Here is a 112887-nt window from a genome sequence, read left to right on the forward strand (position 1 = left end):
AAAGCGACGCTGACGAATCCAATGTGACCTGATCGAGCGCGCCGCCAATTTACGCACCGAGCGCGCCGACAACCCCAGGCTCCCCCGGCGCAACATCTCCCTCCAGTTCCCGCTCCGCACGCAAGCTGCCCAGGTCACGCCCGATCGTCACCACCGCCAGCACCCGCCCACCCAGCCGATAGCGCACGCTGCAATCCCGTCTCTCCAGCGACCCATCGATCTCGATCGCATCCCACCGCTCCGCATGCCCCACGTACTGCAGCGTCACGTCGTAGTACTGGCTCCAGAAGAACGGGCTGATATCGAAGCGCCGTCGCTGGCCGAGCATGTTCAGGGCGGCGATCTGGCCCTGGCGTTGCGCGAGCGTCCAGTGTTCGACGCGGATGCGTTCGCCCGAATGCGGATCGGGCCAGCGCGCAATGTCGCCGGCCGCGAAGATGCCCGGCGCGCTGGTCTGCAGGTACGCGTCGACGCTCACGCCGCGGTCGATGACGAGCCCGGCCTGCTCGGCCAGCGCGATCGACGGCCGCACGCCAACGCCCGCGACGATCAGGTCGGCCTCGACGACGCTGCCATCGGCGAGCGAGGCGCGCCGGCCGTCCACGCGCGTCACCTTCGTGCCCAGATGAAAGTTCACGCCATTCGACGCATGCAGGTCGCGCACGAAGGCGCCGAGTTCCGGGCCGAGCACGCGCTGCATCGGCACCGCGTCGGGCGCCACGACATGCACCTCCAGGCCACGGGCGCGCAGCGATGCCGCAACCTCCAGCCCGATGAAGCTCGCGCCGATCACCAGCGCCGAGCGGGCCGATGCCGCCTGCGCCACGATCGCGCGGCTGTCCGCGAAGCTGCGCAGGCTCAGCACCTGCCCCGGCGCCGCACCGGGTGCTTCGAGCTGCACCGGGTCGGCCCCGGTGGCGAGCAGCAACGCGCCGAAGCGCAGTGATTCGCCGCCGGCCATGCGCAGCATGCGCGCGGACACGTCGATCGCCTCCACGCGCGTGCTCAGCCGCAGGTCGATGCGCTGCTCGCGGTACCAGTCGTCGGGCTTCAGCGGTATCCAGTCGGGCTCTGCCGTGCCGGCGAGGAAGTCCTTCGACAGGTTCGGCCGGTCGCAGGGCGGGTCGACGTCGGCGCTGAGCATCGTCAGGCGGCCTTCGTAGCCTTCGCGCCGCAAGCGGTCGGCAGCGGCCAGTCCGGCCGCGCCGCCACCGACGATGACCACGTCGTCCAGCGGCGCGTCGTCGGTCTTCCTGATGAGCGAACGCGGCGCGGCGACGATGCGTTCGCGCGCGAACACGCGGCCATCGGCCTGCTCGACGCGCCAGCTCGGCAGGTCGTCGAGTGCCGGCGCGCACAAGGCCGCGCCGCTGCGGATGTCGAACTGCGCATGGTGCATCGGGCAGTGCAGCACATGGCCGCAGAGGAGGCCATCGGCGAGCGCCGCGTGGTAGTGCGTGCACTGCGCACCGATCGCGTAGAAGGCATCGCCCTGGCGCAGCAGCAGCGCGTCTTCGCCGTCGACCTGACCGGGCAGCATGGCGCCGTCGGCGATGCGGTCGAGCGGGACGCCGGCCTTGAGATCGGGTGGGGTGGAGTCGGTCATGGTGGTGGGGTTTGTAGTTGTTCCAGACGTCGGGGCAGACCGCACAGTACTCGCGTGTCGCGGGGTCTGCAAACCCCGTGCCTCCCGGCCTTTTTTACGGCTTCTTTACACCCCGCGCCGCACTCCATTCCCCGTTTTTACGCGCGCTTCCGGAGACTGCCTGCATGTCTGGAAACCGGAGTGTCTGAATGGACTTGATATGGATTGCCGCCCTGGCCGTGCTGTGGCTGGGCGTGGTGCAGATGGTGGCGGGCCTGCACAAGCTGCAGGCTGGCAAAGGGGAACGGCCGTGATCAGCCTCGACGTGCTCTACGGCTTCGGCGCGTTCATCGCGATCGCGCTGTTCGCCTACCTGGTCTACGCGCTGCTGTACGCGGAGGACTTCTGAAATGAGCGCCTCTGCCTGGACCTTGCTGGTCCTTTTCCTCGCCGTGCTAGGGCTGCTGGCCTGGCCGGTCGGCCGCTTCCTCGCGGCCTTGTGCGAGGGCCGCCTGCCGCGCTGGATGGCGCGTATCGAAGCGCCGCTCTACCGGCTCGCCGGCGTGTCCCCTGATGCGTCGATGCACTGGCGCAGCTACGCCTTGGCGCTGCTCGCGTTCAATGCGCTGGGCGCGCTCGTCGTCTACGGCTTGCAGCGCCTGCAAGGCCTGTTACCGCTCAACCCGGCCGGCATGGCCGCAGTCTCGCCCGACTCGTCCTTCAACACCGCGGTCGCCTTCGTCACCAACACCAACTGGCAAGGCTATGCCGGCGAGTCGACGATGAGTTATCTCACGCAGATGCTCGGGCTCACGGTGCAGAACTTCCTCTCGGCCGCGACAGGCATCGCAGTCGCGTTCGCATTGGCCCGCGGCTTTGCCGCGCGCCGCACGGATGGCAAGGGGCTCGTCGGCAACTTCTGGGTCGACACCACGCGCATCACGGTGTGGCTGCTGCTGCCGCTGTCCTTCGTCATCGCCGTGTTCTTCGCGGGGCAGGGCGTGATCCAGAACTTCGACAGCTACAAGACCGTTGACACGCTGGAAACGCAAAGCTGGCAGCAGCCGAAGAACGGCCCCGATGGCCAGCCCCTGAAAGACGCCGCCGGCAACCCGGTGATGGAAGACGCGAGCGGCAAGACGCAGACCTTGGCGATGGGCCCGGTCGCGTCGCAGGAGGCGATCAAGATGCTCGGCACCAATGGCGGCGGCTTCTTCAATGCCAACTCGGCGCATCCCTACGAGAACCCGAGCGCGCTCGCGAACTTCGTGCAGATGCTGGCGATCTTCCTGATCCCGGCCGCCTTGTGCTTCGCCTTCGGCCGTGTCGTGGGCGACCTGCGCCAGGGTTGGGCGGTGCTGGCCGCGATGACGGTGATGTTCGTCATCGCCGTGGTGGCGTTGGTGCCGGCGGAACAGGCGGGCAACCCATTGCTCGCTTCGATGGGCGTCGACCAATTGCACAGCGCATTGCAGGCCGGCGGCAACATGGAAGGCAAGGAAGTGCGCTTCGGCATCGATGCGTCCGCGTTGTTCGCCGCCGTGACCACGGCCGCATCGTGTGGCGCGGTGAACGCGATGCACGACTCGCTCACGCCCATCGGCGGCCTGGTGCCGCTGGTGCTGATGCAACTGGGCGAGGTGGTGTTCGGCGGTGTCGGCAGCGGGCTCTACGGCATGCTGGTCTTCGCGATCCTCGCGGTGTTCATCGCGGGCCTGATGATTGGCCGCACGCCGGAATACCTCGGCAAGAAGATCGAGACGCACGAGATGAAGCTCACCTCGATCGCGATCCTGGTCACGCCGATCCTGGTGCTGGCCGGCACCGCGCTCGCGGTGAGCCTGGCGGACGGCAGGGCGGGCATTGCCAACCCCGGCGCGCATGGCTTCTCTGAGATCCTCTATGCGCTGACCTCGGCCGGCAACAACAACGGCAGCGCCTTCGCCGGGCTCTCGGCCAACAGCCCGTTTTACAACGCGCTGCTCGGCCTGGTGATGTGGCTCGGACGCTTCGGCGTGATCGTGCCGGTGCTGGCGATCGCGGGCGCGCTGGCCGCGAAGAAGCGCCTACCCGAGACCGAGGGCACCATGCCCACGCACGGCCCGCTGTTCGTCTCCCTGCTGATCGGCACCGTGCTGCTGGTCGGCTTGCTCAACTACGTGCCCGCACTGGCGCTGGGCCCCGTCGTCGAGCATCTGATGCTCTGGAAGTGATCCCATGAAATCCGAAAACCTTGTCGTCCCGATGCCGAAGCTGTCGACGCGCTCGTCGCTCTCGCTGTTCGATGCCACGCTGGTCGTGCCCGCGCTGCGGGGCGCCTTCGCCAAGCTGAGTCCGCGTGTGCAGTGGCGCAATCCCGTGATGTTCGTGGTCTACATCGGCAGCATCCTCACCACCTTGCTGTGGCTGCACGCCCTCAGCTTCGAGGGCGGCACCGGCATGCCGCCCGGCTTCGTGCTGGCCATCTCGGTCTGGCTCTGGTTCACCGTGCTGTTTGCCAACTTTGCCGAGGCGCTGGCGGAAGGGCGCAGCAAGGCGCAGGCGGCATCCTTGCGCGGCCTGCGCAAGGACACGTGGGCCAAGAAGCTGAATGCGCCGCATCACAAGGCAGGCTTCCTTCCGGAGCAGGCGCCGAACCTGCGCAAGGGCGACGTGGTGCTTGTCGAGACGGGCGACGTGATCCCGCTCGATGGCGAAGTCATCGAAGGCGTGGCCTCGGTGGACGAGAGCGCGATCACCGGCGAATCGGCGCCCGTGGTGCGCGAGTCGGGCGGTGACTTCTCTGCCGTGACTGGCGGCACGCGCGTGCTGTCTGACTGGCTTGTTGTTCGCATCACCGTGAACCCCGGCGAGTCCTTCCTGGACCGAATGATCGGCATGGTCGAGGCGGCCAAGCGCCACAAGACACCGAACGAAATCGCGCTGACCATCCTGCTGGTCGCGCTGACGCTGGTGTTCCTCATGGTGACAGTGACGCTGCTGCCGTACTCGCAGTTCAGCGTGGGCGCGGTGGGAGCGGGCAGCGTGGTGTCGCTGACCGCGCTGGTGGCGCTGCTGGTGTGCCTGATCCCGACCACCATCGGCGGCCTGCTGTCAGCGGTCGGCGTGGCGGGCATGAGCCGCATGATGCAGGCCAACGTGATCGCGACCTCTGGCCGTGCGGTGGAAGCGGCGGGCGACGTCGACGTGCTGCTGCTCGACAAGACCGGGACCATCACGCATGGCAACCGGCAGGCGAGTGCCTTCCTGCCCGGCCCCGGCATTGCGCAGCAGCGCCTGATCCATGCGGCGGTCATTGCCTCGCTGGCTGACGAGACGCCCGAGGGCCGCAGCATCGTGGAACTGGCGCGCCGCATGGGCGTGAGCGACGTGGCCGTTGCGGGCCTGCTCGGTGGCGACGGGAAGGCGCGCGATGCGAAGACTTCTGCCGGAGCCGGTGCAGTCGGTTCGGTCGGTGCGGTGCACGCGGTGGCGAACGCGGGCGGCCGAATCGTTGCGTTCACCGCACAGACACGCATGAGCGGCGCGGACCTGCCCGCCGCGGGACACACCCTCGACACCGGCGCCGTCATGCTGCGCAAGGGCGCGGTCGAGGCGGTGCGCAAGCACGTCGAGGCGCTAGGCGGATCGATGGCGAGCGAGTTGCTGCGCACGGCCGACGACGTGGCGCGCCGTGGCAGCACGCCGCTGGCGGTGTCGGAGGGCAACCGGGTGCTCGGCATCGTCGAGCTGAAGGACATCGTCAAGGCCGACATCAAGGAGCGCTTCGCCGAGCTGCGCCGCATGGGCATCAAGACGGTGATGATCACCGGCGACAACAAGCTCACAGCCGCGGCCATCGCGGCAGAGGCCGGCGTCGATGACTTCCTCGCCGAGGCCACGCCGGAGGACAAGCTCGCGCTGATCCGCCAATACCAGGCCGAAGGCCGCTTGGTCGCGATGACCGGCGACGGCACCAACGATGCACCCGCGCTCGCACAGGCCGACGTGGCGGTGGCGATGGGCAGCGGCACGCAGGCCGCGAAGGAGGCCGGCAACATGGTCGACCTCGACTCCAACCCGACCAAGCTGCTCGAAGTGGTCGAGACCGGCAAGGCGCTGCTGATGACGCGCGGCTCGCTCACCACCTTCTCGATCGCCAACGACGTGGCCAAGTACTTCGCGATCATCCCGGCGATCTTCGTGTCGACCTATCCGCAACTGGGCGCGCTCAACGTGATGAAGCTCGCGAGTCCATCGTCCGCGATCCTGTCGGCGGTGATCTTCAATGCGTTGGTGATCGTGTTCCTGATCCCGCTGGCGCTGAAGGGCGTGCGCTACCGGCCGGTGGGTGCGGCCGCGCTGCTGCGGCGCAATCTCGCCATTTACGGGCTGGGCGGGCTGGTCGTTCCGTTCATCGGCATCAAGGCCATCGACTGGCTGCTTGCTCTCGTCGGGTGGGTATGAGCACGCCCTCAAGGCCGCGCGCACGTCGCGTTCTTCGACCCGATCATCAAACCAAGGAATTCCAATGACAAACCAGATCATTCGCCCCGCGCTCGTGATATTCACGGCCCTCACGCTGCTCACCGGCGTGCTCTATCCGCTGGCCGTCACCGGCGTCGCGCACGCCGCGTTCCCCGCGCAGGCGGCGGGCAGCCTGGTCATGCGTGACGGCAAGGCCATCGGCTCCACGCTGATCGGCCAGAACTTCAGCGACCCGAAGCACTTCTGGGGCCGCCCCTCCGCCACCGCGCCGATGCCCTACAACGCCGCTGCGTCCGGTGGCGCCAATCAAGGCCCGTTGAACCCGGCACTGGCCGACGCAGTCAAGGCCCGCATCGAGGCCTTGCGCGCAGCCGATCCCGGCAACACCGCGACGGTGCCGGTCGACCTGGTTACCGCATCGGCCAGTGGACTCGATCCGCACATCAGTCCCGCCGCCGCGCGCTACCAGGCGGCCCGTGTCGCGCACGCACGCAACATGCAGCCGGCGCAGGTCGAGCAACTGATCGCGAGCCATACCGAAGGCGCCTTGTGGGGCTTGCTCGGCGAGCCGCGCGTCAATGTGCTGGAACTCAATCTGGCCTTGGACGGGGCGCAGTGAATGCGGCCGACCGCAGAAGTCGCAAAGGTTTCGCAAAAGTCGCAAAGGGAATTCAGAAGACATTTTTGATATTCCTTTCGCGTCCTTCGCGTAACCTTCGCGTCCTCTGCGTACGGCTGTCCGATCCCGCATCTGGTCGTACGCTCAACACCAACGCATGAACGACGCCCTCCGCCCCGACCCTGACGCATTGCTCGCGCAACTGCGCAGTGACGAGGCGCGCGCCCAACGCGGCAAGTTGCGCATCTACTTCGGCGCGAGCGCTGGCGTCGGCAAGACATGGGCCATGCTGAGCGCAGCGCAACGCGAACGTTCAGCCGGGCGCGACGTGCTGGTCGGCGTCATCGAGACGCATGGCCGCAGCGAAACGGCCGCCTTGCTCGCAGGCCTCGAACAACTGCCGCTGCGCCAGATGCCTTACCGCGACCGCGCACTCCCGGAGTTCGATCTGGACGCAGCGTTGCAACGCAAGCCCGCGGTCCTCCTGGTCGACGAACTGGCCCACACCAACGCCCCCGGCTCGCGCCATGCCAAGCGCTGGCAGGACGTGCAGGAGCTGCTGGCCGCGGGCATCGAAGTCTGGTCAGCCATCAACGTGCAACATCTTGAAAGCCTCAACGGCACGGTCGGCGCCATCACCGGCGTGCGGGTGCACGAGACGGTGCCCGACACAGTGCTCGACGAGGCCGACGAAGTTGTGCTGGTAGACGTCACGCCCGACGAACTTACCGCGCGCCTGGCAGCCGGCAAGGTCTACCTGCCGCAGCAGGCCGAGCGCGCCGCGCAGAACTTCTTCCGCAGGGGCAACCTCATGGCGCTGCGCGAGATTGCCTTGCGCCGCACCGCCGAGCACGTGGAAGACGACATGCGCGGCTGGCGCGTCGAACAGTCCGGCACCAGCGCCTTGCAGGCCTGGAACACCTCGGGCGCAATCCTCGCGTGCGTCGGCCCGCACGAGGATGCGGCCCAGACCGTGCGCACCGCCGCGCGGCTCGCGGGCCAGCTCAACGTGCGCTGGCATGCGGCCTATGTCGAGACGCCGCCCTTGCAGCGGCTGGCCGCATCGCGGCGCGACCGCGTCCTGTCCGTGCTGAAGCTGGCGGAGCAACTCGGTGCGGAGACTGCAGTGCTGACCGGCGATGACGTCGCGCAGCAACTCGCCCTGCAGGCCCGCAAACTCAACTGCGCGATGCTGGTCGTGGGCCGGCGCGCGGAGCCCGAAGGCTGGCGCCGCTGGTGGCCATGGCGCATATCGCTTGCGCGTCGGTTGGCGCGCCACGCGCCCGCGCTGGACATCGTCGCGGTCGGTCATGTCGAGGCCACGCGCCGCCTCGCACGCGCACCGCTGGACGCGCGGGGCCATGCCGCGACCGACGTGGCCGAGCACCAGCCACCCTCGCGCTGGCGCAGCTTTGTCGCGGCGGCCGTGAGCAGCCTCGCGGTCACCTTGCTCGCGACGCCGCTGACCGGCGTGCTGGCGCCGGCCAACATCGTGATGCTGTTCCTGCTCGGCGTCGTGATCGTCGCCGCGCGCTACGGGGCCCGCGCCGCGGCCTTCGCGGCGTTGCTCAACGTGGGCGCCTTCGATTTCTTCTTCGTGCCGCCGCGCATGTCGTTCTCGATCAGCGATGTCCAGTACCTCGTGACCTTCGCCGTCATGCTGGTCGTCGGCCTGCTGGTCGGGCAACTGACCGCGTCGCTGACCTTTTCCATGAACGTGTCGAACAGCCGCGAGCGCCGCGCGCAGTCGCTGTTCGAACTGGCGCGTGACTTGTCGGCGGCGCTGGAAAGCAGCCAGGTCGTCGAGCTCGGCACGGCCGCCGTGCAACGCTACTTCGGCGGCCGGGCCCGCGTTCTCATCACCAACGAGGCCGACCAACTCCTGCCGCCCGAACCCGTGCCCGAGGGCTTCGACTTCAGCGTGGCCGACTGGGCCTTCCGCCAGGCCCAGCCAGCGGGCCTGGGCACCGCCACGCTGGCCGCGCAGCCATGGCACTACATCCCCTTGCAGGCGCCGATGCGCGTGCGCGGCGTGCTGGCGCTCGCACCCGCGCAAACGCGATGGCTGCTGATCCCCGAGCAGGCGCAGCAACTGGAGACGCTGGCGCGCCAGATCGCCATCGCGCTCGAACGCGTGCACTACGTCAACGTGGCGCAGACGGCGGTCGTCGAGATGGAATCGGAGCGCCTGCGCAACGCCTTGCTCGGCGCCATCTCCCACGACGTGCGCACGCCGCTCACTGCGCTGATCGCACTGGCCGAATCGCTGCGCACGCTGCCGCCGCAGCAGCATGCCGAGGCGGCGCAGGCCATCGTGGCGCAGGCGCGCGCCCTCAATGCGCTGGTGGACAACCTGCTCGACATGGCGCGGCTCGAAAGCGGCATGGGCGACGGCACGGTCAACCTGCGGCGCGACTGGCAATCGATCGAGGAGGTGGTCGGCGCCGCGATCCGCGCCGCACGTCCCGCGCTGGGTGAGCGACCCGTGCAGACCGAACTCGCGCCCGATCTTCCGCTGGTGGAGTTCGATGCCGTGCTGATCGAGCGCGTGCTGGTCAACCTGCTGGAGAACGCAGCCAAGTACGGCGCGCCGCCGATCGTGCTGGGCGCGACCGTCACGCCGTCGACGCTGGTCCTCACGGTGCGGGACCACGGCTCCGGCTTGCCCACTGCACTGAAAGGCCGCGAGCAGACCCTCTTCGACAAGTTCACGCGCGGCCAGTCCGAGTCCGCGACCCCCGGCGTCGGCCTGGGCCTGGCCATCTGCAAGGCAGTGGTGCACGCGCATGGTGGCGCCATCACCGCGTCCGACGCTGAAGGCGGCGGCGCAGAATTCACCGTGACCTTGCCGAGGCGAGAGCCGCCGACGATGGAGGTGCCATGAAAGCGGACAGCCGGACGCAAAGGACGCAAAGGACGCAAAGGTCCCGCGAAGGACGCGAAAGAAGACAGAAATTTTCTTTGAATTCCTTCGCGTCCTTCGCGTATCTTCGCGCCCTTCGCGTACGGTCAAGTCCGATCCCGCATCCGAATTCCTGAACCCATGCCCCCACCCACCGCCATCGTGATCGAGGACGAGCCCCAGATCCGCCGCTTCGTACGCGGCGCATTGGAGGCCGAGGGCTGGCAGGTGCATGAGGCGGGCAACCTGCGTGACGGACTCGCGGCGGCGGGCACGCGCCAGCCCGACCTGCTGGTGCTCGACCTGGGCTTGCCCGATGGCGATGGTGTCACCCTGATCCGCGATGTGCGCGGTTGGTCGGCGGTGCCGATCATCGTGCTGTCGGCACGTACCGACGAAGCCGACAAGGTCGAGGCGCTCGATGCCGGCGCGGACGACTACCTCACCAAGCCCTTCGGCACCGGCGAACTGTTGGCCCGTGTGCGCGCCAACCTGCGCCGGCCGCGTGCCGCGGGCGGCGGCGGCGAGGAGCCCGAGGCCACCTTCCGCTTCGGCGAGATCGAACTGGACCGCGCCGCCCGCATCGTGCGCCGTGCCGGCCACGAAGTGCACCTGACGCCCACCGAATACCGCCTGCTGGCCACGCTCGCGGCCAACCCCGGCCGCGTGCTCACGCAGCGCCAGTTGCTGCGCGAGGTCTGGGGCCCGTCGCATTCCGAACAGAGCCACTACCTGCGCATCTACATGGGCCACCTGCGCCAGAAGCTCGAAGCCGATCCGGCACAGCCGCGGCACCTGCTGACAGAGACCGCGGTGGGCTACCGGCTGGTGATGTAGCCCTCGAATCAAAGGGCCGGACAGCCGAACGCAGAAGGAATACAGGATCTACGCAGAAGTCGCAGAAGTCGCAGAAGAAGACATCTCAATTCTGGTTTTTTTGCGACTTCTGCGAAACCTTTGCGACCTCTGCGTTCGGCCTTTCCGCCCCCTTCGCGAGACACTCAACGCCCATGACATCCCGACAACTCCTCATCCTCAGCGTCAGTGCCGGCAACGGCCACGTCCGCGCCGCGCAGGCGCTCGCCGCCACGGCCGAAGCCCTCGTACCGCCTTGCGGCGCGACCCACATCGACGCCATGGCCCACTTTCCGAGCGGATTCCGCAAGATTTATACCGATTGGTATATCAAGCTGGTCAACCGCGCGCCCGAGGTCTGGTCCTACCTGCACCAGAAGACCGACACCACGCCGCACAGCGCCACCTCGCAGCGCCTGCGCCGCGGCATCGAGCGGGTGAGCGCCGGCGCGCTGCTGCGCGAGGTGCATCGCGTCGATCCCAAGGCCATCGTCTGCACGCACTTCCTGCCGGCCGAGTTGCTCATGCGCGAGCAGAACAAGGGCCGGATCGACTGCCCGGTCTGGCTGCAGGTCACCGACTACGACCTGCACAACATGTGGATCGTCCCCGGCATGGCCGGCTACCTTGCCGCCACCGATGAGGTCGCGGTCCGCATGCGGGCGCGCGGCCTGGCGTCCGACCGCATCCACGTCACCGGCATCCCGGTGATGCCGGCCTTCTCGCAGCCCGATGCGCCCGAACTGGCGCGCGACGCCTGCGTCGCCCGGCTGGGCCTCGATCCGGCGCGCAAGGTCATCCTCATGGTCTCGGGCGGCGCCGGCGTGGGCGATCTCCCGAGCATGGTCGAGCGCGTGCTGGCGCTCGAAGGCCCGGGCTGCGACTTCCAGGTGATTGCCGTCGCGGGCCGCAATGAAGCGGCGCACGCGGCGCTGAAGCGCCTGGGCGAGCGCTCGGCCGGCCGGCTCGTCGCCATCGGCTTCACCAACGAGATGGAGCGGCTCATGGCCGCGGCCGACCTGGTGGTCACCAAGCCGGGTGGCCTGACCATCTCCGAATGCCTCGCGCTCGGCAAGCCGATGCTGCTGGTGTCGCCCATTCCGGGGCAGGAGGAGCACAACGCCGGCTTCCTGATGGAGGAGGGGGCCGCCTGGCTCGCCTACGACACCATCGGGCTGGAATACAAGATCGCCCGCCTGATGGCCGCGCCGGAACAGCTCGCCCGCATGGCGCGGATCAGCCGTGGGCTCGGCAAGCCGGACGCCGCGCGGCGCGTGCTGGAACGCGTGCTCCAGGGCGACGCTGCATAAGTACGCCTGATGGCGCGCGCGACTGTGCGCGAGGCCGGCCGGACGGCTTCGGCCTGAAGTTGTAGTCACGCCGCCCATCGTCGGCCGGGCGCCGTTTGTCGGAAGAAGTGCGCGCGCACTAACTCAAACGGCTTCGAAAAGTGCAATCTATCGACTTACTTCCTTGCCTTTGCGGGCAGGAAGCAGGCCAGGGAGCCACAGGTGAAGAACGCCAGCAACCTGTACCCGATCGATGATCTGCCCGATCCACGTCGTTGCCTTCAGCCGCGCGACTTTCCGCACAAGTCTCCGTGTCGTGCGCCGCCTTCGCGGCGTGACCGCCGTCGAATTGATGGTGGTCCTCGCGGTGGTGGCCATCCTGGCCACCGTCGCCGCGCCTTCCTTCATCGACCTGACGCAGCGCAATCGCGTTGCCACCGAGGTCAATGGCTTTGTCGGCGACCTGCAGTTCGCGCGCGCCGAAGCCATCCGCCGCGGCGAAACCGTGACCGTGTGCGCCACCTCCGCCACCAATACCGCGGTGTGCGGCGGCAACAACACGCCCTGGCAGAACGGCTGGCTCATCTTCAACAACGGCAATGCGTCGAACATCACCATTGACACCGGCGAGACGGTCATGCGCAGGCAAGCCAAGTGGAGCGGCACCGACACCTTCACCGCGAGCGGCGGCCTGGGCGCCATCACCTACAGCCGCGACGGATTTGCATTGAACCTGCCCGGCGGCACGGTGCAGTTGACGCTCAACACCAGCCCCGTCAATGCCAAGGCCACGCGCTGCGTGACCCTGAACCTCGCCGGGCGGCAGCAGGTTCTCACCGCGGGGGGAACCTGCTCATGAAGCGCAATTCACTGTCGTCTTCGCGTCGGTCGCGGACAGCTCAGGCCGGCTTCACCCTGCTGGAGGTGATGGTCGCCGTGCTGCTGCTGACGATCGGCATCTTCGGCTTTGCCAAGATGCAGGCGCTGGCCGTCTCCAGCACGCAGACCGCCAGCAGCCGCTCGATCGTGGCCATGCAGGCCAACAGCCTGGCCGCGGCCATGCACGGCAACCGGGAGTTCTGGCGCGACGGCGGGCTGGTCGTGAGGACTTTCAGCACCAATGGCGCCGTGGTCACTGACGCCACCGGCGTAGTGAGCACGATCCCGTCGGGCGAATGTACCTCGGCCACGAAGCCGTCAGGGCCCAAATGCTCCCTGCAGCAGATGGCGGCGCTCGAAGTCGGCATTTGGGCGCGGAACCTCGACGCCCTGCTCCCCGGCACGACTTCGCTCGTCAACTGCTCGAGCAGCTCCGATGTGCCCGTGAGTTGCGTTCTCACGATCCAGTGGAACGACAGGTACATCAACTCCACGAAGACGGCGGCCGGAACCGGATTCGGCACCAGCGGTGCGCGTTCGTACACGCTCTACATCGAACCTTGAGGGCCGTTTCATGCGAAGACCCAGCATCCTGCGCGCCGTCCGACAAGCCGGCTTCACGCTGATCGAACTGATGGTGGCCATCGCCATTGCGCTGTTCCTGCTCGCGGCGGTGCTCAACGTCTACCTGAACATGAAGAACACCTTCAACGCGCAGAACGACCTCGCGCAGTTGCAGGACAGCCAGCGCCTCGCGCTCACCATGCTCACCACCACCATCCAGTCGGCCGGCTATTTCGTCGATCCGCTGGGCGACACGCGCCCACAGGCGCTGCCGCAGGTGACCACCGTGACCCGGGCCGACGGGTCCAGCTACGCCTTCGATGCCGGGCAGGGAATCGTCGGCACAACCGGCGCCGGCACAGGTGCGGCGGCCGATTCCGTCACGGTCCGCTACCAGCGCGCGAACGGCGACGGCCTCATGAACTGCCAGGGCGTCACCAACACCGCCGGTGCCCTCGGCAGCGTGGCCGTGACGGTCAACACCTTCAGGGTGAATGCGAACAACGAACTCACCTGCACGCTCGACGACGGCACCGGCGCCGGCGCGCCGGTGGCGCTGGCCACCAATGTCAGCAACTTCAGCGTGCTGTACGGCGTCGACAGCGATGGCGACGACAAGCACGCCGTCGACACCTACATGCCGGCCGCCGGCATCACGGCGGCGAATCTCTGGGGCAACGTCTACACCGCGCGGGTCTCGCTCGGGTTCCCGCAGAAGAAGGTCGACGGCACGACGCAGACCGTCACCGTCGTCCAGGTCATCAACCTGATGAACACCAAATGAAGCCGCACCTTCCATCCACCGGTCCCCGTGCGCAACGCGGTGTCGCGCTGCTCACCAGCCTGCTCATCCTGGTCATCGTGTCGCTGGTCGCGGTGAGCATGTACCGCAGCTTCGGCACGCAGGAGTCGATTGCCGGCAACACGCTGGAGAAGCAACGTTCCTTGTCTGCCGCCGAAAGCGCCGTGCGCTACGGCGAATGGTGGCTCGGCCAGGGCAACGCAGGGGCCGGCGGCGCCTGCAGCGGCACCGTCGACGGCACCGTGCAGGCCAACATGCGGATCTGCAGCGGCACCAACAGCAAGCTGGTGAATCCGGGCACGCTGCCGTGGACCAGCAGCATCACCTACAAGCCGCCGCAGATGCCGGTGAACACGGCGGGCAACGTCAACAGCCAGTCGTCGAGCGGCACCGTCGGCGACGTCAACTATGCCAAGAGCCCGGCCCTGCACATCGCGCTGCTGGGTTACAGCGCAGACGGCAAGTCGGTGCTGTACCAGATCACCGGCGTCGGCTACGGCGGGCGCGATACGACCGTCAGCGTGGTGCAAAGCGTCTATGCCGCCTACACGTCTTCCACCAAGGACCTCAGTGGTCCCTGAAAGCCACACCATGTCCTCCAGGCTTTTTCGTTGGCTCGTCGCGCTGCCCGCGCTCGGGCTGGTCGTGCTGGGCGCGCACGCCCAGACGGTCATCAGCGACACCTTGACGGGTGCGTCTTCGCAGTACCCGTGGCAGAGCCTGGCCGGCGCCTGCCTGACCGCGGGTGACGGCACCGGCACGATTCCCAAGTGCGTCGGGCTGCCTTACTACACCTCACGCGGCAGCGACCTGGTGGGTGGCGTCAACGGCAGTCTCGGCAGCACGGGCGATCCGGTCGGAAGCGGCGCGTTGCGCCTTACCGATGGTGGCAGCGATGGCACGAACCAGACCGGCGCCGTCTATTCGCAGTTCGACTTTCCGTCGAACCAGGGCGTCGAGGTGACCTTCAAGACGGTGACCTATGGCGGCAATAGCTATCAAAACTCGGCGAACCAGAAGTCGGGCGCGGACGGGATCGCCTTCTTCCTCGTCAACGGGGACCTGGTCAAGAGCGTGGATGCCAACACCAAGACCGGCGCGTACGGCGGCAGCCTGGGCTACAGCTGCGCGAACGCGAAGGACGTCAACGACGGCCTGCAGGGTGCCTACGTCGGCCTGGGCATCGACGAATTCGGCAACTTCTCCAATCCCGGCGACAACACCGCCAGCGGCTCGGGCTCGGCCCCGGGGCGTGTCAGTTTGCGTGGCGCCGGCAACATCAACTGGACCGCGCTCAACAGCCAGTACCCGAACTACTACCCGTCGACCGTGCCCTCGAACTTTCGGCAACTCGCCGTCGGCAATACGTGCCGCACAGGAACGTTGTGGAACTACACCAACGCCGCGCTACCGGTCGACACCGGAGTCAAAGTCCTGGACTACCCGCTCATCGCGACCAGCGCGCTCACGGTGCAGTCGCCCATCTTCAACCAGGAGGGCGTGTCGAATCCGAAACGCGGCGCCGCGAAGGCCATCACCTACGGCTTGAAGATCACACAGGACGGCCTGCTCAGCCTGAACTACAGCTACGACGGCGGCGCCGCGCAGACCGTGATCAACAAGCAGCTGATCACCGCGTCGAATGGCGCCCTGCCTTCCAAGTTCCGCTTCGGCTTCAGCTCCGGCACGGGCGGCGGCAGCAACGTGCACGAGATCGTCTGCTTCAAGGCGGCGCCAGTGAACGTGGCGGCGAGCTCCGCCGGTATCAACATCCAGCAGTCGGCGCAGGTGCAGGTGGGCTCGCAGATCTACCTGGCCTTCTACCACCCGGTGAACTGGTGGGGCCAGCTCTCCGCGAAGAACCTGGTCATCAACACCACCAACAACACGGTGTCGATCAACCCGACGGCCAACTGGGATGCGAGCTGCGTGCTCACGGGCGGCGCCTGCGCCAGCACCGGCGTCGCCACCACCGCGCAGGCCTCCGCGGCGCGCACCATCCTCACGTCCAATAACTCGATTGGCATTCCGTTCCAGTGGACCAACCTGGGCAGCGGCACGGGCGGCCAGCAGGCGGTGCTGACCGCGGGGGACACCCCCCCCAACACCGCGAACCGGCTCAACTACCTGCGCGGGGACCGCACCAACGAACTCACCTCCAGCGGCACCGGCACGTACCGCCTGCGCGACAGCGTGCTGGGCGACATCGTCAACTCGAGCCCGACATGGGTCGGCCCGCCGCAGTCCCCGTTCACTTCCCCCTGGAAGGACCTGCTGGCGCCGTCGACCACCATGCCCGAAGGCTCGACCACCTACAGCGCCTTCGCGACCGCCAACGCGACCCGCACCAACGTGGTGTACGCGGGCAGCAACGATGGGCTGCTCCACGGCTTCCGCGCGGGGGCCTATACCGCCGGCGGGGACTTCGACACCACCGCCCTCAACGACGGCAGGGAACTGCTGGCGTACATGCCGGCCATGGCCCTCAACACCATCCACTCCAACACCACGGCGGCACTCGATTTCTCGTCGCCGCAATATGGCCACAATGCCTTCGTCGACGCCACGCCGGGCACGGGCGACCTGTATTACGGCGGCCAGTGGCACACCTGGCTCGTGGGCGGGCTGGGTGCGGGCGGCAATGCGGGCGGCGTGATCGGCGACAACACCACCGTCGCCAAAGGTGCGATCTACGCGCTCGACGTCACCACCCCCACCGCCGCCAACTTCGCGGAGTCCAATGCGGCCAACCTGGTGCTGGGTGAATGGAGTTCGAGCACACTGCCCTGCGCCGCCACGGACGTCGCCGCCGTCGCCGCCAGCGGCAGCACGCCCGCCGTGGCCGCGGTCAGCTGCCAGGACAACCTGGGCAGCACCTACGGCACCCCGATCATCCGGCGCATGCATGACGGCAACTGGGCTGTCATCTTCGGCAACGGCCTCAACAGCAAGAACGGCGGCGCGGGCATCTTCATCATGACGGTCGACCAGACCACCGGCGCCAGGACCTTCCGCTACCTCTCGGCGGGCCCGGGCTCCGGCCCGACCATGTCGGGTAGCACGGTCACCGCGCGCAACGGCATTGCCTACGTCAGCTCCGCCGACCTCGATGGCGACCACGTGATCGACTACCTGTATGCCGGCGATGTGTTCGGCAATGTCTGGCGCTTCGACGTGACCAGCGCGACGGCGGGCAACTGGGCCGTCCGTTCGACGGCGATCTTCTACACGGGCGGCAAGCCCATCACCTCCCGCCTGACCGTGTCGTCGGTCGTTGCCGCGTCGACGGCGCCGCGCCTGATGGTGACCTTCGGCACCGGCCAGATCTACCCGCAGACCCTGACGTCCGCCGCCACGCCCACGACCGGGACGCAGTACATGTTCGGTATCTGGGACTGGGACATGGCCGCGTGGAACAACAAGGGCTCGGCGCAATACACCAGCCTGGCGACCGCGCAGACGGTGACCACCTCGTCACTCCAGTCGCAGACCGTGACCACCGACACCACCTATTCCAACGGGCTGATTTCCGGCGCGCGCACCGTCACCCGGAACACGATCTGCTGGCAAGGCTCGACCGCCTGCACCACCGGCAACACCAAGTTCGGATGGTCGGTGCAATTGCCCGGCGCCAATGAGCAGATCATCTACAACCCCATCGTTTCCGACGGCCTGTTCCTGGTGAACACCACGCTGCCGGCGGTGAACCAGGCCCTGAGCTGCGACCAGCAACCGGCCTCGGGCTTCACGATGGCCATCGATCCGGCCACCGGCGCGCCGCCGGCGTCGTCGTTCTTTGGAGATGCCACCAACAACTTCGTGTCGGCCACGGGCCAGATCGTGGCGGGCATCGGCCTGAGCGGCGTCGGCTCGCCGTCGATCGTGAGCGCCGGCACCAAGAAGTACCTGGCCACGCAGACCGTCAGCGGGCAGGGTTCGGTGACGCAGGTCAATCCCGGCTCGGCCAGCGGCGGTGGCCGGCTGACCTGGATCAAGATGCGCTGATGTGCTGTCGTAGACAACGCAGCACGCCAGCCAATCCATGCAACGCGAGGACGCCGCTATGATCAAGGCCACTTTTTCTTGTCAAGCCGGCCGGGTGTCGCGACGCAAGCATGTGCGAGGCTTCACGCTGATCGAACTGATGATCGTGGTGGCCGTGATCGGGATCCTGAGCGCCATCGCCTACCCGTCCTACCAGTCGTACATCCGCAAGTCGCGCAGAGCCGACGCCAAGAATGCGTTGTTGGATCTGGCTGCAAGGGAGGAACGCGTGTTCAGCAATACCAATTCATATTCACTCGACCCGCCGACGCTCGGCTATGGCGCCGGGTCGACGTGGCCGTTCGACATCAATTCGAGCGGCTCGGCCTTCTACCAGCTCACGGTGGTCAGCGATGCCACGGGATACCTCGCCAAGGCGAAGCCCAAGACCGGTGGCCCACAAACCGCCGACACCGCCTGCCTCGAATTCCGGATCCAGGCGGACGGCACCAAGTCCAACTACGACCTGGCCGGCAACCTCCTGAGTCTGGCGAACTGCTGGTAGGCATGAGCGTTCGTCGGACTGCGGGGTACCTCGCGTGGGTACTCCTGATGGCGTTTTTCTTCGCTAACGTTGAAATCCAGATCGAAGGCAGCGCCGGCTGGGCCGCCAGCCTGCCGACCTGGCGCATCGAGAAGCACTGGCTGCTCGACATCTTCTGGGGCGGCCGCGCCATGACCGGCTACCACGCCTGGGTGTTCTCGTTCATGGCCCTGGTGTTCTTCTCGCCGCTCGCCTTCAACGGCAAGTGGCGCTGGCGCGATGCCGCGCTGGCGCTGGCCGGCGTGGTGACCTTCTGGATGGTAGAGGACTTCGTCTGGTTCGTGGCCAACCCGGCCTATGGCTGGGCCAGGTTCGATCCGGCGCACGTCGCGTGGCATCCGCACTGGCTGCTGGGTGCCCCCGTGGACTACTGGATCGGGCTTGGCGGTGCGGCGCTGATCCTCTGGCTCCTGCATCGAAGCCCTGCGCGGACGGGCTGGAAATGAGGCGCCATTCGCGACGGCACTCTGCCGTGCTCGACGTGCGCCCGGGGCACTGGGCCGAGCGGTTGCACAGCCACGTGCCGGGCGTCCTGCCGGAGAACCTGCACCGCGTCACACCGACGCTCTACCGCAGCGGCCAGCCGCGCCGGGACGATGCGCCCGCGCTGGAGGCGCTGGGCATCCGCACCGTGCTGAGCTTCCGCTCGTTCAACAGTGACGAGCGGGCGCTGGGCGACCATCCCGGCATCGAACGCCAGCGCGTGCGCATCGACACCTGGTCGATCAACGACGACGAGGTGTTGCGGGCGCTCATCGCCATTTGCGCGGCCGAGAAGAAGGGTCCGGTGCTGGTCCATTGCTGGCACGGCGCCGACCGCACCGGCGTGGTGATCGCGCTCTATCGCATGGTGGTCCAAGGCTGGAGCAAGGACGCGGCGCGCCACGAGATGTTCCGCGGTGGCTATGGGTACCACACGCTCTGGCGCAACATCCCGCGCTACCTGGAGCGCGTGAATGTGGAGGCGATGCGCAAGGCGCTTGCCGCGGCAGAGGGAATGGGCGCCGCGCCGCCCAAGTCGACGGTCGACGCCGAAGCGCCTGCGCTGCGCTGAGTCCCTGATCAAGCCCCGCGCGAGGATGCGCGGTCCGCGGGGACTTGGACGGTCTCCCTACTGATGCCGTGCCGCAGCGTGCCGCTTGCGCGTCGCTGCGGCCTTCTTCGCCGATGCCGAGCGTTCTTCCGCCGAGCGCGACGCCGAAGCCGCGCCGCCCAGTCGGCCGCCCTTGCGCGAGGGCGCGTGGTTCTCCGGCTTGCCGCGACCTGAGCCGCTCTTCTTGCCGCCACCGGTTTCCTTGTTCACCGTGGCCCAGGCGCGCCGCTCGGCTTCGCCTTCGCTCACACCGCGCTGCTCGTAGCCTTTTTCGATGTGCTCGGCCTGGCGTTTCTGCTTGTCCGAGTAGGAAGATTTATCACCTCTTGGCATGGTTGGCTCCTGCTTTCTGAAGGATGGAAGCAGCAGCCTGCGACGGTGGTGCGGGCGGCGTGTAGGAATGCCTTGGCATCACGCGTCGGCCAGCGCTTCGGGATAATCGGCGCCACCATGACCGATGCCACTTCCTCGACCGCTCCCGGCGCCGTGCGCCTCAACAAGCGCATGGCCGAACTGGGCCTGTGCTCGCGCCGCGAGGCCGATGCATGGATCGAGCAAGGCTGGGTCAAGGTCAACGGCCAGGTCGCGCCGATGGGCGTGAAGGTGACGCCGGACGACCGCGTCGAGGTCGACAGGAAGGCGCACGGCCACCAGGCCACGCAGGTCACCATCCTGCTGCACAAGCCCATGGGCTACGTGAGCGGCCAGGCCGAGGACGGCCACGAGCCGGCGGTGGTGTTGATCAACCCGCGCACCCATTGGCGCGAGGACCCCAGCACCAACCGCTTCTCGCCGCCGCAACTGCGCGGCCTCGCGCCGGCCGGCCGGCTCGACATCGACTCGGTCGGCCTGCTCGTGCTGACGCAGGACGGCCGCGTGGCGCGTCAGTTGATCGGCGAGGACTCGGGCATGGAGAAGGAATACCTGGTGCGCGTGACCTGGTCGCCGCCCGGCAGCGGCCCCGGCGACAAGGGCGACATCGCGACCGACGTGCAGAAGGTGTTTCCACCCGCGCTGCTCGCGCGACTGCGGCATGGGCTGAGCCTGGACGGCCAGCCGCTCAAGCCCGCGCGTGTGGACTGGCAGAACCCCGAGCAACTGCGCTTCGTGCTCACCGAGGGCAAGAAGCGCCAGATCCGGCGCATGTGCGAGCAGGTCGGCCTGAAGGTGGTCGGCCTCAAGCGCATCCGCATTGGGCGCGTGGTGCTGGGCAACCTGCCGGCCGGCCAGTGGCGCTACCTCGGGCTGCACGAAAAGTTCTAGCCCACCCCCGGGGGCCGTGAACGGGCTTCGCTGCACGCCCTCATGCACGCCTAACAATTCAGGCGTAGCCTCCTCGCCTGGATAGCTCCAGACCGAGGACAACCGTGCGCGCATTGCTGGTGGAAGACGACGAAATGATCGGGCGCAGCCTGCGCCAGGCCCTGGAAGGTGCGGGCTGGTCGGTCGACTGGGTGCGCGACGGCCCGCTCGCGCAAAGCGCGCTCGATGACGGCGACTACACCTGCGTGCTGCTCGACCTCGGCTTGCCGGGCCGGGACGGCGCCGAAGTGCTGCGCCGCGCCCGCGAAAGCGGCGATGCCACGCCGGTGCTGGTGCTCACGGCGCGCGGCGACATCGAGGACCGTATCCACGTGCTCGACCTCGGCGCGGACGACTACCTCCAGAAACCCTTCGCCTTTCGCGAGTTGCTGGCCCGCATGCGCGCCGTCGTGCGGCGGCGTGACGGGGCGGCGCATTCGCTGATCGGCTTCGGCGCGTTGCAACTCGACCTGACCACGCGCGAGGTGCTGCAGAACGGCGTGCGCGAGACGCTCACCGCGCGCGAGTTCGCGCTGCTGCATGCGCTGCTCGAACGCCCCGGCGCCATCCTGTCGCGCGAGCAATTGGAGAACCGGATCTACGGCTGGGGCGAGGAAGTCACCAGCAACGCGGTCGACGTGCTGATCCACGGCATGCGCCGCAAGATCGGGCCGGATGCGATCCGCAACGTGCGCGGTCTGGGCTGGCGCGTCGCGGTGCCCGCATGAGCTGGACCGGCGGGAGCCGCTGGCGCCCGCGCTCCCTGCGCACGCGACTGTTGCTGTGGCTTATCACGCTGCACCTGATCGCCGCGGCCGCCACCGCGTGGTTCTCCTGGGGCGCCTACGGGCGGATGGTGCACACCTTCATGGACGACCAGATGCGGCTGGTGGCCGAGTCCCGTGCCGGCAATCGCAAGCCCGGACCCTTGCAGATGCTGGATGCCACCGACGTGCAGGCGCACGGCGCGGTCGTTGTTCAGGAGTGGTCGGCCGACGGCGCTGCGCCGCTTGCGAGCGCCTATCCGGCCGCGGTCGTCCCGCTGCAGGAGACGCCGGGCTTTGCCGACGTGCGAACGGGCCCGGCCGAGGGGCAAGGCTGGCGCGTCTTCACGGTCCCTCTCGATGAAGAGCAGCCCGGGCATCCTCGCGTGCAGGTCATCCAGAGCGAGGCTTTCCGGCAAAAGCGCATCGCACGCCGCGCGCTCTATGAGGGCCTGCCGCTGGCGCTGATGCTGCCGGCCACGCTGCTGATGCTGTGGCTCATCGTAAGCGCCACCTCGCGCGCGCTGCGCGGCGTGGCGCGCGAGGTGGCGGCGCAGGACGAACGCTCCATGGCCGAGCTGCCGCTGGCGCGCGTGCCCGACGAGATCGGGCCGCTGGTCGCGGCCTTCAACACCCTGCTCGCGCGGCTGCGCAACGCCTTCGTTTCTCAACGCCGCTTCGTGCAGGACGCAGCGCATGAACTGCGCACGCCGATGACCGCCATCGGCCTGCAGCTCGAGAACCTGCGCAGCCATGTGCCAGAGGGCGAGGCGAGCGAACGCTTCTGGCAACTCGAGGCCGGCGTCACCCGCGCGCAGCACCTGATCGAGCAACTGTTGCAACTGTCGCGTCAGGAAGGGGCGGTCGATGATTCGCGTTCGCCGGTCGACGTGGCGGCGCTTCTGCGCGAGAGCCTGGGCCAACGCATGATGCTGGCCGACCAGCGCAGCGTCGACGTCGGCTTCGAGGGCCGCATCGCGCCGGTGCTCGATGCATCGCCGGCCGACCTGCACAGCGTGTTCGACAACCTCGTGGACAACGCCTTGCGCCACACGCCCGAAGGCGGCGCAGTGGACGTGCGCCTGCATGCGATCGAAGGCCGTGCCGTGGTCGATGTCGTCGACGATGGCCCGGGCATCGCGCCCGAATGGCGCGACCAGGTGTTCGACCGTTTCTTTCGCGTGCCGGGCACGCCGCCCGGCGGCAGCGGGCTGGGGCTGGCGATCGCGCAGGCCGCGGCGTCACGCCAGGGCCTGCGCATCGAACTGCGCGACCGGCAGGAGGACGGCGAGGGCACGCAGGGCCTCATCGCGCGCGTGCACCTGCTCACCCCTGCCTAAGACTTTGCTCATGGGACGCTCACTCTGCTTGCCTAGAGTGAAGGCTTTCCAGGAGACACCTCACCATGCAAGCAACCCTTCGACATCTCGTGACCGCCGCGGTGACCGCATGCGCCGCATTGAGCGTGGCGTCCGCCTTCGCGCAGCAGGCGCAGGACGAACGAGAATCCAGCGGCACAGAAGCCATCGGGCAATCCACCAGCCCGAGGATGATGAATTCGACAGTGCGCGCCGAGGACGTTCAGCGCGAGGCCATCGCCGCGGCCCATGCCGGCGGCAACAGCGAGGCCGTCGGCCAGTCGACGGCAGCGCCCGCGTTGAGTTCGAGCATGTCGGCCGACGAGGCTTACAAGGGCGCGGTGGCGGCTTCGCACGCGACCTCCAGCGAGTCCGTCGGCGAGACCACGGCGCACCGGCTGCCAGGCGCCGGCGGCTGAAATCAGGCCTACCCCCGAATGTGCCTGCGGCGCTTGGGCGGTCGCCTGAGGCAGCTCCTCGAGGGGACGCACCCGGCGGCCCGGCAAAGCCGGTTCCCCGGGGGGTGCCCACGAACAAGCGTCTGACAAGCTGATGCTGCTTCAGTCCTCCTTCAGCAAGACGTTGTAGATCACCGCACCGATGATCGCGCCGACGATCGGCGCCACCCAGAACAGCCACAGCTCCGACATCGCATAGGCAGGGCCGAACAGTGCGACGCCGGTGCTGCGTGCCGGGTTCACCGAGGTGTTGGTCACGGGGATCGACACCAGGTGGATCAGGGTCAGGCACAGGCCGATGGCCATGCCGCCGAAGCCGGCGGCTGCACGCTTGGCCGTCGCGCCGAGGATGACGATCAGGAACACGGCCGTCAGCACGATCTCGGTGACCAGCGCGGCCGTCATGTTGAACTTGCCTGGCGAGTGCTCGCCGAAGCCGTTGGTCGCGAAGCCGCCGATCTCCGCGCCGGCCTTGCCGGTGGCGATCACATAGAGCACGCCGCCTGCCGCGATGGCGCCCAGCACCTGCGCGATGACATAGCCCGCGAGTTCCGATGCGCGAAAGCGCCCGCCGAGCACGAGGCCCACCGACACGGCCGGGTTGAAGTGTCCGCCCGAGATCGGGCCGAAGGCATAGGCGCCGGTGAGCACCGTCAGCCCGAAGGCCAGCGACACGCCGAGAAAGCCAATGCCCAGTTGAGGAAACGCGGCCGCCAGGACTGCGCTGCCGCAGCCGCCGAAGACAAGCCAGAAAGTACCGGCGAACTCGGCTGACCACTTCTTGAAAGTGCTGTGTTCCATATCCCTGAAGTCCTTGTAGTGAATGCAAAAAAACGCCCGAACGGGGTCGGGCGGGGCGGATTGTGGAAGCGATATCGGCGCTTTGGCGACGTCTTGCGACCTGTGGTCATCGTCGGCGCGGAACCTGTTCACGAATCCCCCGGCTTTCCGGCGCCGGCGCGGCTATCCTGCGGTTTCATCTCAATTCACGGGGTTGCCGCATGTCTCCAGTTGCTGTCCAGGCCGTCGCCATCCGCTTGCCAGTTGACCTGGCCTTGCCATCCCGGGTCGATCCCCCGCGGGCATCGGTACAGGCACGGCGTGGCCTCGGGCGTTGGGCCGTGGCGGCAGCCGCGGCCTCCCTTTGCATGAGCACGTGGGCGCAACAGGGCACGGTCAATGCGCTGTGCAGCACCGATGCGGGCTGGTGCGAGGCCGCTGCGGCCGAGTTCACGCGCGCCACCGGCATCAAGGTCAACCAGGCGCACAAGGGCACCGGCGAGATCGGCGCGCAATTGCGCGCCGAGGCGGCCAATCCCAAGACCGACATCTGGTGGGGCGGCACCGGCGATCCCTTCCTGCAGGCGGCCGAGCAGGGCCTGCTCGATGCCTACCGGCCGACCTACCTGAACGACCTGTTCGACTGGTCCGTGCGGCAATATGCGATGAGCGGCAACCAGGTTGGCGGCTTCTACACCAGCACCATCGGATTCGGCTTCAACACCGACGTACTCCGCAAGAAGAAGCTGCCCGAGCCCAGGTGCTGGGCCGACCTGGTCAAGCCCGAGTACAAGGGCGAGATCGAGATCTCGCATCCTGCCACCAGCGGCACGGCGTACACCATCATCGCGGGCCTGGTGCAATTGATGGGCGAGGATGCCGCCTTCGACTACATGAAGAAGCTGCACAGGAACGTCACCAGCTATACCCGCAGCGGCCAGGCGCAGGCGCCCAGCGTGGCCAAGGGCGAAGTCGGCATCGGCGTGAGTTTCCTGTTCGGCTTCGAGCGCTGGCGCTACGACAAATTTCCGGTGAAGACCGCATCGCCCTGCGAGGGCGCGGGCTACGAGATCGGCGGCATCGCGCTCGTCAAGGGCGCACGCAACAAGGCCAACGCTGTTCGGTACTACGACTGGTTGATGAGCCCGGCGGGCCAGTCCATCGGCGCGAAGGCCGGCAGCTTCCAGACCCCCGCCAACAAGACCTTCAAGCCCGACCCGCGCATCCCCTCATCGGACGGCGTCAAGCTCATCAAGTACGACTTCGAGAAGTACGGCAAAGCCGCCGAGCGCAAGCGGCTGATCGACAAGTGGACAAGCGAGGTCGAGTCGCAGCCACGCTAAGTCGGCCGGGGGCCCGGCCCGAACACCGCGGAACCGGGTTTGCCGGGCTGCGGGTGTTGCCGCCGCCAGCGCCTGGATGAGCGACCCGAAGCGTCGTGAGCCCGGCGTCGAGCCTCAGGTGCTGCAGGCCTTGTTGTGTGAGGCGTGCATGCCCTTCGCCTTGGCGTCGGCCTCGCTCAGGTACTCGCCCTTCTTGGTCTTGCCGTAGTACTTGTCGCCCATGCAGTGGTAGACCTTGGTCTCGTCGTTGGCCCACACCTTGCCGGCGCCGCCGCCGGGCGCTTGCACCATCGATGCGGTCTTGTCGGTGGAAGCCGGTGCCTTTGCCGCGGTGGCTGCGGGCTTGGCCATGGCGGGCGCGGCGGCAGCGGCTGCTGGCGCTGCTGCGGCTGTTGCTGGCGCTGCCGCGGCGGCCGGCGCAGGCGCCGCAGCGCCGGCAGTCTTGCCGTACCAGGTCTTGATCCCCTTGTGGCCGCGGCACGCGCCCGACTTGGTCTCGGGGCTGGCGTAGCTGTCGTCCTTGCATTGCACGGTGGTGCCGGCCGGTGCGTCGGCGGGCACCTGCGCCTGAGCGGCGACGGCGCCGAACAGAAGGCACGACGCGGCTAGCAGCGACCGGGTGGGATGAGAAAAGTTCATGGCGTTCCCTGTGTGGAGGTTGTGGATCGATCTGCAGCTTGGCCCCTCAACCCCACGTCAACCTGACCAGGACCTACCGCTCGCGCTGCACCGCGAAGTCCGCCGTCGCGGCGCTGCGCACATACACCTGTACCTTCGTCCCCTCGCGCACCGCCGGCATCCACGGCAGCGGCAGGTTGTCGGGCACCAACTCCACCTCGTAGGCGCCCGCGGCCACGGCCGGAAAGCTGTAGTAACCCTGCGCGTCGGTGCGCGCCACGTAGCGGCCGTTCAGCATCACGGTGACGTTGGGCACGCCGCCTTCGCTCGCCTCGCGCTTGCCGTTGTGGTCCTGGTCGAAGAACACATGGCCTTCGACGCGGCCAGAGCCCGCACCCGGAGCGCCGCCGATCGGCGCACTGCTGCTGCCCGCGCGGCTCTCGTAGCGCAGCGCCAGCAGCATCGACCGCCCTGAAGGCTGCACCAGCGTGGGCTGCAGCGTCGCCACCGTCAGCGCGGAAAGCACGGCCGGGTTCAACTGCTCCTGCCCGCGCGACGCCGCGTATTGGGCGACGAACGACCAGCCCGGCGCCAGCGGCCACACCAGCCGCACGTTGGCGTTCAGGAAGCGGTTGGCGGTGTCGCCCACGCCCTGGCTGCCACGCACCGTGAGGTCGAGGCGCGCACCGCTTGTGCCCGGCAGCGGCGCGGTGCCCAGCACGCCCCACTGCACGCTGCGCGCGGTGTCGCCGCCCTGGTACGAATGCTCGAAGGCCAGCGTGGTCGACAAGGTCTGGCTCTCGCCCACCTTCCAGCTGTGGTCCACGCCCGTGCGCACGACGCGCAGGTCCTTCCCGAGCGCGACGTCCGTCCGCCACTGCGTGTAGCCCCACGCCGACTGGTGCTCCCACGTCAACTGCGCGGACTGCGCCGCATACGCCCCGCTGCGAACGGCCACGTTGCCCGAGACCGCGTCGCGCGAATCGAGACGGTAGCGGCCGAAGACGTTCACATACAACGAGCGGTTCTGCGGGCCGGTGACGCTGTCGCTCCATTCGGTGTTGAGGCCGAGCTGCCACTGGCGCGTCTGCATGTCGCCGCGCCAGGTCATGCCCTTGATGTTGGCCGGCAGCCCGTCCGCGCCCCACCGCAACTGCGGCTCGAAGTAATAGGCGGAGGCCGACTGCTGCAGCCACGCGCTGCGCCAGTTGGCGTCGACCCAGGCGCCGCTGGCCGAGTCGCGGCCGGCGAGCGAATAGCCGCTAGAAGGCTGGCTCGTGCTGCCCACCACATTGCCCTGCACCCGCATGCCGCCGACGCGCTCGCCGATGCCGCCCTGCCCGGCGCCGAGCGTATCGGCCCACGGCGCGACGCCTTGCCATGACGCCGCGGCCCACAGCGCACGGGTGTCTTGCCGGAAGCCCGCCACGCCGTTCGGATTGACATCGCGGCTTTCGATGAACTGCGCGGCGGCGTCGACGCGCCCCGGCGCATCCGGTTGGTCGGCGCCGGCGAGCTGGGTCTGCGCGCCGAAGCCTGCGGCGGTGCCCTTGCCCGTCGCGAAGCCCTGCGAGTCGAGGCCGGAGAAGTAGCCGAGGCGGCCGGCCGAGGCATTGAAGCTGGTGCGTCCGGGGCGCTCGAGCGTCGCCGCCATGCCCTCGATCGACAGGGCCGGGAGCGTCACGCGGCCGATGCCGCGCCCCATCGGCGCGACGGCCATGTTGATGTTGCCGGCGCTGCTGTTGCCGAACCAGCCGCCGTCGAAGGGCATCGCGCGCTGGTCGATGCGCCAGGTGTTGCCGGTCTCGTAGCGATAAGGCGCCAGGGTGTAGTTCGCGCCGAAATTGCCGGCGATCGCCGTGTCGGAATAGGTGTTGCGATAGCGGTTGAGGTTCAGGTTGGCCGACAGTGCGCCGTAGTCGGGCGTGTCGACGTAGCCGGAGAACAGCAGCGCTTCATTGCGCGCCTCGGCCTGGCCCGATTGCCGTGTGGACTGCAATTCGGCACTCCAGCCGCGCGGCCAGCCGGAGGTCGCTGCGGGGTCCGCTTCGGCCAGGTCGGCTTGCGGCCCGGCGTCGAGCACGCGGTCCTCATAGACGCTGGCCGCGGGCGCCGTCTGCGCCAGGGCGCTGGCCCCGCAGAGTCCCAGCGCCGCCGCGCAGGCGAGCCGGCGCGTCATCGCGCGAAGCGCTTGTCGATCGCCGTCGTGCCGCTGCGTCCCCACTCGACCTTGCCCTGGATGGTCAGTGGGAAGGCCACGGCCACGGCGGCATCAGCGTCGCCTGGCTTGCTCGGGACGAGGGCCACGTCGCGCGTGTCGCCGGGCAGGATGGCCAGGGCCTCAGGCTGGAATTCGAGCCGGGCGTCGCTGGCGTCCGTCCCGGCCAGGTAGCCTGCGAGGCGACCGTGCGCGTTGCCGGTGTTGCGCACGCGGAGATAGGGCAGGGCCTGACCGTCGACCTGCCTCACGCCGCTGCCGGTCACGTCGATGACGGGCGACACCTTGCCCACGGCCACATAGACGATCACCGCGATGCGGCCCGAGAACGTCAGCGGCATGCCCGCCGCCGAAGCGTCGTCCTTGCCTTCCACCATCAGTGCGAAGCGGCACTCCACCGGCGGCGTGTCCGGCGGCGGCACGACTTCGAAGCGGAAGCGATAGGGCCGTCCCTGGCCGATGCTGAGCTCGCGCCGCTCGATTGCCACCCACGGCCGGCAGCTGCCCGGCGCCAGCGCATCGGAGAACTCGACGCTGCCGTCGGGCTTCATGCGCCAGTCGGCGGTGCGGACCGTGTAGCTGCCCGAACCCGCCGCGGTGTGCGTCAACTCGATGGTGTCGCGAACGCGGTCGCCCGCCTCGGCCTCCAGTTCGAAGCGTGGCGGCGAAATGGCGAGCGCGAACTGCGCATGCGCAGGCAAGGCCACGGCTGCGCACCAGAGCGCGGCAGCGAGCCGGCAGCCCGCGCGCCAGCGAAGCAGGTGCGGCTTCATGGAGTGACCTCGATCTCGAAATGGAACTGGAGCGCCTGTGCGCGCGCGAGCCGCCGGCCGTCGGCCGTGAGCTGGAACAGCAGCGTCTCCTGCAGGAAGGGCTCGCTCACCACGCCTTCGAACACCACGGTGCGGGTGCCGGCCCGCATCTGGCCCGGCAGCAGGCGACCCTGCGTGCGCCAGCTCACGCTCAACTGGTCGCCTTCGGTGGGCGCCAGCGCAAGGTAGATGCGGGCTTGCCGATGCACCCACGCGCCGAGGTTGAGCCGGGCCGCGACGGCCACCTGGCCTTCGACCGTGTTGTCGGCGGCGCGCCCGGGTGCCAGGCGGCGCCAGCGCATGGGTGTCACGGCCGGGCTGCTGACGGTGCCGGTGTCGTCGATGCGGTAGGTGGTCGCCGCCATCGCCGGGGGTGCGGGCAGCGCGCTCGCCGCCAGGGCCAGCGCCTTCGTGAGCGCGCGGGTCCCGCGCAGCGCGAGGTGCTTCATGGCGCGGTCAGCGTGTAGACGGCGCGGCCCGAATAGGTGCCGCCGGGCACCAGCCGTGTGTTGAGGTAGCGAAACGCGAGGCAGCTCTCGAACCACGTATTGCGCGCGACCGAGAGCAAGGTGCTGGTCGCGCCCGTGCCCGGGAATCGGCCGCTGGGAATGGTCGGCGTGACATCTTCCAGGCCAGCCGAGGTCCACTCGATTTCGCTGAAGGGCAGCGTGGCGCCGCTCGCGCTGACCAGGTTGGGAGGCGCGGTCACGGTGAGCGTGGCCGCGGCACCCGCACCGGCACCCGGCACGCGGAAAAAGCCGCCCACGTACACCTCTCCGTTGACCGTCGGCGTGCAGTAGCCCGCGAAGTCGTCGTAGGGACTGTTGCTGACCGGGCTGTCGGTCGCCATGGCATAGGGGGTGCCGGAGCCTGAGCCCGCCGCAGGCACCGTCACGCTGACCTGGTTGACGGTGCTGTTGTTGGGGGGAAGGCCGCCGCCCGCGAGCACGGCGCCCAGCGAACTGCCGACGCCCACCTGCAGGTACAGCGTGCGGCTGCCGGCCGTGATGGCGATGGTGTACGCCTGCGCATCCAGCGCGGCGGCCAGCAAGGCGAGCAGCATCGCCGACGCGCGCAGGCGTGGCGATGCGCCCGGAGCGGGGACGCGTGTGTCCATGGCGCGCAGGCCGTGTCCGTGCGGCGAGGGCTGGGCCCGACGCTCAGGGCACTGCTGTGGCGGTGTAGGTCACTCGTCCGTTGTTGGCTGCCGTGTCGCCGTAGACGCCGGCCGGCAGTGCCGCGGTATTGGCATAGGCGAAGACCCAGCTGCCCTCGCGACGCACCAGCCCCGCGGGGCTGCCGCCGCCGGCCCCGGTCAGCGCCACCGCTGCCGAAGTGCCGCCGGAGGCGCCGGTCGTGAAGGCCGGGTGCGGAATGGCGATGTTGGAATAGCCTGCCGTCGGGGTCGCCAGCGACGCCGTCGTGACGGCGATGTCGGACCACGGCACGGAGGCGGCGCCGCCAGCGGTCATCGGGCCGGTCGTGGTGCTGGTCAGGTCGACCCGGCTGCCGGTGTTGGAGTAGACCCGCACGGTCACGCCGGTGCCGCCGAGGAGGTCGCCGCCGGTGGTCGGCGCCACGGCGGTTCCGTTGCCGACGTTGCCCGCGGGCACGTCGAATTCGATCTTGTTGATGGTGCCGAGGGCCGCCAGCGGCGCCGCTGCACCGGTGCCGACCTGGAGAAACAGCACCTTCGGGATGGTGATCCTGAAGTCGAGTCGTGCACTGGCGGGCGCGGGCGCCGCGGCGGTGAGGCTGTTGGTGACGGTGGATTCGGCCTGGGCGGCCAGTGGCACGAGCAACGCGGCGAGCGCGGACGCGAGTAACAGCTTTTTCATATTCGATCCCTGAGTGACTGACAAAGAAGGGTGACAGGCCTTGCCGACGCAAATGTAAGCCGCACCCTGCGAAACTGGGCGCATTCGTCATTCAAACTGTTCTCAACCTTCAATAAATCACGAAAAGGCGTATGGAAAATGCATCAGGCTTTTGTGCCTGTCAGTGAAATGGATTACAAGGCGCGCCGCGCCGCGCTTGAAAATACGGCTGCAATGACCAACTGAACCCGGGCGGCTCCGACCGGCTTTGATCGGCCGCCCTTTTGACCATCGAAAACTCTTATTTCCATGACCAGCGCCAGCACCAAACTCCCGTTCCAGGCCGAAGTCGCCCAGCTGCTTCACCTCGTCACCCATTCGCTCTACTCGAACAAGGAAATCTTCCTGCGCGAGCTGATCTCGAACGCATCGGACGCGTGCGACAAGCTGCGCTTCGAGGCGATCAACGACAGCGGCCTGTACGAGGACGCGCCCAATCTCGAGGTGCGCGTGTCCTTCGACAAGGCCGCCCGCACGCTCACCATTGCCGACAACGGCATCGGCCTCAGCAAACAGGAAGCCATCGACAACCTCGGCACCATCGCCAAGAGCGGCACCAAGGACTTCATGAGCAAGCTCAGCGGCGACCAGAAGGCCGACGCGCAGCTCATCGGCCAGTTCGGCGTGGGCTTCTACTCGGGCTTCATCGTGGCCGACAAGATCACCGTCGAATCGCGCCGCGCCGGCATGGTGGCGGGCGAAGGCGTGCGCTGGGTGAGCGGTGGCGCCGGCGACTTCGAAGTGGAATCCATCGACCGCCCGCAGCGCGGCACCAGCGTCACGCTGCACCTGCGCGAAGACGCGGAGGACTACCTCAACGCCTGGAAGCTCAAGCAGGTCATCGGCAAGTATTCCGACCACATCTCGCTGCCCATCCTCATGGAAAAAGAGGAATGGAAAGAGGGCGAGAACGACCAGCCCGGCGACATGGTGAAGACCGGCGAATGGGAGCCGGTCAACAAGGCCAGCGCCCTCTGGACCCGCGCCAAGAAGGACATCACGCCCGAGCAGTACAGCGAGTTCTACAAGACCATCAGCCACGACTACGAGGCGCCGCTGGCCTGGAGCCACAACCGCGTCGAAGGCAGCACCGAGTACACGCAACTGCTGTTCATCCCGTCAAAGGCGCCGATGGACCTGTGGAACCGCGACAAGAGCGCAGGCCTCAAGCTCTACGTCAAGCGCGTCTTCATCATGGACGATGCAGAGGCGCTGCTGCCGAGCTACCTGCGCTTCGTCAAGGGCGTGATCGACTCAGCCGACCTGCCGCTCAACGTGAGCCGCGAACTGCTGCAGGAAAGCCGCGACGTGAAGGCCATCCGCGAAGGCAGCACCAAGCGTGTGCTGTCGATGCTGGAAGACCTGGCGAACAAGGCTGCCGCAGCCACAGCCGAGCCTGCTGCACCCGCCGCCGACAAGCCTGCTTCCGATGAAGTCACCGATGTGGTCGACAAGAAGGAAGAAAGCGAATCGAACAGCGAGGACGCCGGCAAGTACGCGAAGTTCTACGCCGAGTTCGGCGCCGTGCTGAAGGAAGGCCTGGGCGAGGACCACGGCAACCGTGACCGCATCGCCAAGCTGCTGCGCTTCGCCTCCAGCACCACCGACACCGTGAGCGTGGGCCTGGCCGACTACAAGGCCCGCATGAAGGAAGGCCAGGACGCGATCTACTACATCACGGCCGACACGCTCGCCGCCGCGAAGAACAGCCCGCAGCTCGAACTGTTCAAGAAGAAGGGCATCGAGGTCCTGCTGATGACCGACCGCGTCGACGAATGGGCGCTGAGCTACCTGCACGAGTTCGACGGCACGCCGCTGCAAAGCGTGGCCAAGGGCGCGGTCGACCTCGGCAGCCTGCAGGATGAAGACGAGAAGAAGGCCGCCGAAGCCGCCGCGGAGACCTTCAAGCCTGTGCTCGAACGCCTGAAGGAAGCGCTGAAGGACAAGGCCGAGGACGTGCGCGTGACCACGCGCCTGGTCGATTCACCGGCCTGCCTGGTGGTCAAGGACGGCGGCATGAGCACGCAGCTCGCCCGCATGCTGAAGCAGGCCGGCCAGCCCGCGCCCGACCTGAAGCCCGTGCTGGAGGTCAATGCCGAGCACGCGTTGGTGAAGAAGCTGGAGACATCGGCACATTTCGACGACCTGGCCAACATCCTGTTCGACCAGGCCTTGCTGGCCGAGGGTGGACTGCCGCAAGATCCCGCTGCCTATGTGCGCCGCGTCAACGCTCTCCTGATTTAGGCTCGGGCGCGATGGTCGGGCACCGAGTCCGGCCGTTCATTCAGGGAAGTGCCATGACCATCGCCAGTTCACATCAAAGTCCCGCCTCCCGCACCATGCGCCACATCGGCGCGTGCGGCGCCCTGCTTGCGGCCAGCCTCGCGGTGGGCGGGTGCGCAGTCGGCGCCGGCATCGCGGTGCCGATCGTCCCGGGCATCTCGCTGAGTCTCGGCGTCGGCCCCGGCGGACCGGCCCTCGGCATCAACACCGGCTGGGGCCCGCTGGGCGCAGGCGTCGGCATCAATCACCTGGGCCAGGTCTACGCCAGCGCAGGTGCAGGACTGGGTGTTGGCGTCGGCGTTGGCGGGGTGGGCGTGGGGGTTGGCAAGAGCGTGATCCTGCATGACCCGCAGGCGTCGGCGCAAAGCGCGATCGTGGTCGGCGCCGCGCCGCTGGGGTCGCCCGGGAACCCGATCGCGCCCTGAGAAGGTGTGAATATTTCTACTGCGGACCCTCGCTACGAAGTCTTCACACCTTCTGAGGCGAATCCCCAGGCGGTCGAGGCTCTTGGCGCATGCCATTCGGGCGTCTTCAGCGGTGGTACGAGAGGGCCTGTTCGTCCGCCTTTTGGTGATCGAGCGTATGCGCGCCGAAACCGCGAAACAGCCCGCCGGCCATGTCGACGGCCGAATAGGCCATCACCAGCAGCGCCGTGCCAAGCCAGCGCAGGCCGCGCACGCGGGGGAGGTCCTGGTGGTTGATGGCGCGCAGGCTGAAGACCATCCGTGACGCTTGCACGCACAGCGTGCCGATGGGGCCGCTGCGAGCCAGCCACTGCAGCGGCGCGGGCACGCAGGTCTCGACCAGCAACGGTGTCAGGCCGCGGCTGTCCTGCCCTCGCAACCAGCGCAGCTTGAACCAGTCGCGGCGCGTGCCTGGAAGACGGTGCTGGGTGTGGGCGCGGGCCTCGTAGCAGACCGGCACGCCGGCCGCCTGCAGCCGCAGGCCCAGCACTTCGCATTGGGCGCGGTAGACGCCGTCCAGCACCTGGTAGCTGTACCGCTCGAACACGTCCCGTCGGAACACCACGTTGTTCGCATAGAAGTTGCGCGTGCCGCCCTGGCGCAGTGGGCTCGGGAAATACATGAAGTCCAGCGTTGTCAGCGCGATGCCCGTCAGGCTGGTGTCGTAGCTTGTGCGACCGGCAACGACCGAGGGCCCCTCGGGGCCGTCGAGCGGCTCGAGCAGGCGTTCGAGCCAGTCGGCCGCCGGCAGGCAGTCGGCATCGGCAAAGGCGACGTAGTCGCAAAGCGCCGCATCGGTCATGTCGAACCCGACGTTCTTGGCATCGTAGTAGCCGGTGTAGGGGTCGATCGCGACGAAGTCGATCGGCCGCTGAGCAAGGCGCTCGATGCTCTTGCAGATGTGGGGAGGAAGTCCGTCGTGCGTGATGACGACCTGTGCGAGCGACGTCAGCGGCAGCGTCTGCTGGCCCAACAGCAAGATCAGCCGCTGCAGGCTGGAGGAGACGAGCTCCATGCCGGGGCCGTCGTGAAGATTGTTGGTTTCGAGCACCAGCGCCGTACGCGCCGCGGTTGCACTTGACATGGTGGGTCCCTGAAGTTGCGAGGTATGTTCCTCGTTGAGGCGGAATTTACTCCTTTTCATTCAGGGAAAAGTGCGACCGCGAGTGGCCTGGATGCCCGCTCTCGCGGCGTTTGCCGCGATGAAGCGCATTGCGCCGGTGTAGGACTTGACTGTTGCGCGGGAAGCACGGGAAAGCGTGTCCGCCGGCCGGCTTGCCCACGTCCTTGGTGCGACGCGTCGGCGCTCAGCCGGTGATGTCGGCCGCCTTGAGGAAGCCATCCCCCGGCGTCAGCGGCGCGTGCCGATAGCTGGCCGGCGTGCGGCTCAGCTTCACCGGCGCACCGATGCCGCGGTAGCTGCCTTCCAGTTCCACCACCATCTCGCGGTGCGCGGTGTGCGGATGGTTCAAGGCCGCGTCGACCGGCAGCACCGGAGCCGCGGGAACGCCAGCGGCCATGAGCTGGTCGACGAGCGTGCGCCCGTCGAAGGAGGCCAGCGCCGCCTCGAGCTTTTCCTTGAGCGCGACGCGGTTCGTGGAGCGCGAGCCGGCGTCGCGGAACAACGGGTCTTGCGCGAATTCGGCTTGGCCGATGACGCGGCAGAAGCTGGCGAACTGCCGGTCGTTGCCCACCGCCAGGAAGATCGGGTCGGTGCCGGTGTTGAGCGCGTCGTAGGGGTAGATGTTGGGGTGCGCGTTGCCGGTGCGCTTCGGCTTGCGGCCATCCATGAACCAGTTGGCCGCGTGCGGGTGCAACAGCGAGAGGCCGCTGTCGTACAGGGCCGCCTCGACAAACTGGCCCTTGCCACTGCGCTGGCGCTCCTGCAAGGCGAGCAGCACGCCGATCACGGCGTTGAGGCCGGTCACCATGTCGACCACCGGCAGGCCCACGCGCAGCGGGTCGCCCGAGGCTTCGCCGTTGATGCTCATGATGCCGGTCATGGCCTGCACCGCGGCGTCGTAGCCCGGCAGCGCGCCGAGCGGGCCGTCGGCACCGAAGCCCGACACGCGGCACCAGACCAGCTTGGGAAAGCGCTTCGACAAGTCGTCGTAGCCAATGCCCCAGCGCTCCATCGTGCCGGTCTTGAAGTTCTCGATCAGCACGTCGGCCTCGGCCACCAGTGCCAGCAAGGCTTCGCGGCCTTGCTCGCTGCCGAGGTCGAGCGACATGGTGCGCTTGTTGCGGTTGAGCCCGTGGTAGTACGAGGCCACGCCGTCGCGGAAGGGCGGGCCCCAGGTGCGCGTGTCGTCGCCCTGTGGCGGCTCGACCTTGAGCACGTCGGCGCCGTGGTCGCCGAGGATCTGGCCGCAGTACGGGCCGCCGAGGATGCGCGAGATGTCGAGCACGCGGATGCCCGCGAGGGCGCCGGTGTTGGCTGGGGTGGTCATCGAAGACTTCCTTTGGGGAACTTGAGAGGGGTCGAGGGTCAGGCGCTCGCGGCGCGCTCGACCAGCTTGAAGGTGCCGGTCGCCAGCGCCAGCAGCTCGCCCTGCACGTTGCGCGCCTCGCCGCGCACGAAGCACAGCGAGCGGCCGCGCCGCTCACAGGTGGCGGTGCCGATCACGTCGCCGTTGCAGGGGGCGACGAAGTGCAGGGCCATGTCGACCGTGACGACGCCGAAGCGCACCGGCGCATGCGCGCGCGCGGCGCTGGCCAGCGTGCAGTCGAGCAGCACCGCGAGCGCACCGCCATGCACGTCGCCGCGGCTGTTGGTGTGCAGTTCGTTGCGCGGCATGCGCACGGTGGCGTGCATGTCGCCGATCTTCTCGCCGCGCAAGCCGAATGCCTGCGCCATCGGCATCGGCAGGCCGAACAGCATGCCCGGGGCTTCGTTCTCGAAGGGTTTCATGCCGAGTGCGCGAGGCCCTTGGCGTGCAGCTCGGCGATCTGCGATGCATCCATCGACAGCCAGTGCGCGAGGACTTCATCGGTGTGCTGGCCCAGCTGCGGCGGCGCGCGGTAGCTCACCGGGCTGTCGCTCATGTTGAGCGTGCTGCGCAGGATGGGAATGGTGCGGCCGCTGCCGTGGTCGACCTGCACCGTCATCTTGCGGTGGCGCACCTGCGGGTCTTCGAAGACCTGGTCCATCGTGTTGATGCGGGTGCAGGGAACCTGGGCGGTCTCCAGCAACGCGAGCCAGTGCGCGGTGGTTTCGCGCGCGATCCTTGGTTCCAGTTCGGCGTGCAGCGCCTCGCGCTCGACGACGCGCTGGCCGTTGGTGGCGAACCGCGGGTCGGTCACCAGTTCCGGGCATCCGAGCACGCCGCACATGGCGACGAACTGCCGGTCATTGCCTGCCGCCATCACCGCCCAGCCGTCGGCCGTACGGAACACGCCCGAGGGCGCTGCGATCGGGTTGTTGTTGCCCTGGCGCGAAGGCACTTCGCCGTTGAGCAGGAAGCCCTGCGCCAGGTGCACGTTGAAGCCGATGCTGGCATCGAGCATGGCCGCGTCGATGAACTGCCCGCGTCCGGTGACGCCGCGCTGGATCAGCGCACCCAGCACGGCCAGGCTGGCCTGGTAGCCGGTGACGAGGTCGGTGGTCGGGATCGCGGTGCGCATCGGCGCGCCGTCGGCCGGGCCGCAGGTGCTCATCATGCCGGTCATGGCCTGCATGATGAAGTCGTAGGCCGGACGCGGTGCATAGGGGCCGTCCTGCCCGAAGCCCGTGACCGAGCAATAGATCAGGCGCGGGTTCAGCTCGCGCAGCGTCTCGTAGTCGAGCCCGTAGCGGCGCAGCGTGCCGGCCTTGAAGTTCTCGACCAGCACGTCGCATTCGGTCGCCAGCGCGCGGACGAGATCGGCGCCCTCGGGTTTCGAGAAGTCGATGGCGATGGAGCGCTTGTTGCGGTTGCAGGCCAGGAAGAAGTTGGAGTCGCGGCCCTTGCCGGGCTGCGGCGCTTCCATGGCCACGCCGAGTTCGCGCGCGTCGTCGCCGCGGCCGGGCGCTTCGATCTTCACGACGTCGGCACCCAGGTCGCCGAGCAGCTGGGCGCACCAGGGGCCAGCCAGTACGCGGCTCAGGTCTAGCACGCGAACGCCGTCGAGGGCGCGGGGGGATGTTGTTGCAGTGGTCATCGGATGTTCATTCCAGCAGGCCGGCCTTGCGCAGGCGCGCAACACGATCTTTCTCGCGGGCATAGGCCGAGAGGGCGTACTTGCGATAGTCCTCGGGCCCCATGTAGTTGACCGACTGGTTCAACTTGTCGAGCACGGCCAGGCCGGCGGGCGATTCGAGCGCCTTCTTGAATGCATCGTGGATCACCTTGACCTTGGCCGGGTCCATGCCGGCCGGGCCCGCGATGCCGTAGGGCGATTCGATGAAGGCGTCGACGCCTTGCTCCTTGAGCGTCGGCAGGTCGGGGTAGCGCTTCACGCGCTTGGGCGTGAGCATCGCGAGATAGCGCATCTTGCCCGCCTCGATGTGCGGAGTGGCCACGCCAGACAGCGGCGCCGCGTCGATGTGGCCGCCGAGGATGGCGGTGGCCACGTCCGCGTCGCCCTTGTACGGGACCATGTTGAACTGCAGGTTGGCAGCGGCGCCGATCTCATCCATCACGATGCGCGGCGTGCCGACCGCGCCGGTGGCGCCCACGTTGACCTTGCCCGGACGCTTCGCGACATCCGCGGCAAAGTCCTTCCACGTCTTCCACGGCGCATCGGCCTTGACCGTGAGGCCGAAGGTGTAGTCCGACAGCATCAGGATGTACGAGAAGCTGGTGGCTGGGTCGAAAGTGACCTTGTTGACGTAGGGCTCGCGGTAGACGGAAGCGGGCAGCACCGCGAGCAAGTAGCCGTCGGGGTTGGCGCGCGGCATCGCGGCCGCGGCGTTGATGCCGTTGGCGCCAGGCTTGTTGTCGAGCACGATGGCCTGGCCCAGCAGCTTGCCGGCCTCATCGGCCAGCACGCGCAAGTGCTGGTCGGTCGGGCCGCCGGCGGCGTAGGGGACGATCAGGGTGATCGGCTTGTCGGGATAGCCGGCCGCCATCGCGCTGCCGGCGGTGCAGGCCAGTGCGGCGGTTGCGGCGGTCAGAAGGTGTCTGCGGGTGAGTGGGAAGGTCATGTCTTGTCTCCTTGATGTTGTTGGATTCGAGGCCTGTTCACACTGGCGTTAGTCGAGCTGGGCGCCCGATTGCTTGACGACGCTGGCCCATTTCGTCGTCTGCGTACTGATGAACTTGCCGAGTTGCTCGGGCGCGGTCGACGGGGCCGGCTCCAGCCCTTGCGCCGCGAACAGTTCCTTCACCTTGGGCGTGGCCATCACTTCGGCGAAAGCCTTGTTGAGCTTGGCGATGCGATCCGGCGGCGTGCCGGCCGGCGCGACGATGCCGAAGAACACGCTGACGTCGTAGCCCGGCACACCTTGCTCCGCCACGGTCGGCACGTTGGGGAGTGCCTGCGAGCGCGTGGCGGTCGTGATGCCGAGGGCGTGCAGCTTGCCGGACTTGACGTAGGGCAGGGCGGTGAGCACGTCGGTGAAGCTCATGCTGACCTGGCCGCCGAGCAGGTCGGTCAAGGCCGGGCCGGTGCCCTTGTACGGGATGTGCTGCAGGTCGACGCCGGCCATGGTGTTGAACATCACGCCAGCCAGGTGCGACGAGGCTCCGTTGCCCGAGGAGGCATAGCTCAGCTTGCCGGGGTTGGCCTTGGCATAGGCGATGAGTTCCTTCACGTTCTTGACGGGCACCGCCGGATTCACGACCAGGATGTTCGGCAGGTGGCCGACCTGGATGATGGGCGCGAAGCTTTTCACCGGGTCGTAGCCGATCTTGCGATAGAGGCTGGAGTTGATGGCGAGCGGGCCCGAGGTGCCGAACAGCAGGGTCTGGCCGTCGGGCGCGGCGCGCGAGACGTATTCCGCGCCGATGTTGCCGCCGGCGCCGGCGCGGTTCTCCACGATCATGGGCTGGCCGAGGCGGTCCTTCATCTCCGCGGCGAGGGTGCGCGCCATGGCGTCGGTCGGGCCACCGGGCGGGAAGGGGATGACCAGCATGATGGGCTTGTCGGGAAAGCCTTCCGCGTGGGCCGCGGGCAGCAGCGGGAGGGCTGCAACGCAGGCAAGCAACAGGGTCTTGAACAGTTTCATGTTTGTCTCTGGTGATCTTCTTGGGGCTGTGTCAGGCGGGGATCGCGGCGGTGGCTGGCGCAGCTTGCGTCCAGTCGGCCGGGATGCCTGTGGGTGCGAGCGGGTCGCGCGGCAGCACGCGGTGCAGCAGCACGAGTTGCGACCATTCGATGCGCTGGGACGAGCCGCCGCGTGCGCCTTCCCAGGCCATCGCGATGGCGCTGCACGTGTGGTACAGCGCGGAGGCGGCCTGGCGGGCGATGACGTCGCCGTCCTTGGCTGCTTCGGATGCTTGCATAGCAAGGGCGCAGGCGCGGTCCAGTGCGCCGCGCAGTGCGGTCGCGAAGGCCGGCGCGATGGGCGCATCGTCGAGCAGCGCGCCGAAGTGCGCCTGCAGCGCCGGCAGCGAGTTCTCGCGCGTCACCGCGCGGATCACGTCGAGCGCGACGATGTTGCTGGTGCCTTCCCAGATCGAGCCCAGGTGCGCGTCGCGCACGAGGCGCGGGTCGGACCATTCCTCGATGTAGCCGCAGCCGCCGCGCACTTCCATCGCGTCGCCCGTGACCTTGCGCGCATCGCGGCAGGCGCGGAACTTGATGAGCGGCGTAAGGATGCGCAGCAGCGGGTAGGCAGCGGTTTCACCGCCGTCGGAGCGCATCAGCGCCTGCGCGGTCTGGAACACCATCGTGCGCGCCTGCTCTGCCGGCAGGCGCATCTTCTGCAATTGCTTCTGCATCAGCGGCATGTCGGCCAGGCGCTTGCCGAAGGCTTGCCGCTGGCTCGCGATGTATTCGGCCTCGGCACAGGCGCGACGCATCAGGCCGGCCGCGCGCACGCCGTTCGACAAGCGCGAGTTGTTGACCATGTCGGCCATCTGCACGAAGCCGCGGCCCTGTTCGCCGACCAGATAGGCGACGGCGCCTTCGAGGCGGATCTCGCCGCTGGCCATCGAGCGCGTGCCCAGCTTGTCCTTGAGTCGGATGATGCGGTAGTGGTTGTGCGAGCCGTCCTCGAGCTGGCGCGGCAGCAGGAACAGCGACACGCCCTTCATGCCGGCGGCGGAGCCTTCGACGCGGGCTAGCACCATCGCGAAATCGGCGTCGGGGTTGGAACAGAACCACTTGTCGCCGGTCAGGCGCCATTGGCCCGCATCGTCCTGCGCAGCGCTCGTGACCGTGGCCGCGATGTCGGAGCCCGCGGCCTGCTCGGTCATGAACATCGCGCCTTGTGCGAGCTCATCGAAATCCACCGACTGGAAGCGCGGCAGGAAGCGCTCGACCAGCTCGGGGCTGCCGAACTTCTTCAGCGTGCGCGCCAGCGAATCGGTCATCGACACGGGGCAGCACAGGCCGAACTCCGCCTGGACGAACAGGTAGGTCAGCACGTACTTGATGAGCGGCGGCATCTTGCCCTTCCAGCCCAGCGTCTCCTCGCGGTGCGACATGGCGGCCAGGCCGAATTCGCTGAGCGCGAGGCGTTCCATCTCGACGTAGGCCGGGTGCTTGTTGACGCGCTGGTCGTCGATGCCGGTGCGGGTGCGCAGCGAGAGCGTGGGCGGGTTGACGTCAGCGGTGTGCGCCAGCTCGTCGAGCGGGCCGCCGGCCAGCGCACCGAGGCGCTCGAAGTGCGGCTGCATGTGGCGCAGCAGGTCGCTCGGCAGATAGAGCGCGAGCAGCTTGTGCAGTTCGGTGTCGGTGGTGAAGAGGTTCTGGCCGTGGCGGTCCGGAACGGGATGGGCGGTAAGGTCTGCCATGTCTTGTCTCCTTCGGTTCGGGCCGATTGTTGGCATTGCGACGATATCTGTCTAATATCAAATTTGTCTTGTTCGATTTGATTGACCTATCGATGGAATTGCGGCACCTGCGTTACTTCACCGTTCTCGCGGAAGAGTTGCACTTCGGCCGTGCGGCGCGCCGCCTGTCGATCTCGCAGCCGCCATTGAGCGTGGCCATCCGCCAGCTCGAGTCCTCGGTGGGCGCGCGCCTGTTCGAGCGCAACAGCAAGGAAGTGCGGCTCACGCCGGCCGGCGAGGCGCTACGTGCCTCCGCGCAGACGCTGCTGCGACAGGCCGACGAAGCGGCGTTGGAGGCTCGCGACGTGTCGCAAGGCTCGGCCGGGCGCCTGCGTATCGGCTTTGTCGGGGCCATGCTGTACCGCGGGCTGCCGCAGGCGCTCGCGGCCTTCCAGTCGGCGCACCCGGCGGTGCGCGTCTCGCTGTCGGAACTCAACTCGGGCCAGCAGATCGCCGAACTGATGCACGACCACATGGATGTCGGCTTCGTGCACACCAGCCGGATTCCTGCGGAACTGCGGCATGTGCTGCTGATGTCGGAGCCCTTTGCAGCGTGCGTGCCGGCAGGGCATCGGCTGGCGCGCAGGCGCACGCTCGACCTGGCGAGCCTGCGCAACGAACCTTTCGTGCTGTTTTCGCGCGAGGCCTCGCCGGACTACCACGAGCGCATCCTCTCGATCTGCGCCGGCGCTGGCTTCCGGCCCGAGGTGCGCCATGAAGTGAGGCATTGGCTGTCGGTGGTGTCGCTGGTGTCGCAGGGCATGGGCGTGGCCCTGGTGCCGACCGCAATCCAGCATGCTGCCCTGCGCGGCGCCGTGTTTCGGCCGCTGGAGGACGACGTGCCGGGCTCGGATGCCTACTGCGTGTGGCGCAGTGGTCCGGACAACGCGGTGGTGCAGAACTTCCTGCGGGTCGTCCAGCAGAAATAGCACCCACCCCCGAATGCGCCTGCGGCGCCACGGGCCGGCCGCTGTGGTCGCCGGTTTCACGCGTTGCGGGCACGCATACACTGCAAGAAAACGCCCCAAACGAAATGCGGTGCTTGGCGCCTGTCGGCGCACTGCACACGGGGACTTGCGAGCGGGATCACGCCGACGGCGTACTCTGCTCCGCGAATGTCCCCCGGCCTGCGGCCTCCTCCTTTATTTCGCTGCGCAGAGCACACCATCGACGTGATCCTTCAAGGCGGTTGTCGATCTGCCGGCTCGACGCAGCGTGACCTGGGTCGAGGGCATCGGGTGGCTCCCGCAGCGAAATAAAGGAGGAGCCGAAGGCGGGGGACATTCGCGGAGGGAGCCACCCGGTGTCCTCGGCCCCGCCCATTCGGTGTCGTCAGTCGCGCAAGCCACCCGGCGTCATGGAGCACCGATGTGAAGGGGGTGTCCGACGCGAGCAAAAAAAACCCGCTGACGCGAACGTTGCGCGCCAGCGGTCCTCCCTGCCAAATCAAAAAACGATCAGTTGACCTGCTTGAAATCCAGCGCCTTGATCATTGCGCGGTAGGCGGCGATCTGCGTCTTCTGCATCTCGACGACCTGCTCCTTGCTGTAGGCGTCGAAAGGAATGCGGCCCTCTTCCTCCATGCGCTTGCGCAGATCGGGGTTGGCGAGCGTCTTGACCGTGGCGTTGCGCAGGGTGTCGACGATCGGCTCGGGCGTGCTGGCCTTGACCAGCAGGCCGCCCCAGATCGTGAACTCGAAGTCGGTGAGCAGCTTGCTGTCGGTCACCGGCTTGAGATGCTTCAGGGCCGGCGGCAGGCTGCGCGAGAAACTGGACACGAGCTGCATGCGCTTTTCCTTGACCATGCCGTCGATGGAGGCCTGGTAGGGCAGCACCGCGAAATCGATCTGCCCGCCGGCCAGGTCGGTCAGCACCTGCGCCGAGCCCTTGTACGGCACGTGGTTGAACGGGGCGCCGATACGGCGGCCGAGTTCCTCGGTGATGAGGTGGTAGAGCGAGCCGATGCCCACCGAGCCATAGGCCAGCGGCTTGGCCTTGGAGGCGCGCGCCAGCGTGATGAATTCATCGAGGCTGCCGACCTTCAGGTCCTGCCGCGTGAGCAGCACCAGCGTGGAGGTGGAGAGCGGATGCACCAGCCGGAAGTCCTCGGGCTTGAACTTGACGGCGCTGTTGACCAGCGGCGACAGGATCACTTCGTTGGGCGAGCCGTAGTAGATGTTGTAGCCGTCGGCCGGCGCGGCCAGCACCTTGTTTCCGGCGATGCTGCCGGTGGCGCCGGCGACGTTCTCGACCAGCACCGTTTGGACGATGGCCTTCGCGAAGGGCGTGGCGAAGATGCGCGCGCCCGCATCACTGGGGCCGCCGGCCGAATAGGGGACGATCAGGCTGATCGGCTTGACCGTCGGGAAGGCTGCCGGCTGTGCCGCGCAGACGCCGGCCGCGATTGCGAGCAGGCCCGCGGCGACCGCACGCAGCAGCGTGCCGGTGGCCCGGAACCTGATGGCTGATAGAACGAAACTCATGCGATTTGTCTCCCGCTTGGATGTTGGTCGGCGCCCGGTCCAGGCGCCGTCGCCGATTCTGAGGACGGCTCCGGGCGCGAACAATAACGAACGCGCCGGCAAATCGTTGCGCAAATGGCAACGTCAGGGCGCGGGCACGGACTCCGGTCGTGAAGGAATTCCGGCGATGAAGTGGTCGAGCAGCGCGATGACCGCGGGCGGCAGGTGGCGCCCGGTGCGCGTAATGACGTGGGTGGCGCCACGGTTGAGGATGGGGTTGGCCATCGGCAGCGCGACAACGTCCGGCATGTGGATGCGCGCGGCGAAGGAGGCGCTGGCCGTGGTCAGCGCGTAGCCCAGGCCCGCATCCACGAACTGCCACAGCGCCTTGAAGGAGGAGGCGGTCAGCACGTTGCGCAGCGTGATCTGCTCGCTGATCTCGGCGGCGCGCACATGCTGGCGCACGCCGAAGGAATCCATCATGGCGGCGCCGGGGTACCCGATCAGCTCGCTCAACAGCAGCGGCCGCTTGATCGTCGCCAGCGGGTGCGTGCGGTGCACGATGGCCTGGATCGGCGCCGACGGCGTGGCGTGATGCGAGCGCAGGCGCACGTCGGTGGGTGGCTGGAACACCAGGCCGATGTGGGCCTTGTCCTCCAGGATCAGGTCGATGCTGTCGGTGGTGCTCTGAACGTGGAGGTCCAGCGTCATCTGCGGGTGGGCACGCATGAAGTCCGTGATCAGTGGCTGGAAGAACAGGTCGAGCATGCCCTCGCCGAGCACCAGGTCGACATGGCCGCGGTTGGCGTGGCGCAGGCTCTCGACCTCGGCATAGAAGCTGGCCTGCACGTCGAGCTGGCGCCGCGCGTAGGTGGCCAGCAGGCGGCCCGCATCGGTGGGCACGACACCGCGGCCGCGCCGCTCCAGCAGGGTGAGACCGCATTCCTTTTCGAGCAGGGAGACGGCCCGGCTCACGGCCGAGGCCTCGACGTCGAGCTGGTCGGCCGCGGCGCGCACGGAGCCGCTCGCCACGACCTGGAGAAAGTAGTGCACGCGGCGCGAATCGAGCAGTTCCTGCATGGCGTCAAGGGTGGGCGTGTGCACCGACGTGGCGGGGGCACGCGGCGGATTGTTCTGATTTGGTCAACGTTCCCGTTCAGCGTTTGCCATTGTTCACCAAGTGCCGCACTTTCAGAATCCACCGCATGACCTCGACCTCGCTGTCCCCATCCCTCGTCACGATCCCTGAGGCCACCCTCAACGCAATGATCGGCTGGCGCCGCGACTTCCATGCCCACCCGGAAACCGCATTCCAGGAGCATCGCACCGCGCGCGTGATCGGTGGGTTGCTGGAGGGCATGGGCATGGAGGTGCAGCGCGGCATCGCCGGCACGGGGTTGGTTGCCACGCTGCGCAACGGCCCTGGCCCGACGATCGGCCTGCGCGCCGACATGGACGCGCTCGACATGTGCGAGAAGGGCGAGCGCGCGCATGCGTCGACGACGCCGGGCAAGATGCACGGCTGCGGGCACGACGGCCACATGGCCATGTTGCTGGGCGCGGCGCGCCACCTGAGCGAACGGCGCGACTTCGAGGGCACGGTGCACTTCATCTTCCAGCCGGCTGAAGAGAACGAGGCTGGCGGTCGCGCGATGGTGGAGGCGGGCCTGTTCGAGCGCTTCCCGTGCGACGCCGTGTTCGGCCTGCACAACGCGCCCGACCTGCCGTTCGGCCACTTCGCCCTCCGGCCGGGCCCGATGATGGCCTGCTCCGACCTGTTCGAGATCGTGATCTCCGGCCAGGGCGCGCATGCCGCGCATCCGCAGAAAAGCCGCGATGCGGTCGTCGCGAGTTCGCAGGTCATCGCAGCACTGCAGGGCATCGTGAGCCGCAACGTGAGCGCCACCGACGCGCTGGTGCTGAGCATCACGCAGATCAACGGCGGCGACACCTGGAACGTGATCCCCGAGACGGTCACGCTGCGCGGAACCTGCCGCTCCTTCGTGCCGGCCGTGCAGGACCGTGCCGAGGCGCGCATCCGCTCCGTCTGCGCGGGCGTGGCCGAGGCGAGCGAGACCAAGATCAGCCTGAACTATCGACGCCACTACCCGGCCGTGGTCAACGCGCCTGCGCAGACCGGCGTGCTGGTGCGCGCGGCCACGCGGCTGGTCGGCGCCGACCGGGTCGACACCCAATGCGGCCTGCGCATGGGCTCGGAAGACTTCGCCTTCCTGCTGCAGGCCTGCCCCGGCGCCTATGTGCTGCTGGGCACTGCACGCACGCCGAACGACCCGCCCGTGCACAACCCGCACTACGACTTCAACGACGACGCGCTGCCGCTGGGCGCGGCGTTCTGGGTGTCGGTGGTGCATGAGGCACTCGCGCCGCGCGCCGTTGATCAAAATAAGCACCTGGAATCAAGTCACAAGGAGGAGACGTTCCCATGAAACCCAGGTCATTTGCATTGCTGTTGCCGACCGTGCTCGGGGCTTGCGCCGGGCTGGCGCAGGCAGCGCCCCCGGTCGACGAAGCCAGCTGGTTTCGCGACACCTACAAGGAATTGATTGAAATCAATACGACCTATTCGGTCGGCAACACCACCGAAGCGGCGAAAGCGATGCAGAAGCGTCTCGTCGATTCAGGCCTGCCGTCCGCGGACGTCGAGGTGATCGAGCCCTTCCCCAAGCGCGGCAACCTGCTGGCGCGCTATCGGGGAACCGGCGCGAAGAAGCCCTTGCTGTTGCTGGCGCACATCGACGTGGTCGAAGCCAAGAAGGAAGAGTGGAAGACCGACCCCTTCAAGCTCCAGGAGCAGGACGGCCACTACATCGCGCGCGGCGCCATCGACGACAAGGCCATGGCGTCCGCGTACGTGTCGGCGCTCGGCCAGTTGCGGCGTGAGGGCTTCGTGCCCAACCGCGACATCGTGCTCGCCCTGACCGCGGATGAAGAGCGCGACGTGCCATCCAACGGCGCGGCATGGCTCCTGAAGAACCGGCGCACGGATGTCGATGCGGAGCTCGGCATCAACGAAGGAGGCCGCGGTGAATTGAAGGGCGGCAAGCCATCGGTGCATGTGATGCAGATCGGCGAGAAGACCTACCTCGACTACGCGTTCGAAGCGACCGGTCCCGGCGGGCACAGCGCCAGGCCCACGCCCGACAACACGATCTACGACTTGGCCGATGCCTTGGTGCGCCTGCGGCAGTACCGCTTTCCGGTGCAGATGAGCGAGGCGACGCGTGTGTACTTCGAACGCTCCGCGCCCTTCCAGGAACCTGCGTTGGCCGCGGACTTCCGCCAGGTCGCCTCGGGCAAGCCTTCGCCGGAGGCGATCGACCGGCTCTCGAATCGCTCGGCCATCGTCGGGCTGCTGCGCTCGACCTGCGTGGCCACGCAAGTCGAGGCGGGGCATGCGCCCAACGCATTGGCGCAGCGTGCGAAGGCCACCGTCAACTGCCGGGCGCTGCCGGGCGATGACATCGCAGCCATCAAGGCAAAGCTCGACGAGATCGCCGGGCCGAAGGTCAAGGTGACGCCGATCGAGCTCAGTGACTCGGCCCCGGCTTCCCCGATGAACCCGGCCTTCATGGGTGTCGTCGAGCGCATCAGCGAGGCCATGTGGCCGGGCGTGCCGGTGATCCCCACGATGGGCGTCAGCACCACGGACAGCTATCGATTCCGCGCGGCGGGGATTCCGATGTACGGCGTGTCGGGCCTGTTCGTCGACCCGGAGAAGACGGGCGTGCACGGGCTCAACGAGAACATTGGCGTCCAGCAGTTGAAGGACGGGCGCGAGTTCATGTATCGGCTGATCAAGGGGCTGGCCTCGGGGCAGTAGCTGGCTCGCCCGCGAGCCCATGCGGCAAGACCACATCAGGCGTAGAGCGGCTCCTCCGCCATGGCTTCGCACTGGTCCTGCAGCATCTGCACCTGGCCCATCCAGTAGTCGCTGGAGCCGAACCATGGGAAGTTGATCGGGAAGATCGGGTCTTCCCAGCGGCGTGCCAGCCATGCGCTGTAGTGGATGAGGCGCAGCGTGCGCAGCGGTTCGATCAGCGCCAGCTCGCGCCGGTCGAACTCGCGGAACTGCTCGTAGCCTTCCAGCAGGCCGCTGAGCTGGCCGGTGCGCTGGCCCCGATCACCCGAGAGCAGCATCCACAGGTCCTGCACCGCGAAGCCGGTGCGCGCATCGTCCAGGTCGACGAAATGCGGGCCGCCGCCGGGGCGGTCTGTCGGGGTCCAGAGGATGTTGCCGGGATGGCAGTCGCCGTGCAGGCGCAGGCTCCTGAACTCGTTGCCAAAGGCGCCTTTGGCGTCCGTCGAGAGCGCCGTCGACGCGATCATCTCCAGCGCTTCGTTGCAGTGCTTCTCCCACAGGCTCTGCACATCGAGCGGGATCTTGTCGTGCTTCAACAGCCAGTCGCGCGAGGCGATGCCGAAGCTTTGCAAGTCCAGCGCGGGCCGTGTCTTGAAAGGCTTCTTGGCACCCACCGTGTGGATGCGGGCGAGAAAGCGGCCGACCCATTCGAGCACTTCGAAGTCGTCCAGCTCGGGTGGCCTGCCGCCGCGATAGGGGCTGACGCTGAACGCGAAGCCGGCATGCTGGTGCAGCGTTGCGCCCTTGAGTTCAAGCGGGGCGACCGCGGGCACCTCGGCGACGGTGAGCTCGGCCGAGAAGCCATGCTCCTCCATGATCTGCGCCTCGCTCCAGCGGCCCGGCCGGTAGAACTTGGCGACCACCACGCTGCGGTCCTCCAGGTGGATTTGATAGACACGGTTCTCGTACGAGCTGAGCGCCTGCAGGCGGCCGTCGCCGTGCAGGTCGAGCGTCGCGAGTGCGTCGAGCACCACGTCCGGCGTGAGTGACTCGTAGGGGTGCGCGAGCGCGTTGGATGCAGACATGGGCCCGATTGTCGCCGTGGGCCTCGAACTGACCGATACCGACGTACCGGCGCGGGTAAGTCCTAGCGCAACGAGCGCCCGCGCCGAGGTGCGTTCCTCAATAATTTGCCGGCCATGACGATCCGGCGGATTGACGCGCATCAACATTTCTGGCGACCCGCGAGGGGCGACTACGGGTGGCTGCGTGCGGACGATGCGAAGCTCGCGCCGCTGTACCGGGACTTCCTGCCCGCGGACCTGCAAGCCACCTTGCAGGTCCATCACGTCACGCAGACCGTGCTGGTGCAGGCCGCGCCGAGCGAAGCAGAGACCGACTTCATGCTGGCCCTCGCCGAGTCCACCGGCTTCATCGGCGGCGTGGTGGGTTGGGTCGACCTGGGCCGTGCCGAATCGGCCTCCACGCTGGCGCGCTGGGCCGAGTGGCATCCGCACCTGAAAGGCGTGCGGCCGATGCTGCAGGACCTTGCCGACCCCGACTGGATCGCCCATGCGCCGCATGCCGACACGGTCCGCACGATGCAGCGCCTGGGCCTGCGCTTCGATGCACTGGTCAAGCCGCAACACCTGGGCGCGCTGCTGCGTTTCGTCGAATCCTGGCCCGAGCTGCCGGTGGTGATCGACCATGCCGCCAAGCCGCCGTTGGTGGAAGGCTGGGATGCCGATTGGGTCGGCCAGTGGCGCCGTCGGATGACTGAACTGGCCGCGTACCCTCTTGTGAGTTGCAAGTTCTCCGGCCTGCTCACCGAGGCACCCGAAGGTGCCGGCACTACGGAATTGCGGCCTGTGTGGGATCACCTGATCCATTGCTTCGGCCCCGAGCGCCTCATGTGGGGCAGCGACTGGCCCGTGCTCAACCTTGCAAGCGACTATGCGAACTGGATCAACGTGGCCGACAGCCTGATCGACGAACTGTCGCCCGACGAGCAAGCGCGGGTCTGGCACGGCACGGCTGCTTGTTTCTACGGCATGGAGATGAGCGCAGAGCCCCGACCGGCGGCCCGGTCGCCCCAAGGTGCTGCTCGCACATCGGTGCGCAGCGAGCAGATTCCCGAATGACCCCCATCGTCGTCATCCGCAACCTCAGCAAGTCCTTCCCCGGCGTGCGCGCCCTTGACCGCGCGCAGTTCGAGTTGCTGCCCGGCGAAGTGCATGCGCTCATGGGCGAGAACGGCGCGGGCAAGTCGACGCTGATGAAGGTGCTGGCCGGCGTCTACCGCAAGGACGAAGGCGAAATCCTCGTCGACGGCAAGCCCGTCGACGTCGAGAGTCCACGTGCCGCACAGGCGCTGGGCATCGGCATCGTGCATCAGGAACTCAACCTGATGAACCACCTGAGCGCCGCTCAGAACATCTTCATCGGCCGCGAGCCGCGCGGACGCTTCGGCGTGTTCCTCGACGAAGACGCGCTCAACGCGAAGGCCGACACGATCTTCCAGCGCCTGCACCTGAAGCTCAACCCGCGCACGCAGGTCGGCGACCTCACGGTGGCGAAGCAGCAGATGGTCGAGATTGCCAAGGCGCTCTCCTTCGACTCGCGCGTGCTGATCATGGATGAGCCGACCGCCGCGTTGAACAACGCCGAGATCGAGGAGCTGTTTCGCGTCGTGCGCCAGTTGCAGGCCGAGGGCGTGGGCATCGTTTACATCTCGCACAAGATGGACGAGCTGCGCCAGATCGCCGACCGCGTGACGATCATGCGCGACGGCCAGTACATCGCCACCGTGCCGATGGCCACCACGCCGATGCAGTCGATCATCAGCATGATGGTCGGCCGCGAGCTGAGCCAGGAAGTGCCGGACATCCCGGACACCTCGGCCAACCCGGTCGTGCTGGCGGTCAGGGGCCTGCGGCGCGGCGCCGCCATCAAGGACGTGGGCTTCACGCTGCGCAAGGGCGAGATCCTCGGCTTTGCCGGCCTCATGGGCGCAGGCCGTACGGAGGTGGCGCGCGCCGTGTTCGGCGCCGACCCCATCGATGCCGGCGAAATCGAGGTGCACGGCAAGCGCGTGACCATCCACTCGCCGCAGGACGCAGTGGGCCACGGCATCGGCTACCTGTCGGAAGACCGCAAGCATTTCGGCCTGGCCACGGGACTCGATGTCGAGACCAACGTGGCGCTGGCCAGCCTCAGGCGCTTCACCCGCGCCGGCATGTTCATCGACCAAGGCGCGATCGGGAAGACCGCGAAGGACTACGTCCGGCAGCTCAGCATCAAGACCCCATCGGTGCAGCAGTTGGTGCGCCTGCTGTCGGGCGGCAACCAGCAGAAGATCGTGATTGCCAAGTGGCTGCTGCGCGACTGCGACATCCTGTTCTTCGACGAGCCCACGCGCGGCATCGACGTCGGCGCCAAGAGCGAGATCTACAAGCTGCTCAACGCGCTCGCCGCGCAGGGCAAGGCGATCGTGATGATTTCCTCGGAACTGCCCGAGGTGCTGCGGATGAGCCACCGCATCCTGGTGATGTGCGAGGGCCGCATCACCGGCGAACTGAAGGCCCACGAGGCCACGCAGGAAAAGATCATGCACCTGGCCACCCTGCGCGAAAGCACGACCACCGCCGCCTGAAGCGTTTCCATGGCCAACAACCCCACCACCACTGCTTCCTCGCCCCCCGCCACACCTTCATCGGGCATCGCGGCCCGCCTGTTTCGACCGGCCACGCGGCAGAAGCTGCTGGCATTCGCGAGCCTGCTGGTGCTGATGATCTTCTTCAGCTTCGCCTCGTCGAACTTCATGCAGACCGACAACATGGTCGCGATCCTGCAGGCCACTGCCGTGAACGGCGTGCTGGCGATCGCCTGCACCTTCGTGATCGTCACCGGCGGCATCGACCTGTCGGTGGGCACGATGATGACCTTCTGCGCGGTGATGGCGGGCGTGGTGCTCACCTACTGGGGCTTGCCGCTCGCGTTGGGTGTTGCCGCCGCGATCCTCTTCGGCGCGCTGTGCGGCTTCACGTCGGGCGTGCTGATCGCCAAGCTCAAGGTGCCGCCCTTCATCGCGACGCTCGGGATGATGATGCTGCTCAAGGGCCTGTCGCTGGTCATCTCGGGCACCAAGCCGATCTACTTCAACGACACGCCCGGCTTCACCTACATCTCTCAGGAGTCACTGATCGGCGACCTGATCCCGGCGCTGCCCATTCCGAACGCGGTGCTGATCCTGTTCATCGTGGCGGTGGTCGCGAGCATCGTGCTCAACAAGTCCGTGCTGGGCCGCTACACCTTTGCGCTGGGCAGCAACGAGGAGGCGGTGCGCCTGTCGGGCGTGAACGTCGACTTCTGGAAGATCGTGGTGTATTCGGTGAGCGGCGCCATCTGCGGGATCGCCGGCCTGCTGATCGCCTCGCGCCTCAACTCGGCGCAGCCGGCGCTGGGGCAAGGCTACGAACTGGACGCAATTGCGGCCGTGGTCATTGGCGGCACCTCGCTCAGCGGGGGCACGGGCACCATCATCGGCACCATCATCGGCGCGTTCATCATGAGCGTGCTGACCAACGGACTGCGCATCATGTCGGTGGCGCAGGAGTGGCAGACGGTGGTGACCGGCGTCATCATCATCCTGGCCGTCTACATGGACATCCTGCGCCGAAGACGTGAATAAATCTACTGCGCGTCCCGATCTCGCACCTCCGGTCCTCACCGTATTGATATACGGTTCCGGTCCTCGGCGCGACCTCAGGGCGCTCGCTACGATTTCTTCACGTCTTCGGGGCCTGTGCATATCGAATCCTTAACCCAACGGAGACACGAAGCATGAAGAGAAGAGCAGTGAACTTTGCCGCGGTGCTGGCCGCATCGCTCGGCCTGAGCGGCGTCGCGATGGCGCAAGAGACTTACATCCCGCTGGTGTCCAAGGGCTTCCAGCACCAGTTCTGGCAGGCGGTGAAGCAGGGCGCCGACCAGGCTGCGAAGGACTACAAGGTCAAGGTCACGTTCGAAGGCCCCGAGACCGAGGCGATGGTCGACAAGCAGATCGACATGCTGTCCGCCGCGCTCGCCAAGAAGCCCCAGGCGCTGGGCTTTGCGGCGCTCGACAGCAAGGCCGCGATCCCGCTGCTCAAGAAGGCGCAGGCGGCGAAGATCCCGGTGGTGGCCTTCGACTCGGGCGTGGACAGCGACATCCCCGTGACCACCGCCACCACCGACAACAAGGCCGCCGCAGCGCTGGCCGCCGACAAGATGGCCGAGCTGATCGGCAAGTCCGGCGAGGTCGCGCTGGTGGTGCATGACCAGACCAGCCGCACCGGCATCGACCGCCGCGACGGCTTCCTCGACCGCATGAAGTCGACCTACCCGAACATCAAGATCGTCAGCGTGCAATACGGCGGCGGTGACCAGCTCAAGTCCACAGAGATCGCCAAGTCGATCCTGCAGGCCTCGCCCAATCTCAAGGGCATGTTCGGCGCGAACGAGGGCTCCGCGATCGGCGTCGTCAATGCAGCCAAGGAGACCAAGCGCAAGATCGTCATCGTCGGCTACGACTCGGGCAAGCAGCAGAAGGACGCGATCAAGGACGGCACGATGGCCGGCGCGATCACGCAGAACCCGGTGGGCATCGGCTACAAGACGGTCGAGGCGGCGGTGAAGGCGCTGAAGGGCGAGACCTTGCCCAAGGTGATCGACACCGGCTTCTACTGGTACGACAAGAGCAACATCGCGGATCCGAAGATCGCCGCGGTCCTGTACGACTGAACCGCGACCAGGCCATGCAGCACGTCCTCGCACTCGACCTGAAGGACGACCCGGCGCTCATTGCCGAGTACGAGGCGCACCACCGCGCCGTGTGGCCCGAGGTGCAGGCGCACCTGCGGCGCCACGGCGTGACGGAGATGAAGATCTACCGGCTCGGCACGCGCATGGTCATGGTGATGCACACCGACGATGCGGTCTACGACGCGGCGCGCATGCAGGCGGCGAGCGAGTCCGATCCGGTGCTAGTCGACTGGGAGGCGCTCATGTGGAAGTTCCAGGCGCCCACGCCATGGACGCCGGCCGGCAGCAAGTGGATCGAGCTGAAGAAGGTGTTCGACTTCAGGTCGCCGCCGGTTTGATCAACGACAGCATGTGCCCTACCCGTGGATGGCTCTTGCCGCCGAGCACCTCCAGGTAGGCCGCATGCACGGCGTCGGGGCCGCGATGATGGTCGACCACCAGCCAGGGACCCGCCGGATCGGTGACCTGCGCGGTGAACTCGTGCCAGGCTTCCAGCAGCTTGCGGTTGAGTTCCGCGGCGCCCCAGTCCTCGCTGCGCTTCTTGATCTGCGCTGGTGCAAAGAAGAGCGTCGCCTTGGGCCCGGGCAGGTTCTTCGCCCCGCCCAGTTGCTCCACGTGCGTGCCGCCGATCGAACTGCTGAACTTCAGGTTGACGAAGCGCGTATGGACCTCCAGCCGGAAAGCCGCGTTGCCGGCGAAGTCGACGTACACGCAGGCCGCGTCTGTCGGAATCTGGTCCAGTTCGTCGTAGCCGACCACGCGGCTGTAGCAGCCCAGGCTTTCGCAGAACAGCTTGTTGCCGGGCGAGGTCAACCCGATCACCTCGATGCCCTCGCGCTGCGCCAGCATGAAGGCGGTGCCGTAGGCCGTCTTGCTCGATGCGCTGGACAGCAGCACCGTATCCGCGCCGAAGAAGTCGTTCTCCGCGAGGAAGTCGTCGATCAGCCATGAGGTGGTGAACAGCGGTCTCAGCAGCGCCTGCACGTCCTCGCTGCCGGCGGTGTAGACCGGGTCGGCGCTGCACCGCATGTAGCGGTTGTAGACGCCGTGCAGTTCGGCCCGGTGCGGCGCGGCGTCGACCAAGCTCTCGGGCTTGAGCCGGTCGGCCTGCAGCACCACCTGGTCGGCCATCGGGAAGTAGCCGTAGAGGCGCTCGCCCACGGCCACGCCCGGGTTCAGCGACTGCACCACGGTGCCGAAGCCCCACACCGGGATCACGCCCCAGCCTTCTTCGCCGCTCGGGAAGAAGTTCCAGTAGCTCATCGCCGCGCCGAAGGCGGCGTAGGTGATGTTGTTGGACGTGAGGGCGAAGGTGTCGATGCGGATCCGGACCTGGCCCGTCGCCAGCGGTGCGTCCGCGCTGGTGCGCAGGCGTGCGGTGGGCAGGGTGTCCTTGCGGGCGAGCAGGGTGGTGGTCATGGGGTGGTCTCCGCGAAGGTGCGAACCTTATACGACTTCGCAATCAAACGCATGACGGCGTGGATCGCCTTGCCGTGCTGAAGCACTGTCTGCGGCGCTCCGCCTTGTCCTGCGCTTGATTGCGAAGTCGTACCCGCGCACCCTCAGGGCAAGCGCGCGAAAAAAAGCCCCGGCCGCCTCGAGGGCGACGGCCGGGGCGCCGAAATCAGTTGAAGATCAGACGATTTCGAGGTTCACGTCGATGTTGCCACGGGTGGCGTTGGAATAGGGGCAGACCTTGTGCGCGGTTTCGACCAGCAGCTTCTTCTGCGCGTCGTCCAGGCCCGGCAGCGTGATGCCCAGCGTGACCGCGATGCCGTAGGCGGCGCCGCCGTTGATCGGGCCGAGCGAGACCTTGGAGTCGATCGCGACGTCGTCCGGCACCTTGACGCTGATCTTCGGGCCGACCGCCTTCATGGCGCCGATGAAGCAGGCGGCATAGCCGACTGCGAAGAGCTGCTCTGGGTTCGTGCCCGGCTTGCCCGAACCGGGCGAACTCAGCTTGACGTCGATGGCGCCGTCGCTGGATTTGCCGGCGCCGTCGCGGCCGCCGGTAGTGTGGGCTTCAGCGGTGTAGAGAACCTTGTCGAGTGCGGTGGTCATGTCGTGTCGTTCCTTGGGGTGGGTGAAAGAAAAATGCTTCATTGGCGAAGCGCTGGGAGAAAACCTAGGCGGCGGCCGCCCTGATGCGGTCGCGCAATGACTGGAGCTGCCGCGTGAGCCCGACCAGTTCGTCGATGGAGCACTCGCTCGCGGCCAGCAGGCAGGCGGGCACGCTCGCGGCCCTGGCCTTGAGCTTGCGCCCGGCGGCGCTCAGCGTGACGTGCACGCGCCGTTCGTCCGCGACGTCGCGCAGCCGCGTGACGAGCCCGTTGGCTTCGAGCCGCTTGAGCAGCGGCGTGAGCGTGCCTGAGTCGAGCGAGAGCTGCGCGCCGAGTTCCGACACCATCAACCCGTCGCGCTCCCAGAGCGCCAGCATGACGAGGTATTGCGGGTAGGTGAGGTGGAGCTTGTCGAGCAGTGGCTTGTACAGCCGCGTCATGGCCAGCGACGCGGAATACACCGCGAAGCAGAACTGGTTGTCCAGCTTGAGCATCTCGTCGGTGGTGGGGGCGTTGCGCATGGGCTGGATTGTAGGGTCCAATTAAATTGTGCGCAATCTAATTGGATTGGCCATGCGCTGCGAAGGGGTAGGCCAGGCCGCGAGGACGTCGGGGTCCCTGCTCTGCCAGGAAGCCTCTGCCACGTCGACCTCGGCGGCGCGGTCCGTGCCTGGGCGCGGAATGCACGGAGACCAGCGGCCCCTACAGCATCCACTCGATCGGCAGGATTCGCAGGAAGTCGACCCAGCCGCGACGCATCGCGGTGGAGCCCGGCTCGGTCGTGTAGCGCGTCTCGCCCTGGGGGCCGCGCTCGATCCATTCCAGGCTGTCGCCGTCGGGCAGAAGGCGCACTTCATAGGCTTCGCTCGGCAGCAGGCCGTCCAGCTTGGTGGACAGTCCATTGGCGAGCACCGGGCTGTCGATCACCATCCCCATCTCGGTGTTGAGGCGCGCCGAGCGCGGGTCGAGATTGAAGGAGCCGACGAAGACGCGGTTGCGATCCTTCGAGAAGGTTTTGGCATGCAGCGCGGCGGCCTTCGTGGTGCCGCTGCCGCTGCCGGGAAGCCCGCGAGGCACATCATCGTTGTCCTTGACCGATGGCAGCGCCGCACCGGGCTTGAGCTCGTAGAGGACGACGCCGGCCTTGAGCAGGTCCTTGCGGTACCGGGTGTAGCCGGCGTGCACCGGCGAGACGTCCGTCGCCGAAAGCGAGTTGGTCAGCACGCGCACCTTGACGCCACGCTTCGCCAACGCCATCAGACCTTCCGAGCCTTCCTTGCCCGGCACGAAGTAGGGCGAGACGAGGTCGAGCTGCCGCTCGGGCCGGCCCATGGACTGCTCAAGGTGGGGAAGGAGCTGGAACTCGGTCCGGTCGGAGGTCGACAGCGTCTTGGCCGGGTCGTCATTGATGACGTGCGCCGTCGTCCACTCGAAAGGAACGCGGTCCTGCGACAGTTGCGACACCAGCGCCGTCTTCTGCACCACGTCCACGTAGCGCTGCGCCTCTTCGCTCTGGTGGACCTTTTGCCAGCCTTCCCGCAGAATTGCCGGGCCGCCCGCGTTCGATGGCGGAATCACGCTGGCCGCGGGGTAGGCGGAGGGGCTGTTCCAGAACAGGTCGAACTCGTTCGACACCTCCTGCACCACCGCGCCGATGGCCAGCACGTCGAGATCCTGGAAGCCGACCTGCGTGTTGGCGCCGAAGTACTCGTCGCCGATGTTGCGGCCGCCCACGATCGCCGCCTGGTTGTCCGCCGTGAACGACTTGTTGTGCATCCGGTGGTTGACGCGCGTGAAGTCGAAGGCGAAGTCGCCGAGGCGTGCGCCCCGATTTGCAAACGGGTTGTACAGGCGCACCTCGATGTTGGGGTGCGCGTCCAGCGCGGCCAGGATCGGGTCGAGCCCCTTGGTGTTGGCGTCGTCGATGAGCATCCGCACGCGCACACCGCGCTCTGCCGCCTCCCACGCAGCCTCCCACAGAAGCTGGCCGGTGGTGTCCGAATGCCAGATGTAGTACTGCATGTCGAGGGTGCGCTGCGCCAACCGCGCGAGTGCGATGCGCGCGGCGAATGCCTCAGGCGCAATCTGCAGGGGATGGATGCCGGATTGCTGCGGATGCGCCGCGACGCGTTGGCGCAGGGCCTGGCCGAGTCGCGTGTCTGCCGTCTGTGTCATGGCCGTAGAGGGCGTGCGCTCCACCGTTCCCGGCAGGGACGAGCAGGCGGACACGAGGGAGGCGATGCACAGGACGGCGAATGCGCGGAAGGCTGACGACAACGTGATCACGGCGACTCCTCTGTGGCACAGAGGCGCATTCTAGGCACGCGTCACAGTCTGCTGACTGACGTTCTCAGCCCTTGCCCGGCAACATCCACATCGGCACGGAACTCTTTCAGGTCCTGGCGACCTCGCCGCACCATTCCTTTGCGGCGAACTTCCGCTGGGCACGCGCAGCAGGCACGCCCACCCAGCGCATGATGAGGCTTACCTGCAGCGCGCCGTCCTTCGAACCCCTGCCGCGCGAGTCGTCGCGTTCGGCAAAGCCGGTGCTGACGGCCCGCCCCTCTGACACAGCGTCCTACCGCCCGGTAAATCGCGAAGGCCGACGCTCCACAAAAGAGCGGACGCCTTCGGCGGCGTCCTCGCTGTTCGACAGCCGCTTCTGCGTCTCGATGAATTCCGCGACGGCAGCAAGCGGCCCGTGCTCCACCGCCTTGATGACGTTGAGCCGGGTCGCCACCACCGCCAGCGGCGCCTGAGCCGCGATGCGCTGCGCGATGGCCAGCGCCGCGTCCAGTTCCTGGCCTGCGGCCACCACCTTTTGCACGAAGTTGAGGCGGAAGGCTTCCTCGCTTCCGAATTCGTCCGCCGTCAGCAGGTGCAGCATCGCATTGCCCACGCCCGCGCGCTCGGCCATGCGCAGCGTGGCACCGCCCGTGGCCATGATGCCGCGCTGCACTTCGAGCTGCGAGAAGCGGCAGTTGTCGGCCGCCACCACGATGTCGGCGCCCAGCATCAGCTCGATGCCGACCGTGAAGCAGATGCCCTTGACCGCCACCACCATCGGCTTGACGCGCCGACGGTAGTCCGGCAGGCCGAAGTCGTGCGGCTCCACCAGCCCGGCCGGGATCGCCTTTTCGCCGCGCCGCATGTACTCGGACACGGCCGGCAGGTCCAGCCCCGCCGTGAAGTGGTCGCCGAATGCATGCAGCACGCCGACGCGCAGTTCGGGGTCGTCATCGAGTCGCGTGTAGGCCTCGGCCAGCTGCTTGAACATCGGCGGCGTCCAGCCGTTGCGCTTGGCCGGACGGTTGATGCCGATCAGCAGGACGTGGCCGAGCACTTGGGTGTCGATGCAGCCTTCTGCGGGCGGGCTGGTGGGGGTGGCGGTCATTGTGTTGCTGTCTCCTTGGAAGAAAAAATACGAACGCAGAAGTCGCAGAGGTTCCGCAGAAGTCGCAAAAGGACTTCCAGGAAATATTTGGTTTTCCTTCTGCGTCCTCTGCGAAACCTTTGCGCCTTCTGCGTTCGGCTGTCCGAATCCGATTTCAGTAGGTATAGACGCCGCGCTTGGTCTTGCGGCCCAGTTGCCCCGCGGCAACCATCTCCTTCAGCAGCGGACACGGGCGGTATTTCGAATCGCCGAACTGCTCGAGGTAGACCTCCATCACAGCCAGGCACACGTCGAGACCGATCATGTCGGCGAGTGCCAGCGGGCCGATCGGCTGGTTGCAGCCCAGCTTCATGCCGTCGTCGATGTCCTCGGCCGTGGCGATGCCTTCCGACAGCACGAAGAAAGCCTCGTTGATCATCGGGATCAGGATGCGGTTGACCACGAAACCCGGCGCGTTCTTCACGGTGATCGGCGACTTGCCGAGCTTCACGGCCAGCTCCTTCACCGCGTCGTGCGTGGCATCGCTCGTGAGGTAGCCGCGGATGATTTCCACCAGCGCCATCATCGGCACCGGGTTGAAGAAATGCATGCCGATGAAGCGGTCGGCGCGAGAAGTGGCAGCGGCCAGTTGCGTGATCGAGATCGACGACGTGTTCGACGCGATGATCACCTCGGGTGCCACCATGTCGTCCACCTGCTTGAGGATCTTGAGCTTGAGCGCGTGGTTCTCGGTCGCGGCCTCGATCACGAGCTGCGCGGACTTCAGGTGTTCGTAGTTCGTCGAACCCTTGATCAGGCCCAAGGCCGTCGCCTTCTGCGCTTCGGTGAGTTTCTCCTTCTTGATCAGGCGGTCGAGGCTGCCCGAGACAGTGGCGATGCCCTTGTCGACCCCCGCCTGCGCGACGTCGACCATCACGACGTTCACGCCGACGACTGCGCAAGCCTGCGCGATGCCGTTGCCCATGGTGCCGGCGCCGATGATGCCGACCGTTTGAATAGCCATTTGAAAAGCTCCTGGTGTTGCAAGAAATAGGGGCGGGCCTGGCGCCCGCGATGGCCGCCATTTTGTGCCACGCGGTGAATTAAAGTCCGTCCCCATGACGACGCTCGGCACACCCCTTTCCCCGTCCGCAACCCGCGTGATGCTCCTTGGCTCCGGCGAACTCGGCAAGGAGGTGCTGATTGCCCTGCAGCGCCTCGGCGTCGAGACCATCGCGGTCGACCGCTACGAGAACGCGCCCGGCCAGCAGGTTGCGCACCATGCACGCACCATCACGATGAGCGACCCGGCCGCGCTCAAGGCGCTGATCGAGTCGGAAAAACCGATGCTCGTGGTGCCCGAGATCGAGGCCATCGCCACGCCGATGCTGCAGGAGCTCGAAGACGCCGGCGTGGTCCGCGTGATTCCCACCGCCCGCGCCGCACGCCTCACGATGGACCGCGAAGGCATCCGCCGGCTCGCCGCCGAAACGCTGGGCCTGGCGACCAGCCCCTACAAGTTCTGCGACTCGCTGGCCGAGTTGCAGTCCGCCATCGACGGTGGCATCGGCTACCCCTGCGTCGTCAAGCCCGTGATGAGCAGCTCCGGCAAGGGCCAGAGCAAGATCGACGGCCCGGCCGACGTGCAGAAGGCCTGGGACTACGCCATGGCCGGCGGCCGCGTGAGCCACGGCCGCGTGATCGTCGAGGGATTCATCGACTTCGACTACGAAATCACGCTGCTGACCGTGCGCTCCCTCGGCGCTGGCGGCCAGGTGCAGACATCGTTCTGCGAGCCGATCGGCCATCTGCAGGTGAGCGGCGACTACGTGGAGAGCTGGCAGCCGCACCCGATGACGCCGGCCGCGTTGCAGAAGGCGCAGCAGATCGCGCAGGCCGTGACGGCCGACCTGGGCGGGCAGGGCCTGTTCGGCGTCGAGTTGTTCGTGAAGGGCAACGAGGTCTGGTTCAGCGAGGTCAGCCCGCGGCCGCACGACACCGGCATGGTGACGATGGCGACGCAGTGGCAGAACGAATTCGAATTGCATGCGCGCGCGATCCTTGGCTTGCCTGTGGACACCACGCTCAAGAGCGCGGGCGCCAGCGCCGTGATCTACGGTGGTGTCGATGCCAAGGGCATTGTTTTCGGCGGCGTGGCCGAGGCGATGCGGGTGCCGGGCGCCGATGTGCGGCTGTTCGGCAAGCCGGAAAGCTTCGTCAAGCGCCGCATGGGTGTGGCGCTGGTGCATGCGGACGACGTCGAGACGGCGCGCGCCCGGGCGCGCGAGGCGGCGGCCTGCGTCAAGCCGCGCGTCGCCGGCTGAGCACGCGAGCCGGCCATCCGGGTGCCTGCGGATACCGCGATCCCTTGATTCGGTCGAAACTGGTCACTTCCACAGCCTCCCAAGAGACCCGAGCCCATGCTCCACCCCCAAGCCCGCGGCCTGCTCGACTTCATTGCATCGCGCAACGTGCCGCCGACGCACACCTTGCCCGCAGTCGAAGCCCGCGCCTTCTACCGCGAGCGCCGCGCCGTGACGCAGCCCGAACCCTCCGCCGTCGCCGAAGTGCGTGAACTCAGCGCTCCCGGCCCCGCAGGTGCGATCCCGCTACGCCTCTACCGCCCCATGGGCAGCCAGCCTGTCGACGTGTTGCCGGTGCTGGTCTACTACCACGGCGGCGGCTGGGTCATCGGCGACCTCGACACGCATGACGTGCTGTGTCGCGAGCTGTGCAACGGCTCCGGCTGCGCGGTGATCGCGGTCGACTACCGGCTTGCACCCGAGCACCGCTTCCCCGCGGCCGTCCACGACTCGTGGGCGGCCACGCGCTGGATCCGCCAGGAGGCGGCCTCGCTCGGCATCGATGCCAACCGCCTGGCCGTCGGCGGCGACAGCGCAGGCGGCAACCTCGCTGCCGTGATGTCGATCATGGCGCGCGATGCCGGCGATCTGCCGATCGCATTCCAGCTCCTGATCTACCCCGGCACCGACATGCGCCGCGGCCATGCCTCGCACACCACCAACGGCAAGGGCTACCTGCTCGAGGCCGACACCATCACCTACTTCCACGACCACTACATCACCGACGTGGCGCAGGACCTCGACTGGCGCGCGTCGCCGCTGCTGCACAAGGACTTGTCGAAGCTGCCACCCGCGCTCGTGATCACCGCCGGCTTCGATCCGCTGCGCGACGAAGGCCTCGAATATGCCGACACGCTGGCCGCCGCCGGCAACCGCGCGACCTACGTCTGCTTCGAGCGCCAGATCCACGGCTTCATCACGATGGGCAAGGTGCTCGACGAAGCGAATGCGGCCGTCGGCCTTTGCGCGGCCGAACTGCGGCGCGCATTGCGGTGAACCCCAACTAGGGAAAGTCCCGGCGCAAATGGGCCTCTCGCGTCGATTTGCGCCGCTACGATGCCCCGATCGCGAAACGGATGGCGCAGCGAGAGCAGCAACTGCAATCACTACAACAAAAGCGGCAGCCAACCGATTCCACACACACAGGAGGCAACAAGGGCATGCAGGACTCAACCGGCAGCGCACGACCTGTGAAGAGGGGCGAGCGACTCATGTGGATCACGACGCAGCGCGTTTTCTATGCAGGCCTGCTCGGCGCCGCGGGCGAGCGGACGCTTGGCGGGCACGGCGTGTATGTGACGCCGGCCGGCGCGCCACCCAACCGCATCCGCATCGGCGGCGGCGCGTGGCAAAGCGGTGAGTTGCTGGTGGTGCCGGCGCAGGTGCCGCACCAGGTGCAGAGCGAGAGTCCGCTCATCCTCAACCTGCTCATCGAAGCCGACTCCGTGGACGCCGGTGCATTGCCTTCGTTCATGCACCACTGCGGCCCGGTCGACGACGCGCCGGCCTTCGTGCAGCGCGTGCGCGACGGCCATGCCCGGCTGCTTGCGGCGTCGGGCCGCGAATGCTTCAACAGCTTCGACTTCGACACCTTGTTCTTCGGCGCGGCGCTGAAGCCGCGCACCTTCGACGCGCGCATTCGCGAGGTCGTCGACCGCATCAATGCCGACCCGGCCGGCGCCGCGTCGGCCGAGTCATGCGCCGCCGCCGTGCATCTTTCCTTTTCGCGATTCCTGCATCTGTTCAAGCAGGAAACCGGCGTGCCGTTTCGCGCGTTCCGCGCCTGGAAGCGCGCGCGCAGCCTGCTGCGCTACGTGCGCGAGCCGTCCACGCTGACCGACATCGCCCTCGACGCGGGCTATCCCGATTCCACACATTTCAGCCATTCGATCCGACAGGTGTACGGCCTGCGTCCGAGCGACATTCTTGCCGGCTCGCGCCGCCTTGCGTTGCACGACGCAGGGCGGGTGGTGTTGTGAATTCGGGAGGTCTTTCTTGCTGCAAGTCTTACAGCTGCTGATTTCCGGCATCGCGCAGGGCTGCATCTACGGCCTGATCGCGCTCGGCTTCGTGCTGATCTACAAGGCGACCGAGACGGTGAGCTTCGCCCAAGGCGAACTGATGATGCTCGGCGCCTTCGCGGCCTTCGTCGGCATCTCGATGATGGGCATGCCGTTCTGGATGGCGGCTCTACTGGCGATCGTCGCGATGGCCGCTTTCGGCGTGCTGCTGGAGTTGCTCGTGATCCGCCCGATCCTCGGCCAGCCTCAGTTCTCGATCGTGATGCTGACCATCGGCATCGCCTATGTCGCGCGCGGCGTCATCACGATGCTGCCGGGCATCGGCACCGAGACCAATACGCTGCCCGTGCCTTACAAGGACCAGATCTGGAAGCTCGGCGCGCTGGTGCTCAACGTCGAGCAGATGGTGATCATCGTGGCGACGGCGGTGTTGTGCGGGCTGCTGTTCGCGATGTTCCGCTACAGCAAGCTCGGCATCGCGATGCAGGCCTCCTCGCAGAACCAGCTCGCGGCCTACTACATGGGCATTCCGGTGAAGCGTCTCAACGGGCTGGTGTGGGGGCTGGCGGCGGCCGTGGCGGCCATCGCGGGCATGCTGCTCGCACCCATCACCTTCGTGCACGCGAACATGGGCTTCATCGGGCTCAAGGCCTTTCCGGCAGCGGTGGTGGGCGGCTTCGGCAGCCTGCCGGGCGCGATCGTCGGCGGGCTGGTGATCGGCGTGGTCGAATCCTTCTCTGGCTTCTACCTGCCGGATGGCTTCAAGGACACGGCGCCGTACATCGTGGTGCTGCTGATGCTGATGTTCAAGCCCAACGGATTGTTCGGCGAGAAGCTGCGCAAGAAGGTCTGATGCGATTCCTCTTCAAGACTTCCTACGCGCAGGACATTGCGCTGGCCAAGCACGGCGGCCATACGTTCTGGTATGGACTGCTGTGCGTCGCGTTGCTGGTGGCTCCCTGGGTGGTGCCCGAGTACTGGATGGCGCAGCTCACCTTCGTGTTGATCTACGGCATCGTCGGTCTGGGGCTGATGCTGCTCGCGGGCTTCACCGGACAGTTCTCGATCGGCCATGCCGCCTTCCTTGGCACGGGCGCGTACACGCAGGCGGTGCTGAGCAACATGGGCGTGCCCGTTCCGATCGCGCTGCTGGGGGCCGCAGCGCTGTCGGCTGCGGTGGGCGTGGTGGTGGCGATGCCGGCGCTGCGCGTGAAGGGCATCTATCTCGGCATCGCGACCTTGTCCTTCGGCTTCATCGTCGAGGAAGTGTTCGCGCGGTGGGAGAGCGTGACGGGCGGCAACTCGGGCTTGCATGTGAAGACGGCGACCCTGTTCGGCCTGGATCTGGGCGCTGGCAATGGCTTCTATTACCTGTGCCTGGTGATCGCGGTGCTGGCCACGCTGGGCATCCTGAACCTGCTGCGCTCGCCGACGGGGCGGGCCTTCGTGGCGATCCGCGACTCCGAGATCTCGGCGCAGAGCATGGGCATTCACCTGGCGCGGTACAAGACGATGTCCTTCGCCATCTCAGCCGCGCTCGCCGGCGTGGGCGGCGGGTTGTATGCGCACAAGCTGAGCTTCATCTCGCCGGACCAGTTCAACATCATCCAGTCGATCGACTTGTTGCTGATGGTGGTGATCGGCGGGCTGGGATCGGTGCACGGCGCCTTCCTCGGCGCGATCTTCCTGATCGCGATGCCGCAGTTGATCTCGATGGGCAAGGATTACCTGCCGGCGGTGGTGGGGCAGGCGCCGGGCTTGCAAGGGCTGGTCTACGGGCTGGTGCTGATCGCGTTCGTGATGTTCGAGCCGCTGGGCCTGTACGGCCGCTGGCTGAAGGTGCGGACCTGGCTGCAGCTCTTCCCTTTCTATAGGCGCGGGCTGTTCAAGCGGCAGAAATCCTTCACCAAGTCGGACCGCCTCAGATGAGCAGCGACATCCTTCTCTCCGCCAGGGACCTGAGCGTGCGCTTCGGCGGCGTGCTCGCGGTCAACAAGGTGAGCTTCGACGTGCGGCGCGGCGAGGTGTTCACCTTGATCGGCCCGAATGGCGCGGGCAAGACGACGGTGTTCAACCTGATCAGCCGCATCTACACGCCGACCTCCGGCGAGATCACCTGGCATGGTGAGGGCACGCCGCTCGCGTTGACGCAGCAGGCGCCGCATGCGATTGCCGCGCTGGGCATTGCGCGCACTTTCCAGAACATCGAGTTGTTCGAGTACGCGACGGTGTTGCAGAACCTGCTGATCGGCCGGCACACGCATCGCCAGACGGGGTTCTGGAATGAAGTGTTCTTCACGCCGGCCACGCGCCGCGCGGAAGTCGCGGCGCGCGAGAAGGCGGAGCAGGTGATCGACCTGCTCGACCTGCAGCACCATCGGGACTCGATGGTGGCGGGCTTGCCGTATGGCGTGCGCAAGGTGGTGGAGCTGGCGCGTGCGTTGTGCACGGAACCGAAGTTGCTGTTGCTCGATGAGCCATCCTCGGGGTTGAACGTCGAGGAGACGGCCGACATGGCGTTCTGGATCCAGGACATCCAGCAGGAGCTGGGCGTGTCGGTGCTGATGGTGGAGCACGACATGTCGCTGGTGTCCAAGGTGTCCGATCGCGTGCTGGCGATGAACCAGGGCGAGGAGATCGCGACGGGGACGCCGCGCGAGGTTCAGTCGGATGCGAAAGTGGTCGAGGCGTATCTGGGGACGGTGGATGACGTGAGCAGTTTGCGGAGGGTGGCGTGAGCGGTTTGTTGTCCTTGTCGTCGCGGAGAGCGCCCGGCATGCGATGCGCGCCGGTCGCCTTCACTGTGCCGGTCGCTTCGCGACTTCCCTGCGCTGCTCGCCTTTCGCGGGGTCTGGCTCAAACTCGCTTCGCTCAGACAATCGCCAGCCCTCATCCGCGAAAGGCTGCGCTGCTCGGCGGCACAGAGGCGGCGCCCGTCGCGCATCGCATGCCGGGCTTGGGGGTGATCGATCTTCACGTCCCTTGGGGAGGCGGCGGCCCTCACCCCAGCCCTCTCCCAGAGGGAGAGGGAGCAAGACCGGCCGAGGGCGCAAGATTGGCAGAGGGCGAAGAATCAGCAGAGGTCGTGATACCGGCGCCGCGTGTCCACGTCGGCGGGTGGCATGCGGTGCGGGGTGGGCGAGCCCTTCTGCGCCGCCGAGCAGCGGAGCGTTTGGCGGATCAGGGCCACATGCTGTTTGAGCGAAGCGAGTTCATGTGGACCCCGCCAAACGTGAGCAGCGCAGGGGAGTCGCGAAGCGACCGGCGCAGTAGGGTCGCACGCGCCGTGCCGCATGCCGCCCGACGACGCACCCCGAACCTGACCTCGACTGCAAGTGCAAGTGCAATCGCGCGCGCCATGGCTACTGCATTCGCGATTGCATTCGCAACAGCGCAAGAAGGACAAGCATGAGCGAAGACCAGCCCGTCCTCCAGTTGCTCAACGTCGAAAGCGCTTATGGCCCCATCAAGGCCATCCGTGGCGTCAGTCTCAAGGTGCGCCCCGGTGAAATCGCAACCGTCCTCGGCTCCAACGGCGCCGGCAAGACCACCATCCTCAAGACCATCTCCGGCATCATCGACCCGCGCAAGGGCAGCATCGAGTTCAAGGGCCAGAACATCACGGCCAGGGACCCGGCCTTCATCGTGCAGCAGGGCCTGAGCCACGTGCCCGAGGGACGAGAGGTATTCCCCCTGCTGTCGGTGAAAGACAACCTGCTCATGGGTGCGTACACCCGCAAGGACCGCGACGGCGTGGGGCGCGACATGGAGACGGTGTTCAACTACTTTCCGATTCTGCGCGAGCGTGCCACTCAGGATGCCGGGCTCCTGTCGGGCGGACAGCAGCAGATGCTCGCCATCTCGCGCGCCATCATGGCCGCGCCCGCCTTGATCCTGCTCGACGAACCGAGCCTCGGCCTGTCGCCCAAGCTCACCAAGGAAATCTTCGAGATCGTCGTGCGCATCAACCGCGAGCGCGGCACCACCATCCTGCTGGTCGAGCAGAACGCCAACATGGCGCTCAATGCATCCGACTACGGCTACGTGCTGGAAAACGGCCGCATCGTCATGGAAGACACTTGCGAGCGATTGCGCGAGAAGGACGACATCAAGGAGTTCTATCTCGGCCTCAAGGACGACGGCGTGCGCGGCGAGCGGCGCTGGAAGAAAAAGAAGACCTGGAGATAAGCGCATGCAAGGACTCTGGGACACCGCCGCCATCCAGCCGAAGTTCGACATCGTCGTGCCCGGCGACACCATTCCCGCGGTGTTCTGGAATGCGGTGCGGCAGCGCGGCGACACCGTGTGGATGCGGCAGAAGCAACTGGGCATCTGGCGCAGCTGGAGCTGGAACCAGACCGCCGTGGCGGTCAAGGAGATCGCGGGCGGGCTCATGGCCATCGGCTTCGGCGCGGGCCAGTGCGCGTCGATCCTTTCCAACACCGTCATCGAGTGGGTGCTGTGCGACCTGGCCGTGCTGAGCTGCGGCGGCGTCGCCAACGGCATCTATCCGACCGATGCCGCGTCGCAGGTGCACTACCTCTGCGAAGACTCAAGCACCACCGTGCTCTTCGTCGAGGACGACGAGCAGCTCGACAAGGCGCTCGAAGTGCGCGCCGGCCTGCCGTTGCTGCGCAAGATCATCGTGGCGGACATGGAAGGCCTGCGCGACCTTCACGACCCCGACGTGATGAGCCTCGACGCCTTGCGTGCGCTGGGCCGCGAGTACCTGCAGGCGCACCCGAACGCGGTCGAGTCGGCGGTGGCCGCGTGCCGGCCCGAGGACCTCGCGATCCTGGTCTACACCTCCGGCACCACCGGCAAGCCCAAGGGCGCGATGCACAGCCATGGTGGACTCGTCTTCACCGCTCGCGGCTACAACACGCTGATCGCGCAGGACGAGCGCGACGAGCGCATGTGCTTCCTGCCGCTGTGCCACATCGCCGAGCGCATGGGCGGCGAGTACTTCGCGATGTACACCGGCTCGATCCTCAACTTCGTCGAGAACCCCGAGACCGTGCCCGAGAACGTGCGCGAGATCGCGCCGACCGTGTTCACCGCGGTTCCGCGCGTGTGGGAGAAGTTCTACTCCGGCGTGATGATCGCGCTGAAGGAAGCGAGCCCGCTCCAGCAGGCCGCGTACAAGTGGAGCATCGGCATCGGCGAGGCCATCGCGGCCAAGGTGCTGGCCGGCGAGGAGGTCAGCGGCGCGCTCAAGCTCAAGTTCCGCATCGCGCGTGTGCTGGCGCTCGACAATGCGCGCAAGCTGATCGGCATCCACCGGGCGCGCTTCCTTGTGACCGGCGCCGCGCCGATCTCGCCGGAACTGGTCAAGTGGTATCTCGCACTCGGCGTGCCGATGCTGGAGGTCTGGGGCATGACGGAGTCCTGCGGCGCATCGACGGCGGTGCCGGCCACGCGCATCAAGCCCGGGTCGATCGGCCCGGCAACGGTCTACAACGAAGTGCGCATCGATCCCCGCAACGGCGAGATCCTGGTGCGCGGGCAGAACGTGTTCATGGGCTACCTCAACCAGCCCGAGAAAACGGCCGAGACCATCGATGCCGAAGGCTGGCTGCACACCGGCGACGTGGGCACGATGGACCAGGACGGCTACTTCCGCATCACCGACCGGATGAAGGACATCATCATCACGGCCGGCGGCAAGAACGTGACGCCGAGCGAGCTGGAGAACGAACTCAAGTTCAGTCCCTACGTCACCGATGCAGTGGTGATCGGCGACAAGCGGCCCTACCTCACCGTGATCATCATGATCGACCAGGAGAACGTCGAGAAGTTCGCGCAGGACAACGACGTGCCCTTCAGCAACTACCAGAGCCTGACGCGCGCCAAGGAAGTGCTGGACCTGATCCAGTCGGAGCTGGAGCGCGTCAACACCAAGTTCGCGCGCGTGGAGGAGATCAAGAAGTTCTTCCTGCTGGAGACGCAGCTCAGCGCGGAAGACGAAGAACTCACGCCGACGATGAAGCTCAAGCGCAAGCTGGTGCAGACCAAGTACGCCGAGCGCATCGAAGCCATGTATTCATGACTCGCCCAGGCGCCGCTGCATCGGCAGCGGCCCTGGCGAGTGATCGCAGTTTTATTGACCAGAGGAGTTCGTGATGAAGACTTTGACAGCAATCGCTCTCGCCGCTTCGCTCGCGCTGGGCGCGGGTTCGGCGCTGGCGCAATCGCAGGGCGTGAGCAAGGACGAGATCCTGATCGGCACGATCCAGGACTTGTCGGGCCCGCTGGCAGCCTTCGGCAAGCAGTCGCGCAACGGCATGCAACTGCGCGTGGACGAGATCAACGAGCAGGGCGGCGTGAACGGGCGCAAGCTCAAGCTGCTGGTCGAGGACTCGGGCTACGACCCGAAGAAGGCCGTCCTCGCGGCGCAGAAGCTGGTCAACCAGGAGAAGATCTTCATCATGGCCGGCCACATCGGCACGGCGCAGAACATGGCGGCGATGCCGGTGCAGTTCGAGAAGAACGTGATCAACTTCATGCCGATCACGGCGGCGCGCGAGATGTACGAGCCCTTCCACAAACTCAAGTATTCATTCGCGGCGACCTATTACGACCAGATCCGCATGGCTTTACCGAAGCTGGTCAAGGACAAGGGCGCGAAGAAGGTCTGCACGATCTACCAGGACGACGAGTTCGGGCTGGAAGTGCAGCGCGGCGCCGAGGCCGGCTTGAAGACGATGGGGATGGAAGTGGCCGAGAAGACATCGTTCAAGCGCGGCGCCACCGACTTCAGTTCGCAGGTCGCCAAGCTGAAGGCGTCCAACTGCGAAGTGGTGGTGCTCGGCACCATCATCCGCGAGACCATCGGCACCGTGGGCGAGTCGCGCAAGACTGGCTTCAGTCCGGTCTTCCTGGGTTCGAGCGCCGCGTATACCGACTTGATCCACAAGCTGGGCGGCAAGCCGATGGACGGCATCTACGCGACGATGACGGTGCAGAACCCCTACACCGACGAGCAGTCGCAACCGCTGCGCTTCTGGGCCAACAAGTACAAGACCAAGTTCAACGAAGACCCGACCGTGTTCAGCGCCTACGGCTACGAGATCATCGACGCCTTCATCCAGGCGGCGCAGAAGACCGGCACCAACCTGTCGACCGACAGCTTCATCAAGACGATGGACTCCACGACCTTCATGCCCGACATGTTCGGCTCGCCGAAGATGACCTATTCGCCGACCAAGCGCCTGGGCAACGACCAGTCGCGGCTGTCGCAGATCGTGGATGGGAAGTGGAAGGTGGTGTCGGACTACGTCGCGCCGTAGTCAGGCTGCCTTGTTCCCTCTCCCTCTGGGAGAGGGTTAGGGTGAGGGCAAGTGCCTTTGCAAATTCACAGCCTCATCCATCGCCCGTTGCCCTCACCCCAACCCTCTCCCCGCGGGGAGAGGGAGCGAAGACCCTGTCCTGGCCCTCTTCCGGGGGGAGAGGGAGTGAAGACGCCCCGCCTTACTTGGGAGAGGAAACGGGATCAGGCCGCCATGATGGAGACGGCCTTCGTGGTCACGTAGCCTTCCATCGCCTCCGGCCCACCTTCCGACCCGTAGCCCGAATCCTTCATGCCGCCAAACGGCATCTCAGGCGTAGGCGCTGCGGGCTGGTTGATCCACAGCATCCCCACTTCGACCTGCTGCGCCAGGATGTGCGCGTTCTTGATCGATTGCGTGAACGCGTAGCCGGCCAGGCCGAAGGGCAGGCGGTTGGCTTCGGCAATGGCTTCCTCGAGCGTGTCGAAGCCGCGGATCGCGGCGATCGGGCCGAAGGGCTCGTTGTTGAACACGTCGGCTTCCAGTGACACCTCGTCCAGCACGGTCGGCGCGAAGAAGTTGCCGTCGGTGCCCACGCGCTCTCCGCCGGTCAGCACCTTGGCGCCGGTCTTGCGGGCGTCGGCGAGGATCTTGTCCATCGCGCCGATGCGGCGTGCATTGGCCAGCGGGCCCAGCGTCGTGTCTTCGAGCAGGCCGTCGCCGAGCTTGAGCTTCTCGGTCTGCGTGGCGAGCGCCTTGGCGAATTCGGCGCGGATGCTGTTGTGCACCAGGAAGCGCGTTGGCGAGATGCAGACCTGGCCCGCGTTGCGGAACTTGGCGCCGCCGGCTGCCTTCACGGCCAGCATGATGTCCGCGTCGGCGGCCACGATCACGGGCGCATGGCCGCCGAGCTCCATCGTCGCGCGCTTCATGTGCAAGCCGGCCAATGAAGCCAACTGCTTGCCGACCGGCGTCGAACCGGTGAAGGTCACCTTGCGGATGATCGGATGCGGGATCAGGTAGCTGGAGATCTCGGCCGGATCGCCGTAGACCAGGCCGACCACGCCGGGCGGGATGCCCGCATCGACGAAGCACTGCATCAGGGCGGCGGGGGAGGCGGGCGTTTCTTCCGGCGCCTTGCACAGGAACGAGCAGCCGCTGGCCAGCGCGGCGCCGATCTTGCGCACGATCTGGTTGATGGGGAAATTCCACGGCGTGAAGGCCGCGACCGGGCCGAGCGGCTCCTTCAGCACCAGTTGCTGCGCGTTGAGGTTGCGCGAGGGCACGATGCGGCCATAGAGGCGGCGGCCTTCGTCGGCGAACCATTCGATGATGTCGGCGCCGGCGGTGGCTTCGCCGCGGGCCTCGACGTACGGCTTGCCCTGTTCCTGGGTCAGGATGCGGCCGATGTCGCCGGCGCGCTGGCGCAGCAGGCCGGCGGCCTTGCGCATGATGATGGCGCGCTCGTTGGCGGGCGTGCGGCGCCACTTCTCGAAGCCGCTTTGCGCGGCGGCCAAGGCGCGGTCGAGGTCGGCGATGCCGGCGTGCGCAACCGTGCCGATGACTTTGCCGGTGGCCGGATTGACGACATTGATGGTCTTGCCGCTGGCGGCGTCGACCCATTCATTGGCGATCAGGAGGCGGGTGTCGGGGTAGCTGGTGGTCGTGGATGTCATGCGTAGTCCTCAAATGAGGCAGCGATGATAGGACGCGCCGAGCGCACCGCCGTGACGGCACGTTTCAAGCCCGCACCCCGTGCGTGGGGTCTACACCTTGTCGGGGTTGACGAGCACCAGCCGCAGGATCGTGTCCATGTTGAACTTGAAGCGCGCGGCGAGCGCGTCGCGGCCGGTGAAGTTGAAGCCGAACAGCACCTGGCCGGTGTGCCGGTTGTTGAGGTAGTAGAAGGCGACGGCGGCGATGGTGATGCACAACTGCGCGGCGTCGATGTCACGGCGGAACACGCCCTCGACCGCGCCGCGCTTGAGGATCGCGTCGACGCTGTCGACGTACGCCTTCTGCAGCTTGCGCAGCTGCTTGTTGCCGGCGATGTGCCGCGCCTCGTGCAGGTTGGCACTGTTGACCAGCGTGATGAACTCGGGGTTGTCCAGGTAGTACTGCCAGGTGAACTCGACCAGCTTCTTCAGCGCCTCCACCGGCGGCGTGTTCTCCAGCCCCAGGCCCTGCTCGCTGCCGCGGATGCCCACGTAGGCTTCTTCCAGCACGGCCTCGAACAGTTGCTCCTTGCCACCGAAGTAGTGGTAGATCATCCGCTTGTTGGCGCCCGACATCTCCGCGATCACGTCGACCCGCGCGCCGCCCAGGCCGAGTTTCGCGAACTCGACCTTTGCAGCCGCGAGGATGTCGGCCTTGGTGGCCGCCGGGTCGCGTGCGCGGAACGGCATCTTTTCGCCCATGGATGGTCGCCTTGTCGTGTCGCTGTGGAAATGGGTGCCGATGTTAGGCCAACGCCAGACAAGTCGCTCGTGCTTTGCGGGACTCGTCGGGCGTCGCCCGGGCGCGCTACTTGACGGTGGCCAGCTTGCTGCGGTCGATGGTCAGGGCGATGGCGACGGTGAGCACGATGCCGAACACGATCTGCTGCGCCGTAGCCGGCACCTCCAGGTACACCATGCCGGTGCGGATCACGGCCACGATCATCGCGCCGATGAGCGTGTTGAGGACGCCGCCGACACCGCCGGTGAGCGGCGTGCCGCCGATCAGCACCGCGACGATGGCCGGCAGCAGGAAGCCCTCCGCCAGGTTGGGCGCGCCGCCCGCCAGCTTGACCGAGAACAGCAGGCCCGCGAAGGCCGCGATGAGCCCCGACAGCGTGTAGACCGCGATCTTGTAGCGGTCGACGTTAAGGCCCGACGCGGCCGCCGCGGGCTCGCCGGCGCCGATCGCCTTGAGCGCGCGGCCGAAGGTGGTGCGGCGCTCGACGAACAGCATCACCACCAGCAACGCGCCGGCGATCAGCACTTCGTGCGGGACGCCGGCCGTGCTCTCCGTCACCCAGCCGAAGGCCTGCTCGCGCATCCCCGCATCCATGAAGATCGCGCGTTGCCCCGAGGCGAATTGCCCCACCGACAGCGCGATGCCGCCGATGGCCAGCGTGGCGATGAACGAAGGCACCTTCAGCCGTGTCGATGCATAGCCCGACACGAAGCCCAGCAGCGCGCCCACGCCGACCACGGCGATGGCCGACCACACGCCCATGAAAGGCAGCGACAGCGTCGCCAGCACGGTTGTCATGTTGGCCACCGACTGGGCCGAGAGGTCGATGCCGCCGATGAAGATCACCAGCGTGATGCCGAGCGCCATCACGAACAGCGTCGACACGTCGGCCGTCATCTGCAGGAGGTTGGACGGCAGCAGGAAGGCGGGGTTGATGGCGCTGACGGCCAATGTGAGGGCCAGCAGCGTCAGCCAGGGCAGGTGGGGGCGGAGTTTTTCGAAGTTCATGGCGGGCTCTTCAAGTCATGTGGTGGACGAGGTCGAACAAGGAGGGCTTGTTGCCCGGCACGCAGTCGAACCACTGCTGCACCTTCCCATCGCGCAGCACCGCGATCGTGTGGGAGAGGCCGATCGCCTCCTCGAGCGTGTCGGCCATCAGCAGCACCGCACAGCCGTCGTTGCACATCTCGCGGATCACCTCGTAGATGTGTTCCTTGGCGCCGATGTCGACGCCGCGCGTGGGGTGGTCCAGCAAAATCACGTCGGAGCCGCTGCTGCGCCACTTGGCGATGACCACCTTCTGCTGGTTGCCGCCCGAAAGCTTGCCCGCATTGGCATCGACCGATGGCGTCTTGATCTCCAGCCGCTTGACCCACTGCTGCGCGGTCGCGCGCTCGGTCTTGTGCCGCAGCACGCCGCCGCGGCTGTAGTTGCGCATCTGCGAAAGCGTCATGTTCTCGAACACCGACATCCCGCCCACGATGCCTTCGATCTTGCGCTCGCGCGGGATGTAGCCGATGCCATGCTTCACCGCGTTGGCCGCGCTGAAGCGGCGCACTGCCCGGCCCTTGATGCGCAGCGCGCCGCCGGTCGGCTTCTCCAGGCCGAACACGGTGCGCATGATCTCCTCGCCGCCGGAGCCTTCGACGCCGACCAGGCTCAGCACCTCGCCCCGGCGCAGCTTGAAGGAGATGTCCTGGTACTTGCCGGGGTGCGTCAGGCCCTCAGCCTCGACCAGCACGTCGTCCGTGCAGGGCCGCTGCTTTTCCTCTCGGTAGTAGGCGGTGCTGATCTCGCGGCCGACCATCTTCTGCTGGATGCTGGTCGCCACCGCGGTCTTGCCGTCGACCACGTCGACCACTGCGCCGTCCTTCATGACGTAGATGCGGTCGGAGATGTCGATGACCTCGTCCATGCGGTGCGAGACGAAGATGAAGGAAGCCCGCGCGCGCAGCCGCCGGATCAGGCGGAACAACAACTGCACCTCATCCTTGGACAGCACCGACGTCGGCTCGTCCAGCAGGATCACCAGGTCGCCCTCGACGCGCTCCTCCAGCGCCATCACCTTGGCCAGCTCGACCAGTTGCCGCTGCGCGAAGGACAAGGACGACAGCGGCATGCGCGCGTCGATGTCCAGTTCGACCTTTGCCAGTTGATGGCGCGCCGCGACGGCCATCTTCTTCCAGTCGACGATGCCCCATCGCACGAACTGCCGCTCGAAGCCGAGGAAGATGTTCTCCATGACCGAGAGGTTCGGGATCAGCGACTGTTCCTGGAACACCATGCCGATGCCTTGCAGCATCGCCTCGCGCGGGTTGGCGAACGCGGTCGCGCGGCCGTTGATGAGCACCTCGCCGCCGTCGTGCTGGTAGGCGCCGTAGAGCACCTTCATCAGCGTCGACTTGCCGGCCCCGTTTTCGCCGACCAGCCCGACGATCTCGCCGCGCTCGATCCTGAAGTCGATGCCCTTGAGCGCATGCACGCCGGGAAAGCGCTTCTCTACTTTCTTGAATTCAAGCATGGCGTTCTCACTTCACCAGGGATTGGTTCTTGCGGTTGACGGCCAGCGCGACCGAGAGGATGACGAGCGCGCCGAGCACGCCGTCCTGCAGGTAGTTGGGCAGGCCGACCACGACCATGCCGTTGTTGATGACGCTGACGATCAGCACGCCCACGACCGCGTTCCAAACCCCGCCCGAGCCGCCCATCAGCGAGGTGCCGCCGATGACCACCGCCGTGATGGACGCGAACATGAAGTTCGAGCCCGTCAGCGATTCCGCCATGCCGCCGCGCGCCACCGCGAAGATCGCCGCCAGCGCATAGAACACGCCCGCCAGCATGAAGCCCAATATGCGCACACGCTTGACGTTCAACCCGCTCGCATGCGCGAGGTCCTCGCCGCCGCCCACCGCGTAGAAGTGGCGCCCGAGGATCGTCTTGCGCTGGATGAACCAGGCCACGAACACCAGCGCGATCGCGACGAACACCATCAGCGGAAAGCCGCCGATGCGCAGGTAGATCAGCGCGCGAAACACGTCGTCGTCCACGCGCAGGATGTCTCCGCCCGTCAGCACCACCGACAGCCCCATGCCGACGAAGCCGATCGCCAGGCTCGACATGAACGAAGGAATGCTGAGCTTCACATGGACAAGGCCGTTGACCAGCCCGATCGATGCGCCGACCGCGAGCGCCGCCGGAATCGCCAGCCAGCCCCAACCGGCCATTTCGCCGCCCAGGAACTTGAACGTGAGCGCGAACAGCACGGCGGCGGTGGAGATGGTGCCTTCCATCGACAGGTCGATGGAGCCCATCACGATGATGAAGGTCACGCCCACCGCGACCATCAAGGCCGGTGCCGCCGAGATCGCGATGCGTGCGAAGTTGGCCAGCGTCATGAACTTCGGGTTGGCCGCCGCGAAGCCCAGCACCAGCGCGCCGAGCACGAGGGCGGGTGCCCATTGCAGCCAGGACGCGGCGCGTGCCGCTTTCACCGAACGCGCGGGCGAGCTTGCCGGCGCGACATCCTTGGCGGCTGCGCGTGGCAGCCCCGAAGCCATGTGCGTGGTCACGCCCGGGCCCCGTACTTGATCTGGCCGCCTGAGGTGCCCCAGAAGTCGGTCCACTCGTACTTCGGCGTGCTGCTGATGTACTTCTTCTTGAAGTCGGCCGCATCCTTCTGCGTGACGACGATGGAGGGGCCGTAGAACTCGCGGTGCTCCTTCGGCTCGGCCGAGGGCTTGAACTTGCCGATGGCCGCGTAGTACGCCAGCGCCGCCGTGATGCCGCCGCCCCAATGCGGGTTGGTGAACACGGTCGCGAGCAACTCGCCCCTGACGATCAGGTCGATCGCCTCCGGGCTGCCGTCGTAGCCGACCACGGGCAGCTTGCGTCCGTCGGCCTTGAGCGCTTCGAGCACGCCGTAGGCCATCGAGTCGTTGGCGCAGAACACGCCGCCGATCTTGTTGCCAAAGCGCGTGAGAAAGCCTTCCATCACCTGGTTGGCCTTCTGCGTGGACCAGTCGCCCGGCTGGTAGTCCAGCAACTGGATGCCGGGGAAGTCCTTCAGCGCTTTCTTCATGCCGTTGAGCCGCTCGACGGCCGGGTTGTTGGCCGCAATGCCGCCCACGCCGACGATGGCGCCCTTGCCGCCCATGGCGGTGAACAGGGCGCGGGCGGTCTGCTCGGCCGGGCCTTCGTCGGACCAGGTCATGTGGGACACCCAGGCATCGCCGAAGTCCCACGGGTGCAAGTCGTCGGGCTTGTTCCAGATCGTCGACACGAAGGCGCCGGCCTTTTTCACGGCTTCGACGATGGGGCGGCAGTTGGGTGCGTCGTTCGCGTCGCAGGCGATTGCGGCCTTGCCGCCGGTCTTCGACAGGAAGGCCTGGATGTCGGACAGTGATTTCTGCGAGCTGCCGTTGTTGAGCAGGTGGACCATGTCGGACTTCTTCATGCCGACGCTCTCGACGAAGGATTCACCGCCCGAGGCGATGGCGTGCCAGTACGGGTTGTTGCGGTCGCGGTAGCTCCAGGCGACGGCCGGCTTGCCTTGCTGCTGGGCGAAGGCCGCGAGCGGGTTGCTGGCGGCTGCGACGCCGACGAGACCGTAGGCGCTGGCCAACAGGAAGTCGCGTCGCCGCGTGGTTTGCTGGTCGATGTAGTTCTTGATGAAGGCCATGGGTTTGTCTCCTTGAGGGTGGACTGTCGGTTGCTGATGAAGTAACTAACTGGATGGTTATTGTCATCCTGTGAGAGAGGGTTCGTCCATAGGGTTTAGCCTAGTAACCTATTGGTTATTTGAGGGCGTGGGCGCTTTTGAAGCCCGAGGCGGAACGCAGTCGATGCGCCGTGAAGACGAGCTTTCGCCTAGCCACGTGGGGGACGCGGCCGGGGAATTGCGCGGACCATCTGGCTGGCGATCACGCGGTTCAGGAGGGGTGCCGGACGCAGCCGGCAGCCATCCGTCAGCCTCAGGCGTCAACCGTCAACCGTCAACCGTCGGCCGTCGGCCGTCGGCCGTCAGCTACGGCCGGAAGTGCGGAATGAATCGACCGAGCACCGCATGCTCATCGTCGGGCGCGATGAAGCGGGACGCGGCGAGGGTGCTCCAGGCAAAGCCCGCCACTTCGCCATGCGATCCGGTGTAGAGCCTGAACACGCCGCGCCCAAGGCCATCGTGGTCATGCCCGTCGGCGCCCCGCTTGTGGCGCGTGTCGGTCGGGCCGTGGCCGGACTCCGAACTGTCGATGACATCGACCGCCCATTGGTCGGTGCCGATCACGAACGGCTTCGTCCCGCTCATCTTCGTCGGCGCGTTCACGACCATCATGATGTGGCCCGTGTTGTCGTGTCGGGTGAGGTACTTGACCGCGATCACATCGCCAGGTTGCAGGTCGCTGACGGCGGCGAGGGCAACGAAGCCGCGGCCCTCGAGGACCGCGTCGTGGTAGCGCTCGGCGGTGGGGCGCCGGCTGCCGAACCAGCGCTTGAAGTCATCGGCCGAGTAGCCATCGACATGCATCAGCAGATGGTCGATGAAGCCCGAGCAATCGGTGTGCGACGCCACGACGCCGGTCCACGACACGCTGCCCTGCCCGTGCGCGTAGTCGGTGTTGGAGAGATCGAGCTGCTGGACCAGATCCACGGCCGCGATGACGCGCTGCGTGGCGCCTGTGTCGCTCGCCGCCTGCGTCGACAAGCCGAGCGTGGCGAGCACGATGCACAGCGCAGCGACCGGCGCGATCCTGTTCATGTTCATCGACGCACTCCTTCCGGCATAAGCAACGACTGGACCTAGCGACAACGACCGCTGAACCCGGGCCAGGTCACAGATACGGGTTCTTCAAGTTTGGATCCTTCTTCTTCGGTGCATCGAGGGAATCCATCGTGTGAAACGTGCCCACGATACTTTCGGCGACCTTGAATTGCCCCTTTGTGGCCGCCAGAAGCTCCTTGTATCCGGTGTCGTCTCCACCGTTCAACTGGAAGTACGGGCCGATCAGCACTTCCATTTGATGGACGATGATCGATTCAAGGTCGCGCGGCGGAGCGCGGCGGGTCACGATGCAATAGCCCATGATCTGGGTGAACCGCACATTCGATGTGGCAATTTCCTTCATGTACTGCCGATTGACGCCGCAGCGAGCGGCGAATTCGTCCACGTTCAGGTAGCGCAGATTGCTGGTGTCCACGAGGTACATGTAGACATGAATCGCCGTCGGTGGAAAGAAACACGCGACCTTCGCATTCCACGTCAAGCTCACGGAGAGGTCGGGATCCGCATCTCCGGTGCCTCCCTTTCTCGCAGAGGGGTTCCCGCGCAGCACGGGGCCGACGAGCGAAAAGATGCGGTTCTGGAGGTCCGCGGGCAAGGCCGCGACGCGTTGAGCCAATTCCGGCTTCTTCCATCCCACCCGCGGCAGGATGCCGCCGAGCGTTCGCAACTCATCCGGTGTTGCCTTCGAGCCATGGAACGCAATGTTGTTCGATTTGCTCATGTTGCAGATACCTCTGCGGCAGGTACGAATGCGCGAGCATAGACAGCCGTGGCCGCATCGACAAGGACCGTGACGCAGGCCCTCAAACCAGCGCGCCGCGGCGAAATCGCCGTGGTCCTAAGATTGCCACCCCGCATCCTCCGGAGGCGACCATGCCCGACGACAACGCGAAGTTCGACAAGGAAGCGATTTCCCTGATCGAGTCTCTCAAGGGGCGGCGCAAGCCTGCCAAGCGAGCACCGAGGACAGGGTCGACGGCCCCCAAGGGCGATAAGGCGGCCGTCAAGACGCCGGTGGTCGTCCGGCGGGCGGCAGGTCGTTTCTAGGCCGAGCAGATTGCGTCACCAGTTGACTTCGCGCTCCGGCGTGGCGCTCACGTGGTGGATCGACAGGTCTGCGCCGTCGTATTCCTCTTCCTGCGACAGCCGCAAGCCCGTCGTGCGCTTCAGCGTGCCGTAGACGGCCAGGCCCGCCACGAAGGCCCAGGCGACGCCGATCGCCACGCCGATGAGCTGCGCGACAAGGCTGACGCCGCCGATCCCACCCAGCGCCCGCTGGCCAAAAATGCCGGCGGCGACACCGCCCCAGGTGCCGCACAGGCCGTGCAGGGGCCAGACGCCCAGCACGTCGTCGATCTTCCACTTGTTCTGCGTCAGTGTGAACATGTAGACGAAGATCGCGCCCGCCACACCTCCGACCACGAGGGCACCGATGGGGTGCATCAGGTCGGAGCCCGCGCACACTGCGACCAGCCCGGCCAGCGGCCCGTTGTAGACGAAGCCCGGGTCGTTCTTGCCGAGCGCCAGCGCCGCCAGTGTGCCGCCCACCATCGCCATCAGCGAGTTGACCGCCACCAGCCCGGAGATCTTGTCGATGCTCTGCGCACTCATGACATTGAAGCCGAACCAGCCCACGCACAGCACCCACGCGCCAAGCGCCAGGAAGGGGATGTTCGAGGGCGGATGCGCGCTGAGCGATCCATCGCCGCGGTAGCGGTTGCGGCGCGCGCCGAGCAGCAGGACCGCCGGCAGTGCCAGCCATCCGCCCACCGCATGCACGACCACCGAGCCCGCAAAGTCGTGGAACGGGTGCCCGGTCGCCGATTCGATCCAGGCCTGGATGCCCAGCGCCTTGTTCCAGGCAATGCCTTCGTACAAGGGGTACACCAAGCCGACGATGACCGCCGTCGCGATGAGTTGCGGCCAGAACTTCGCACGTTCCGCAATGCCGCCCGAAATGATCGCGGGGATGGCGGCGGCGAAGGTCAGCAGGAAGAAGAACTTCACCAGCTCGTAGCCGTTCTGTTGAGCCAGCTCATCGGCGCCGACGAAGAAATGCGCGCCGTAGGCGACCCCGTAGCCGACCAGGAAGTAGACCACCGTCGACACCGAGAAGTCGACCAGGATCTTGACCAGTGCATTGACCTGGTTCTTCTTGCGGACAGTGCCGAGTTCCAGGAAGGCGAACCCCGCGTGCATCGCCAGGACCATGATCGCGCCGAGAAGAATGAACAGCGCGTCTGCGCCCCGATGTAGTGCATCCATTAAAGGCGTGCTCCCAATACTGCTTATGTTGGTGCATTGCCGGCCTTTGCCGGCGCATGGATCAACGCGAAAGCAATATTGGTGCCGGATTGGCCTACTGGTGGTGCAGGCGCTGCAAGTTGGTGCGCATCATTCAGGGCGGGCACCTGGAGCCGACTCGCCGCGGGGGCAGGCCCCGCGCTGCCAGGAACTCAGCCTGGTGCGCCGAAAGCCATCGCGAGGGTGTGGGTGTCTTCGTATGCCTTGACCGAAGTCGGCGTAGATCTGCTGCAGGTTCGCGGCACGTGGATGCGGCGGGGTCGAATCCTGTCTGCGGCTGCACTCCAGCTTCACGCTGCCGGGTGAAGAAGACTGACACTGCTTGCATGGAGTTCGGCGCTGACGCCGTGGCAGGACTCAATTCACCGTCGCCGCTTCACGCGAAACCATCACCACCGGCTGCGCGCGAACCGCGGCCACCCGACGAGCCGCTGACCCACCACCGCGAATCAGTTCCGCCGCCTTCTCCCCGATCACGATCGACGGCGCGTTGGTGTTGGAGCTGACCAGCCGCGGCATCACCGAGCTGTCGCAGATACGCAAGCCTTCGATGCCCCTGACTCGCAACTCCGGGTCGACCACGGAGGCCGCATCACCGCCCATGCGGCAGGTTCCTACCGGATGGTAGGAGGTGCGGCCGAACTGGCGCGCATAGGTCTCGAGGTCGGCCGTGGTCGACACGCGATCGCCGGGAAAGTGCTCCTTGCGGATGTACTTTGCGAGCGCCGATTGCCGGAAGATCTCGCGGCTGATGCGCACGCCTTCCGCGGAGGTCTTCACGTCGCGCTCGTCGCCGAGGAAGTTCGGATCGACGACAGGCATGGCGCGCGGATCGGCGCTGCCGAGCGAGACCGAGCCACGCGCATGCGGACGCACTGCGTAGGAGTTCAGCGTCACGCCCGAGCCGGATTCGATCTTCGGCACGCCCGCCTCCACGCCCGCGCCGACCAGGAAGTGGAACTGCAGGTCGGGCGTGGGCTCGTTCCGGTCGGCGTACCAGAAGGCGCCGCCTTCGACGATGTTGGACGCCACCGGCCCCCTCCTGAACAGCGCGTACTGCAAGCCGGCCCAGGCCATCCAGTGCGGCTTGGCGTACTTGTCGAAGCTGTGCGGGCCGTTGAGTTCGTAGACGATGTCGATGCCGAAGTGATCGTGCAGGTTCTGGCCCATTTCGGGCCGGTCTGCCATTACGTCGATGCCGAGCGCGCGCAGCTGGTCGGCCGGACCGATGCCCGACAGCAGCATCAGCTTGGGCGAGCCGATGGCGCCCGCCGTCACCAGCACTTCGCGGGCGGCTCGCACGATGGTCGGCCGGCCAGCCTCGACCACTTCGACACCCACCGCGCGGCTCTGCTCGATTACGACGCGATTGATCAATGCGCCGGTCTTCACCGAGAGGTTGCGCCGCCCGAGCGCAGGCCGCAGGTAGCCCACCGCCGCGGAACAGCGCTTGCCGTTTCGCGTCGTGGTCTGGTAGGCGCCGGTGCCTTCCTGCGTCGCGCCGTTGAAGTCCGGGTTGTAGGGCATGCCCATCTGCTGGCAGGCCTGCACGAAAGCCTGCGTCATCCGATGCGGCGCGCCGTTGGACACACCCAGCGGTCCGCCGATGCCGTGCAGCGGGCCTGAGAGCGTGTCGTTGTCCTCGGAGCGCCGGAACAGCGGCAGCAGATCCGCGAAGGACCAGCCGGCGCAGCCGAACTCATCGGCCCACGCGTCGTAGTCCTGCGCGCAACCGCGCGTGAACACCTCCGCATTGATCGAGCCGCCGCCGCCCAGCACGCGCGCTTGCGCATAAGGGATCTCGCGGTTCATCGCATGGCGTTGCGGCGCGGTCTTCAGGCCCCAGGTCATGGGGCCGGCGGTCATCTTGTAGAAGCCGACCGGCATGTGGATCCAGGGGCTGCTGTCGCGCGGGCCGGCTTCCAGCAGCAGCACCTTGACGTCGGCGTCTTCCGAGAGTCGTGCGGCCAGCGCGCAGCCTGCGGAACCACCGCCAACCACGATGTAGTCATAGTCCATCGCCCGCTCCAATCCAGTGAGTGCGCGGCTGCAGGTTGATGTGCGCCGTCTTGACCTCGGTGTATTCCTCGATGCCGGCCAGTCCTGCATCCCGGCCCAGGCCAGATTGCTTCATGCCGCCCATCGGCGCTTCGGGGCCATTGTCCAACGTGGTGTTGATCCACACACGGCCCGCCTGCACTTCGCGCATCGTGCGCAGGGCCAGGGTGACATCCTGCGTCCAGATCGAGGCCGACAGGCCGAACTCGGTGTCGTTCGCGATGCGGATCGCGTCTTCGTAGCTGTCGAAGGGGATCACGGCCAACACCGGGCCGAAAATCTCGTCGCGCAGCAGCGGCATCTCCGGCGTGACGTTGGTGAGCAGCGTGGGCTGCACGAACCAGCCCTTGTCGCAGCCGGTACGCCCGCCGCCGTGCACCACGGTCGCGCCGAGCGCAACGCCGCCTTCGACGTATGACAGCACCTTGCGCATGTGGGCCTCGTCGAACAGCGCGCCGACCTGCGTGGCCGGGTCGAGCGGATCGCCGACCACGATGCGGCTCAACTTGGCCGCGAGCTTCTGGGTGAACGCCGCGGCGATCGAGCGATGCGCCACCAGCCGGCTCGCACCGACGCAGCACTGGCCGGCGTTGAAGGACATCGCAAAAGCCACGCCATCGGCCGCATCGTCGAGGTTGGCGTCCGCGAACACGATGTGCGGGTTCTTGCCGCCCAGTTCCAGCCCGAGCTTCTTGATGTTGCCGACCGATGCCTGGATGGCCTTGCGGCCCGTAGCGGTCGAGCCGGTGACCGACACCATGTCGACCCGGTCGCTGTCGAGGATGACCTGGCCCACGTCCGCGCCGTGCCCGCTCACCAGGTTGACCACGCCATCGGGCAAGCCTGCCTGCTGCAGCAGTTCACCGAGGCGAAGCGTCGTGCCGCTGGTGGCTTCCGAAGGCTTGACGACGGCCGTGCATCCGGCGGCCAGCAGGAAGGGCAGGCGCTCGGCGAGGATGAAGAACGGAAAGTTCCACGGCGTGATGACGCCGATCACGCCCAGCGGCTGCCGCAGCACCAGTGCCAGCAGCCGGTCGCCGAGGTTGTTGAGCGTCTCGCCCGCCATGCTGCGCGAGGCGCCGGCCGCGAAGCGCCACACATCCGCCGCGCCACGGATCTCGCCCTTGGCCTGCGTGATGGGCTTGCCGGTTTCCAGGCATTCGATGAGGCCCAGTTCGTCGACGTTCTGCTCGATCAGGTCCGCGACCTTGAACAGCACCTTGGCGCGTTCCGCCGCAGGCATGCGCGGCCACGGGCCGGTGTCGAAGGCGGTGCGGGCGGCGCGGATGGCGTCCTTCGCGTCCTGCGCGGTGCCGGCGGGCCATTGCGCGACTGGGGTGCCATGGCCGGGGCTGTTGCGCGTCATGAGTTGGTCGCCATGGCCATCGGTCCAGTGGCCGTCGATGAACATCCTGAAGCGCCTTGGCGTGGCTGGCAGCGTGGGGCGGTGGTGGTGCATGTTGTCGTGGTGCATGAGTCTGTCTCCTCCTGTTGTTCAAAAGATGGCGGTGGTCTTCGCCTTGAATGCCGCGATGCCGATGGCGGCGTCGGCACTGGCCTTCACGGCGCGTGCCGCCTCGGCGTAGAACGCAGCCGGTGCGTTCTCGCCCACGATCGCTGCCTTGGACCAGCGTGCCGCCGTGGGCGACACGCGGGCCAGCGTGTCGACGAAGCCGGCAAGCCCCGCTTCGAAAGCGGTTGCGGGCCACACCGCATTCAGTGCGCCCCACTGCTGTGCGGTGGCTGCATCGAGTTCGCGGCAGGTCAGCACCGCTTCGAGCGCCCGGCCGCGGCCGACGATGCGTGCGAGACGTTCGCCGCCTTCCCAGCCCGGCATCGCGCCGATGCCCACCTCGGGAAAGCGCAGGCGGGCGGCGGCCGAGGCCACGCGCAGGTCGGTGGCCAGCGCCAGTTCCAGTCCGCCGCCGAAGCAGATGCCTTCGATGGCCGAGACCGTGGGGCAGCGCAGGCGTTCGAGGCGTCGGAAGACGCGGTTGCCATGGGCGATCCATTCGTCGGCGAATTGGGCCGGCGTCATCGGTGCCCACTGCGCGATGTCGGCACCGGACGAGAAGGTGCCGCCGGCCGTGCCGCGCAGCACCACGACGCGCACGCCGGCGTCCTGCTCGACCTGGTCGATGTGTCGGTCGAGTTGGCCCAGCATGTTCAGGTCCAGCGCATTGGCCTTGCCGGGGTTCGACAGCCGCAGCGTCAGCACCGCGCCTTCGCGCGACGAAAGGATTTCTCCCATGGCATTGGCTCCTTCAGCCCTGAACGCCGTAGAACGCGAGGAACTGCCGCATCCGCGACGCGGCGAGGTCGGGGTCGCGCAGCAGGCCGGCCTGGTCGGCCATGCGGAAGATGTCGACGAAGTAGGGCAGCGGGCGCATCGCCTGGTGGCCGGCCAGCATCACGAAGTGCGACTGGTGGCCGTTCAGGTACGCGAGGAAGACGACGCCGGTCTTGTAGAACTGCGTCGGCGCGCCGAAGATGCGGCGCGACAGTGGCACCGTCGGTTCGAGGGTGTCGAGGAAGCGTTGCTTGTCGCCCTGCGCGAGCGCGACGAGCGCATGCGATGCGGCCGGCGCGATCGCGTCGAAGATGCCGAGCAGCGCATGCGAATAGCCCGCCTCGTCGCCGGCGATGAGTTCGGGGTAGTTGAAGTCGTCGCCGGTGTACATCTTCACGCTGGCGGGCAGCATGCGGCGCATGTCGATTTCGCGCTGCTTGTCGAGCAGGGAGATCTTGATGCCGTCCACCTTGGCGGTAGATTCGGCGATCACCTGCAGCGCGACATCGCGCGCGGCGGTGAGGTCGTCGGTGCCCCAGTAGCCAGCGAGCGAGGGGTCGAACATGCTGCCGAGCCAGTGCAGCACCACCGGATGCTCGGCACGCGCCAGCACGGTGCGGTACACCTTGAGGTAGTCGTCGGGCGTCTTCGCGACGCGGGCCAGCGCACGGCTCGCCATCAGGATCAGCCGGCCGCCGGATTGCTGGATCGCATCGACCTGCTCCAGGTAGGCCGCTGTCACGTCGTCGAGCGTGCGCACGGTGCCCGGGTCGAGGTGGTCGGTACCGCAGCCGTTGTAGATCGGTACGCCGGTGCCGCTCAGGGCCTTCTGCGTCTCGCGGATCAGCGTGAGCGAATCCGCCCATGAGAGGCCCATGCCGCGCTGCGCGGTGTCCATCGCTTCGGCAATGCCGAGGCCCAGTTCGGCCAGGTAGCGGCGGTACTGCAGCGTGGCCTCCCAATCGATCTTGCCGCCGCTCGACGGCGCCACATCGGCGAACGGGTCCGCCACCACATGGGCCGCGGTAAACACCACGCGATTGAAGGCGCGGCCGGCGCTTGCGCGATCCAGGGCGTGCCTTGCAGGCGGTAGGGTGTGAGGCGGCCATCGGTGCCGGGGAGCTTGAGTTCGGTCATGTTGTCGTGTCTCCTTGAATACTTGTTGGTTGGATCTCAGAAGCGTTGGATGAGAAGGCCGCCATCCACGCGAACCTCTTGCGCGACCGTGTAGGGCAGCAGCCCGGCGGCCATCGTGCGGATCACGCGGGCCACGTCTTCCGGCAGGCCCCAGCGCGGCTCGAGGGTCATGCCGTTGGCGATGAGGGCGTCGTACTTGGGCTTCGACGGCGCGGTCATCTCGGTGAGGATCAGGCCAGGCTGAACTTCGAACACGCCGATGCCCAGCGGCGCCAGGCGCATCGCGAACAGGCGCGAGGCCATGTGCAGCGCGATCTTCGACATGCAGTACTCGCCGCGCTCCACGGTGGCGGCGGCCGCGTTCGACGAGGTGACGAACACCATGCTGCGATAGATGTCGTCCTTGCGTTGCTGCGCGACCATGTGCTTTGCCACGGCTTGCGACAGGAAGAAGGTGCCGCGCGTGTTGGTGTCGAAGCAGCGGTCGTAGCTTTCTTCGCTCACCTCGAGCAGGTCGCCGCGCTGCATGACCGACACGCCCGCGTTGTTGACCATGCAATGGATCTCGCCGAATTCGGCGACCACCGCATCGACGAAAGGCTGGTGGCTCGTGCGGTCGGCGATGTTGATCTCGTAGACCTGGCAGTGGCGACCGGTGGCGAGGATGTCGGCCTTGAGCTGCTCAAGCTTCTCGCCGTCCTTCCAGGCCAGCGCCGCGATGTCGAAACCCTCTGCTGCGAGGGCGATTGCGGTGGCGCGTCCGATGCCGCGCGACGCGCCGCTCACGATGGCTGTCTTCTTCATGGCATCAGGCCTTCAGAAGATTGCGCGCGATGATCACGCGCTGAATCTGGTTGGTGCCTTCGTAGATCTGCGTGATCTTGGCGTCGCGGTACAGGCGCTCCACCTCGTAGCCGCGGATGTAGCCGCTGCCGCCGAAGATCTGGATCGCGTTGGAGCTGTGCGTCACGGCCGCATCGCCCGCAAAGCACTTGGCCATCGACGACGCGGCGGTGGCGTCCTCGCCGGCGTCGATCTTCGAAGCGGCCGAGCGCACCAGCAACCGCGCCGCCTCGGTGTCCTTGGCCATGTCGGCCAGCATGAACTGGATGCCCTGGAACTCGGAGATCGGCGCGCCGAACTGCCTGCGCATCCTGGCCTGTTCGACCGATGCGTCCAGCCCCGCCTGCAGGATGCCCACGGCCAGCGAGGCGATGCCGATGCGGCCCTTCTCCAGCACGCTCATCATCATGTGGAAGCCGCGGCCCTCGGTGCCCAGCATCGCATCTGCTGGCAGCACGACATCGTTGAATGCAAGCTCGCCGACCTGTGACGAGCGCTGCCCCAGCTTGTGTTCCTTGGGCCCGCGCGAGACGCCGGCCGAATGGCAGTCGACGATGAAGATGCTCATGCCGCGCTTGCCGGCGGCCGGGTCGGTGCGGGCCAGCACGAAGGCCACGTCGGCCACCGGCGCGTTGTGGATCCACAGCTTGGCGCCGTTGAGCACCCAGCCATCGCCCTGGCGCACCGCGGTGGTCTTCACGCCCGACACATCGGAGCCCGCACCCGCCTCGGTGATGCAGTAGGCGCCACGCTTCTGCGCGCGGATCAGTGGTTCGATCCACTGCGCCTTCTGCGCGTCGGTGCCGTGCGTGCAGAGCAGGGTGGTCAGCAGTTCCACCAGGCCGCACTGGTCGGCGATGGAGCCGTAGCCGCGGCTCAGTTCCTCCATCACGATGCTGTAGGCCAGGCAATCGAGGCCGGCGCCGCCGTAGGTGTCCGGCACCGTGATGCCGAACAGGCCGCTCTCGCCCATCGCGGCGTAGATGTCGCCGGCGAAGGCTTCGTCCCGGTCCAGCCGCTCCGCTTGCGGGCGGATGACCTCGTTGGCGAAGCGCCTTGCCATGTCGGCGACTTGTGTGTGTTCCATTGTCAATTTCATGCTCGTCTCCTGTGTTCAGGGTCAACCCTGATGTATGTAACTGGTTAGTTATTACAATCATGGCAGACGTTTGGCCCGTCGGTCAAGCGCAATCACAAGGAAGTGCAATGAAAAAAGTACGAATCGTTGGCGCGGACGAAATGGCGCGCGAGGTTTTCGATGGCGCGACCGTGGTGCTCAGCGGCTCCGGCGGTGGCTTGCAGGAGGCGGATCACATCGCGCAGGCGATCGAGAAGCGCTTTCTTGCCACGGGGCATCCATGCGACCTCACGCTGATCCATGGCCTGGGCATTGGCGACGGCGTGCAAACGGGTATCACCCGTTTCGCCCACAAGGGCATGGTCAAGCGCGTGATCGGCGGTCACTGGACCTGGTCGAAAGCCATGCAGGACCTGGCCCGCGACAACGAGATCGAGGCCTACACGTTGCCGGCCGGACCGATCCAGACGCTGTTGCGCGAGACGGGCGCGGGGCGCCACGGGTTGGTCACGCACATCGGCCTTCATACCTTCGCGGACCCGCGCCACGGCGGCGGGCGCTGCAACGAGAAGGCGACCGACGACCTGGTCGAGCTGATCCAGCTCGGCGGCAAGGAACTGCTCTGGTACAAGCCGATCCAGGTCGACTTCGCGCTGATCCGCGGCACGGCTTGCGACCCGCAAGGCAACCTCACGTCGCGAGAGGAGCCGTCGGAGATGGACGTCTTCGCCGCAGCGATGGCGGCGCACAACTGCGGCGGCAAGGTGCTGGCGCAGGTGCGCGACGTGCTCGACGAATCCATCTCGCCAGCGCGCGACGTCAGCGTGCCCGGCGTGCTGGTCGACATGGTCTGCCAGTTCGCCGCGCAGACCCAGACCACGGGGGCCGACTACGACCTCAGCATGAGCGGCCTGCAACGTGCACCTGCCACCTGCGCCGCCATGCCCTTGCCGGAGGGCGTGCGCTACCTCATCGCTCGGCGTGCCGCGAAGGAACTGCGCGCCGACGCCTGCGTCAACTTCGGCTTCGGGCTGCCAGACGGTGTGCCGGCGGTGGCGCAAGCAGAGGGCAGGGAGATCGGATGGACCACCATCGAGCAAGGCCCGCACAACGGCGAACTGCTCGGCGGCCACCTGTTCGGCGCGACCCGCTATCCGAGCGCCATCGTCAAGTCGACCGAGCAGTTCGACTTCTTCAGCGGCGGTGGCGTCGACATCGCCTTCCTCGGCATGGGCGAACTCGATGCGGAGGGCAACGTCAACGTGTCATGGCTGGGCGACAACATCGTCGGCCCGGGCGGCTTCGTCGACATCACGCAGCGCGCGAAGAAGGTGGTGTTCTGCGGCACCTTCGAGGCGAAGGGGCTGGTGGTGGAGCACGAGGGCGAGGAGGTGTACATCCGCCGGCATGGCGACGTCTCGAAGCTGGTGAAGAAGGTGCGGCACATCACCTTCAGCGGCGCGCGTGCGCGGGCCGAGGGGCAGGAAGTGTTGTACGTGACGGAGCGGGCCGTGTTCCAGCTCACGCCGCATGGGCTGCGGCTGATCGAAGTGCCGCCTGGCGTGGACGTGCAGGCGGATGTGCTGGACCGAATGCCGTTCGAGGTGGAGGTGGGCATCGCCCTTTCGCCATGCACGGAAGGGGCGTCAACAATGATGGAAGCCTGACGAAACGTGGCGAGCGTATCGGTCATGGGGCCTGCTCCGCGATCCTTCAAGACCTTTTGAGCCTCGAAGCCGGATACGTGGCCCGTAGCAAGTCGAGGTGTGCAGCGACTTCCAGGTCCAGCGCGGATGGCTTGTGTCCGATGTCCCAGGTGCTGAGCCAGACGGACACGGTTCGCCAGATGTTTTGCCATCGAGGATGGTGCTGAAGCTCGGCGATCTTCGGAACGGCCGCCCCCATGAACGCCACTGCGTCTTCGAATGAGGCGAACTCGTACGACTTGCAGATCTCGGTGCGCTGACGTCCCGCGCCACCAGCGAGATCGGAGACGCGGGAATCCCAGCCTGGGAGGCCTTGCAGTGCGTCGTCCCAACTTACCCATCTGCGCAAGCAAGTCCGAGAGGTCCTTCTCCCAGTGCTCGTCGCGCAGCTCGCATTCTTGGGAGCGAGAAAGATCTCGTATCCCCTTCGGGAGTGCTCCGCGCTCGGGCCTGGATGTGCGAGAAAGCAGCACCGGCAAGATCCGCACCTCTGACGCCAGTGCGTGGCGAATCTCCTGGAACACCCAGTCATGCGGGTTGTCTATTCGTCGGCGGAAATCCTTGTCTTGTGCGGAAAGCCATCGGGGGCCGATGACCGGAATCAACAGCGTTGCGGCCTTGAGAGCCCGGTCGATTTCGTCAGCCCAGTCGTCGGACATTCGGATGGACTCCGTGTCGATGAAGACGCTTTGGGCGCCAAAGGTTCGCGCGAGTGTGTTCGCGAGCCACCTCGATGCAGCCGAACTGTCGGTGCGTCTGTAGCTGACGAAGGCGAGTGGCTGGTTGGCTTGCATGTGTCTCTCCTTGCAGGTCTGTTCGATCTACGCAATCTTCTGAAGCGCGTGAAGAACACCCCCGACAGCATCGGCCCAAATGCTCGATCCACAAAAGATTGCGTTCGATTTCTTCAGTTCAAAGTCGGTCCAATTATTGAGACAGCCGCCCGCCACAAAGGGAATGACACTAATCCCGTTGTCGCGTGCAAAGCGCACTTCCTTCTTGACGTTGACCGACTCGTGCGTCGAGCCGCCGACCACGAGGACCAGGATCCTGCTGCGGCCAATTGCGCGCTGCAGCGTTGGCTCCCATTCTTCCCCAGGCCTCAGCGCCTCTTGGTCACGGAACACATTGACGCCGCTCGACTGCAGTGAACTGGAAAGACGCGCGGCCACCCTGGTGTCAGTATCAGTCCGCTGGTAGCTGACGAAGACACTCCATCGATCGGCGTCCGCCGAAAAACGCTCCAGCAGCCTGACGTCCGCGGCGTCCAATCCGCGCGGGGTCTGAATGCTCTGTCCGATGACCTTCAGCCGATCGTCCTGATGATCGATGGGCAGGTACGGCTCGAAGCGCAGCGCGAGCAGCAGGAGCCTAGCGTCGTTGGCAGCGAACAAGGTCGAGTCGTCCGGCTCGGCGACGACCCCATGCTTTCCAAAGATCCTGGAATTTAGGAACGTGAAGCGGCGGCAATTGTCCAGCCGGAAAGACAGCGAATACATGCGTTGACCGCTATGCCCCCGGCGAGAGACGACGATCCAGAGCGTCCCGCTATCGCCCACGAGATCCTGGAGATCGTGGCGTCTCGATGTCAATGCGAAGTATTTCCCGTCTAGCCATGCAGCCCGGTTGGACTCCCAACGAGCGATAGCCAGGGCATGGCCAGTTGATGGGGGACGACGGTTGCGAGTCATTGGAATCCTTCATCGCCCGGCTGGAGTGCGGCATCCATTTCAAAGTCATCCGAGGGCGGAGCACGCCGCGAACCAGCCGGAATCAGGTTGCAGGTTATCCAGCCTTTACGCCGGGTGAATCATCACTTTTTGGGAATACCAACGCCGTCCCGGATGGGGTCTCAAATTGCAGCGCCCTCTCGTCTTCTCGGTTGACCGCAAACGCGGCCATGAAAAAGCCGCCCTCAGGCGGCTCCTCTCATGGCGCCGCGAATCCCGCGGCCCCAACACTCACTCACTCCTCCACAAACGCCTCTTCTCGCTTCGCCTTGATCGAAGGCAGCAGCACGATCCCCAGCAACAGCAGCGCCGCCAGCAGCAAGCCTGCCGACAACGGCCGCGTCACGAACACCGTCCACGTCCCGCGCGACAGCAGTAGCGCGCGGCGCAGGTTCTCTTCCATCATCGGCCCGAGGATGAAGCCCAGCAGCAGCGGCGCCGGCTCCGTCTTGAGCTTCAGGAACAAATAGCCGATGAAGCCGAAGGCCGCCACCATCCAGATGTCGAAGGTGTTGTTGTTGGTCGAGTACACGCCAATCGCACAGAACAGCACGATCGCCGGGAACAGGAACTTGTAGGGCACGGTCAGCAGCTTGATCCACATGCCGATCAGCGGCAGGTTCAGGACGATCAGCATCGCGTTGCCGATCCACATCGAGGCGATCAGGCCCCAGAACAGCTCGGGGTTGCTGGTCATCACCTGCGGGCCCGGCTGGATGTTGTGGATGGTCATCGCACCCACCATCAGCGCCATCACCGCGTTCGGCGGGATGCCCAGCGTCAGCAACGGGATGAACGAAGTCTGGGCGCCGGCGTTGTTGGCCGATTCCGGCGATGCGACGCCGCGGATGTTGCCCTTGCCGAAGGGCACTTCGCCCGGCCGCATCTTGATCTTCTTCTCCAGCGCATAGGCCGCGAAAGCCGCCAGAAGTGCGCCGCCGCCGGGGAGGATGCCCAGCGCCGAGCCCAGCGCCGTGCCGCGCAGCACGGCCGGCGTCATGCGCTTGAAGTCTTCGCCGGTGGGCCACAGGCCCTTCACGTTGGCGGTGAACACCTCGCGCTCGTCGTCGGGCTGCGAAAGGTTGCCGATGATTTCGCCATAGCCGAACACGCCCATCGCGATCACCACGAAGCCGATGCCGTCGGTGAGTTCAGGCACGTCGAAGCTGAAGCGCGCCACGCCCGAGTTCACATCGGTGCCGACGATGCCGAGCAAGAGGCCCAGCACGATCATGGCCACCGCCTTGATCAGCGAGCCCGAGGCCAGCACCACGGCGCCGATCAGGCCCAGGCACATCAGCGAGAAGTACTCGGCCGGCCCAAACTTGAAGGCCAGTTCCGTCAGCGGCGGCGCGAACGCGGCCAGGATCAGTGTGCCCACGCAACCCGCGAAGAACGAGCCCAGGCCGGCGGCAGCCAGCGCAGGCCCCGCGCGCCCCTGCCGCGCCATCTGGTAGCCGTCGATACACGTCACCACCGAGGACGATTCCCCCGGCAGGTTGACCAGGATGGCGGTGGTGGAGCCGCCGTACTGCGCCCCATAGTAGATGCCGGCCAGCATGATCAGCGCCGACACGGGCGGCAGCGCATAGGTGGCAGGCAGCAGCATCGCGATGGTCGCCACGGGGCCGATGCCGGGCAGCACGCCGATCAGCGTGCCCAGGATGCAACCGACCAGGCAGTACAGCAGGTTGGTGAAGGTGAAGGCGACACCGAAACCAATCGAGAGGTTATGAACGAGTTCCATGCTGCAGGTCTCCTCAGCCCGTGATGAACGTGGGCCAGACCTGGATCTGGAGTTTCAGCGCCCAGATGAAGGCGATGTAGCTGCCGACGGCGAGGATGGTGGAGAGCACCAGCACGTCGCGCAGCTTGAAGTGTTCGCCGGCCAGGCTGGAGATGATCGTCAGCGCGTAGATCGCGATGATCATGCCCATGGCCGGCACGCCGATGCTGGGCAGGCCGCCGAGCAGCACGCCGAAGGCGAGGTTGGCCAGGATCACGAAGAACAGCGGCTTCCAGGCCCACTTGCCGATCGGCTCGCCGTCCGCGGTCTCGACGATCAGCCCCTCGGCCATGATGATCACACCGAGGATCGCCAGGATGATGCCGAGCATCAGCGGGAAGTAACCCGGCCCCATGCGGGCGCCGTCTCCGATGTTGTAGGTGGTGGCGCCGATGGCGAAGGCGCCCCCGACGGCGGCGAACATGACTCCCGAGAAGAAGTCGGTCTGACTCTTGATGCGCATGCGGATGTGTCCCCAGTTAGTCAGGGAAGCATCGGCTCCTTATCCTGACCAATGGCTGACCATGCCTCTACGCACTAACGCGTAGCGCTATTTTGCGCTATCAAAACGATAGCGAATTTCGTGTCACGAACCTGACTACAGCCACTGTCCGCTGCTGGGCATCCGGATCTGCGTGTCCGGCGTGCCGCCCACGAAGAAGCCGCCGATAACGATGCTGAGCACCGAGATGAAGACGCTCGCGAACAGCGCTGTCCAGAAGCCCGAGACGCGAAAGCCGCGCACCAGCGCCGCCACCAGCAGGATCATCAGCGCGTTGATGACCAGCAGGAACAGCCCGAAAGTCAGCAGCGTGAGCGGCAGCGTCAGGACGATCAGGAGCGGCTTCACGATGGCGTTGGCCAGGCCCAGCAGCAAGGCGGAGCCGATCAGCGCGCCGGTGCTGTCGAACTTGAGCCCGCGGAACAGCAGGCTGGCAATCCAGAGGGAGACGGCCGTGATGGCCCAGTGAAGGAGGAAGGGGGTGAGGTTGGCAAGCATGTTGCCGTCACTCTAAGTCATGCGACGGCGACAGGGTGTCAGTCCACGCCCAGCATCTTCTTGTTGGCCGCCGTGTCGATGCCGCCCGCCGCGAAGTCGTCGAAGGCCCGGTCGGCCACGCGGATGATGTGATCGGCGATGAAGGTCGCGCCTTCGCGCGCGCCGTCCTCCGGGTGCTTGATGCAGCACTCCCACTCCAGCACCGCCCAGCCGGGGAAGTCGTACTGCGCCATCTTCGAGAAGATCGCCGCGAAATCGACCTGCCCGTCGCCCAGCGACCGGAAGCGTCCCGCACGGTTGATCCACGATTGGAAGCCGCCGTACACGCCCTGCTTGCCGGTCGGGTTGAACTCGGCATCCTTCACGTGGAAGATCTTGATGCGCTCGTGGTAGTGGTCGATGTAGTCGAGGTAGTTGAGCTGCTGCAGCACGAAGTGGCTCGGGTCGTAGAGCAGGCAGGCGCGCTTGTGGCCGCCGACGCGCTCCAGGAACATCTCGTAGGTCACGCCGTCATGCAGGTCTTCGCCGGGATGGATCTCGTAGCAGACGTCGACGCCGGCGTTGTCGAAGGCATCGAGGATCGGCAGCCAGCGCTTCGCAAGTTCGTCGAAGGCCGCCTCGATCAGTCCTGGCGGACGTGGCGGCCAGGAGTACAGGTACGGCCAGGCCAGCGCACCGGAAAAGGTCGCGTGCGCGGTGAGCCCGAGATGGGCCGAGGCCTTCGCTGCAAAGTGCAGTTGTTCGACCGCCCATTGCTGGCGTTTGGCCGGATCGTTGCGGACTTCGGCCGCGGCGAACCCGTCGAAGCCGGCGTCGTAGGCGGGATGCACCGCGACGAGCTGGCCCTGCAGGTGCGTCGAGAGCTCGGTGATTTCCAGCCCGTGCGAGGCGAGCGTGCCCTTCACCTCGTCGCAATAGGTCTTGCTCTGCGCCGCCTTCTTCAGGTCGAACAGGCGCGCGTCCCAACTCGGGATCTGCACGCCCTTGTAGCCGAGGCCGGCGGCCCAGCCGGCAATGGCGTCGAGCGAGTTGAACGGCGCGGCGTCGCCGGCGAACTGGGCCAGGAAGATGGCAGGCCCCTTGATGGTCTTCATGTGCTGTGTCTCCGTGGGTGGGCGTCGATGATGCTGGGGCGGAAATCCGAAGTCAACGATTGGCCTGACCAGTTGACGCGCGCTGGCCGCACTCCTAACCTCGTCGCCACCTTTGCGACCGCAGGAGACACACGCCATGTTGTTCGGTCAACTCTTCCACACAGCCATCAAGACGGCCCACCTGGAGGCCACGGTGCGCTTCTACACCGAGGTGCTCGGCATGGTGGTCGCCGACCGGCCGCCCATCGGCTTCCCCGGTGCATGGCTCAAGCCTGCGCAGCCGGGTGCGGAGGCCATCTTCCATTTCTATGCGGGCGATGCCGCGAAGGAGTCCGACGGCTCGGTGCAGACGGGCACTGCCGCCATCGACCATGTGTCGGTGGTGTGCCAGGGCTACAGCGCCTTCAAGGCCAGGTTCGAGCGCTATGGCCTGGCCTACCGAGAGAACCTCGTGCCCGCCACACCGCTGTGGCAGCTCTTCATCTACGACCCGAACGGGGTGCAGCTCGAACTCACCTTCCATTCGGCGGCCGAGCATGAAGATGTGCCGGTGATTCCGCAGGAGCGCCGCTACGGCGCGCGCGAGCGGTGGTTCGAGCCGGCGCTCTACCGGCAGTTCGAGGCGGCGATGGCCTGAAGGGGCGCAAGCGTCGGGTCTTGCGTTTGCCGGAACGGTCGCCAATTGGGGAACTTACGGGAACGCAACATGGGCGCACGACCAGACTTCACCGAAGACGACAACCTTCTCGATGCCTACTCCGAGACGGTTGCCTCCACTGTCGAGCAGGTGCAGGACGCGGTCGTCTACATCGCCGCGCACAAGAGCGGTGGCCGCGGCCGGCAAAGTGGCGCCGGCTCCGGCTTCCTGTTCACGCCCGACGGCTACCTGCTGACCAACAGCCATGTGGTGCACGGCGCGTCCTCGCTCGAGGTGGTGCGGCCGGATGGCACGCGCAGCGACGCGCAACTCGTGGGCGAAGACCCGGAGACCGATCTCGCCGTGCTGCGCATCGGCGCCAGTCGCTCGCTGTCGCACGTCGAGCTCGGCGACTCGTCGCGGCTGCGCGTCGGGCAGATCGCCATCGCGATCGGCAATCCGCTCGGTTTCAACCACACGGTGACCAGCGGCATCGTCTCCGCGCTCGGACGGTCGCTGCGATCGAACGCCGGACGCATGATCGACAACGTGATCCAGACCGATGCGGCCCTCAATCCGGGCAACTCGGGCGGTCCGTTGCTCGACACGCGCGGCCGCGTGATCGGCGTCAACACGGCCATCATTCCCGGCGCACAGGCGATCTGCTTCGCTGTGGCGGTGAACTCCGCCAAGTGGGTGGTCGGCCAGTTGTTCGCGCATGGCCGGGTGCGGCGCGCATACATCGGGCTGTCGGGCTCGACCGTGCCGATGTCGCGCCGCGTCGCGCGCTTTCTCGAAGTCGAGCAGGATGCCGGCGTGCGCGTGTCGGAGGTGCAGGCCGGCTCGCCCGCCGCCATCGCGGGCCTCAAGGCGGATGACCTCATCGTCGGCATCGACGGCGCGCCCGCGCGCACCGTGGACGACCTGCAGCGCTTGCTCGACGAGTCGCGCATCGGCAAGCTCTGCGTGCTGCGCATCCTTCGCGGCGCGCAGCCGCTCTACCTGAGCGTGACGCCGTTGGAGTCGCGGCGCGCGTGAGCCGGGCCGGGTCTGGTGCCATTGCGAAACCGGGCCGCTGGCAGTGAAGACGGCAACCGCGCAAAAAAATGCGGGCCATGAGGGAGAAAAGCCTGCGGAAGCCGCCCGCTCGTTGGCGACGTTGGCCGCGTTATTCACCAAGCGTCATTTCTCTGCGATCGGCTGCTCGATGGCACCGTCCATGTGGGACTGAAACGATGCCTGCTGATGGACAGCAGACATAGGCATACGTACAATAACACGTACATACAGGAGTTTTCCAATGGATGCCATCACCTACTCGGCTGCACGCGCCAACCTGGCCAGCACCATGGATCGAGTTTGCAATGATCATGAAGCGCTGATCATCACGCGCAACGGCGAACAGGCTGTGGTGATGCTTTCGCTTGAAGATTTCCAGGCCATGGAAGAAACGGCATACCTGCTGCGCAATCCGGCCAACGCCAAGCGCCTGATTTCCGCATTGACCCAGTTGGGCGCAGGCAAAGGCGTTGAGCGGGAACTGACCGAGTGAAGTTGATTTTTGCTGAAGAAGCCTGGGACGATTACCGCTACTGGCAGAAGCAAGATCGAAAGATGATCGAGCGCATCAACAAGCTGATTCAGGAAATCCAGCGAGATCCGTTTGGCGGCATTGGCAAACCCGAGGCCCTCAAACATGCGCTCGCCGGATTCTGGTCTCGCCGGATCACGGACGAACATCGCATTGTCTATAAGGTCGAAGGCGATGCCCTTCTGATCGCACAACTCCGGTATCACTACTAAGCACGCTCAACGTTGAAGTTAAGGCGCGGACCGAGACTCGCCGGGGGACATCGGCTCGAAGATCAACTGGTGCGCCAGAGGGCGTCTGGCAACACGACGGTGACGCATCAAGTTCCAGGTCCACACCGTTTTCGGCTGCACCGCCTCGTTGCAGCGCAGCAAGCAGCGCACCCGGCCCCAGCGGCTTTCATCCCAGCATCAGCCACCGCCGGCAATGCCCGCAGCCCCCGAGCGCGGCTTCGGCACGCGGCAGGACACGGATGCCTGGCTGATCCAGAACCTCAAGCTGGCGAACGTGAGTTTCGAAACGGGCAGCACCAAGGCCTTCTTGTCGCACCTCGCGGTGGAACACGACGTGGCGGTCTCGATACATAACCGGGGCGTTCGGCGCAGTTGCGCGTCCAGTTTGCGCGAACCAAGCGAGCAGATTGCAACGACACGCCCCACGTTCTCACATGGGGGGCGAGGCATGCTCAGCCCGCTCGCCCCACTCCGGGCAGAACCACTCGCTACCGAACCGGCCGCTTCGCAATCCCCATCGTCTTCGCCAGGATGCCCAACATCACCTCGTCCGCCCCGCCGCCGATCGACCCCAGCCGCCCATCGCGGTAAAGCCGCGACACCCGGTTCTCCCAAGTGAAGCCCATGCCGCCCCAGAACTGCAGGCAGGTGTCGGCCACTTGCCGCGTGAGGCGTCCGCACTTGAGCTTGGCCATCGACGCCAGCTCGGTCACGTCCTGGCCTTGCACGTGCAGGTCGCAGGCGCGGTAGGTGAGGGCGCGCAACGCCTCCACCTCGGTCTTCAACTCGGCCAGCTTGAACTGCACCCATTGCTGGTCGGCCAGCGTGCCGCCGAACATCTTGCGCTGCTGCGCCCACTCGATGGTGTCCCGTATGCAGTCCTCCATCGGTTCAAGGGAACTGGCGGCGCACCACAGCCGCTCCTCCTGGAACTGCTGCATCTGGTAGACGAAACCCTGGCCTTCCTCGCCGATGCGATAGCGCTGCGGCACGCGCACGTCGTCGAAGTAGATGAGGCCGGTGTCGCTCGAATGCATGCCGATCTTGCGGATCTTCTTCGCGCGCTCGATGCCCGGCAGGTTCATCGGCACCATCACCAGCGACTTGTTGCGGTGCGCCGAGCCATCGCTGGTGTTGACCAGCATGCACATCCAGTCGGCCTGGAAGCTGTTGGTGATCCACATCTTCTGGCCGGTGATGAGGTAGTCGTCGCCGTCCTTGCGTGCATGGGTCTTGAGGCCGGCCACGTCGCTGCCGGCGCCGGGCTCGCTCACGCCGATGCAGCCGACCATGTCGCCCGCAATGGAAGGCGCCAGGAACTCGCGGCGCAACTCGTCGCTGCCGAAGCGCGCCAGCGCCGGCGTGCACATGTCGGTTTGCACGCCGATGGCCATCGGCACCGCGCCGCAGCTGATGTGGCCCAGCGCCTCGGCCAGCGCCATCGCATACGAGTAGTCGAGTCCGCCGCCGCCGAATTCCTCTGGCTTGTTCAGGCCGAGCAGGCCCAGCTCGCCCATGCGCTTGAACACCTGGTGCGCGGGGAAGGCCTCGGCCTCCTCCCATTCATCGACGTGCGGGTTGATCTCGTCGTCGATGAATCGACACATGGTCTTCTGGATCTCGAGGTGCTCGTGGGTGTACTGCATGGTGAAGGCCACTCTAGGGGTGCGGACGCGCGCAAGCTTGCGATAACTGGCTGGGTGGCCAGGCGCTGCCGGTCAGCGTGGCCGCGGCGACAGCATGCGTCGCAGCGCCATCGTGCCGCATCCGGCGACCGCCAGCGAAACGAGCCAGACCGTGGCAACGCCGGCCGCCGACATGGCGTCCGACTGGCTGTTCACCAGGCGCCCCATTGCGACCAGGCCGCTGTTGTAGGCCACATGCAGCGCGATGCAGGGGATGAGCGAGCGCGTGCGCTCGTAGAGCCAGCCGAGCACCACACCCATCGCGATGCCCACCACGAACTGGTAGATGTTCAGGTGCGCCGCGCCGAAGAGAACGGCGGATCCCAGGATCGCATGCCAGCGCGAATACTGCCGCAGGAAGCCGCGCAACACGATGCCGCGAAACAGCATCTCCTCGAGCACCGGCGCCAGGATGCATGCCGCGATCAGCGATGCGATGCCGCTGTCGCCCATGCGCTGGAACAGCCTTTCTTCCCAGGCCGACATGGGCGCGATGCGCACCAGCAGCTCCAGCGCGGTCGAGATCGTGAGCATCAGAGCCGGCACCAGCAGCAGGACCGGCGGCACCACCAGCGCCAGCGTGGCCCGGCGGGATGCAGACGAATGATGGAACAGGCTGCGATAGCTGATGTTCTGGAAGTGCATCACCACCACGAACACGCAGCCGTTGGCGAGCACCAGCGTGAGGGCGCTGATCTGCTCGGCGGTGAGCCGGGCGAGGCTGCGCATGTCGCGAAGGGCCGCACCGACCAACAGCTCGCAAAGAAGCAGCGCGACATACAGCAGCACGGCCTGGAATGCCGTGGGAAACGCTTCTCCCTCAGGTGACTGCATGTTGGACGGGGTCTGGAGCCTGGACGCCACGGCATGTTAGCGTGGGCCGCGCCAGCAATTTGTGACTGTCCCGTGCACAAGCGGCGCGGGTCGTGCAAACATCCGGGAGCCCCCATCCGAAGAGCGATCATGGAAATCGAATTCAAGTTCCAGGTGCCTGCGCGGCATCTCAAGGCGGTCGAGCAGGACGTGCGCGCCGCCAAGGCCGTGCGCCAGCACATGCAGGCGCATTACTTCGACACGAAGGACGGCGCGCTCGCGTCGCGCGGCGTGGCCTTGCGGCTGCGCAAGGAAGGGCGGCGCTGGGTGCAGACGGCCAAGGCGCTCGGCGACGGGCCGCTGCACCGGCTCGAACACAACGTCGACCTGGGCGGCAGCGGCGGGGCCCGGCCGGAGCCCGACGCGCAACGCCACGCGGGCACGCCGGTCGGCGACCTGCTCGACAAGCTGCTGGACCATGGGGCGATTGCACTGGTCGAGACCTTCGGCACCGACATCTGGCGCCTGGCGCGCCACGAACGCGAAGGCGACACGACCATCGAGCTGGCGCTGGACACCGGCAAGGTCATGACCCCGCCCGGCGATGGCCACGAGGGGCGGGCGTCGCAGGTCTGCGAGCTGGAACTGGAACTGGTCGACGGCCGCGTTCAGGACCTGGTCGCGCTCGCGCTGCGCTGGTCGCAACGGCACGGGCTCTGGTTCAGCACGGTCACCAAGGCGGAGCGCGGGCAGCGGCTGATGGCCGATGAAGCGGGCGAGCGGGCGCTCAAGGCGTCGCCGCCTGTCTTCGGCGCGATAGACGCGATATCCGGCGAGTCGGTGCAACGCGCGGTGCTGGCCGCCTGCCTCGCCCACATGCTCCCCAACGCCAGTGCCATCGCCGCGGGCAGCGAGGACGCCGAGGTGATCCACCAGTTGCGCATCGGCATCCGGCGAACCCGCACCGCGCTGCGCGAACTCGACGCGCTGGCGCCGGGGCGCTTCGATGCGGCCTGGGAAGCGCCACTCGTCGAGGTGTTCCGCGTGCTCGGCGCGCAGCGCGATCGTGCGTTGTTGCTGTCGGACATGCAGCCCCGCCTTGATGCGGCCGGCGCGCCGGCCATCGACATGAAGCCTGCCGGCGACGGCGCGCAGGCGCCCCCGTCCGCAGGCGAGGTCGTGCGAGCGCCGGCGTTCCAGCGCGTGCTGGTGTCGCTGATCGGGTTCACGGCCTCGCCTGCGGAAGAGGGCGCGCCGGCCGTGGTCGATGCCGCTGCGACACGGCAGATCCTGCAAGCGCGGCTGGGCAGGCTTCACAAGCAGGTCGTGCGGGACGGCAAGCGCTTCGAGCAACTCCTGGCCGACCAACAGCACCGCACCCGCAAGCGCCTCAAGCGGCTGCGCTACCTGGCTGAGTTCGTGGCGCCGCTGTTCGACAAGGCGGAGGTCAAGCGCTACGTTGGTAGCCTGGTGCCGGCACAGGACGCGCTCGGCGAATTCAACGACGAGGTCGTCGCCATGGCGGCGTACCGCGAAGCCGCCGCGACCGATCCGCATGCCTGGTTTGCCGTGGGTTGGCTGGCGGCGCAACAGCCAGCGGGCGCACGCGCCTGCCGCAAGGCGCTGCGCCAACTTGCCAAGGCACGACGGTTCTGGCGCAAGGGGGACTGATGCGACTTCGCAATCAATCGCATAACTGCCTTGGATCGCCTTGCCGTGCTACAGCACTGTCTGCGGCGCTCCGCCTTGTTCTGCGCTTGATTGCAAAGTCGCGTGAAGCGGGAACGGGCGCGGGTCACTCACCCTGCTGGAACGCCGCAATCGCCCGGTACTCCGCCGCCAGTTTCTCCGGCACGGCCGCATAGATCGGCAGCAGCCGCTGGTACACCGCCACGTTGCGCGGATTCGGCGTGTGGCGGTGCGTCGCGCCGACCATGCCGGCCACCACCTCGATCGAATCGACCTCGCCCAGTGCATACAGGCCGAGCACGGCGGCGCCCAGGCACGAGCTCTCGAAGCTCTCGGGCACCACCACCGTGCGGTCGAACACGTCGGCCATCATCTGGCGCCACAGGCCCGAGCGCGCGAAGCCGCCGGTGGCCTTGATCGTGGTGCTCGGGCCGATGATCGACTCGACGGCCGGCAGGATGCTGTGCAGGTTGAAGATCACGCCCTCCAGCGCCGCGCGGATCATGTGCTCCTTGCGGTGGTGCATGCCCAGGCCGAAGAACGAGCCGCGCAGGTTGGCGTTCCAGTATGGCGCGCGCTCGCCTGCGAGGAAGGGGTGGAACAGCAGTCCTTCGGCTCCGGCCGGCACGCGCTCCGCAATCCGCGTGAGCACCTCGTAGGTGTCGATGCCCAGGCGCTTGGCAGTTTCCGCCTCGGACGCCGCGAACTCGTCGCGCACCCAGCGCAGGATGATGCCGCCGTTGTTCACCGGCCCGCCGACCACCCAGTGCCGCTGCGTCAGCGCATAGCAGAAGGTGCGTCCGGAAGGATCGGTCATCGGCTTGTCGACCACCGTGCGCATCGCGCCGCTGGTGCCGATGGTGACGGCCACCTCGCCCGGCGAGATCGCATTCACGCCGAGGTTTGACAGCACGCCATCGTTGGCACCGAGCACGAAGGGCGTGTCCACCGCCAGGCCCAATCGGGTGGCGACCGCCGGGGCCAGTCCCGCGACATGCTCGGTCGTCGGAACGGGCTGCGGCAGCTGCTCCGGCTTCACGCCGGCCAGCGCCAGCGCCTCGGCATCCCAGTCCAGCGTCGACAGGTTGAACAGCCCGGTCGCCGAGGCGATCGAATGGTCGACCAGCCAGCGCCCGAACAGCCGGAAGAACACGTACTCCTTGATGCCGACGAAGCGCTCCGCCTTGCCGAACAACGCCGCGCGGTCATGGCGCAGCCACACCAGCTTGGCCAGCGGCGACATCGGATGGATCGGCGTGCCGGTGCGCCGATAGATCGCGTCGCCGTTCCATTCGGTCTTGATGCGCTCGGCCCAGCGCACAGCGCGGTTGTCGGCCCAGGTGATGCTGTGGGTCAGCGGGGCGCCCGCGCCGTCCACCAGGATCAGGCTGTGCATCGCCGCGCTGAAGGAGACGCAGATCACATCTTCCGGCGCCGCGCCGCACTGCTCGACGCAGGAAGCGATCACCGCGAGCACGGCCTGGTAGATCTGCTCCGGGTCCTGTTCCGCCGCGGCCGGCTCGGGCCGCAGCAGCGGGTAGTCGACCGCGTGATGGGACAGCACCTTGCCCGCGATGCTGAATGCGACGGCCTTCGTGCTGGTGGTGCCGATGTCGACGCCGATGGCGATGCGGGTGGTCATGCGGGTCTCACAGTCTCAGTCCTTGCGCCGCACGGCGCAGCGCCGGTCGTCACTCTATCCGCATCCAGCGGTCGTCAAACCACCATGTTCAGCAACAGGATGAAGACCAGCGCGACGACGGACACCAGCGTCTCCATCACGGTCCACGTCTTGAAGGTCTCCGGCACGCTCATGTTGAAGTATTCCTTCACCAGCCAGAAGCCCGCATCGTTGACGTGAGAGAGGATCACCGAGCCGGCCCCGGTCGCCAGCACCAGCAACTCGCGGTTCACGCCCGGCACCAGCGTGGCGAGCGGTGCGACGATGCCGGCGCCGGTGATGGTCGCGACCGTGGCCGAGCCCGTCGCCACGCGGATCACACCGGCCACCAGCCAGGCGAGCAGGATCGGCGAAAGATGCGCCTGCAGCGCCATCTTGCCGATCGCGTCGCCCACGCCGCTGGCGATCAGCATCTGCTTGAAGCCGCCTCCCGCGCCGATGATGAGAATGATGGCCGCCGTCGGCGCCAGGCTCTCGTCGACCAGCTTCAGGATCTGCTTTGCATCGAAGCCGCGCCTGAAGCCGAAGGTGTAGATCGACAGCAGCAATGCCGCCAGCAGCGCGGTAATGGGGTTGCCGATGAAGTCCATCCACTGGCGCACGATGTTCTTCTCGTCGAGCAGGATGTCCGACAGTGCTTTCAGCATCATCAGCCCGACCGGCAGCAGCACGGTGAGCAGGGTGATGCCGAAGCCCGGCAGGTCGCGCGTCTCGGGCTCCTCGCCCAGTTGCGCCATCAATTTTTCCGACGGGTTGCCCGGCACGTACTTCGCAATGAAGCTGCCGAAGATCGGGCCCGCGATGATCGCGGTCGGCAGGCCGATCAGCAGGCCGTAGAAGATGGTCTTGCCGATGTCGGCGCCGAACACGCCGATGGCGATCATCGGGCCCGGATGCGGCGGCACCAGGCCATGCACCACCGACAGGCCCGCCAGCAGCGGAATGCCGACCTTGATGATCGACACACCCGTGCGCCGCGCCACGATGAACACCAGCGGGATCAGCAGCACGAAGCCGATCTCGAAGAACAGGGGAATGCCCACGATGAACGCCGCGAACATCATGGCCCAGTGCACGCGCTCCTTGCCGAAGGCGTCGACCAGCGTGCGCGCGATGCGGTCGGCGCCGCCCGAGGCCGCCATCATCTTGCCGAGCATGGTGCCCAGGCCGAGCACGATGCCGACGAAGCCCAGCACGCCGCCAAAGCCGTCCTGGAAGGACTTCATCAGCAGGCTGACCGGCATGCCCGAGGTCAGGCCGAGGAAGCCGGCCGCCAACGTCAGCGCGATGAACGGATGGAAGCGCCAGCGCGTGATCAGCAGGATCAGGAGCACGATGGCCACGAGCGCGTCGGCCATCAGGAAAATGTCTTTGTCGATGCCGAACATGGTGTCTCCGTCTGCGGCGTGACGCCGTCGGTTTTGGGGTCTGGATGATGCGCCTGAAGGGCGTTGGCGACCCGCAGTGGGAAATGAATTTTAGCGAAAGCTAAGGGTTAACCCTAGGAACGCACCGCCGATGGCCACGACTTCCATGAGCGCGCGAAGCGCCCCAGCGCAGCGCCAAGCTCCCAGCGCCCGCAGCCCCCGGCGGCGCTGGCGTCGCGGACTACAGTCGCAGCCATGAGTGTCCAAGCCCTCCGAAGCACCTTCGGCCCCAACTGCCACTGGTGCAAGCTGCCCATGGATTTCGACGCGCCGCACGGGCGGCCCGAATCCGCCACCATCGAGCACCTGAACGACGCGACGCTTGGCAGCGTCCGCAAGCAGCAGCATCGCCGGCTCGCGCATGCGGCCTGCAACCAGGCGCGCAACGCGTTCCGGCTGCAGGCGGAGCGTGGGTTCGCGCAGTGGATCGAGGACCGGGTGCGGGCTGCGCGGGCGGGGCTTTGACGATGCGGAATATCGGTCGACCCCAAACGACGACGCGAGGGCGGACGTCAGGCCGCGTTCTTGGCGCGCGGCATGCGTTCGCTCGCCGATGCGCGGAAGTCGGGCCGGTACTACGAGGCCGAAGACGTCATTGCACGCTTGCAGGCCAGGCTTGCTGCGGCAAGGGCGCGCCGCGGCGGGTGAGGCGCGATTTGCCGCGTTTTATTCACTGAGGCCGCGCAGGAATCGTCAGCCCCCTGGCCACGGCCGGCCGCGCCACGAACGCCTCCAGCACCCGCGCCACGTTCGTGTACTCCTTGAAGCCCACCAACTCTCCCGCCTCGTAGAAGCCGATCAGGTTGCGGATCCATGGGAAGCTTGCGATGTCGGCGATCGTGTATTCGTCGCCCATGATCCATTGGCGGCCGGCCAGGTGCTTGTCGAGCACGCCCAGCAGGCGCCTGGCCTCGGCCACGTAGCGGTCGCGCGGGCGCTTGTCTTCATAGTCCTTGCCGGCGAACTTGCTGAAGAAACCGACCTGGCCGAACATCGGCCCGATGCCGCCCATCTGGAACATCAGCCACTGCAGCGTCTCGTAGCGGCCCGCGTCGTCCCTGGGCATGAACTGGCCGGTCTTGCTCGCCAGGTAGACCAGGATGGCGCCGGACTCGAACAGCGCCAGCGGCTTGCCGCCCGGGCCGTGGGGGTCGAGGATCGCCGGGATCTTGTTGTTCGGGCTGATCGACAGGAACTCCGGCGTCAGCTGGTCGTGCTTGCCGAAGTCGACCAGGTGCACCTCGTAGGGCAGCCCGGTCTCCTCCAGCATGATCGAGACCTTCACGCCGTTGGGCGTGGGCAGGGAATACAACTGGAGCCGGTCGGGGTGCGTGGCGGGCCACTTCCGGGTGATGAGGAAATTGGAGAGGTCGGTCATGCGCCGATTCTGGCTGCGACGCGCAATCGTTGCTGGCAAGCCGAAATCCCGGGTCGACCCCCTCGCACAAATGTATCTAAATGTGTAATCTGGTGGCCATCATTCACACGCCATGCCGAGGAAGTTCATGAAACTGCTTGCCTGCCTTGCCCTGAGTCTTGCCGTTCTCGCCGGTTGCGCGACGGCGCCGAACAAGCTGCCGGTCAAGGCCGCGGGCGGAATGCTGGTCGATGCCAAAGGCCTGACGCTCTACACCTTCGACAAGGACGTGGCGAACTCGGGCAAGTCGGTCTGCAACGGCGACTGCGCACGGAAATGGCCGCCGCTCATTGCCGCCGACGGCGCCAGCCCCGGCGGCGAGTACACCCTCGTCACCCGCGACGACGGCAAGAAGCAGTGGGCCTTCCGCGGCAAGCCGCTCTACACCTGGCCCGAGGACCAGGAGCCGGGCGACAAGTACGGCGACAACTACCTGAAGGTCTGGCACATCATCCCCGCCTGATCCGGTACACCCCCAAGGCGCCCCATGAAGACCAGGACACGCGGCCTCGTCGCCGCGGCATTGCTCGCGCTTGCCGGTTGCGCGGCAGCCAACACCTCGCTGCAGGTCAGCGTACTCGACAAGGAAGGCAAGCCCGTCACCAACGCGGTCGTGGTGGTGGTCAGCGCAGGCCGTTCCACCACGCCCGCCGGCCTGCCGAAGGACGTGGTCATCAGCCAGCTGAACATGCGCTTCGTCCCGGCCGTGAGTGTCGTGGCGGTGGGCGCGAAGGCGCACTTCGTCAACAACGATCCGTGGGAGCACCACGTGCGCGCCTCGGCCGCCGGCATCGCGCAGTTCAACGACGACGCCGCGGGCGGCTTCGAACTGCGCATCGACGGCAAGGCGGATGGCAAGGCCGCGAAGTCCGCCGACGCGGTGTTCGACAAGCCCGGCGCGGTGCTGCTCGGCTGCCACCTGCACAACTCGATGCGCGGCTACGTCTACGTGAGCGATTCGCCCTGGGCCTCGCTGACCAACGCGGAAGGCGTGGCCACGCTCAACGTGCCGGAAGGCGCGGCCATCATCAAGGTCTGGCATGCGGACCAGCTCATCGACATCGCGCCGCAGCAGGCCACGCTGACCGCGGCGCCTGCGACGGCGACGATGCAGTTGAGCGTGGTCCCGCGGGGGCGGCGGCTTTAGCTTGGCGAGTGCTGCGTGGTTGGCGTTCGCCATCCCCACGGCGCTCATTGTCTTCATGCTCGTGCTTGCACTCGTCCTGAAGTAAACGCCATGCGCTCAACCTCGCATTGGAGCGGACTGCCGGAGGCTGCTCGCCTTCGGTCGCCAGTTGCGTCGAGAACGAGCTGCTGAAACCACCGGATTCGAGCTATTCGAACAGCGCCATCAAACGTCCCAAGGCGTCGTCCACGACTTCCTGTGGAACGCGCTCGACCTTGCGCGCCCCACGGGCTGCAAGGTCGAGCATGCGGATCTTGTTGATCAGTGCGACGCCTTGCGTCTTGCAGCCAGTCCCCATGAGGGACGCCGCAAAGCCTGCGTAGCGCGAATAGTCGCCTCCTTGCGTGATGGGTGCCACCAGCACATCTCCAAGGCGGTTGAACTCCTTCGTCGTCAAGACCAACGCAAAGCGCTGACCGCGGGTTTCATGTCCGACGATGGGGTCCAGGCTCACGCTCACGACATCGCCTCGATCGAAGCCGGCCGCTTTCACCATACCTCGTTGCCCGCTGGGTTGGACGCGTCCCACAGCGCCATGTCCGCCGGCGGCGCAGCTTTTGCATCGCATTGACTCAGCAACTCGGCCAACGTGAAACGGCGCTTGGGAGACAGCACGATGCTCCCCTCCGCAGTCGTTTCCAGGCTCATCGTCTGGCCCGACTTCAGGCCCAAGTCGCGTAGCACGGCAGGCGGCATGACCGCCACCGTGCTGTTTCCATATTTCCTCAGCACCACTTCCATTGCGTCACCTCCTTTTGTTTAACACCGTTGAACATTGTATGGACTTCAAGCCTCCTCGTAAAGCATTGCCAAACATCCATCCGGTCGCGATGCCTCGTAGCCAGAACCCGGCCGAACTCGACGTTCAGGACGTCCCGACCGCCCTGCGCAAGGCCGCCCGCGCCAGCAGGCGCGTCGAGTCGAGCGTGGGCAGATCCGCGTTGCTGTCGTCGATCACCAGAGGAATCTCCGTGCAGCCCAGCACGACAGCGTCGCAGCCCTCGTCTTCCTTCAAGCGCTGGATCACGCGCTGGTAGCGCGCCACCGAGCCCGGCTTGAAGATGCCGCGCACCAGCTCGTCCATGATGATGTGGTTGCTGTCGTCACGCTCGGCGGCGGTCGGGCGCACGTACTGCAGCCCGCGCGCCGTGAGCTTTTCCGGATAGACATCGCTGTCGACCAGCCAGCGCGTGCCGAGCAGGCCGAGCCGCCGGAAGCCGCGCCGTTGCGCTTCGGCCGCCACCACTTCCGCGATGTGCAGCCACGGCAGCGGCGAGGCCGGCGCGACGAGCGGTAGCGCCTGGTGGATGGTGTTGTCGGGGCAGACCAGGAAGTCGGCGCCGGCCCGCGCGAGCTTGTGGGCCGAGGCCAGCATCAGGCCGGCGATGCCCTGCATGTCGCCGCGTTCCAGGCAGCGCACGTAGTCGGCGAGCGAGGCCGTGTGCATCGACACCTCGGGGTGCGCATGCGGGCCGAGCAGCAGGGCGCCTTCGACGCAGATGGTCTTGTAGCAAAGGGCGGCGCCTTCGGCCGAGCAGCCGACGATGCCGATGTGCAGTGGCGTGGTGGCAGAGATCATCCCGGCATTCCCTTCGTCGTCAGGCGCGAAAGCGCTTGCGCGTGAATGCGAGCGCCATCCAGAACGAGGCCACCGCATACACGACCAGCACCAACACATGTTGCACCCACCCGGCCGGCCATTGGTCCATGAACAGCGGCCGCACCAGCAGCACCGCATTGGTCAGCGGCAGCCAGGCGGCCACCGCGCGCACCACGCCCGGCAGTTGCTCCAGCGGAAAGAACACGCCGCTCAGGAACATCATCGGCGTGAGGAACAGCGTGAAGTAGTAGGTGAAGAAGTCGTAGCCCTTGGCCAGCGCATTGAAGATCAGCGCCATCGACGAGAAGGTGATGCCCGCACCGGCCAGCACCGCCCAGGCCAGCAGCAGCTTCGGGCTGTGGCTGATGCCCAGGCCCAGCATCACGAAGAGGATGGCCGTCACGGTGAAGATCGACTTGAATGCGGCCCAGAGCATCTCGGCCATCACGATGTCGTCCAGGCCGACCGGCGCGTTCATGATGCCGTCCCAGGTCTTCTGCACGTGCATGCGCGAGAAGGCGGAATAGAGCGCCTCGAAGGAGGCCGCGTTCATTGCGCTCATGCAGATCGAGCCGCTGGCCAGGAACAGGATGTAGGGCACCTTGGCGCCGCCGACGTTGACCTCGCCCACCAGCATGCCCATGCCGTAGCCGAAGGCCACCAGCCAGATCAGGGGCTCGGCGATGTTGCCGATCAGGCTCGGCACCGCGAGCTTGCGCCACACCAGCAGGTTGCGCAGGAACACGGGCCACCAGCGCATCGACATGGCCGGCGCGCGCCAGATGGATTCAGTTTCGACAAGGCTAGGCGTCTTCACGGATCTGCCTTCCGGTGAGCTTGAGGAAGAGGTCCTCGAGGTTGGCAGGGCGGTGGAAGGTGCGCAAGCCATGGTGCGAAGCCAGCGCCTGCAGCAGGCCGCGCGCGTCCTGCGTGTAGAAGAACACCGTCTCGCCGCTGACCTCCACCCGCGCCGCCAGCGCCTTCAGTTCGGGCCGCGCTGCCAGCGACAGCGCGCCGTTGCCGTAGACCTCGACGACATCCGGCTCCAGGTGCTCGGCGATCAGGTCGCGCGGCTTGCCTTCGGCAATCTTGCGGCCGTGGTCGAGCACGATCAGGCGCGAGCACAGGCGCTCCGCCTCGTCCATGAAGTGGGTGGTCAGCAGGATCGACTTGCCCTGCTGCAGCAGCACCTGCAGCCGCTCCCACATCAGGTGCCGCGCCTGCGGGTCCAGGCCGGTGGTGGGCTCGTCGAGCAGCAGCAGCCTGGGGTCGTTCACCAGCGCGCGGGCCAGCGAGAGCCGGCGCCGCATGCCGCCAGACAGCTCGCCGGGCTTGGCATCGGCCTTGTGCGACAGGGCCGCGAACTCCAGCAGCTTCGGCACGCGCGGCAGGATCTGCGCCTTGGCGTATCCGAAGTAGCGGCCATAGACCACGAGGTTCTCGGCACAGCTGAAATCGGGGTCCAGCGTGTCGAACTGCGTCACCACGCCGATCTGCGCCTTGATGGCCAGCGCGTCGCGCGGCATCTGCAATGGCTCGGTGCCGCCATTGCGATAGGTGATCTCGCCGGTGTCGGCCGCCGTCAGGCCGAGGCACATGCGGATCGTCGTGGTCTTGCCCGCGCCGTTCGGCCCGATCACTCCCAGGCATTCGCCAGGCGCGATGTCGAAGGACAGGTCGCTGACCACGGTGGTGTCGCCGTAGCGCTTGCTGAGCTGCGACACATGGAAGAGGGCGGGGGATGTCACCGGCGCATTGTCATGCGTGCCAGCCGCCCCCGGTCATAGCGCGAACCCGCTGAACTCCTGCTTCATCCAGTCGACGAAGGCACGCGTGCGCACAGGCATCAGTCGCGCGTGCGGGTAGATCACGCTCACCGGCCGCGGCGGTGCCTCGAAGTCCTGCAGCACGACCTGCAGGCGGCCCTGTGCGAGCTGCGGCATCACCTGGTACGACAGGAACATGCCGAAGCCCATGCCCGCGGCGCAGGCCTCGACGGCCGGTGCGATGTGGTTGAACGCGAGGCGGCCGTCGGTCTGCACGCGGATCGGCTTGCCGCCGCCCGGGTCCCGAAAGCGCCAGTCGCCGACCGTGCTGCCGTGGATGCGCACGCATTCGGCTTCCTGCAAGTCCCGGGGATGGGCGGGCACGCCGTGTTGCCGAAGGTACGCGGGGCTCGCAACCACCACGGTCCGGAGGGTGCCCAGCGTCTGGGCCACCAGCGACGAATCCTCCAGCGGGCTGATGCGGATGCCCGCGTCGATGCCTTCCTCCAGCAGGTCCACCTTGCGGTCGTGCAGCAGCACGCTGCATCGCATCTTCGGATAGCGCTGCAGGAAGCGCGTGACGGCCGGCGAGACGTACATGTGGCCGAACAGCACGGGCGCGGTGATGGTGAGCTGGCCCGCCGGCTCGCCCGCTTCGCGCGTGAGCACCCGGTCGGCCGCGTCGGCGGCGGCCAGCACCTCGCGTGCGCTCTGAAGGTAGCGTCGGCCTTCCTCGGTCAGCGCATTGCGGCGAGTGGTGCGGTGGAACAGGCGCACACCCAGGTGCGCCTCGAGCGCGGCCAGCGAACGCACCACCGCCGGCAGCGAACTGTCGAGCGCACGTGCCGCGCCGGTGAGGCTGCCCTGGTCGGCAATCTGCACGAAGGTCTGCATG

At 66.8% G+C, this 112887-nt stretch carries 107 protein-coding genes (2 of these 107 cut by a window edge); 51 read left to right on the forward strand and 56 right to left on the reverse strand.

Annotated features, from left to right (window positions below; genetic code table 11):
- Positions 1-49 precede the first annotated feature (49 nt).
- Positions 50-1606 (reverse strand): FAD-dependent oxidoreductase, encoded by a 1557-nt coding sequence (locus HB681_RS00005; protein WP_213952701.1) that lies wholly within the window; start codon positions 1604-1606, stop codon positions 50-52.
- Positions 1607-1895: 289 nt separating this feature from the next.
- Between HB681_RS00005 and kdpF the strand changes: the two genes are divergently transcribed.
- The 15 genes from kdpF (at position 1896) to HB681_RS00080 (ending at position 19604) form a co-directional block, all read left to right on the forward strand.
- Positions 1896-1994 (forward strand): K(+)-transporting ATPase subunit F, encoded by a 99-nt coding sequence (gene kdpF, locus HB681_RS37885; protein ID WP_213952702.1) that lies wholly within the window; start codon positions 1896-1898, stop codon positions 1992-1994.
- Position 1995: 1 nt separating this feature from the next.
- Positions 1996-3798 (forward strand): potassium-transporting ATPase subunit KdpA, encoded by a 1803-nt coding sequence (gene kdpA, locus HB681_RS00015; RefSeq protein WP_213952703.1) that lies wholly within the window; start codon positions 1996-1998, stop codon positions 3796-3798.
- 4 nt (positions 3799-3802) lie between these two features.
- Complete coding sequence (gene kdpB / locus HB681_RS00020; RefSeq protein ID WP_275946393.1) at positions 3803-6031, forward strand: potassium-transporting ATPase subunit KdpB; 2229 nt, start codon at positions 3803-3805, stop codon at positions 6029-6031.
- Positions 6032-6095: 64 nt separating this feature from the next.
- Entirely contained in the window at positions 6096-6671 is a 576-nt protein-coding gene (gene kdpC / locus HB681_RS00025; protein WP_213952704.1) for a potassium-transporting ATPase subunit KdpC, read from the forward strand.
- A 157-nt stretch (positions 6672-6828) separates the two neighbouring features.
- The gene (locus HB681_RS00030) at positions 6829-9555 is read left to right on the forward strand and encodes a DUF4118 domain-containing protein (RefSeq protein WP_213952705.1); all 2727 of its coding nucleotides are present in this window, start codon (positions 6829-6831) and stop codon (positions 9553-9555) included.
- Between the two features lie 159 nt (positions 9556-9714).
- Entirely contained in the window at positions 9715-10410 is a 696-nt protein-coding gene (kdpE, locus tag HB681_RS00035; protein ID WP_213952706.1) for a two-component system response regulator KdpE, read from the forward strand.
- A 173-nt stretch (positions 10411-10583) separates the two neighbouring features.
- Positions 10584-11738 carry a glycosyltransferase gene (locus HB681_RS00040; RefSeq protein ID WP_213952707.1) on the forward strand — a complete coding sequence of 385 codons (1155 nt, stop codon included), beginning with the start codon at positions 10584-10586 and terminating at the stop codon, positions 11736-11738.
- A gap of 295 nt (positions 11739-12033) precedes the next feature.
- On the forward strand, positions 12034-12576 hold the full coding sequence (locus HB681_RS00045) for a GspH/FimT family pseudopilin (protein WP_345944596.1): 543 nt from the start codon (positions 12034-12036) through the stop codon (positions 12574-12576).
- Positions 12573-13160 (forward strand): type IV pilus modification protein PilV, encoded by a 588-nt coding sequence (pilV, locus tag HB681_RS00050; RefSeq protein ID WP_213952709.1) that lies wholly within the window; start codon positions 12573-12575, stop codon positions 13158-13160. The genes HB681_RS00045 and pilV overlap by 4 nt, the downstream gene beginning before the upstream one ends.
- Positions 13161-13170: 10 nt before the next feature.
- Positions 13171-13944 carry a PilW family protein gene (locus HB681_RS00055; RefSeq protein WP_213952710.1) on the forward strand — a complete coding sequence of 258 codons (774 nt, stop codon included), beginning with the start codon at positions 13171-13173 and terminating at the stop codon, positions 13942-13944.
- Positions 13941-14543, forward strand: a complete 603-nt coding sequence (locus HB681_RS00060; protein WP_213952711.1) for a PilX N-terminal domain-containing pilus assembly protein — start codon at positions 13941-13943, stop codon at positions 14541-14543. The genes HB681_RS00055 and HB681_RS00060 overlap by 4 nt, the downstream gene beginning before the upstream one ends.
- Positions 14544-14553: 10 nt before the next feature.
- Entirely contained in the window at positions 14554-17967 is a 3414-nt protein-coding gene (locus HB681_RS00065) for a PilC/PilY family type IV pilus protein (protein WP_213952712.1), read from the forward strand.
- A 37-nt stretch (positions 17968-18004) separates the two neighbouring features.
- Entirely contained in the window at positions 18005-18511 is a 507-nt protein-coding gene (locus HB681_RS00070; protein WP_275946394.1) for a type IV pilin protein, read from the forward strand.
- Positions 18512-18558: 47 nt separating this feature from the next.
- Positions 18559-18996, forward strand: coding sequence for a hypothetical protein (locus HB681_RS00075; RefSeq protein ID WP_345944597.1), 438 nt, complete (start codon positions 18559-18561; stop codon positions 18994-18996).
- A 26-nt stretch (positions 18997-19022) separates the two neighbouring features.
- Entirely contained in the window at positions 19023-19604 is a 582-nt protein-coding gene (locus tag HB681_RS00080; RefSeq protein ID WP_345944598.1) for a tyrosine-protein phosphatase, read from the forward strand.
- A gap of 57 nt (positions 19605-19661) precedes the next feature.
- Here HB681_RS00080 and HB681_RS00085 read toward each other — a convergent pair whose 3' ends face one another.
- Positions 19662-19976 carry a plasmid stabilization protein gene (locus tag HB681_RS00085; protein ID WP_213952715.1) on the reverse strand — a complete coding sequence of 105 codons (315 nt, stop codon included), beginning with the start codon at positions 19974-19976 and terminating at the stop codon, positions 19662-19664.
- Between the two features lie 117 nt (positions 19977-20093).
- Here HB681_RS00085 and HB681_RS00090 point away from each other — a divergent pair, with 117 nt between their 5' ends.
- The 4 genes from HB681_RS00090 (at position 20094) to HB681_RS00105 (ending at position 23486) form a co-directional block, all read left to right on the forward strand.
- Complete coding sequence (locus HB681_RS00090) at positions 20094-20906, forward strand: pseudouridine synthase (RefSeq protein WP_213953276.1); 813 nt, start codon at positions 20094-20096, stop codon at positions 20904-20906.
- Between the two features lie 104 nt (positions 20907-21010).
- Positions 21011-21673 (forward strand): response regulator transcription factor, encoded by a 663-nt coding sequence (locus HB681_RS00095; protein ID WP_213952716.1) that lies wholly within the window; start codon positions 21011-21013, stop codon positions 21671-21673.
- On the forward strand, positions 21670-23049 hold the full coding sequence (locus HB681_RS00100; protein WP_213952717.1) for an ATP-binding protein: 1380 nt from the start codon (positions 21670-21672) through the stop codon (positions 23047-23049). The genes HB681_RS00095 and HB681_RS00100 overlap by 4 nt, the downstream gene beginning before the upstream one ends.
- A 65-nt stretch (positions 23050-23114) precedes the next feature.
- Positions 23115-23486 carry a hypothetical protein gene (locus tag HB681_RS00105; protein ID WP_213952718.1) on the forward strand — a complete coding sequence of 124 codons (372 nt, stop codon included), beginning with the start codon at positions 23115-23117 and terminating at the stop codon, positions 23484-23486.
- 141 nt (positions 23487-23627) lie between these two features.
- Here HB681_RS00105 and aqpZ read toward each other — a convergent pair whose 3' ends face one another.
- Complete coding sequence (aqpZ, locus tag HB681_RS00110; RefSeq protein WP_213952719.1) at positions 23628-24326, reverse strand: aquaporin Z; 699 nt, start codon at positions 24324-24326, stop codon at positions 23628-23630.
- A 347-nt stretch (positions 24327-24673) separates the two neighbouring features.
- Between aqpZ and HB681_RS00115 the strand changes: the two genes are divergently transcribed.
- The gene (locus HB681_RS00115) at positions 24674-25648 is read left to right on the forward strand and encodes an ABC transporter substrate-binding protein (protein WP_213952720.1); all 975 of its coding nucleotides are present in this window, start codon (positions 24674-24676) and stop codon (positions 25646-25648) included.
- A 114-nt stretch (positions 25649-25762) separates the two neighbouring features.
- On the opposite strand, the gene HB681_RS00120 is transcribed toward HB681_RS00115, so the two are convergent.
- The 6 genes from HB681_RS00120 to HB681_RS00145 form a co-directional block, all read right to left on the reverse strand.
- The gene (locus HB681_RS00120; RefSeq protein WP_213952721.1) at positions 25763-26287 is read right to left on the reverse strand and encodes a DUF3761 domain-containing protein; all 525 of its coding nucleotides are present in this window, start codon (positions 26285-26287) and stop codon (positions 25763-25765) included.
- Between the two features lie 73 nt (positions 26288-26360).
- The gene (locus tag HB681_RS00125) at positions 26361-28445 is read right to left on the reverse strand and encodes an SdrD B-like domain-containing protein (RefSeq protein WP_213952722.1); all 2085 of its coding nucleotides are present in this window, start codon (positions 28443-28445) and stop codon (positions 26361-26363) included.
- Positions 28442-29257 carry a hypothetical protein gene (locus HB681_RS00130; protein ID WP_213952723.1) on the reverse strand — a complete coding sequence of 272 codons (816 nt, stop codon included), beginning with the start codon at positions 29255-29257 and terminating at the stop codon, positions 28442-28444. The genes HB681_RS00125 and HB681_RS00130 overlap by 4 nt, the downstream gene beginning before the upstream one ends.
- On the reverse strand, positions 29254-29745 hold the full coding sequence (locus HB681_RS00135) for a hypothetical protein (RefSeq protein WP_213952724.1): 492 nt from the start codon (positions 29743-29745) through the stop codon (positions 29254-29256). Before HB681_RS00135 ends, HB681_RS00130 begins: the two co-directional genes overlap by 4 nt.
- Positions 29742-30413 carry a hypothetical protein gene (locus HB681_RS00140; protein WP_213952725.1) on the reverse strand — a complete coding sequence of 224 codons (672 nt, stop codon included), beginning with the start codon at positions 30411-30413 and terminating at the stop codon, positions 29742-29744. Before HB681_RS00140 ends, HB681_RS00135 begins: the two co-directional genes overlap by 4 nt.
- A 43-nt stretch (positions 30414-30456) precedes the next feature.
- Positions 30457-31134: a hypothetical protein gene (locus HB681_RS00145; protein ID WP_213952726.1), complete on the reverse strand. Its 678-nt coding sequence runs from the start codon at positions 31132-31134 to the stop codon at positions 30457-30459.
- Positions 31135-31164: 30 nt separating this feature from the next.
- On the opposite strand from HB681_RS00145, the gene HB681_RS00150 reads away from it, so the two are divergent.
- The 3 genes from HB681_RS00150 to HB681_RS00160 all read left to right on the forward strand — a co-directional run bounded on the left by HB681_RS00150 (position 31165) and on the right by HB681_RS00160 (position 33881).
- Complete coding sequence (locus HB681_RS00150) at positions 31165-31359, forward strand: hypothetical protein (protein WP_213952727.1); 195 nt, start codon at positions 31165-31167, stop codon at positions 31357-31359.
- Between the two features lie 63 nt (positions 31360-31422).
- Entirely contained in the window at positions 31423-33417 is a 1995-nt protein-coding gene (htpG, locus tag HB681_RS00155) for a molecular chaperone HtpG (protein WP_213952728.1), read from the forward strand.
- 53 nt (positions 33418-33470) lie between these two features.
- Positions 33471-33881 (forward strand): hypothetical protein, encoded by a 411-nt coding sequence (locus HB681_RS00160; protein ID WP_213952729.1) that lies wholly within the window; start codon positions 33471-33473, stop codon positions 33879-33881.
- A 106-nt stretch (positions 33882-33987) separates the two neighbouring features.
- Here HB681_RS00160 and HB681_RS00165 read toward each other — a convergent pair whose 3' ends face one another.
- The 7 genes from HB681_RS00165 to HB681_RS00195 all read right to left on the reverse strand — a co-directional run bounded on the left by HB681_RS00165 (position 33988) and on the right by HB681_RS00195 (position 41800).
- Positions 33988-35004: a glycosyltransferase family 2 protein gene (locus HB681_RS00165; RefSeq protein ID WP_213952730.1), complete on the reverse strand. Its 1017-nt coding sequence runs from the start codon at positions 35002-35004 to the stop codon at positions 33988-33990.
- A 223-nt stretch (positions 35005-35227) separates the two neighbouring features.
- Positions 35228-36370: a CoA transferase gene (locus tag HB681_RS00170; protein ID WP_213952731.1), complete on the reverse strand. Its 1143-nt coding sequence runs from the start codon at positions 36368-36370 to the stop codon at positions 35228-35230.
- A gap of 38 nt (positions 36371-36408) precedes the next feature.
- Entirely contained in the window at positions 36409-36831 is a 423-nt protein-coding gene (locus HB681_RS00175) for a PaaI family thioesterase (RefSeq protein ID WP_256354556.1), read from the reverse strand.
- Positions 36828-38060: a CoA transferase gene (locus HB681_RS00180; RefSeq protein ID WP_213952732.1), complete on the reverse strand. Its 1233-nt coding sequence runs from the start codon at positions 38058-38060 to the stop codon at positions 36828-36830. The genes HB681_RS00175 and HB681_RS00180 overlap by 4 nt, the downstream gene beginning before the upstream one ends.
- 7 nt (positions 38061-38067) lie before the next feature.
- The gene (locus tag HB681_RS00185) at positions 38068-39045 is read right to left on the reverse strand and encodes a tripartite tricarboxylate transporter substrate binding protein (RefSeq protein ID WP_213952733.1); all 978 of its coding nucleotides are present in this window, start codon (positions 39043-39045) and stop codon (positions 38068-38070) included.
- A 48-nt stretch (positions 39046-39093) separates the two neighbouring features.
- Positions 39094-40068 carry a tripartite tricarboxylate transporter substrate binding protein gene (locus HB681_RS00190; protein WP_213952734.1) on the reverse strand — a complete coding sequence of 325 codons (975 nt, stop codon included), beginning with the start codon at positions 40066-40068 and terminating at the stop codon, positions 39094-39096.
- Positions 40069-40099: 31 nt separating this feature from the next.
- Positions 40100-41800: an acyl-CoA dehydrogenase family protein gene (locus HB681_RS00195; RefSeq protein WP_213952735.1), complete on the reverse strand. Its 1701-nt coding sequence runs from the start codon at positions 41798-41800 to the stop codon at positions 40100-40102.
- Between the two features lie 92 nt (positions 41801-41892).
- Between HB681_RS00195 and HB681_RS00200 the strand changes: the two genes are divergently transcribed.
- The gene (locus tag HB681_RS00200; RefSeq protein WP_213952736.1) at positions 41893-42768 is read left to right on the forward strand and encodes a LysR family transcriptional regulator; all 876 of its coding nucleotides are present in this window, start codon (positions 41893-41895) and stop codon (positions 42766-42768) included.
- 528 nt (positions 42769-43296) lie between these two features.
- Here the strand turns inward: HB681_RS00200 and HB681_RS00205 are convergent.
- Together HB681_RS00205 and HB681_RS00210 are read right to left on the reverse strand one after the other, a co-directional pair.
- Entirely contained in the window at positions 43297-44322 is a 1026-nt protein-coding gene (locus HB681_RS00205; RefSeq protein WP_213952737.1) for a tripartite tricarboxylate transporter substrate binding protein, read from the reverse strand.
- A 123-nt stretch (positions 44323-44445) separates the two neighbouring features.
- On the reverse strand, positions 44446-45381 hold the full coding sequence (locus HB681_RS00210; protein ID WP_213953278.1) for a LysR family transcriptional regulator: 936 nt from the start codon (positions 45379-45381) through the stop codon (positions 44446-44448).
- A gap of 125 nt (positions 45382-45506) precedes the next feature.
- Between HB681_RS00210 and HB681_RS00215 the strand changes: the two genes are divergently transcribed.
- The gene (locus HB681_RS00215) at positions 45507-46748 is read left to right on the forward strand and encodes a M20 aminoacylase family protein (protein ID WP_213952738.1); all 1242 of its coding nucleotides are present in this window, start codon (positions 45507-45509) and stop codon (positions 46746-46748) included.
- The gene (locus HB681_RS00220) at positions 46745-48142 is read left to right on the forward strand and encodes a M20/M25/M40 family metallo-hydrolase (RefSeq protein ID WP_213952739.1); all 1398 of its coding nucleotides are present in this window, start codon (positions 46745-46747) and stop codon (positions 48140-48142) included. Before HB681_RS00215 ends, HB681_RS00220 begins: the two co-directional genes overlap by 4 nt.
- Positions 48143-48177: 35 nt before the next feature.
- Here the strand turns inward: HB681_RS00220 and HB681_RS00225 are convergent, their stop codons facing one another.
- Complete coding sequence (locus tag HB681_RS00225; RefSeq protein WP_213952740.1) at positions 48178-49206, reverse strand: serine/threonine protein kinase; 1029 nt, start codon at positions 49204-49206, stop codon at positions 48178-48180.
- A gap of 114 nt (positions 49207-49320) precedes the next feature.
- Between HB681_RS00225 and HB681_RS00230 the strand changes: the two genes are divergently transcribed.
- From HB681_RS00230 to HB681_RS00250, 5 genes are all read left to right on the forward strand, one after another.
- Positions 49321-50262, forward strand: a complete 942-nt coding sequence (locus HB681_RS00230; RefSeq protein ID WP_213952741.1) for an amidohydrolase family protein — start codon at positions 49321-49323, stop codon at positions 50260-50262.
- Positions 50259-51773, forward strand: coding sequence for a sugar ABC transporter ATP-binding protein (locus tag HB681_RS00235; protein WP_213952742.1), 1515 nt, complete (start codon positions 50259-50261; stop codon positions 51771-51773). The genes HB681_RS00230 and HB681_RS00235 overlap by 4 nt, the downstream gene beginning before the upstream one ends.
- 9 nt (positions 51774-51782) lie before the next feature.
- Complete coding sequence (locus HB681_RS00240) at positions 51783-52811, forward strand: ABC transporter permease (protein WP_213952743.1); 1029 nt, start codon at positions 51783-51785, stop codon at positions 52809-52811.
- 218 nt (positions 52812-53029) lie between these two features.
- The gene (locus HB681_RS00245; RefSeq protein WP_256734795.1) at positions 53030-53902 is read left to right on the forward strand and encodes an ABC transporter substrate-binding protein; all 873 of its coding nucleotides are present in this window, start codon (positions 53030-53032) and stop codon (positions 53900-53902) included.
- A 14-nt stretch (positions 53903-53916) separates the two neighbouring features.
- Positions 53917-54261 (forward strand): L-rhamnose mutarotase, encoded by a 345-nt coding sequence (locus HB681_RS00250; protein WP_213952745.1) that lies wholly within the window; start codon positions 53917-53919, stop codon positions 54259-54261.
- On the opposite strand, the gene HB681_RS00255 is transcribed toward HB681_RS00250, so the two are convergent.
- From HB681_RS00255 to HB681_RS00280, 6 genes are all read right to left on the reverse strand, one after another.
- Positions 54242-55342, reverse strand: a complete 1101-nt coding sequence (locus tag HB681_RS00255; protein ID WP_213952746.1) for a DUF2855 family protein — start codon at positions 55340-55342, stop codon at positions 54242-54244. The genes HB681_RS00250 and HB681_RS00255 overlap by 20 nt on opposite strands.
- Before the next feature lie 216 nt (positions 55343-55558).
- A complete protein-coding gene (locus HB681_RS00260; protein ID WP_213952747.1) occupies positions 55559-55984 on the reverse strand; it encodes an organic hydroperoxide resistance protein in 426 nt (141 codons plus the stop codon).
- Between the two features lie 64 nt (positions 55985-56048).
- On the reverse strand, positions 56049-56504 hold the full coding sequence (locus HB681_RS00265; protein ID WP_213952748.1) for a MarR family transcriptional regulator: 456 nt from the start codon (positions 56502-56504) through the stop codon (positions 56049-56051).
- Positions 56505-56685: 181 nt separating this feature from the next.
- Positions 56686-58269, reverse strand: a complete 1584-nt coding sequence (locus HB681_RS00270) for a phospholipase D family protein (protein ID WP_345944599.1) — start codon at positions 58267-58269, stop codon at positions 56686-56688.
- 292 nt (positions 58270-58561) lie between these two features.
- Positions 58562-59377: a crotonase/enoyl-CoA hydratase family protein gene (locus tag HB681_RS00275; RefSeq protein ID WP_213952749.1), complete on the reverse strand. Its 816-nt coding sequence runs from the start codon at positions 59375-59377 to the stop codon at positions 58562-58564.
- 154 nt (positions 59378-59531) lie between these two features.
- On the reverse strand, positions 59532-60380 hold the full coding sequence (locus tag HB681_RS00280; protein WP_213952750.1) for a 3-hydroxybutyryl-CoA dehydrogenase: 849 nt from the start codon (positions 60378-60380) through the stop codon (positions 59532-59534).
- A gap of 94 nt (positions 60381-60474) precedes the next feature.
- On the opposite strand from HB681_RS00280, the gene purT reads away from it, so the two are divergent.
- The 9 genes from purT (at position 60475) to HB681_RS00325 (ending at position 71029) form a co-directional block, all read left to right on the forward strand.
- A complete protein-coding gene (purT, locus tag HB681_RS00285) occupies positions 60475-61680 on the forward strand; it encodes a formate-dependent phosphoribosylglycinamide formyltransferase (RefSeq protein WP_213952751.1) in 1206 nt (401 codons plus the stop codon).
- A gap of 96 nt (positions 61681-61776) precedes the next feature.
- On the forward strand, positions 61777-62715 hold the full coding sequence (locus HB681_RS00290) for an alpha/beta hydrolase (RefSeq protein ID WP_213952752.1): 939 nt from the start codon (positions 61777-61779) through the stop codon (positions 62713-62715).
- A 164-nt stretch (positions 62716-62879) separates the two neighbouring features.
- Entirely contained in the window at positions 62880-63698 is an 819-nt protein-coding gene (locus HB681_RS00295; protein WP_256734775.1) for an AraC family transcriptional regulator, read from the forward strand.
- Between the two features lie 19 nt (positions 63699-63717).
- Positions 63718-64593: a branched-chain amino acid ABC transporter permease gene (locus HB681_RS00300; protein WP_213953281.1), complete on the forward strand. Its 876-nt coding sequence runs from the start codon at positions 63718-63720 to the stop codon at positions 64591-64593.
- Positions 64593-65669, forward strand: a complete 1077-nt coding sequence (locus HB681_RS00305) for a branched-chain amino acid ABC transporter permease (protein WP_213952753.1) — start codon at positions 64593-64595, stop codon at positions 65667-65669. Before HB681_RS00300 ends, HB681_RS00305 begins: the two co-directional genes overlap by 1 nt.
- On the forward strand, positions 65666-66478 hold the full coding sequence (locus tag HB681_RS00310; protein ID WP_213952754.1) for an ABC transporter ATP-binding protein: 813 nt from the start codon (positions 65666-65668) through the stop codon (positions 66476-66478). Before HB681_RS00305 ends, HB681_RS00310 begins: the two co-directional genes overlap by 4 nt.
- Before the next feature lie 670 nt (positions 66479-67148).
- Entirely contained in the window at positions 67149-67928 is a 780-nt protein-coding gene (locus HB681_RS00315) for an ABC transporter ATP-binding protein (protein ID WP_213952755.1), read from the forward strand.
- Between the two features lie 4 nt (positions 67929-67932).
- Positions 67933-69789 carry a long-chain fatty acid--CoA ligase gene (locus HB681_RS00320; RefSeq protein WP_213952756.1) on the forward strand — a complete coding sequence of 619 codons (1857 nt, stop codon included), beginning with the start codon at positions 67933-67935 and terminating at the stop codon, positions 69787-69789.
- A gap of 73 nt (positions 69790-69862) precedes the next feature.
- Entirely contained in the window at positions 69863-71029 is a 1167-nt protein-coding gene (locus tag HB681_RS00325) for an ABC transporter substrate-binding protein (RefSeq protein WP_213952757.1), read from the forward strand.
- 203 nt (positions 71030-71232) lie between these two features.
- On the opposite strand, the gene HB681_RS00330 is transcribed toward HB681_RS00325, so the two are convergent.
- From HB681_RS00330 to HB681_RS00365, 8 genes are all read right to left on the reverse strand, one after another.
- Positions 71233-72684, reverse strand: coding sequence for an NAD-dependent succinate-semialdehyde dehydrogenase (locus HB681_RS00330; RefSeq protein ID WP_213952758.1), 1452 nt, complete (start codon positions 72682-72684; stop codon positions 71233-71235).
- A 90-nt stretch (positions 72685-72774) separates the two neighbouring features.
- Positions 72775-73425, reverse strand: a complete 651-nt coding sequence (locus HB681_RS00335; RefSeq protein WP_213952759.1) for a TetR/AcrR family transcriptional regulator — start codon at positions 73423-73425, stop codon at positions 72775-72777.
- Between the two features lie 106 nt (positions 73426-73531).
- Entirely contained in the window at positions 73532-74473 is a 942-nt protein-coding gene (locus tag HB681_RS00340; protein WP_213952760.1) for an ABC transporter permease, read from the reverse strand.
- A 10-nt stretch (positions 74474-74483) separates the two neighbouring features.
- On the reverse strand, positions 74484-75986 hold the full coding sequence (locus HB681_RS00345) for a sugar ABC transporter ATP-binding protein (protein WP_213952761.1): 1503 nt from the start codon (positions 75984-75986) through the stop codon (positions 74484-74486).
- A gap of 7 nt (positions 75987-75993) precedes the next feature.
- Positions 75994-77034, reverse strand: a complete 1041-nt coding sequence (locus HB681_RS00350) for an ABC transporter permease (protein WP_345944600.1) — start codon at positions 77032-77034, stop codon at positions 75994-75996.
- Positions 77031-78143 (reverse strand): sugar ABC transporter substrate-binding protein, encoded by a 1113-nt coding sequence (locus tag HB681_RS00355; RefSeq protein WP_213952762.1) that lies wholly within the window; start codon positions 78141-78143, stop codon positions 77031-77033. Before HB681_RS00355 ends, HB681_RS00350 begins: the two co-directional genes overlap by 4 nt.
- A 345-nt stretch (positions 78144-78488) precedes the next feature.
- The gene (locus HB681_RS00360) at positions 78489-79223 is read right to left on the reverse strand and encodes an NlpC/P60 family protein (protein WP_213952763.1); all 735 of its coding nucleotides are present in this window, start codon (positions 79221-79223) and stop codon (positions 78489-78491) included.
- A gap of 67 nt (positions 79224-79290) precedes the next feature.
- Entirely contained in the window at positions 79291-79962 is a 672-nt protein-coding gene (locus HB681_RS00365; protein WP_213952764.1) for a hypothetical protein, read from the reverse strand.
- 152 nt (positions 79963-80114) lie between these two features.
- Here HB681_RS00365 and HB681_RS00370 point away from each other — a divergent pair, with 152 nt between their 5' ends.
- Positions 80115-80288: a hypothetical protein gene (locus HB681_RS00370; RefSeq protein WP_213952765.1), complete on the forward strand. Its 174-nt coding sequence runs from the start codon at positions 80115-80117 to the stop codon at positions 80286-80288.
- 15 nt (positions 80289-80303) lie between these two features.
- On the opposite strand, the gene HB681_RS00375 is transcribed toward HB681_RS00370, so the two are convergent.
- The 7 genes from HB681_RS00375 to HB681_RS00405 form a co-directional block, all read right to left on the reverse strand.
- Positions 80304-81506 (reverse strand): ammonium transporter, encoded by a 1203-nt coding sequence (locus tag HB681_RS00375; protein ID WP_213952766.1) that lies wholly within the window; start codon positions 81504-81506, stop codon positions 80304-80306.
- Positions 81507-81902: 396 nt separating this feature from the next.
- Positions 81903-83564 carry a GMC family oxidoreductase N-terminal domain-containing protein gene (locus HB681_RS00380; protein WP_213952767.1) on the reverse strand — a complete coding sequence of 554 codons (1662 nt, stop codon included), beginning with the start codon at positions 83562-83564 and terminating at the stop codon, positions 81903-81905.
- Positions 83554-85077 (reverse strand): aldehyde dehydrogenase family protein, encoded by a 1524-nt coding sequence (locus HB681_RS00385; protein ID WP_256354434.1) that lies wholly within the window; start codon positions 85075-85077, stop codon positions 83554-83556. The genes HB681_RS00380 and HB681_RS00385 overlap by 11 nt, the downstream gene beginning before the upstream one ends.
- Positions 85078-85098: 21 nt before the next feature.
- The gene (locus tag HB681_RS00390) at positions 85099-85854 is read right to left on the reverse strand and encodes an enoyl-CoA hydratase/isomerase family protein (protein ID WP_213952768.1); all 756 of its coding nucleotides are present in this window, start codon (positions 85852-85854) and stop codon (positions 85099-85101) included.
- Between the two features lie 13 nt (positions 85855-85867).
- On the reverse strand, positions 85868-86926 hold the full coding sequence (locus HB681_RS00395; protein ID WP_345944601.1) for a dihydrodipicolinate synthase family protein: 1059 nt from the start codon (positions 86924-86926) through the stop codon (positions 85868-85870).
- 140 nt (positions 86927-87066) lie between these two features.
- Positions 87067-87834, reverse strand: coding sequence for a 3-ketoacyl-ACP reductase (locus tag HB681_RS00400; protein ID WP_213952769.1), 768 nt, complete (start codon positions 87832-87834; stop codon positions 87067-87069).
- 4 nt (positions 87835-87838) lie between these two features.
- Positions 87839-88972, reverse strand: a complete 1134-nt coding sequence (locus HB681_RS00405) for an acyl-CoA dehydrogenase family protein (RefSeq protein ID WP_213952770.1) — start codon at positions 88970-88972, stop codon at positions 87839-87841.
- Positions 88973-89079: 107 nt separating this feature from the next.
- Here HB681_RS00405 and HB681_RS00410 point away from each other — a divergent pair, with 107 nt between their 5' ends.
- A complete protein-coding gene (locus HB681_RS00410) occupies positions 89080-90618 on the forward strand; it encodes a CoA-transferase (RefSeq protein ID WP_213952771.1) in 1539 nt (512 codons plus the stop codon).
- Positions 90619-91478: 860 nt separating this feature from the next.
- On the opposite strand, the gene HB681_RS00425 is transcribed toward HB681_RS00410, so the two are convergent.
- The 5 genes from HB681_RS00425 to HB681_RS00445 form a co-directional block, all read right to left on the reverse strand.
- Positions 91479-92348 (reverse strand): toll/interleukin-1 receptor domain-containing protein, encoded by an 870-nt coding sequence (locus tag HB681_RS00425; RefSeq protein WP_213952773.1) that lies wholly within the window; start codon positions 92346-92348, stop codon positions 91479-91481.
- Between the two features lie 274 nt (positions 92349-92622).
- A complete protein-coding gene (locus HB681_RS00430; RefSeq protein ID WP_213952774.1) occupies positions 92623-94134 on the reverse strand; it encodes a tripartite tricarboxylate transporter permease in 1512 nt (503 codons plus the stop codon).
- Between the two features lie 13 nt (positions 94135-94147).
- Positions 94148-94636 carry a tripartite tricarboxylate transporter TctB family protein gene (locus tag HB681_RS00435; protein WP_213952775.1) on the reverse strand — a complete coding sequence of 163 codons (489 nt, stop codon included), beginning with the start codon at positions 94634-94636 and terminating at the stop codon, positions 94148-94150.
- Positions 94637-94771: 135 nt separating this feature from the next.
- A complete protein-coding gene (locus HB681_RS00440; RefSeq protein WP_213952776.1) occupies positions 94772-95173 on the reverse strand; it encodes a phage holin family protein in 402 nt (133 codons plus the stop codon).
- Positions 95174-95211: 38 nt separating this feature from the next.
- Positions 95212-96267 (reverse strand): sugar phosphate isomerase/epimerase, encoded by a 1056-nt coding sequence (locus HB681_RS00445; RefSeq protein ID WP_213952777.1) that lies wholly within the window; start codon positions 96265-96267, stop codon positions 95212-95214.
- Between the two features lie 136 nt (positions 96268-96403).
- On the opposite strand from HB681_RS00445, the gene HB681_RS00450 reads away from it, so the two are divergent.
- The 4 genes from HB681_RS00450 (at position 96404) to HB681_RS00465 (ending at position 98707) form a co-directional block, all read left to right on the forward strand.
- Entirely contained in the window at positions 96404-96904 is a 501-nt protein-coding gene (locus HB681_RS00450) for a VOC family protein (protein ID WP_213952778.1), read from the forward strand.
- Positions 96905-96973: 69 nt separating this feature from the next.
- Positions 96974-97942: a trypsin-like peptidase domain-containing protein gene (locus tag HB681_RS00455; protein WP_213952779.1), complete on the forward strand. Its 969-nt coding sequence runs from the start codon at positions 96974-96976 to the stop codon at positions 97940-97942.
- A gap of 262 nt (positions 97943-98204) precedes the next feature.
- Entirely contained in the window at positions 98205-98456 is a 252-nt protein-coding gene (locus HB681_RS00460) for a type II toxin-antitoxin system prevent-host-death family antitoxin (RefSeq protein ID WP_213952780.1), read from the forward strand.
- On the forward strand, positions 98453-98707 hold the full coding sequence (locus HB681_RS00465; RefSeq protein ID WP_213952781.1) for a Txe/YoeB family addiction module toxin: 255 nt from the start codon (positions 98453-98455) through the stop codon (positions 98705-98707). The genes HB681_RS00460 and HB681_RS00465 overlap by 4 nt, the downstream gene beginning before the upstream one ends.
- A 509-nt stretch (positions 98708-99216) precedes the next feature.
- Here HB681_RS00465 and HB681_RS00470 read toward each other — a convergent pair.
- Both HB681_RS00470 and HB681_RS00475 read right to left on the reverse strand, forming a co-directional pair.
- Positions 99217-100374 (reverse strand): acyl-CoA dehydrogenase family protein, encoded by a 1158-nt coding sequence (locus tag HB681_RS00470; RefSeq protein ID WP_213952782.1) that lies wholly within the window; start codon positions 100372-100374, stop codon positions 99217-99219.
- A 72-nt stretch (positions 100375-100446) separates the two neighbouring features.
- Positions 100447-101247 carry a CPBP family intramembrane glutamic endopeptidase gene (locus HB681_RS00475; RefSeq protein WP_213952783.1) on the reverse strand — a complete coding sequence of 267 codons (801 nt, stop codon included), beginning with the start codon at positions 101245-101247 and terminating at the stop codon, positions 100447-100449.
- A 129-nt stretch (positions 101248-101376) separates the two neighbouring features.
- Between HB681_RS00475 and HB681_RS00480 the strand changes: the two genes are divergently transcribed.
- Complete coding sequence (locus HB681_RS00480) at positions 101377-102897, forward strand: CYTH and CHAD domain-containing protein (RefSeq protein WP_213952784.1); 1521 nt, start codon at positions 101377-101379, stop codon at positions 102895-102897.
- A 124-nt stretch (positions 102898-103021) separates the two neighbouring features.
- On the opposite strand, the gene gntK is transcribed toward HB681_RS00480, so the two are convergent.
- Both gntK and HB681_RS00490 read right to left on the reverse strand, forming a co-directional pair.
- Entirely contained in the window at positions 103022-104557 is a 1536-nt protein-coding gene (gntK, locus tag HB681_RS00485; RefSeq protein ID WP_213952785.1) for a gluconokinase, read from the reverse strand.
- 74 nt (positions 104558-104631) lie between these two features.
- On the reverse strand, positions 104632-105984 hold the full coding sequence (locus HB681_RS00490; RefSeq protein WP_213952786.1) for a GntP family permease: 1353 nt from the start codon (positions 105982-105984) through the stop codon (positions 104632-104634).
- 234 nt (positions 105985-106218) lie between these two features.
- Here HB681_RS00490 and HB681_RS00495 point away from each other — a divergent pair, with 234 nt between their 5' ends.
- Positions 106219-106488, forward strand: a complete 270-nt coding sequence (locus HB681_RS00495) for a hypothetical protein (RefSeq protein ID WP_213952787.1) — start codon at positions 106219-106221, stop codon at positions 106486-106488.
- 205 nt (positions 106489-106693) lie between these two features.
- On the opposite strand, the gene HB681_RS00500 is transcribed toward HB681_RS00495, so the two are convergent.
- Positions 106694-107401, reverse strand: coding sequence for a glutathione S-transferase N-terminal domain-containing protein (locus HB681_RS00500; RefSeq protein ID WP_213952788.1), 708 nt, complete (start codon positions 107399-107401; stop codon positions 106694-106696).
- A 127-nt stretch (positions 107402-107528) separates the two neighbouring features.
- Between HB681_RS00500 and HB681_RS00505 the strand changes: the two genes are divergently transcribed.
- Positions 107529-107903: a hypothetical protein gene (locus tag HB681_RS00505; protein WP_213952789.1), complete on the forward strand. Its 375-nt coding sequence runs from the start codon at positions 107529-107531 to the stop codon at positions 107901-107903.
- A 24-nt stretch (positions 107904-107927) separates the two neighbouring features.
- On the forward strand, positions 107928-108587 hold the full coding sequence (locus tag HB681_RS00510) for a plastocyanin (protein WP_213952790.1): 660 nt from the start codon (positions 107928-107930) through the stop codon (positions 108585-108587).
- Between the two features lie 187 nt (positions 108588-108774).
- Here the strand turns inward: HB681_RS00510 and HB681_RS00515 are convergent, their stop codons facing one another.
- From HB681_RS00515 to HB681_RS00540, 6 genes are all read right to left on the reverse strand, one after another.
- Positions 108775-109122, reverse strand: coding sequence for a type II toxin-antitoxin system ChpB family toxin (locus tag HB681_RS00515; protein ID WP_213952791.1), 348 nt, complete (start codon positions 109120-109122; stop codon positions 108775-108777).
- Positions 109116-109367, reverse strand: coding sequence for an AbrB/MazE/SpoVT family DNA-binding domain-containing protein (locus HB681_RS00520; RefSeq protein ID WP_213952792.1), 252 nt, complete (start codon positions 109365-109367; stop codon positions 109116-109118). The genes HB681_RS00515 and HB681_RS00520 overlap by 7 nt, the downstream gene beginning before the upstream one ends.
- A gap of 124 nt (positions 109368-109491) precedes the next feature.
- Positions 109492-110205 (reverse strand): amino acid racemase, encoded by a 714-nt coding sequence (locus tag HB681_RS00525; protein ID WP_213952793.1) that lies wholly within the window; start codon positions 110203-110205, stop codon positions 109492-109494.
- 19 nt (positions 110206-110224) lie between these two features.
- Positions 110225-110992, reverse strand: a complete 768-nt coding sequence (locus tag HB681_RS00530) for an ABC transporter permease (RefSeq protein ID WP_256354441.1) — start codon at positions 110990-110992, stop codon at positions 110225-110227.
- Between the two features lie 37 nt (positions 110993-111029).
- Entirely contained in the window at positions 111030-111974 is a 945-nt protein-coding gene (locus tag HB681_RS00535; RefSeq protein ID WP_213952795.1) for an ATP-binding cassette domain-containing protein, read from the reverse strand.
- 33 nt (positions 111975-112007) lie between these two features.
- On the reverse strand, positions 112008-112887 hold the 3' portion of the coding sequence (locus HB681_RS00540) for a LysR family transcriptional regulator (RefSeq protein WP_213952796.1). 17 nt of this gene lie beyond the right edge of the window; only the last 880 of its 897 coding nucleotides appear in the window; the start codon falls outside the window, past its right edge — the gene reads right to left on this strand; it ends in the stop codon at positions 112008-112010.
- On the forward strand, positions 112885-112887 hold the 5' end (the start) of the coding sequence (locus HB681_RS00545) for a pyridoxamine 5'-phosphate oxidase family protein (protein WP_256734776.1). The gene runs 1080 nt beyond the window's last position; the window shows 3 of its 1083 coding nt (coding positions 1-3); it begins with the start codon at positions 112885-112887; the stop codon falls past the right edge of the window. The genes HB681_RS00540 and HB681_RS00545 overlap by 20 nt on opposite strands.

The organism is Variovorax sp. dw_954 (assembly GCF_018449755.1).
Classification (GTDB): domain Bacteria; phylum Pseudomonadota; class Gammaproteobacteria; order Burkholderiales; family Burkholderiaceae_C; genus Variovorax.

Bases quoted from the DNA above. Each gene is read 5' to 3' on its own strand.
- HB681_RS00005 (WP_213952701.1), bottom strand. From the start codon at position 1,606: ATGACCGACTCCACCCCACCCGATCTCAAGGCCGGCGTCCCGCTCGAC.
- kdpA (WP_213952703.1), top strand. From the start codon at position 1,996: ATGAGCGCCTCTGCCTGGACCTTGCTGGTCCTTTTCCTCGCCGTGCTA.
- kdpB (WP_275946393.1), top strand. From the start codon at position 3,803: ATGAAATCCGAAAACCTTGTCGTCCCGATGCCGAAGCTGTCGACGCGC.
- kdpC (WP_213952704.1), top strand. From the start codon at position 6,096: ATGACAAACCAGATCATTCGCCCCGCGCTCGTGATATTCACGGCCCTC.
- HB681_RS00030 (WP_213952705.1), top strand. From the start codon at position 6,829: ATGAACGACGCCCTCCGCCCCGACCCTGACGCATTGCTCGCGCAACTG.
- kdpE (WP_213952706.1), top strand. From the start codon at position 9,715: ATGCCCCCACCCACCGCCATCGTGATCGAGGACGAGCCCCAGATCCGC.
- HB681_RS00040 (WP_213952707.1), top strand. From the start codon at position 10,584: ATGACATCCCGACAACTCCTCATCCTCAGCGTCAGTGCCGGCAACGGC.
- pilV (WP_213952709.1), top strand. From the start codon at position 12,573: ATGAAGCGCAATTCACTGTCGTCTTCGCGTCGGTCGCGGACAGCTCAG.
- HB681_RS00055 (WP_213952710.1), top strand. From the start codon at position 13,171: ATGCGAAGACCCAGCATCCTGCGCGCCGTCCGACAAGCCGGCTTCACG.
- HB681_RS00060 (WP_213952711.1), top strand. From the start codon at position 13,941: ATGAAGCCGCACCTTCCATCCACCGGTCCCCGTGCGCAACGCGGTGTC.
- HB681_RS00065 (WP_213952712.1), top strand. From the start codon at position 14,554: ATGTCCTCCAGGCTTTTTCGTTGGCTCGTCGCGCTGCCCGCGCTCGGG.
- HB681_RS00070 (WP_275946394.1), top strand. From the start codon at position 18,005: ATGCAACGCGAGGACGCCGCTATGATCAAGGCCACTTTTTCTTGTCAA.
- HB681_RS00075 (WP_345944597.1), top strand. From the start codon at position 18,559: ATGGCGTTTTTCTTCGCTAACGTTGAAATCCAGATCGAAGGCAGCGCC.
- HB681_RS00085 (WP_213952715.1), bottom strand. From the start codon at position 19,976: ATGCCAAGAGGTGATAAATCTTCCTACTCGGACAAGCAGAAACGCCAG.
- HB681_RS00090 (WP_213953276.1), top strand. From the start codon at position 20,094: ATGACCGATGCCACTTCCTCGACCGCTCCCGGCGCCGTGCGCCTCAAC.
- HB681_RS00100 (WP_213952717.1), top strand. From the start codon at position 21,670: ATGAGCTGGACCGGCGGGAGCCGCTGGCGCCCGCGCTCCCTGCGCACG.
- HB681_RS00105 (WP_213952718.1), top strand. From the start codon at position 23,115: ATGCAAGCAACCCTTCGACATCTCGTGACCGCCGCGGTGACCGCATGC.
- aqpZ (WP_213952719.1), bottom strand. From the start codon at position 24,326: ATGGAACACAGCACTTTCAAGAAGTGGTCAGCCGAGTTCGCCGGTACT.
- HB681_RS00115 (WP_213952720.1), top strand. From the start codon at position 24,674: ATGAGCACGTGGGCGCAACAGGGCACGGTCAATGCGCTGTGCAGCACC.
- HB681_RS00120 (WP_213952721.1), bottom strand. From the start codon at position 26,287: ATGAACTTTTCTCATCCCACCCGGTCGCTGCTAGCCGCGTCGTGCCTT.
- HB681_RS00125 (WP_213952722.1), bottom strand. From the start codon at position 28,445: ATGACGCGCCGGCTCGCCTGCGCGGCGGCGCTGGGACTCTGCGGGGCC.
- HB681_RS00130 (WP_213952723.1), bottom strand. From the start codon at position 29,257: ATGAAGCCGCACCTGCTTCGCTGGCGCGCGGGCTGCCGGCTCGCTGCC.
- HB681_RS00135 (WP_213952724.1), bottom strand. From the start codon at position 29,745: ATGAAGCACCTCGCGCTGCGCGGGACCCGCGCGCTCACGAAGGCGCTG.
- HB681_RS00140 (WP_213952725.1), bottom strand. From the start codon at position 30,413: ATGGACACACGCGTCCCCGCTCCGGGCGCATCGCCACGCCTGCGCGCG.
- HB681_RS00145 (WP_213952726.1), bottom strand. From the start codon at position 31,134: ATGAAAAAGCTGTTACTCGCGTCCGCGCTCGCCGCGTTGCTCGTGCCA.
- htpG (WP_213952728.1), top strand. From the start codon at position 31,423: ATGACCAGCGCCAGCACCAAACTCCCGTTCCAGGCCGAAGTCGCCCAG.
- HB681_RS00160 (WP_213952729.1), top strand. From the start codon at position 33,471: ATGACCATCGCCAGTTCACATCAAAGTCCCGCCTCCCGCACCATGCGC.
- HB681_RS00165 (WP_213952730.1), bottom strand. From the start codon at position 35,004: ATGTCAAGTGCAACCGCGGCGCGTACGGCGCTGGTGCTCGAAACCAAC.
- HB681_RS00170 (WP_213952731.1), bottom strand. From the start codon at position 36,370: ATGACCACCCCAGCCAACACCGGCGCCCTCGCGGGCATCCGCGTGCTC.
- HB681_RS00175 (WP_256354556.1), bottom strand. From the start codon at position 36,831: ATGAAACCCTTCGAGAACGAAGCCCCGGGCATGCTGTTCGGCCTGCCG.
- HB681_RS00180 (WP_213952732.1), bottom strand. From the start codon at position 38,060: ATGACCACTGCAACAACATCCCCCCGCGCCCTCGACGGCGTTCGCGTG.
- HB681_RS00185 (WP_213952733.1), bottom strand. From the start codon at position 39,045: ATGACCTTCCCACTCACCCGCAGACACCTTCTGACCGCCGCAACCGCC.
- HB681_RS00190 (WP_213952734.1), bottom strand. From the start codon at position 40,068: ATGAAACTGTTCAAGACCCTGTTGCTTGCCTGCGTTGCAGCCCTCCCG.
- HB681_RS00195 (WP_213952735.1), bottom strand. From the start codon at position 41,800: ATGGCAGACCTTACCGCCCATCCCGTTCCGGACCGCCACGGCCAGAAC.
- HB681_RS00200 (WP_213952736.1), top strand. From the start codon at position 41,893: ATGGAATTGCGGCACCTGCGTTACTTCACCGTTCTCGCGGAAGAGTTG.
- HB681_RS00205 (WP_213952737.1), bottom strand. From the start codon at position 44,322: ATGAGTTTCGTTCTATCAGCCATCAGGTTCCGGGCCACCGGCACGCTG.
- HB681_RS00210 (WP_213953278.1), bottom strand. From the start codon at position 45,381: ATGCAGGAACTGCTCGATTCGCGCCGCGTGCACTACTTTCTCCAGGTC.
- HB681_RS00215 (WP_213952738.1), top strand. From the start codon at position 45,507: ATGACCTCGACCTCGCTGTCCCCATCCCTCGTCACGATCCCTGAGGCC.
- HB681_RS00220 (WP_213952739.1), top strand. From the start codon at position 46,745: ATGAAACCCAGGTCATTTGCATTGCTGTTGCCGACCGTGCTCGGGGCT.
- HB681_RS00225 (WP_213952740.1), bottom strand. From the start codon at position 49,206: ATGTCTGCATCCAACGCGCTCGCGCACCCCTACGAGTCACTCACGCCG.
- HB681_RS00230 (WP_213952741.1), top strand. From the start codon at position 49,321: ATGACGATCCGGCGGATTGACGCGCATCAACATTTCTGGCGACCCGCG.
- HB681_RS00235 (WP_213952742.1), top strand. From the start codon at position 50,259: ATGACCCCCATCGTCGTCATCCGCAACCTCAGCAAGTCCTTCCCCGGC.
- HB681_RS00240 (WP_213952743.1), top strand. From the start codon at position 51,783: ATGGCCAACAACCCCACCACCACTGCTTCCTCGCCCCCCGCCACACCT.
- HB681_RS00245 (WP_256734795.1), top strand. From the start codon at position 53,030: ATGGCGCAAGAGACTTACATCCCGCTGGTGTCCAAGGGCTTCCAGCAC.
- HB681_RS00250 (WP_213952745.1), top strand. From the start codon at position 53,917: ATGCAGCACGTCCTCGCACTCGACCTGAAGGACGACCCGGCGCTCATT.
- HB681_RS00255 (WP_213952746.1), bottom strand. From the start codon at position 55,342: ATGACCACCACCCTGCTCGCCCGCAAGGACACCCTGCCCACCGCACGC.
- HB681_RS00260 (WP_213952747.1), bottom strand. From the start codon at position 55,984: ATGACCACCGCACTCGACAAGGTTCTCTACACCGCTGAAGCCCACACT.
- HB681_RS00265 (WP_213952748.1), bottom strand. From the start codon at position 56,504: ATGCGCAACGCCCCCACCACCGACGAGATGCTCAAGCTGGACAACCAG.
- HB681_RS00275 (WP_213952749.1), bottom strand. From the start codon at position 59,377: ATGACCGCCACCCCCACCAGCCCGCCCGCAGAAGGCTGCATCGACACC.
- HB681_RS00280 (WP_213952750.1), bottom strand. From the start codon at position 60,380: ATGGCTATTCAAACGGTCGGCATCATCGGCGCCGGCACCATGGGCAAC.
- purT (WP_213952751.1), top strand. From the start codon at position 60,475: ATGACGACGCTCGGCACACCCCTTTCCCCGTCCGCAACCCGCGTGATG.
- HB681_RS00290 (WP_213952752.1), top strand. From the start codon at position 61,777: ATGCTCCACCCCCAAGCCCGCGGCCTGCTCGACTTCATTGCATCGCGC.
- HB681_RS00295 (WP_256734775.1), top strand. From the start codon at position 62,880: ATGCAGGACTCAACCGGCAGCGCACGACCTGTGAAGAGGGGCGAGCGA.
- HB681_RS00305 (WP_213952753.1), top strand. From the start codon at position 64,593: ATGCGATTCCTCTTCAAGACTTCCTACGCGCAGGACATTGCGCTGGCC.
- HB681_RS00310 (WP_213952754.1), top strand. From the start codon at position 65,666: ATGAGCAGCGACATCCTTCTCTCCGCCAGGGACCTGAGCGTGCGCTTC.
- HB681_RS00315 (WP_213952755.1), top strand. From the start codon at position 67,149: ATGAGCGAAGACCAGCCCGTCCTCCAGTTGCTCAACGTCGAAAGCGCT.
- HB681_RS00320 (WP_213952756.1), top strand. From the start codon at position 67,933: ATGCAAGGACTCTGGGACACCGCCGCCATCCAGCCGAAGTTCGACATC.
- HB681_RS00325 (WP_213952757.1), top strand. From the start codon at position 69,863: ATGAAGACTTTGACAGCAATCGCTCTCGCCGCTTCGCTCGCGCTGGGC.
- HB681_RS00330 (WP_213952758.1), bottom strand. From the start codon at position 72,684: ATGACATCCACGACCACCAGCTACCCCGACACCCGCCTCCTGATCGCC.
- HB681_RS00335 (WP_213952759.1), bottom strand. From the start codon at position 73,425: ATGGGCGAAAAGATGCCGTTCCGCGCACGCGACCCGGCGGCCACCAAG.
- HB681_RS00340 (WP_213952760.1), bottom strand. From the start codon at position 74,473: ATGAACTTCGAAAAACTCCGCCCCCACCTGCCCTGGCTGACGCTGCTG.
- HB681_RS00345 (WP_213952761.1), bottom strand. From the start codon at position 75,986: ATGCTTGAATTCAAGAAAGTAGAGAAGCGCTTTCCCGGCGTGCATGCG.
- HB681_RS00355 (WP_213952762.1), bottom strand. From the start codon at position 78,143: ATGGCCTTCATCAAGAACTACATCGACCAGCAAACCACGCGGCGACGC.
- HB681_RS00360 (WP_213952763.1), bottom strand. From the start codon at position 79,223: ATGAACATGAACAGGATCGCGCCGGTCGCTGCGCTGTGCATCGTGCTC.
- HB681_RS00365 (WP_213952764.1), bottom strand. From the start codon at position 79,962: ATGAGCAAATCGAACAACATTGCGTTCCATGGCTCGAAGGCAACACCG.
- HB681_RS00370 (WP_213952765.1), top strand. From the start codon at position 80,115: ATGCCCGACGACAACGCGAAGTTCGACAAGGAAGCGATTTCCCTGATC.
- HB681_RS00375 (WP_213952766.1), bottom strand. From the start codon at position 81,506: ATGGATGCACTACATCGGGGCGCAGACGCGCTGTTCATTCTTCTCGGC.
- HB681_RS00380 (WP_213952767.1), bottom strand. From the start codon at position 83,564: ATGGACTATGACTACATCGTGGTTGGCGGTGGTTCCGCAGGCTGCGCG.
- HB681_RS00385 (WP_256354434.1), bottom strand. From the start codon at position 85,077: ATGCACCACGACAACATGCACCACCACCGCCCCACGCTGCCAGCCACG.
- HB681_RS00390 (WP_213952768.1), bottom strand. From the start codon at position 85,854: ATGGGAGAAATCCTTTCGTCGCGCGAAGGCGCGGTGCTGACGCTGCGG.
- HB681_RS00400 (WP_213952769.1), bottom strand. From the start codon at position 87,834: ATGAAGAAGACAGCCATCGTGAGCGGCGCGTCGCGCGGCATCGGACGC.
- HB681_RS00405 (WP_213952770.1), bottom strand. From the start codon at position 88,972: ATGAAATTGACAATGGAACACACACAAGTCGCCGACATGGCAAGGCGC.
- HB681_RS00410 (WP_213952771.1), top strand. From the start codon at position 89,080: ATGAAAAAAGTACGAATCGTTGGCGCGGACGAAATGGCGCGCGAGGTT.
- HB681_RS00425 (WP_213952773.1), bottom strand. From the start codon at position 92,348: ATGACTCGCAACCGTCGTCCCCCATCAACTGGCCATGCCCTGGCTATC.
- HB681_RS00430 (WP_213952774.1), bottom strand. From the start codon at position 94,134: ATGGAACTCGTTCATAACCTCTCGATTGGTTTCGGTGTCGCCTTCACC.
- HB681_RS00435 (WP_213952775.1), bottom strand. From the start codon at position 94,636: ATGCGCATCAAGAGTCAGACCGACTTCTTCTCGGGAGTCATGTTCGCC.
- HB681_RS00440 (WP_213952776.1), bottom strand. From the start codon at position 95,173: ATGCTTGCCAACCTCACCCCCTTCCTCCTTCACTGGGCCATCACGGCC.
- HB681_RS00445 (WP_213952777.1), bottom strand. From the start codon at position 96,267: ATGAAGACCATCAAGGGGCCTGCCATCTTCCTGGCCCAGTTCGCCGGC.
- HB681_RS00450 (WP_213952778.1), top strand. From the start codon at position 96,404: ATGTTGTTCGGTCAACTCTTCCACACAGCCATCAAGACGGCCCACCTG.
- HB681_RS00455 (WP_213952779.1), top strand. From the start codon at position 96,974: ATGGGCGCACGACCAGACTTCACCGAAGACGACAACCTTCTCGATGCC.
- HB681_RS00460 (WP_213952780.1), top strand. From the start codon at position 98,205: ATGGATGCCATCACCTACTCGGCTGCACGCGCCAACCTGGCCAGCACC.
- HB681_RS00470 (WP_213952782.1), bottom strand. From the start codon at position 100,374: ATGCAGTACACCCACGAGCACCTCGAGATCCAGAAGACCATGTGTCGA.
- HB681_RS00475 (WP_213952783.1), bottom strand. From the start codon at position 101,247: ATGCAGTCACCTGAGGGAGAAGCGTTTCCCACGGCATTCCAGGCCGTG.
- HB681_RS00480 (WP_213952784.1), top strand. From the start codon at position 101,377: ATGGAAATCGAATTCAAGTTCCAGGTGCCTGCGCGGCATCTCAAGGCG.
- gntK (WP_213952785.1), bottom strand. From the start codon at position 104,557: ATGACCACCCGCATCGCCATCGGCGTCGACATCGGCACCACCAGCACG.
- HB681_RS00490 (WP_213952786.1), bottom strand. From the start codon at position 105,984: ATGTTCGGCATCGACAAAGACATTTTCCTGATGGCCGACGCGCTCGTG.
- HB681_RS00495 (WP_213952787.1), top strand. From the start codon at position 106,219: ATGAGTGTCCAAGCCCTCCGAAGCACCTTCGGCCCCAACTGCCACTGG.
- HB681_RS00500 (WP_213952788.1), bottom strand. From the start codon at position 107,401: ATGACCGACCTCTCCAATTTCCTCATCACCCGGAAGTGGCCCGCCACG.
- HB681_RS00505 (WP_213952789.1), top strand. From the start codon at position 107,529: ATGAAACTGCTTGCCTGCCTTGCCCTGAGTCTTGCCGTTCTCGCCGGT.
- HB681_RS00510 (WP_213952790.1), top strand. From the start codon at position 107,928: ATGAAGACCAGGACACGCGGCCTCGTCGCCGCGGCATTGCTCGCGCTT.
- HB681_RS00515 (WP_213952791.1), bottom strand. From the start codon at position 109,122: ATGGTGAAAGCGGCCGGCTTCGATCGAGGCGATGTCGTGAGCGTGAGC.
- HB681_RS00520 (WP_213952792.1), bottom strand. From the start codon at position 109,367: ATGGAAGTGGTGCTGAGGAAATATGGAAACAGCACGGTGGCGGTCATG.
- HB681_RS00525 (WP_213952793.1), bottom strand. From the start codon at position 110,205: ATGATCTCTGCCACCACGCCACTGCACATCGGCATCGTCGGCTGCTCG.
- HB681_RS00530 (WP_256354441.1), bottom strand. From the start codon at position 110,992: ATGTCGATGCGCTGGTGGCCCGTGTTCCTGCGCAACCTGCTGGTGTGG.